Origin of the sequence: Pseudomonas serbica (assembly GCF_028823535.1) — a bacterium.
In the GTDB taxonomy this organism is placed as follows: Bacteria; Pseudomonadota; Gammaproteobacteria; order Pseudomonadales; family Pseudomonadaceae; genus Aquipseudomonas; species Aquipseudomonas serbica.
In genome coordinates this window covers 1-115343 of record NZ_JAQIYM010000002.1, presented here as the reverse complement: position 1 = coordinate 115343, position 115343 = coordinate 1, and the positions used below count along the sequence as shown (strand labels likewise).

Sequence of the window (115343 nt, the reverse complement as noted above, 5' to 3'; positions counted from 1 at the left end):
GCGCGATTCAACTCATCAGCGTTGCTGGCCTGCGTGATTGCATCGAACAGTTTTTCGGCGTGCGGGCCGACACCCTTGGGCAGGCTGATTTGCGCGATGCTCATGGGAACACCCCACTGTGTCGGGATTTTGTGGCGGTCAAGCAAGTCATGGCACGTACCTTATCGGCGAATGGCCGGCAGCGCGTGGAACCACTTCCGGGCAGCCATGTTAGCCCCCGCCAGCGATTCCGGTAACCGCCAATCACCGATAAACCACCGTCCGTCCCGAGAAAACCCTCCCGTCATTATCAAATGCTTGACTTCTCTTTTTGAATCAGTAACATAGGCGCCATTCCGCGATAGCTCAGTTGGTAGAGCAAGTGACTGTTAATCACTGGGTCCCTGGTTCGAGTCCAGGTCGTGGAGCCAGACAGCAATATCGAAAAGCCCCTGAATCGAAAGATTCAGGGGCTTTTTTGTGGCCGATGGAAAAGCAAAAAGATCGCAGCCTGCGGCATGTAGAAGCTGCCGCAGGCTGCGATCTTTTGACCTTAGGCTTTCAAATCGTCAGACATGCTCACTGCTTTTGGCATGCACCACGCGTGGCTCGCCATGCCCGTGATCCACCTCAATCACCGGAATCTCCTTGCCATCACAGTCGTGCAACTTGCCGTCGCTGAAGTAATCCCCTTCACGCAACGCCGCCAGGTCCTGGTAGCGCAACACCCGCTCGGTACCGGCCGCAAACACCGATTGCTGGTCGGAATTACCGGCGGTGAGGTGGTTGAAGGTCAGGTTGAGCACGATCGCCATGATCGCGGAAGAACTGATGCCCGAATGGAAGATCGTCGCGAACCAGCTTGGGAAGTGATCGTAGAAGTTCGGCGCGGCAATCGGGATCATGCCGAAACCGATGGAGGTCGCGACAATGATCAGGTTGACGTTGTTGCGGTAGTCGACCTTGGACAGCGTACGAATGCCGCTGGCCGCGACGGTGCCGAACAGTACGATACCGGCCCCGCCGAGGACGGAGGTCGGCACGGCGGCGATGACGCGCCCCATGAACGGCAGCAGGCCGAGGATTACCAGGAACAGGCCGCCGGTGGCTACCACATAGCGGCTCTTGATGCCGGTCACCGCCACCAGCCCGACGTTCTGGGCGAAGGCGCTTTGGGTGAAGGAACCGAAGATCGGCGCGATCATGCTCGACAGCATGTCCGCACGCAGACCATTGCCCAGACGCTTGGAATCGACCTTGGTGTCGATGATCTCACCCACGGCCAGGATATCGGCCGACGTCTCCACCAACGTCACCATGACCACGATGCACATCGACAGGATCGCCGCGAAGTGGAAGGTCGGCATGCCGAAATGGAACGGGGTCGGGAAACCAAACATCGGCCCCTGGCCGACGGACGAGAAATCCGCCATGCCAAGGAACACCGCGACGACTGTACCGATGACCATCGCCAACAGGATCGACAACCGGGAGATGGTGGCACTGCCGATCTTGCTCAACAACAGCACCAGCACCAGTGTCATCGCTGCCAGGCCGATATTGGCCATGCTGCCAAAGTCAGGGGCGTGACTGTTGCCACCCATGGCCCAGCGTGCCGCCACCGGCATCAGCGTCAGGCCGATGGTGGTGATTACGATTCCCGTGACCAGCGGCGGGAAGAACTTGGTGATTCGCGAGAACACCGGCGTAATCAGCAACCCGATCAGGGACGCGGCTATCACCGCCCCCAGGATCGACTGGAACCCGCCCTCGCCTCCACTGCTGACAATCGCCACCATGGTCGCGACGCCGGAAAACGACACACCCTGCACCAGCGGCAACTGACAACCGAAAAACGGTAGACCCAGGGTTTGCAGCAACGTGGCCAACCCCCCCGCAAACAATGAAGCAGCAATCAACAATCCGATGTCCGCCGGCGAGAGGCCGGCCGCCTGGCCAATGATCAAAGGCACCGCGACGATGCCACCGTACATGGTCAGAACATGTTGCAGGCCGTAAGCCATATTCGCGCCGATCCCGAGATTTTCATCTTCAGGCCGTTGGTGTGAAACATGGGGCGTTTTCATGTTAGGGGGTTCCCTGGTTTTTGTTATGCGCACACTGTATTCAATACTCAGGACAAATGTCCATAGAGTTGTATACAACTTGCCAGTCAAATTATGAACGGTCGTTCATGCAGACTGTGTGCCACTGCGCGCTTTCTCGCAAAAAACCTTGAAATACATCCTTGCGGCCCATTCTCCTGCGCCCACTGGTCTTTTGAATTCATGGCGACCATCGGTAGTGATCGCCGCCTTCCATATACATATAAAATATGCATAACTAAGCCATTCGAAATTCAGTATCACAAGGCGAAGAACGCAGCCAACAAAGTATCTGGAGGCTTGACCCATGAAAGACGAGTACGACTTCAGCCATGCCAGTCGTGGGGCAGTCGCCCCCGGCAAAGGCAAGACCCGTATCACCATCATGCTCGACGACGTCGTCATCGAGGCGGCACGTGCGCTCGCGGAAAGCGAGGGGTATGGCTACCAGACCGCGATCAACAACACGCTGCGCCGGGCGTTGCTGAGCGAGCATGGCAAGACCGAGACCAGTGCTTGCAGGCACCTGAAAAAAGGCATCAGCGCCTCTGACCTGAAAGGCCTGGAAAAAAAGCTAGCGCAGGCCCTTAGCGAAATTCAGCGGGTGATGGAGCCCGAAGCCCGGCCGTAAGGCCACAGGCACGAAAAAAGGGCAGCTTGATCCAATCCGCCCCTTTTTTGTGTGCACGATGAGCCACCTATTGCGGCGCTATCAAACGCTCAAGTGTGCGCATCAATGTCGCGTGGGTCGGCACACGAATCTCGAACTCACCTTCCAGTATGTCGATCAACGCCTGCACATCGGCCATTTGCCGACGTTCGCTGTCATGCCCGATGCGATGGATCGCAAAGCTGCCGTTATTGAGGGTACGACGCCAACCCTCCCCCGTGCGCGCCACCATCAATTGCCGGGCGAAGGATGATTCGGGGTGGGTCGAGACATACCAATTGCCGACGGCGTAATCGATATCCTCCTGGCGTTGCAGGTCGAAGATGTACATCGCGCGCCATTCATCCGCGACCTTGGCACGCAGGGTGTAGCCGTCGGCATGCTGCTCGAGGCGATACGGCTCGTGAGGCGTCGACTGTTCATCACGGCTGTCGAGCAACAGCGGCGCGGTGGGCACCATGCCGCCGAAGCCGACGTCGGTGATGTAGCGCACGCCGTCGAGCGTCACCAGGCTCAAGCGGTGCGTACGAGCGGTCCAGGCGCCCTCCGGCTGCCCCATCACCACACGCCCGCTGATGCCCCGCGCGTCGTAGCCAAGGGCCTGCAACAAGGCCAGGAACAGATAGTTGAGTTCGTAGCAGTAACCGCCGCGTCCATCCTGCAGGACCTTTTGCTCGATCGACGCCAGGTCGATGCGCACCGGCTCGCCCGCCAGTGTCGTGAGGTTTTCGAACGCAAAGGCGCCGGTGTGGCGCAATTGAAGCAGGCGCAGGGTTTCAAGAGTCGGCGCCGGGGAAGCGTCGAACCCCAATCGTTGCAGGTATGACGCAAGGTGTGTCAGACGTGGCTCGCTCATCGCTTGATCCTTATGCACGCAAGCTGCGGATCGCTCCGCCAGGGGAGGCTATGTATAAGGGATGAAGGGCGATCACCGACAATTGATTTAGCCAATCGGTCGGCTGGAAAAATCAACGACGCTTGCGCGAGCCCAATTGAATCCAGGTGGGCGCATGGTCACTGGCATGGGGTTCGTTGCGTACCCAGGCATCGACCCCGGCTTCCTCGAGGTAAGGACTCGCGGCCGGGTTGAGCAGCAGGTGATCGATGCGTAACCCGGAGTTCTTCTGCCAGTGCTGGCGAAAATAATCCCAGAAGGTATAGACCCTCTCCTGCGGATACAGGTGACGCACGGCATCGGTCCAGCCCTGGTCCAGCAAACGCTGATAACACTCGCGGCTCTCGGGTTGCAACAAGGCATCCTTGAGCCAGGAACGCGGGTTATAGATATCGAGGTCGGTGGGAACCACATTGTAGTCACCGGCCAGCACCACTGGATGCTCGCTGCCCTGCAGCGACTGCGCGTACTGGATCAGGCGCTCGAACCAGGCCAGCTTGTAATCGAACTTCGGCCCCGGCTGCGGATTGCCGTTGGGCAAGTACAGGCATCCCACCAGCACCCCATGGACGGCTGCTTCCAGATAACGGCTGTGGGTATCGTCGTCATCGCCGGGCAGGCCTCGGCGGCTTTCCAGCGGCTGCGCATCCCGGGCCAGGATCGCCACCCCGTTCCACGATGCTTGCCCCTGCCAGATCGCCCCGTAGCCGACAGCTTCCAACTGCGCGGCGGGAAACGCACTGTCGACCGACTTGAGTTCCTGCAGACACGCGATGTCCGGCTGCTCGCGCTCAAGCCAGGCCAATAGATTCGGCAGGCGGGCCCGCATGCCGTTGACGTTGAACGTCGCGATTCGCAGCTTTTTCATGACCACCGTCCCGTTTGGCTGGGCCTATTGGGTGTGACCACACCGCCTGCCAGCTGTTCGGTCAATCACAACCTGTGCCGCTCGTCATCCAGTCGGCACCAAGCGCCCCGCCCTTCACACCAACTTCAGGTAACGACTCATTTTTTGGAGACGGACCATGATCAATACCAAACTCACTTCGCTGTTTCTCGCCGGTTTGCTCTGCGCGGCCCCCTTGGCCACCTTCGCGGCGTCCGGCGATGGCGCTGACGCGACGGGCACTAAATCCGGTGCAACCAGTGGCCCGGTCATGCCGCCCGACAACACCCCGAGTTCGCCCTCGGGCGGTAACGCCGGTGACGGTGGCGCCACCGGCTCTTCGAGTGGCAGTGCCGGTGGCAGCAGCAGTTCGGGTGCCGGAGGGGGCACCGGGGCCGGTGGCGGGACCGGTGGGGCTGGCGGCGGGACCGGTGGGGCTGGCGGCGGGACGGGCAGCTGAACGCGTAAAGGCAGCCGATGGTGATTCAGCCTCGGCTGCCTTCCGCCCCGTACCTACATCTGCCTGACCGCCGGCGGATTCCACTAGTCATTCAACGCCTCGGCCCCGGGAGCGGCAGAGCTACCGGAACGCTAGACGATCAATTACACAAATTCCGAGAGGACGACGGTCGGCCCCACATCAACGATCCGATCGCATCAGCACTTGGGCTTCGCTCTCCATCGATAACACCGCCGAACGGTTCCTGCCCGAGTGCTTGGCCTGATACAGCGCAGCATCCGCGCGCTGGATGAACACTTCCATACTGTCACGCCCCGTCGGCACGAACGAATAGCAACCCAGGCTGACGGTCACGAATCCGGTAGGCGAGCCCGTGTGGCTGATGTTCTTGCCCATGACGCTGTGGCGAATCTGTTCGGCGAGGGTCATGGCACCACGGATATCGGTATCGGGCAGCAACACCGCAAACTCTTCACCCCCGTAACGCACCGCCAGATCGGCCTTGCGGTGGCAGCAGCTTTTCACGGCCCGCGCCACTTCGGCCAAACAGTGATCACCCACCACGTGACCGTAGGTGTCGTTGTAGCGCTTGAAGAAATCGATATCGAGCATGATCAGGCTCAGCGGGCTGTTTTTCCGGGCGCCGCGACCGAATTCGATATCGAGGGCCCGCTCGAACAGCCTTCGATTGGCCAGGCCGGTCAGGCTGTCGTGGGTGGCAATCAGTTCCAGCGCGTGTTGAGCCTTGCGCAAATCCGCCTCGACCTGCTCACCGACACGCACCTGACGAATGAACACCCAGCCGATCAGACCGACCCCCAGCATGACCAGCACGACGATTGCGCTGGAACGCACCGCCGTGTCGTACCACCCCGCCAGGATCGAGTCCCGGGAGGATGCCGCCGAGACCACCAGCGGGTAGGCCTCCAGCTGCCGATAGCCATACAGCCGGACAATGCCATCCACCTCGGATGCGAACATCGCGTTGCCGGAAGTCGCCCGCGGTAAAAGGTCCTGGAAGATTTCCCCCTTGGCCAACGATGTACCGATCTGCGCCTGCACATAGGGCCGGCGTGCCAACAGCGTGCCATCGGTCAACGCCAGAAACATCGTGCCGTTGTCGTCGATACTGAAGCTTTTGAAGAACTGCTCGAAGTAAGACATCTTTATCCCGGCCAGCAGCACTCCCTGGAACTGGCCATTGCGATCATTGACCCGCTTGGAGACTGGAATGATCCATTCTCCGTTTTCCCGACTGCGGATTGCCGGGCCTATATGCGCCACGGACGAGATGTTCTGCTGGTGAAACTTGAAGTACTCGCGGTCTGCCACGCCGTTGCCGCGAGGCAGTGCTGCAAATGAGGTGACGACCCACTGGCCCTTTTGATCAAACAGCAGGATGCCGTGCAATTTATCGAGCACCTGCACCCGCCGGGCGAAGGTTTTCTGCAAGCGCGGACGCTGGGCAGGGCCGAATCCGTCGGTCTGGATCCAGTCCACCAGGCTGGTCAGCACCAGATCGGCCTGCATGAAAGTGTCTTCGGCCTGCTGTGCCATGGCCCGCGCCAGGTTCGACGACGCAATCTGGGCCTGGCTCAGGTCGTGGCGTCGGGATTGTTCCAGTTGCAAATAAAGCAGGCCGCACAGGCACAGGCACACCGTGCCGATAAACAACACCGCAGCCTTGCGCAGTGGAATGCGTTTCAAGGCGACGCCGGGGGCGTGGTACAGGTCATCAAGGCGTGGTGGCAAAGAGCGTTCCCCTGAAAAGGCAAGGCATGAGCGACGCCCATGCCCCCTGATTTCGGCCGCCAAGTCTACGATGTTCCAAACGGGAAAAGGACAACAGATGCCAAATGGTTGCTTGTCCCGCCAGGAAACCCTCGGTGGCATGACCCAGGACAACAGCCACATCGCCGTCAAGGAGCTACGATGTGTCTTACACCACGTCAGGGAATTGAAAATGAGCAAGGCAGACGAGCTCGCGATAAAACTGAAACAGACCCGGCTTGCCAGCACGGATCAGGCGATCGACAGCTGGCCGGGCCAGGTCTATGCGCTGTATCAACGGATCGAGGCCTGGCTACAGCCCTTGACCGAGGCCGGCATGGTCCTGCGGCGCAACCCTACTCACGTTTACGAGAGTCACCCGCTGGGCGACACTTTCGACTATGCCATCGACCAATTGGTGATCAGCGCCAATCACCACAGCATCACCTTCGACCCTGTTGCGCGTTTTACGGCAGATGGCGAGGGGCGGGTCGAAATTCACAGTCAGGGCAATGAACTTGCCCTGGTGCGCACCGTGGACGAACACGGTGCAACACATTGGTGGCTGCAAGAGCTCGAGCAAGCCTCAACGCGGCCGGATGCGGTGGCGCTGACTGAAAACAATTTGCTGTCAGTGGTACAGGCAGGACTGGCGCTCGGATAATCAGCGCAACGCTGGAACCCGAATATCCCCGGCGCGGCATTGGCTTTTCACGCCTTTGCCGCACGAGGCAAACGCCAGGTCCTTGTCCATGCAGACGCGAACCTCCGACAACTGCGGCCCCTTGCAGATCACCACGACGCCGTCCACCGGTATCCCCGGATTGCTCTGGCGAAACATCCGCGCAATGTCCGCAGCGGCAAAGTAATGCGTGCTGCTCAACGGTTGCAGCTGCTCGGGAATCCTCACCGCGCCCAAGGCCTTGTCGGAAGCCTCCAGGTAACCGTCGGCGCCGAGGCCGCTGCACGTGCCGTGCTTGGCCCATTCGTGCTCGAGCAATTTCCTCGACGAGTACAGCATCAAGCCCTTGGCTCGCTCCTCTGCCGAGAGCTTTAGCCTCGGCGCGCAAGACTTCGGCCAGCCACCCCGGGTGTATTGCGGCCATAGGCCGTGCAGCACAAAACCGTAGCCTTGGCCGGAACATTGCGCGTCGTCAGCGTGGGTCAGGCAATACGTGGGTGACCAGGACAGCGCCAACAGGTAGTAATCGAACACCCCTGCCACGGATTCCGGTCCGCCATTTCGCGAATCCCGGGCGCTGCTCGTGCCGACGCTGGCGAGCGTCAACAGGATCAGCGCGACCACGGCATGAAGTCTGTTCATCGGCACGCTCCCGCAGGGTGGCTTGACCGACGACGGGTCGATCAAAAGCCGCTACTTTGGCATAGCTACACGCGCTTTCGCACCACGAGAGTGAGTAGAAATGATTATGCAGTGCGATCAGTCAGAGCAAGCTGTCGAGCTCCTGCAGCGTCAACCGGGGGATTAGTCGCTGTGGTATTTTCGAGATATCGGACAGGTTGTGGACCTGAAAATCCTCATTCACCACCTGCTGCGACAGGATCTTGAAGGACGGCAGGATTCTCGTATGAAAATGCTCATCGAGTACGCAGGGCGAAAGGAACCGGCCCGGCCTTTCATAGAAGCGCCCCGCCGTCGGGTCCAGGTCGACGCCGACCAGGAACACCCGGGTAAATCCCAAGTGGTAGGCAAGCTGCAAAGCCAGGTAGGCAACGGTGCGGGCGTCAAAAAAACCGCGTTTCAGATTCTTGCTGAAGCCGAGGGTCTTGTTGCGGGCGCTGCCTAGCCTGCGGCCCCTGACAAAGTCCTTGTCGGTCCTGAAAAAATCGCTCCACGAAAGCCTGGGGGCCCGGGTCAGAAAGTACAGCTTGCCCTGGGGTTTTACCGACGTGTGCCAGATATGTTTTTCCCACAATGCAACCCGCTCGCTGATGCGCATCGCTTCGGTGAACAGCTCCGGTTGCTGCTCGGAAAAGCCCTGGTCCGTACAGACATAGAAATACGGCCTGATACCCGTCCCGATGAATTTCGAAATGGCACCGTTCATGGTGATCATCGGAACACCAGCATACTTGTGCAATGGAAAGTCTTTTGCCGATGCGCCCGACGCCACGATGAACACCGGACCTGTTTGAGTGTTGCGGCACTCATCCAGATCATGCACCCGAAGCGAACCCGTGATGTGTGTCATTTTTTTATCGGCAACATCCATCCTCAACGGCCCCATCCCTGTTTATTGAACAACTGTGACCCGCTTCCATGTCGATAGTTTTCAACGGATGAACCTACAGTTTGCTTCTGTGCAGGACATCAGGAGCTACGATTTATCTTGGCCTGTTACCACCAGTGGCGGTTCTGCACGCTGCAATTCAAGGGCGGGCAATTTGGACGGCTGGTTCAAGAGTCGCAGCACCGGCGAATCGTAACCGTAAACGTCGGGTTTGAACGTCACCCGTCCGTCGGTATTCAGGTCCACCGTCCAATAGGCCAACAGCACGGGCACCTTGACGGGAAGCTTGATGTTTTCGGTCCTGCCATTGGCCAGTTGTTTTTGTATACCCGCCGTATTCCAGCGCACAGGGTCGTTGAACAGCAGTTCGACCAGTTGCAACGGATTCTCCACCCGGATACAGCCTGAGCTGGTGGCACGCATGGATTTGGCGAACAACTCGCGATGGGGCGTGTCGTGGAGGTAGATCGCATAGTCGTTGGGGAACCGGATGACCACCTGCCCGAGCGAGTTTTCCGGGCCGGCGTCCTGGCGCAGTGTGATGCCGCGTGCATTGGACCAGTCGACGGTCGACGGATCGAGCGTATTGCCTTCGCGGTCCAGGGCGCGAATCCGGTTGGCCGCAAGGTAGCCCGGATTCTGCTGGATCTTGGGCAGCATATCCTTGACCAGAATCGTCGGCGGAACAGTCCAGGTGGGGTTGAACGTGACGTAGGTGATTTCCGACTGGAACACCGGCGTACTGCGAAATGGTTTGCCGACCTGCACCCGGGAGCGCCAGACCGGCTTGCCGTCGCGGTACAGGGCGACCTTGTAGCCGGCGATATCGACGATGACAAAGGTGCCTTGCAGCTTATAGAGCAACCAGCGCGCCCGCTCCATGTTCACCCGCACCTGGTCGATTCGCGCCTCGACCGGCACATTCAGCGCCGCCAGCGTCGACGCCCCCGCCACGCCATCGGCGCCTAGGTATTGTTCGAGCTGAAATTTCTTCACCGCGGCAATGACACTGTCGTCGTAATCGGTGCGCATGGACTTGCGCGGGTCCAGGTACCCGGCCGCCACCAGGCGTGAGCGCAATTGCCGGACGGCGGCATTGTCCATGCCGGGCTTGAGCGACTGCCCCTCGGCGACTTTCGGCCAGCCACCTGCGTCACGAATCCGGCGCAACTGCGCAAGACTCTCGCGCAGGCTGCGATAAACCGCCTCCTGGGGTGGCGCCTGGGCGAACGCGCGAGCCACGTCGTGATCGTCCAGGGCGGTAAAGAAGCTATTCATGTCCTCGCGGGGATCGATGCCCTCGGGTTCGAAGTTCCAGTGAAAATCCAGCCGCGCCGGATCCACCTTGCCACGGCGCAACTGCAGCAGCGCCGTGATGTAGGTACGGGTGGCCGCGATGTCGAAAGCCGCCGATTGCGCCGGTGTCGGCGCCGTGGCCTGCAGCGCCAGTTGCGCCTGGGCCAGCTCGCCAGCCCGGTAATCCTCGGGCACCAGGCCATCGGCCTGGGTGTCATCAAGCCCCTTGAGCAATTGGCTGACATCCTGACCGTTCGTCCAGGCCGCGCGGTAATTGCGATGCGAATAGAAATCCAGGACCACCCGGGCGACATCCACCCGTCGATGTTTTTGCGAGGTCAACAGTGGCGGGAATGAAGATTGCAAAGGTTCGAGCTGCGCCTGGATGGCCTGACCAACGACATCATCGGGTGCAGCACCGACCACAGTCACTGGCGTCGGAGATACCTGCACGATCGGCGAAGTTTCACCCATAGCAGTGCCGCTGATCAGAAAGACCATAAAAAATACACGGCTTATGACGAATAACCTTGTTAATTGACCCATGGATAATCCTTAATCACCTGTAATCAAAGGGCTAGCGTCCAACTCACTGCTAGACTCGAAATATTCCTGATGAGACATTTTTATGGCGCTACATCGCTTTGGCTTTCTGCCAGTCCTGTTGCTGACGTCGGCTTTCCTTCCATCAGCCTACGCCGATTCGCTCGAAGTCGCGCTGGCCAAAGCGGCTCCAAACGCCAATGCCAAGGTCATTGCCCTGGCGGTTCGCGCAACACAGTGTACCCGCACCCAAGGCGCAGCCCCGGCACAGAGACTAGCAGTGATCGATTATTCACTGCCTTCGACCGAACAACGCCTGTGGGTGTTCGATCTGAAAAAACGCAAGTTGCTCTTCCACGAACTCGTCGCCCATGGCCGCAACAGCGGCGAAAACATGACCACCCAGTTTTCCAACCAGAATGAAAGCTTCGCCACCAGCCTTGGCCTGTACCGCACCCAACAGAGCTACGTCGGCAAGAACGGCTATTCCCTGCGCATGGAAGGCCTGGAACCGGGCTTCAACGATAACGCCTTTGACCGGGCCATCGTCATCCACGGCGCGCCCTATGTCAGCCCGGTGCTGGCTCGCGCCAACGGCCGCATCGGCAGGAGTCTGGGCTGCCCGGCAGTCAGGCCGGCCATCGCCCACCGCCTGATCGACTCGATGAAGGATGGACAGCTGCTGTTTTCCTACTACCCGGACCAACGCTGGCTGAAATCGTCTTCGTACATCAATTGCGGCAGCGGCACGGTAGCCTCGTCGGACAAGGTCACTTCACGCCAGTAAACATCCCGCGCAAGCGGTCATCTGCCAAAAACGGGCACGACATCAGGGAAATTGCGTCGAACACACGCTTATAATCCGCTCGTTCGCCCGTATTCGAGACCGGTATGACCGCTATCCATATCAAGTTCCCCTCCCTGACCCTCAAGGCTGGCGCCCGGGCACTGGCACGCATTCGCCAGAACGGCTTGAGCGCCGCCGATGTCGGCACGCTACCCGGTGCCGCTGGGGGTCCCAAGGCCCTGGGGATTCAGGGGCTGGACCTGGCATTGTTCGGCGAATGGCTGCCGGCGGCGCCGCGCGAGCGCTCGTTGATCGGCGCGTCGGTGGGTTCCTGGCGTTTTGCCAGCGCCTGCCTGCCGGATGCCGCCGAAGGCCTGCGGCGCCTTGGCCACCTCTACACCGAACAGAACTTCAGCAAAGGCGTGACCATGGCGCAGGTCAGCCAAAGTTCCCGGCGCATGCTCGATGATCTGCTCGACGGGCGTGACGCGGCCCTGCTCGACAACCCTCATTACCGCTTGAACATCATGGTGGTCAAAAGCCACGGCCTGCTCGCGGACGACCATCGCGGCCGCCTGGGCCTTGGCCTGTCGTCGGTGATCGCCGACAACCTGCGCGGTCGAGCACGGCTGTCCCGGCACTTCGAACGGCTGATCATCCACGACCCGCGCCTGGCACCGCCGGTCAACGCGCTGAACGACTTCCCCTCGCGCTTCGTCGCCCTGGACAGCGCCAATCTGCGCCAGGCCCTGCTCGCCTCGGGTTCGATCCCGATGGTGATGGAAGGCGTGCGTCATCTTCCTGGCGCCGGTGCGGGCACGTTCCGCGATGGCGGTCTGCTGGACTATCACCTGGACCTGCCCTACAGCGGCAACGACATCGTGCTTTATCCGCACTTCACCGATCGGGTGATTCCCGGCTGGTTCGACAAGACCCTGCCCTGGCGCCGCGCCTGCCCTGTGCGCTTGCAGGATGTCGTACTGCTGGCACCCTCGAAGGAGTACCTGGCGCGCCTGCCCTACGGCAAATTGCCAGACCGCAATGATTTCAAGCGCTTCATGGGCGATGCCCCGAGCCGCCAGAAATACTGGCGTACGACCATGGATGAAAGCCGCCGCCTGGGCGATGAGTTTCTCGAACTGGCGGCCAACGGTCGTCTCGCCGAACGCTTGCTGACCCTTTAGTCAGGACAAGCTGTTAAACTCGCCACCTGCCCACATCGCCGCGGCGATCGCCACCTGAACAGAGCTGAAACCACTGTGGAAATCTTCAAAGAATTTACCTTCGAATCCGCCCACCGCCTGCCCCACGTCCCGGACGGCCACAAGTGCGGCCGCCTGCACGGTCACTCGTTCAAAGTGGCGATTCACCTCAGTGGCGACCTCGATCCGCATACCGGCTGGATTCGTGACTTCTCGGAAATCAAGGCGATCTTCAAGCCGCTGTATGAGCGCCTGGACCACAACTATCTGAACGATATTCCTGGCCTGGAGAATCCGACCAGCGAAGTGCTGGCCAAATTCATATGGGCCGAACTCAAGCCGCTGCTGCCGGAATTGAGTGCGATCCGGATTCACGAGACCTGCACCAGCGGTTGCATCTATCGCGGCGAGTAAGCCCATCGATCAAAAAAACCACCGAGACCGGTGGTTTTTTTATGCCTATGCTTTTTGGCTCGCACCCGCCGAGAGGATACGCACATGACTGACTGGCCGCTGGCTCAGAGCTATCGCTTCAATGGGCATTCCGTTCGCTACGCCGTGCGTGGCGATGGCCCGCCGCTGGTGTTCGTGCATGGCACGCCCTTCTCTTCCTTTGTCTGGCACCGTATTGCACCGCATTTCATCACCACGCACCGGGTGCACTACTTCGACTTGCTGGGCTACGGGCAATCGGAAAAGGTCGACGGCGACGTCTCCCTGGGTGTGCAAAACCCGTTGATGGCGCAGTTGCTGGAACACTGGGGCCTGGATCGCCCGGACGTGGTGGCCCACGACTTCGGCGGGGCCACAGCCCTGCGCTGCCATTTGCTCAACGGCAAGGACTACCGCAGCCTGACGCTGATCGATCCGGTGGCGCTGACGCCCTGGGGTTCGCCGTTCGTGCAGCATGTGCGTCAACACCAAGCCGCTTTCAGCGGTGTGCCGGATTACATTCAGCGGGCCATAGTCCCCGCTTATATTCGCGGGGCGATCAAGCGCGACATCCCGGATGACGAACTCGCACCCTATGTGCAACCGTGGCTGGGCGATCCGGGGCAAGCGGCGTTCTATCGGCAGATCGCGCAAATGGACGAACGCTACACCCGCGAGGTTGAGGGCCTGTACCCGACAATTCGCTGCCCGGTGCAGATTCTCTGGGGAGAGGACGACCAGTGGATTCCGATCGAACGCGGACGGGCCTTGCAGGGCATGATTCCGGGGGCGCAGTTTCATGCGGTGGCCAAGTCCGGGCACCTGGTGCAGGAAGATGCGCCGGAAGCCATCGTGGCGGCGTTGATGCGTTTTTTGCCGTTGGATATGACGGTTTGACGCGGCCGCCTTGAACATTGGGTTGGTCTTGAGGCCGCCATCGCTGGCAAGCCAGCTCCTACAGGGATCGTGTACATCCGCGAAAAGACCGCTGGCGACAGTTGCCGCTGCCGAGCTAACGTAGAGCTATCGTCCAAACGGTTCTCTGAAAGGATCTGCCTGATGCACATCATCAACGCCCGGCTGCGCAACCAGGAAGGCCTGCATGAGCTGCACCTGGAAAACGGCCTGATCAGCAACATCGCCCGGCAGACCGAAGCGCCGACCCTGGGCCCCGACGACCTGGACGCCGGGGGCAACCTGGTGGTACCGCCCTTCGTCGAACCGCACATCCACCTCGACGCCACCCTGACCGCTGGCGAGCCGCGCTGGAACATGAGCGGCACGCTGTTCGAAGGCATCGAATGCTGGGGCGAGCGCAAGGTCACCATCACCGAAGAAGACACCAAGGTGCGCGCCAGGAAAACCCTCCAGGCCCTCGCCGCCCATGGCATCCAGCACGTGCGCACCCACGTCGACGTCACCGACCCGCAGCTCACGGCGCTCAAGGCCATGCTCGAGGTGCGCGAAGAAAGTCGGCATCTGGTCGACATGCAGATCGTCGCCTTCCCCCAGGAAGGCATCGAGTCGTATCGCAATGGTCGCGAGCTGATGGAAGAAGCCATTCGCATGGGCGCCGATGTGGTGGGCGGCATTCCGCATTTCGAGTACACCCGAGACCAGGGCGTCAGCTCGATTAAGTTCCTCATGGACCTGGCCGAACGCACCGGTTGCCTGGTGGACGTGCATTGCGATGAAACCGACGACCCGCAGTCACGCTTCCTCGAAGTGCTGGCCGAAGAAGCCCGCAGCCGCGACATGGGCTCGCGGGTTACCGCCAGCCATACCACGGCCATGGGCTCGTATGACAACGCCTACTGCGCCAAGCTGTTTCGTCTGCTCGGGCACGCCGGGATCAGCTTCGTCTCCTGCCCCACCGAAAGCATTCACCTGCAAGGGCGTTTCGACAATTTTCCGAAACGCCGGGGCGTCACCCGGGTCAACGAGCTGCTGGAAGCCGGCATGAACGTGTGTTTCGGCCAGGACTCGATCGTCGACCCCTGGTACCCGCTGGGCAACGGCAACATTCTGCGGGTGCTCGAAGCCGGCCTGCATATCTGTCACATGCTCGGTTATCGCAACCTGCAAAACGCCCTGGACCTGGTCACCGTCAATAGCGCCAGGGCCATGGCGCTGGGTGAGCGCTACGGGCTTGAGCCCGGGCGGCCGGCGAACCTGTTGATCCTCTCGGCGGAGAACGATTACGAGGTTATCCGCAGCCAGGGCTTGCCGCTGTATTCGGTGCGCGGCGGCCAGGTGCTGATGAAGCGGACGATGCCGGTGGTGGAGCTTGCCGGCGGACAGGTCTGAAGGTTGCGGTGACTGGGGCTGGCCCCTTCGCAGGCAAGCCCGCTCCTACAGGTTTTGTGAACGACAAAAAACCATTGTAGGAGCAGGCTTGCCTGCGAAGGCAATTTGAAATTCAACCGATCAATCGAGCCGTACCAAACAGGCTCACCCGACGCAACTCCCCCTGCTCCTCTTCCAGCAAAATCGGCGCCGTACCACCGGGCATCGTCACCTTCACCTCGCCGGCCTCGACCCATCCTACCCGCCAAGCCGCGCAAGCCACCGCCGTGGCGCTAGTGCCGGAAGACGCCGTCGGCCCTTCGCCGCGCTCAAACACCCGCGCGACGACTCGCTGCCCGGTTTCGTGCATCGCCCATTGCAAATTGATCCCCGCCGCACAAGGCTTCCCGCCCCCAATGGGCATGGCGAAAGCAATACGCGTCAGCCCTTCGCCCAACGCTGGCTCGCGCATCTGCTCATTGCTCGGCAAGGCCTCGGCGCTGTCCACCAGCGTCACGCAGTGGGGATTGCCGACCCGCGCGAACTGACTGCGCGACCAGGCGCCATTGAGCGCCGACAATTGCCGCACATGGCTGAGTTCACGGCCATTCAACCGGACTGTTTCAACGCCACCGGCACTGACCGCCGACGGCCCGAAGCCAGGCTGGCCGAGGTCGAGCCAGAAACCCTGCACGCCTTCCACTTGCGCAGCTTTCACGGCTGTCTGCCCCGGTGAAGGCGTATCGGATTTGTCGTGATGCACCCTGAGTACACAGGCTTCGTCGCCGGGGAAAAGCCCCTGGTCGCTCAATGCCTGGGAAAAAATCGTCAGCCCGTTGCCGCTGCGCTCGGCCAGGGTGCCGTCTGTGTTGACGATCAACAGATCAAAGGGTGGCGATGACTGAAAGGGTCCGACCAGCAAACCGTCACTGCGATGATCCTTACTGCCCGGCGGTTGCGTGCCCGGCGCCCATGCACAGCACGCCTCGATGGCCGCCAGCGCCCAAGCCTTGCGGGTTTGCGCGGCGTGGCCGGCCTGATCGGGCACGTCGATGCCCATCTGGCGCAGCGCCTCTGGCGCCACCACCCCGTAGATATTGCCCCGTGCATCGTACATCCGCGCCATGGCGCCCTCCCTGCTGGATACTTTGCCTTCGGCACAACATATCGCGAAACACGCACTGGCTGTGCAAGGATGTCAGCCTGTGGGCGTGCAGGACGCCACGTCCGCTGAACGAACCCTCGGGGCAGGATCATTGTCCCTTGCAGACGCGACGTTTTTAGCCAAGGACTGATATGACCAACCTCAACACCCGGACCTCATTCGTGCCAGGGCGCCTGGAACAGATGTCCACGCGCATCGCCTTTTTCATCGCCGGTTTCGGCATCGCCGCCTGGGCACCGCTGGTGCCGTATGCGAAGGCGCGGGCCGGGCTGGATGAAGGCACCTTGGGTTTGCTCCTGCTGTGCCTGGGCGTCGGCTCGATACTGGCCATGCCCGTGGCCGGCATCCTGGCCTCACGCTTCGGTTGCCGCAAGGTGGCGACCGGCGGCACCCTGCTGATCTGTGCGGCGCTGCCGCTTTTGGCCACGGTATCGTCGATTCCGGCCTTGATTGGCGCCTTGTTCATGTTCGGCGCGGGCCTGGGTACCGTGGATTCGACGGTGAACCTGCAAGCAGTGATCGTCGAACGGGCCAGTGGCAAAAACATGATGTCGGGGTTTCACGGCCTGTTCAGTCTGGGCGGCATTGTCGGTGCGGCGGGCGTCAGTGCGCTGCTCGGCCTGGGACTTGCGCCGTTGGGCGCGATGCTGCTGGTCAATGTGTTGCTGCTGGTTGCACTGCTCAAGGCTGCACCGCACATGCTGCCCTATGGCAGCGAACGCTCTGGACCGGCGTTCGCCGTTCCCCACGGCATCGTGCTGTTTATCGGCGGGATGTGTTTCATCGTGTTCCTCGCCGAAGGTGCCGCCCTGGACTGGAGCGCGGTATTCCTGACGCAGGAACGAGGCATCGACAAGGCTTATGCGGGATTGGGCTACGCGGCCTTTGCCCTGACCATGACGGTGGGTCGCTTGACCGGTGATTCCATCGTGCGTCGCCTGGGCGCCACGCGGGTGATCGTCTTCGGCGGGGTGACGGCGGCGGCCGGACTGTGCCTGGCCACGTTCGCCCCCAGCTGGGAAGCGGCGTTGGCGGGCTATGCGTTGCTGGGCGCCGGCTGTTCGAACATCGTGCCGGTACTGTACACCGCGGTGGGCAAGCAAACCGTCATGCCGGAAAGCATTGCCGTACCGGCCATTACCACCCTGGGATACGCGGGGATACTGGCGGGGCCTGCGCTGATCGGATTTGTCGCCCATGCCGCCAGTTTGAGTTTTGCCTTCGGGTTGATGGCGTTGTTGCTGCTGGCGGTGGCGATTGGCGGGAGGGTATTGAAGGTTTAAAAGCTTCGCTGGCAAGCCACTCCTGCAGGTTTGCGCCAACCTTGTAGGAGATGGCTTGCCAGCGAATGCAGGCACCTCGGTCTGTCAGAACCCGACGCTGGCCTGCACAAAGAACGTTCGCGGCGTGCCGACGTACATGCCCGCGTTGTTGTCGCTGGAGCGGGTGAAGTACTGCTTGTCGAAGATGTTTTTCACCCCGGCCCCGAGCTTCAGGTTCGACACCTGCGGACCGAAATCGTAGCCCGCGCGCGCGTTCCAGGTGACGTAGCCCGGAATGTCGCCGTACTGCCCATCCGCCGTGCCTTCGGTGATGTAGTTGTTGCTGAAGCTGCCGTCGGCGTTCACCGCCACGCCCGGCGAGCGTTGTTTTGACTGGGCAAAGGCATCCAGGTTGTAGGTCCAGCGATTGATGTCGTAGCGCAGGCCGACGGTCGCCACCTGGCGCGAGTAGAACGGCAGGTCCCGGCCCTTGAAGTCCGGAATCTCGCCTTCATAGACAGCGCGGGTATAGGTGTAGCCGGCGTTCGCGGTCAGGCCGGCAAGGCGCGGGTCCAGTGCCGCCATGTCGTAGTGCACCGACGCCTCGATCCCCCTGTGCGTGGTGGCGCCGAGGTTGGTCCAGCCCGCATCGTTACTGATGTATTGCAGCTCTTTATCGAAGTCAATGTAGAACAGCGTCACTTCACCGCCCCACACCTCGTCGTTGTAGCGAGTACCGAGTTCGTAGGTCTTGGCTTTTTCCGGCTCCAGGCCATTGGCGGTTTCGTCACCCGTCCCGCCCTGGCCCAGCTGGAAGTACTGCAGGCTGCCGAACGAGGTCTCGTAGTTGGCGAACAGTTTCCAGGCATCGGAGAGGTGATACATCACGCTCAGGGCCGGCAGCGGCTCATTGCTCTCGATACTGCGGCGCTTCTCCGGCACCGGCCGGCCGGCGGTGTCGAGCACAGGGCGGTCATGCCAATCGGTGCTGATGTGTTCGAAACGGATACCCGGGGTGACGGTCCAGTTGCCGACGTCGATCTTGTCGTCGATGTACACCGAGTTGGCTTCAGTGCCACCCGTACGGTCCTGATAGACGTGGCCGTCCGAACCCGGCCGCACCACCGGCTCGTTGTTGACCAGCGCCAGGCGGCTGGCTTCTTCGTGCATGGCTTCTTTCAGGTAGCGGTAACCGACGCTGACTTCCTGGGTGCTCGGGCCGACATCGAACACATGGGAGACCCGTGGTTCGATGCCAAAGGTGTAGTAGGTGCGCGGGAACGAGCCGAGGGTTTTCTGATCGCGGGCGGCGATGTTGCTGCCACGAAAACTGTCGGTGTAGTAGGTCAGCACTTCGGCCTGGGTGCGGTCGTCGAGTTGCCGGACCCACTTGAACGACACGTCCTTGCGCCGACCGCTGAAGTTGTCGTGGTCGCGGTCGGACTGGAACGGATCGGCGTCATACTGCGCCTGGGTCAGGCCGCCGGGCATGTCGGCGCTGGCATCGTAATAATGGAAGTTGAGGCTGAAATCATCCACATCGGTCGGCGCCCAGTGAGTCTTGAAGATCACGTCGTCGATGTCATTGCCATTGTTGCTCTTGCGGTAACCGTTGCCGTTCACCGCGGAATACAACAGTGCCACGCCCAGGCCGTTGTCGGCGGTGCCGCCGGCGAACAGCGTATCGATGTGCTTCCAGCCACCGTGCTGGGAGGTTTCCAGGGTGCTGCCGATTTCCGCCGAGGCTGTTTCCGGGATCGCCCGCGTCACGAAGTTGATCACCCCGCCGACGTTCTGTGGCCCATAACGCACGGAGCCGGCGCCGCGCACCACGTCGATGCTGTCGAGGTTGCCGGAGGAAATCGGCGCCATGGACAACTGCGGCTGGCCATAAGGGGCGAAGGCCGCCGGCACGCCATCGATCAACACGGTGGAGCGTGGTGACAGGCGCGAGGTCAGCCCGCGAACGCCGACGTTCAGCGAAATATCACTGCCACCGGTACCGTTGGCTTCCTGCACCTGCACACCCGGCACGCGCTTCAAGACGTCGCCGACGTTCATCGCACCCTGCTCGACCATGGCCTCGCGACGAATCACGGTACGGGCGCCGGGGTGGTTCTGCACCACCGCGGCATCGGCATCGCCAAGCCAGTCGCCCACCACCTTGATGTCCGTCACGCCAAGCTCCAGCGGGCCGTTTGCCGCAGCAGCCGGGGCCGGGGCTGGCAGCAACGTCACCGAGCCTTCGTCGATCTGGTATTGCAGGCCACTTCCTTGCAGTAACTGGCGCAGCGCTTCTTCCGGCGCGATATTGCCTTCCACCGCCGGGGCCTGTTTGCCGGCCACCAGCTCAGGGCTGAAAAAAACCTGCAGCGAGGTCTGCTGGCCCAGCTGGCTCAGGGCCTGACCCAGGGGTTGCGCCGGGATACGGATAGCGTCGGCAGCAAAGGCCTGGGGCAGCGCCAGGTTGACCGCCAGTGCGAGGGCCAGCGGCAACCAGGTGGACTTGTTGTTTTTAGCGGTGGTCTTTTTCACGTCGAACGTAATCCTGAAGATCGCAAGAGTGTGCGCTTGTTAATGCAAACCAGTTGCAGTTGAACAGGAAGACGATGAACTCGAAAAAAACCTGAATTTTATTTTGAAATTATTTCCTGGCTGCCGTCATCGAGGGTGCGCACCGCCACCGGAAGGATGCTCGGCAAGGCCTTGAGCAAGGCGTCGGTGTTGTCGGACTTGAACACGCTGGTCAGGCGCAGATTGCCCACGGCGGCATTGCCGACCTTGAGCGGCTTCTCCCGATAGCGCGAGACTTGCTCGGCCACATCGGCCAGGCTGGCGTCGTTGAATACCAGCTTGCCGCTGCGCCAGGCCGTCAGTTCGGCGGGATTGACCGCGTAGGCCGCAGCGACCTTGCCCGCGGCATCGACATGACTGCCCAGGCCGGCGGTCAGGCTGATGAACTCGTCGTCGGCGGCGTCGCGTCCCTGCACCTTGACCGTGCCCTGCTCTACCACCACCCGGGTGTCGATGCTGCCCCGGCGCACATCGAAGCGAGTGCCGGTGACGGTGACCTTGCCGCTCCCCGCCTCCACCACAAAAGGCCGGCTGCTGTCGTGTTCGACGCTGAACAGCGCCTCGCCTTCGCTCAGCTCAATGGCGCGACGATCCTTTTCAAAGCGCACCTGGATGCGGCTGCGACTGTCCAGATCGACCGTCGAACCATCGGGCAAGGCCACCAGGCGACGCTCGCCCAGTGCCGTGGAAAACTCGGCCGTGTAGGGCGCCGGTGGCTGCAAGACACTGAGCAGCCCCAGGCCGACGGCCATCGCCACCACACTGGCGGCCACCGCGTAGCGCACCAGCGGGCGTTGCCTGGTGCGACTCGGCGCTGGCTCGCACAACGCCTGCAAACGCGCCGCCGGCACCAGGTCGGCCGCTGTCCACAGGCCCTGGAGCCATTCGAATTCGTTGCGGTGTTGAGGGTGCTGGTTCAGCCAGCTGTCGAATCGGCGATACACCTCGACATCGACCGCGGGCTCCTGCAAACGCACAAACCACTGCGCCGCTTCATCGCGAACCGCTGTTTGCCCGCACGCACAATCACGGGTATCCATCATGGAAGTTCCTGTTTGTCCGGGGATGGGAACACGCTGCACTTCATGGATACAGTCCATCCAGGCGGTCGCGCAGATGCCGCAGCGTGCGGATCATATACTTTTCCACCATGTTCTTTGACAGTCCCAGGCGTTCGGCGATTTCAGCCTGGGTCAGGCCTTCGATTTTCTGCCAGACAAACACCTTGCGGCAGTTGAGCGGCAGCTCGGTGAGCGCCCGCTCGATGGACTCCGCCAACTGGATCGCCTGCATGAAATGCTCCGGGTCGCCGGATGATGACACACTGACATCGATCGCCCCCGACTCCTGGGCGCCTCGCCGATCCTCGCGCCGATAACCGTCCACCGCGATGTTGCGCGCCGTCTGGTGCAGGTAGGCCCGGGGTTGCTGCACCGCGGCCGAATCCGACTCGAGCACCCGCACGAAGGTATCGTGGGCCAGGTCCTCGGCCTGCTGACGGTTTCTCAGGCGACGGGTCCAGGTGCCAACCAACTCTTCGTAATGCTCGAGAAAGCCGTGTCTGCGGGGCAGCTTGGGGGTCATTGCGGTGTGCTGTGGGTGCGAGAGCGTGAATAGTAATGCTTCCTATTAACCTAAGGCAACGATTTGCGTCCGCACGGCCGAACGGTCGATTACCGTCTACCGCCCGCCAGCCTTGGCACCGCGAGATCCCGGCAGTTCCACACGCGCCACCAGTCCCGCGCCGCTGCGATTGCGCAGCGTCAGCTCACCCCCCTGCTCGCGGACGATTGCCCGCGCAGCGGACAGTCCCAGGCCCACGCCACCAGTATCGCGATTGCGCGAAGTCTCCAGTCGGTAGAAGGGATCGAATACTCGCTCGAGGGCGGACTCGGGTATGCCGGGGCCCTGGTCACTGACTTCGATGCAAACCATACGCCCGTCACTCATCAGTTCGATGCCCGGTTTCTGGCCATACTTCACAGCGTTTTCCAGCAGGTTGACGATCACTCGCTTGATCCCCAGCGGACGGCCGTCGTACACCAGGTGGGCAGGACCGCTGAAGTCGACGACGATGTCCTGGTCGCGAAAATCGTCGACGATCGTTTGCAGCAATTCCGAAAGGTCGAATGCCGTGTTGTGCTCGCCGTGGCTTTCATCACGGAAAAAACCCAGCGCCGCGTTGATCATCGTCTGCATTTCCTCGATGTCGCGGACCATTTTGCGCTGTTGTTCAAGGTCTTCCATGAATTCGCTGCGCAGGCGCATCCGTGTCAGGGGCGCGCGCAGGTCGTGGGAGATGGCCGCGAGCATCTGCGTACGCTCGCTGAGAAAGTGGCGGATCTGCGCCTGCATGGTGTTGAAGGCAATGATCGCCTGGCGTATCTCATGCGGGCCTTCAATCTTTATCGGCGGTGCGCGCAGGTCATCACCGAAGCGCCGTGCAGCGCTGGCAAAACGTTGCAGCGGGCTGGCCAGTTGCCGCGTGGCAATCCAGGCGACCAGCAGGGTTGCCACCAGCCCGAGGGCGATGATGATCGGGATCCGTACATTGGCGTCGAGCCCCCAGCTGCGTTCCGGGGGCGTGAACGACAGCCAGCTGCCGTCGCGTAGCTGAACCAGCGCCACGTAATGCGCCTGGGGGCTGTCGTGCGGCCAGTCGCCGGGGTTGAAGACCTGGATGTCACGGGGCACATCACCGAGCAACTCGTGCAGCGGCGAATGTTCAGTCCCTACCTGCGTACCGCCCGAGGGCAGATGGAAGTCGGCCCGCCGTTCGTGCCAGGTCACTTCAAGCAGCGGATGGCTCGCTGCGCCAGCCAATGATGAGCGCAATGGAACAGGCGCTGCCTCGATCACCCGGACATTCGCGGCGATCTGCTCCAGGAGGCCGGTGCGGTCGATCGGCGGACGGCCCCAGGTGCCCGCCAGTTGCACGAACAGGCCATTGAGGGCCAGCGAAGCGAGCATGGCGGCGACGATGGTCAGCGCAATCCGCGACCTGAGGGTATCGCGCGGGACCATTCGCGCGACGATGCGACGAATCATGCGCCGGATCACGAGCGGGTCACCCTGGCGCAGAACATATACCCGCCGTTACGCACCGTGCGAATGAGATCCGGGCGCTTGCTGTCTGGCTCGATCTTGCGGCGCAGACGACTGACCTGCACATCGATGCTGCGGTCAAAGGCCTCGTGGCCCTGGCCGCGAGCCAGGTCGATCAGCTGTTCCCGGGTCAGAATGCGCTGCGGATGCTCGAGGAACACCCGCAGCAGATCGAACTCGCCAGCGGACAACGGAATCATCACGCCCTCGGGCGAGCGCAATTCACGGCAGGTGATATCCAGGTGCCAATCGGCGAAGGTGATGATCGGCCGCGTCGGCTCCCGCCCCGGGCTTTTTTCGCCGGCGCGGCGCTGCACCGCGCGCAATCGGGCGAGCAACTCGCGGGGGTCGAAAGGTTTGGTCAGGTAATCGTCGGCGCCCAGTTCCAGGCCGATGATGCGGTCGCTCAGTTCACCCATCGCGGTCAGCATGACGATCGCGATGTCGGTCTGCGCGCGCAATTTCTGGCACAGGCTCAGGCCACCTTCGCCGGGCAGCATCAGGTCAAGGATGATGATGTCGGGGCGGTTTTTTTCGATCATCGCCCACATGGCCCCGCCGTGGGTGGCCAGGTCGACCTCGTAGGCATGCTGGACAAAGAACTGCTTCAGCAGGGAGAGGATTTCCACATCGTCGTCGACGATCAGCAGTCTGCTCACGTTCAAAGGATCCACGGTCAAAAAAAGAGCGTATCTAAAACCATTCCGGGGCCAGGGTCATATATTTCAATCCAGCAACATTTCTACCCGCCTGACATCAACCGGACATACGGTCGTTACCGCCCTGCTGCACCCTGCGCGCATTCCAATTCATGAGGTCTTCCATGCAGGGCTCGAACTACGCGACCGAGACAACCGATAGCGCTCATACGGTGATCCTCAACCAGCGCACCAGCGCGCCAGGGCAGGACGAGCCGATTCTATTCCAGCAGGCGTGCCTGGGACTGACCGACGATCGGACCCATGTCGTGCTGCGCCGGTATTTCGAGCGCTACAGCCCTACTACCGGCACTTGGGTGGAATACATCCACCGCGTTCCGATTGCCGAGTTCACCCAGTGGATCATGGCCAACGGCGATCTGCGTATCGAATGCTCGGAAGACTCGCCAGGCTCCACCACCCACCCAGGAACTCCTTGATGAGAAAGTACTTCTCTCTACCGCTAGTGGCCTTAGCAACCATCGCCCTCTCGGCGTGCAGCAGCAAAACCGTCGCTCCGGACAACTATTCAGGCTTTTTGAACGACTACAGCGCCTTGACCGAACACCAGTCCCCCTCGGGACAACCGGTGCTGAGCTGGGTAAACCCCAAGCTTGAGCTCGACCGTTACACCCAGGTTTACTTCGAACCGAGCCGGTATTACCCGCAGCCCGTGCCGAGCGAGCGCCTGCCACAGACCACCCTTGGCGACACCACCCGGTATTACGATGCGGTGCTCAAGCATGAGCTGGGCAAAGTCTTGACCGTGGTCAACACTCCGGGTCCCAAAACCCTGATCGTGCGGCCGGCAATCACTCGAGTGACCGCCAGCACCCAGGGCCTGCGCTTTTACGAATGGCTACCGATCACCCTGGTTGCCGCAGGCGTCAGTACCGCCACCGGAATCCGTGACCAGGACAGCGAAATCGCCACCGAGGTCGCCTTTCTCGATGGCGGCACCAGGACCCTGGTCGCCACAGTCGTTCGCAAGGGCACGGGAATACCCCTGGAAAACGACAAGCAGGTCATCACCACGGCCAACGTCAAGGGCGTGCTTGATGGCTGGGCCAATGACCTGCGCAATTCGTATGTAGCGATGCGCAAATAAGGACGCTTCTATTACTGTAGGAGCCGGCTCCTACAGGTTTGGCACACAGTCAAAGCAATCTGGCAGGAATCCCAATGCAGGCATCGACTGGCTGTAGCAAAGTGCAAGAATGCCAGTCACCGGCTTTTCTCCAGGAATGCACCCATGTCCAGCGCCAAAGCATCGCCCAAAAGATCACCGCTTGCCCGGCTCGCCCTGGCCATCTCCCTGAGCGTCCTCGGCCTGCCGTTGTCCATGGGCAACGCCCAGGCCCATGGCGGCAAGGCCGAAATGGTGCCGTTGCAAGCGGGCCTTGAGGAGTTTGGTGCCAGCGTCAAGTGGGACGACTACTCGAACCTGTTCACCATTGCCAAGGACGGTGTCTACCTCAAGGTCAAGCCCGACAGCAAAGTGGCCATGCTCAACGGCAAGCGCTTGGAGCTGACGGTGCCTGTGGTGTTCAAGGGCAAGACGGCGTACATGTCCAGGGACTTCATCAACCAGGTCTTCCAGTCCGGCCTGGACACGACCTTCGTCGTCGAGACCCGCCCCAGCCCGCTCAACCCCCTGAGCGCGGCTGAAATCACCACGGCCGTGGACATCATCAAGCAATCGGAACACTACAAGCCAGGTTTTCGCTTCACCGAGGTATCGGTCAAGGAACCGCCGAAGGATCAGGTGTGGAACTTCGTCTTCACCGGGCAAAACGTCACCCAGTCGCGCCAGGCCAATATCGTGGTGCTGGATGGCAAACATGTAATCGAAGCGCTGGTGGATCTCGACAGCAAGACGCTCAACGCCTGGAAGCCGATCGAAGGCGCCCACGGCATGGTGTTGCTGGATGATTTCGCCACGGTGCAGACCGCAGTCGAGACCAGTCCCGAATACGCCCAGGCCTTGGCCAAGCGCGGCATCAACGATGTAAAGAAGGTCGTGGCGACGCCGCTGACCGTCGGTTATTTCGACGGCAAGGACGGGCTGGCCCAGGACAAGCGCCTGCTGAAGATCGTCAGCTACCTCAATGTCGACGACGGCAACTATTGGGCGCACCCGATCGAGGGCCTGGTGGCGATTGTCGATCTGGAGCAGAAAAAGCTCATCAAGATCGAAGACGAAGCGCTGATCCCGGTGCCGATGAAACCCACGCCCTACGACGGCCGCGGGCGCAAGGGCGTGGCGGTCAAGCCGCTGGAAATCATCGAACCCGAGGGCAAGAACTACACCATCACCGGCAACAGCATTCACTGGCAGAACTGGGATTTCCACGTTCGCCTCGATTCGCGGGTCGGCCCTATCCTGTCCACGGTCACCTATGACGACAAGGGCAAGAAACGCAAGATCATGTACGAAGGCTCCCTGGGCGGCATGATCGTGCCCTACGGCGACCCGGATGTCGGCTGGTACTTCAAGGCCTACCTCGATTCCGGTGACTACGGCATGGGTACCCTGACCTCGCCAATCGCGCGCGGCAAGGACGCCCCTGAAAACGCCGTGCTGCTGGACGCTACCATCGCCGACTACACCGGCGCACCGACCGCGATCCCGCGGGCCATGGCGGTGTTCGAGCGCTATGCCGGGCCGGAATACAAACACCAGGAAATGGGCCAGCCCAACCTCAGCACCGAGCGACGAGAACTGGTGGTGCGCTGGATCAGCACCGTCGGCAACTATGACTACATCTTCGACTGGGTCTTCCAGCAGAACGGCACCCTCGGCATCGACGCCGGCGCCACCGGCATCGAAGCGGTCAAGGGCGTCAAGTCCAGGACCATGCACGAAGACACTGCCAAGGAAGACACGCGCTACGGCACCCTGCTGGACCACAACATCGTCGGTACCACGCACCAGCACATCTACAACTTCCGTCTCGATATGGACGTGGACGGCGAGCAAAACTCCCTGGTGGAAGTGAACCCGGTGGTGCTGCCGAACGACCGTGGCGGCCCGCGCACGAGCACCATGCAGACCGAAACCCGCGTGGTCAGCACCGAACAGCAGGCGGCGCAGAAATTCGACCCGTCGACCGTGCGCCTGCTGACCAACTTCAGCAAGGAAAACAAGGTCGGCAACCCGGTGTCCTACCAGTTGATTCCCTATGCCGGTGGCACGCACCCGGTGGCCAAGGGCGCCAACTTCGGCAACGATGAATGGCTGTACCACCGCCTGAGCTTCATGGATAAACAGCTGTGGGTGACGCAATACAATCCGCAGGAAAAATACCCGGAAGGCAAGTACCCGAACCGCTCGGCCAAAGACTCGGGACTGGGGCAATTCACCCAGGATAACCATTCGATCGAGAACACCGACGACGTGGTCTGGCTGACCACCGGCACCACCCACATCGCCCGGGCCGAAGAATGGCCGATCATGCCGACCGAATGGGTGCATGTGTTGCTCAAGCCGTGGAACTTCTTCGATGAAACCCCGACGCTGAACCTCAACGCCCCGAAATAACGGGCTGGAACGCAAAATTGTAGGAGCCCGGCTTGCCGGCGAAGGCGTCCGTAAGTACGCCTTCGCTGGCAAGCCGGGCTCCTACAAAATGCGATCAAGCGTATTGCTTGCGATACTCCCCCGGCGCAATGCCGAAGCGTGATTTGAACGCCGTGGAAAAGTAGCTCGAATCGGAAAACCCCCAGGAATACCCCAGCACCGACAATTTCTCTTCCTTGCGCGATTGACGCAGGGACTCGGCGCACAGGTCCAGCCGGCGGTTCTTGATGTAGCGCGCCACCACCAAACCCTTCTTGGCGAACATGCGGTACAGGCCGCGGGTCGACATGCCGACTTCCCGCGCCAGCCATTCCGGGCACAACTCTTCGCAGCGGATGTGCTGGTCGATGAAGCTCAGGGTCTTGCGGAAGGTACGCTCGTGCGGATCCGTGCAATCGTCGGTCTGGCTGATGGCCGGACGCAACAGACTGACGATCGCCTCCAGGGTCGCTTCGCTTTCCTGCCGGGTCAGGTGCTGTTGGCGGGTGGCGTCGAGAATCAGACGATGCGAGAGCATGGCGATCGGCGACGACGCGGCAATCCGATGGCCGCACTTGACCTGGTTGAAGCGCAGGGTCTGCTCGACCAGTTGAGACGGCAGGATCAGCGACAACTGTCGGGAGTTTTCGCTGTAAGTGAAATCGCTGGGCCGCGCAGCATCGATCAAGGTGATATCCCCGGCGGACAATAAAACCCTGTCGTCGCCCTGGGCCATGCCCGCGGTGCCATCGAGCTGGAACACCGCAAAGTACTTGCCACCCTCGCCCGCCGCCACTTCCTGCGGCGTGCGGTACAGCCGTGCCTGGCAGGCGTCAACGAAGCTGAGCTTGAGGGCATCGCTGCGGTATTCACGGATCTGGCCAGCAAAGTCGCTGCCCAGGGGCTGTGCGTTGAAGGCGCCACAGATCTGGTTGATCTGATGGATCCACTGATCGAACCCATCCTGGCGCTGTGCGGTTGTTGAAATCATGTCAGGCCTCACGCAGGCTTATTTTTATTGTCTACGTCAATTAGCAGGTTCTCCTGAACAGCGACTCTCCCTGACCGTCGACGGGTTATTTCAACCCGCCAAAGCGTCGATAAAAACTCTCGCCCACATCCGGCAACGGGCCGTCGGCAGTTTCCAGTGCGCTGTTCAGCCATTCCTCGGCCTTGGCGTAGATCAAACGGTAAATGTTGCGGCACAACTGCCGGGCCGCACGACCTTCCCAATCACCGGGCAGCAACTCGTCTGGTAGTTGCGGGTCACGCAGCAGCAGCTTGCGGTATTCGTGAATAAGCAGGATCCGCGCCAGGAAGCAGTCGGACGGCTGCAGGTTTTCCTGCTCGCGAAGCGCTTGCCAGAGCGGCCGGAACAGCTGGATGAACTCGCTGTAATGGGTCGCCAGCTCTTCGATGTTCCAGCTCTCGCGCACCTGCAGGCGCAGGGCCTTGGAGGCGAGCACGTCCTGGGCGGTGGTTTCGAAGACGATGGTTTCTTCCTGCGCGCCGAGGTCGAGCAGCGTCGCGTTGACGTCGGTGCGGTCGCTGCGCGGACAGGCCAGCACCACCGGCGAAATCGCACCAAAACCTTGCCATTCCAGCTCTTCGCGCACTTGTTTGCGCTTGTCCTGGGTCAGCTGCGACAGCATCACCAGGCACCAGGAGCCATCCCAAGCCGGCATCGTGGTGCTGTAGACCCGCTTGAACGCCTTGTCGAAACGTCGGCGGCCGGTGCCGGTCAGGCTGTAATAACTGCGCCGGCCGACCTTCTCGGCGGTCAGCCAGCCTTCCTTGGTCAGGCGGAAAATCGAGGTGCGGATCAGCCGCTCGTTGATGCCGATCGGTTCGAGCAACTGGATCAGGCTGCCCAACCAGACAGTCCCGCCGTGGGGTTCGATGGCATCACCGTAGAGGGTGATGATCAGGGAACTGGCGCGGATCGGCGTCTGCTCTTGAAAGCGGGTAATCAGATGGTTCAAGGGTGTCAGGGACGACATGGGCGTACCGAGCAAAAAAAGAAAAGGAATATACCGAAAGCCATGGGGTTAATCCCAACCCCTTGTGGGAGCGAGCCTGCTCGCGAATCGGTCTGACATCCAACATCTGTGGTGACTAACCCGCCGCTTTCGCGAGCAGGCTCGCTCCCACAGGGAAGTTTTGCATTCACTGGCCGCTGCCCTTGGGCCGCAACCCACTGTCACTGATCCGCGGCCGACCCGGCTCCGGCTCTGCCAACGGTTCACACACCTGCATCTGCTCCAGGCACCGCCTGGCCAGTTGCTGATACTCGCGGGTGCCCGCTTGTTTCCACGCCACTTCCTGATCGCTGAGGGTGCGCTTGACGCTGGCCGGCGCGCCCATCACCAGAGACTGCTCGGGGCATTCGAAACCGGCCTTGACGAAGGCCGCCGCCGACACGAAGGACCTTGGTCCGATGCGCGCGTTGTCCATCACCACCGCATTCATGCCCACCAGCGCGTCGGCGCCGATCCGACAACCGTGCAACACCGCGCCGTGGCCGATGTGACCGTTGCGCTCCACCACCGTGTCGCTGTCGGGGAAGCCGTGCATCACGCAGGTGTCCTGAATGTTGGCGCCCTCCTCCAGCACGATCCGCCCGAAATCACCGCGCAGGCTGGCCAGCGGCCCTACATAACAGTGGGGGCCGATGATCACGTCGCCGATCAACACGGCGGACGGATGCACATAGGCACTCGGGTCAACCACCGGGGTCAGGCCATCAAGGCTGTAGCAGGTCATGGCAGCTTCCTTCACAAAGCGATGCAGATATTGACTTGTTTTGTATCATATCGCTTTTACATTCACAAAGACAAAAAAGCGTATCACTTGAATGAGGGTTTTCCGACGACCTGCGCCGCGCTGTAAAAACCGCCATAAAACCCAATGAAATAGGGGATAAACCCACCACACACGACGATACGGCATTACAGGATCACAGCTGACCGCACAAAAATAAGACACATTAAATCGATTTTGTTATTGCATTTGCGTATCACGTTGTAGGTATACTCCGGCAAAACCGGCCCCTTGCAGCCGATCCAATAACAAGCCGGCATCACCGCCGAGCGCTCCGTGAGGGCATCCGCCATGCCTCAAACCCTTGCCGTCGAATTCATCGAGCCTGGTGTTCGCCTGATTACCCTGCAGCGCCCGCAAGCGCTGAACGCCCTCAATACCCAGCTTCTCGGCGAACTGGCTGACGAGTTGAGCGTTGCCCAAGCCGACCCCGAGACCCGTGCCGTGGTCCTGACCGGCAGTCGCAAAGCCTTCGCCGCCGGTGCCGACATCAAGGAAATGGCCGAGCGCGACCTGGTCGGCATCCTTGACGACCCGCGCCAGGCCTCATGGCAGGCCATTACTCGCTTCAACAAACCATTGATCGCCGCTGTCAACGGCTTCGCCCTTGGCGGTGGCTGCGAACTGGCGATGCACGCCGACATCATCGTGGCCGGTGAAGACGCCCGCTTCGGCCAGCCGGAAATCAATCTCGGGATCATGCCCGGCGCGGGTGGCACCCAACGCCTGCTGCGCGCCGTCGGCAAATCCATGGCCATGCAGATGGTCCTGACCGGCGAGCCGATCGACGCCCGCCAGGCCCAGCGCGCCGGCCTGGTCAGCGAAGTCACCCAGCCGGAATTCACCGTCGATCGCGCCCTGCAGATCGCTCGCAACATCGCCGCCAAGGCACCGCTGGCGGTACGCCTGGCCAAGGAAGCGCTGCTCAAGGCCATGGACACCGACCTGGCCAGCGGCCTGCGTTTCGAGCGTCACGCCTTCACCGTGCTGGCCGGCACCCGCGATCGCGACGAGGGCATCGCCGCCTTCCAGGAAAAACGCACGCCGACCTTCACCGGCCAGTAATCACTGAATTCGAGATCCGCCAAGAGAGCGCCAAGACCATGAACTTCGAACACATCCTGTTTTCCATCGAGGCCGGCGTCGCCCTGCTCAGCCTCAATCGCCCGGACCAGCTCAACAGCTTCAACACCCAGATGCATGGCGAAGTGAAGGAAGCGCTCAAGCAAGTGCGGCAGAACCCCGACGTGCGCGTGCTGCTGCTGACCGGCGAAGGTCGTGGTTTCTGCGCCGGCCAGGATCTGAGCGACCGCAATGTCGCGCCGGGCAGCGCCGTGCCGGACCTGGGCGAGTCCATCGAAAAGTTCTACAACCCGCTGATCCGCCAGTTGCGCGACCTGCCGATGCCGGTGATCTGCGCGGTCAATGGCGTGGCCGCCGGTGCCGGCGCGAACATTCCGCTGGCCTGCGACCTGGTGCTGGCAGCGCGTTCGGCCAGCTTCATCCAGGCATTCTGCAAGATCGGCCTGATCCCTGACTCCGGCGGCACCTGGACCCTGCCGCGCCTGGTCGGTATGGCCCGCGCCAAGGCCCTGATCCTGCTCGGCAATCGCCTGACGGCCGAACAGGCCGAGCAATGGGGCTTGATCTATCGCTGCGTGGAAGACGCCGAACTGCGCGCTGAAGCCCTGAAACTGGCGCAACACCTGGCCACCCAGCCGACCTACGGCCTGGCGCTGATCAAGCGCAGCCTGAACGCCAGCATGAGCAACAGTTTTGATGAACAGCTGGAACTGGAGCGTGACCTGCAACGCCTGGCCGGGCGCAGCGACGACTATCGCGAGGGCGTCGGCGCCTTCATGGAAAAACGCAACCCAAGCTTCAAGGGACGCTGAGTCATGAGCGCACTGAACACTTCTGCACGCATCGCCGTGATCGGCGCCGGCGCCATGGGCGCCGGCATTGCCCAGGTCGCAGCGCAGGCCGGGCATCCGGTGCTTCTGCTGGACAATCGTCCCGGCGCGGCCGCCCAGGCCATTGCCGGCATCGACCGGCAACTGGGCAAACGGGTCGAGAACGGCAAGCTGTCCGCCGAATCGCGCAGTGCGACGATTGCCCGCCTGCACGCCGTGGAAGCGATCGAAGCCCTGGCCGATTGCGCGCTGATCATCGAAGCCATCGTCGAAAACCTCGAGGTCAAGCGCGCACTGTTCCGCCAACTGGAAGAGATCTGCGGCGAGCACTGCATCCTCGCCAGCAATACCTCGTCGCTGTCGATCACCCGCATCGCCGCGCAGCTCGATCACCCACAACGCCTGCTCGGCCTGCACTTCTTCAACCCGGCGCCGGTCATGCCGCTGGTGGAAGTGGTCTGCGGCCTGGCCAGCGATCCGGCCTTGGCCGAGTGCCTGTACGACACCGCCAAAGCCTGGGGGAAAAAACCGGTGCACACCCGCTCCACCCCGGGTTTCATCGTCAACCGCGTGGCCCGGCCTTTCTATGCCGAGAGCCTGCGCATGCTCCAGGAAGGCGCCGCGGATTGCGCGACGCTGGACGCGCTGATGCGCGAGGCGGGCGGCTTTGCCATGGGTGCGTTCGAGCTGACCGACCTGATCGGCCATGACGTCAACTATGCCGTGACCTGCTCGGTGTTCGACGCTTATTACCAGGACACGCGCTTCCTGCCTTCACTGATCCAGAAAGAGCTGGTGGACGGCGGGCGCCTGGGGCGCAAAAGCGGCCAAGGTTTCTACAGCTATGCCCAAGGGGCCGAGCGTCCGCCAGCCGCCGAGATCGGCAGCGATGCGAATGTCCAGGTGTGCATTGCCGAAGGCGACCTGGGCATCGCCCGAGGTTTGCTGGTTCGTCTGCGCGAGCAAGGCCTCGACGTCATCCAGCGCGATGGCCGCGGCTTGTTGCGGGTTGGTGACGCAGTGCTGGCCTTGAGCGACGGGCGCATGGCGTGTCAGCGCGCCAGGGAAGACGGCCTGCGCAACCTGATCCTGCTGGACCTGACCCTCGATTACACCCAGGCCCAACGCATCGCCATCAGTTACGCGGCGGGCATTGATCCCCTGGCCTTGGAACAAGGTATCGCCCTGCTGCAACGCGCCGGCCTCAAGGTCAGCCTGCTCAGCGACAGCCCTGCCCTCGCCGTCCTGCGCACCGTGGCGATGCTGGCCAACGAAGCGGCCGATGCCCTGCTGCAAGGCGTGGCCTCGGCGGCCGACATCGATCTGGCCATGCGCGCCGGGGTCAACTACCCCCAAGGCCCGTTGGCCTGGGCCGACGCCATAGGGCTCAAGCAGATCCTGACCGTGCTGGAAAACCTGCAAGCCACCTATGGCGAAGAACGCTACCGGCCGTCGCTGCTGCTGCGCCGACGCGTCGCCGAAGGGAGAATATTCCATGACTAACCATGAAGCGATGAACCTGGCCGTCAACTGTGCACAAACGCTGCTCCAGCGCGACGCCGCCAGCCAGGCGATGGGCATACGCCTGCTGTCCGCGGCCCCCGGTTGCGCCCGTGTGGGCATGACCGTGCGTGCCGACATGGTGCAGGGCCACGGCACCTGCCACGGCGGCTTTCTGTTTGCCCTTGCAGATTCAGCATTCGCCTTTGCCTGCAACAGCTACAACGAAGCCACAGTCGCCATCGGCTGCAGCATCGACTACATCGCCCCGGCACGCCTGGGCGACACGCTGACTGCCGATTGCATCGAGCAGAGCCGCTCCGGGCGCACCGGCAACTACGACGTACGCATCGAAAACCAGCAGGGCCAGTTGATCGCCCTGTTCCACGGCAAATCCTACAAAGTGCGCGGCTCGGTGCTGGCGCAGGAGCCCCCCAATGAATGACGCCCTGATCATCGACGCGGTTCGTACGCCGATCGGTCGCTACGCCGGAGTCCTGAGCAGCGTGCGCGCCGACGACCTCGGTGCGGTGCCGTTGCGCGAGCTGCTGCGCCGTCACCCGCAAGTCGACTGGAGCACTGTCGATGATGTGATCTACGGCTGCGCCAACCAGGCCGGCGAAGACAACCGCAACGTCGCACGCATGTCGGCACTGCTGGCTGGGTTGCCGGTCAGCGTACCGGGCACCACCCTCAATCGCCTGTGCGGTTCCGGACTGGACGCCATCGGCACTGCCGCCCGGGCGATTCGCAGTGGCGAAACCGGGTTGATGCTGGTCGGTGGCGTCGAATCGATGTCCCGCGCACCAATGGTGATGGGCAAGGCCGAACAGGCATTTTCTCGAGCTGCCGAGATTTTCGACACCACCATCGGCTGGCGCTTCGTCAATCCGCTGATGAAAAAAACCTACGGCATCGACTCCATGCCGGAAACGGCGGAGAACGTCGCCGAACAGTTCAACATCTCCCGGGCCGACCAGGACGCTTTCGCCCTGCGCAGCCAGCAGCGCGCTGCTGCCGCCCAGGCCAATGGGCGGCTGGCCAGGGAAATCGTCGCGGTGCAAATCCCCCAGCGCAAAGGCCCGGCCAAAGTGGTCGAGCACGACGAGCATCCGCGCGGCGACACCACCCTTGAGCAACTGGCCAAACTGGGCACGCCGTTCCGCGAAGGCGGCAGCGTCACCGCCGGCAACGCCTCGGGGGTCAACGACGGCGCCTGCGCGCTGCTGCTGGCCAGCCCGGAAGCCGCCAAACGCCACGGCCTGACCGCCCGTGGCCGGGTCGTGGCGATGGCCACCGCCGGTGTCGAGCCACGCATCATGGGCATCGGCCCGGTACCGGCCACGCGCAAGGTGTTGGAAGTGGCCAACCTGAGCCTGGCGGACATGGACATCATCGAGCTCAACGAAGCCTTTGCCGCCCAGGGCCTGGCGGTATTGCGCGAACTGGGCTTGAGCGACACCGACCCACGGGTCAACCCCAACGGCGGCGCCATCGCCCTGGGCCATCCGTTGGGCATGAGCGGCGCACGCCTGGTCACCACCGCCCTGCATGAACTAGAGGAACGCAATGGCCGCTACGCCCTGTGCACCATGTGCATCGGTGTCGGCCAGGGGATCGCGCTGATCATCGAGCGTCTACCCCACTAAAGAATCGCGATTCCCGGGGAGCCGAGAGGTATCCTTGGGGCATGCACTCAAAGCCCCTGCATGCAGGGGCTGGAACACAAAAACAATTCGAGTGAACACATGAACATGCCAATTGCCCAAGCCGTGCTGGATCCCGTGCTGGACCCGCTGGAAACCGCCAGCATCGACGAGCTGCGCCAGCATCAGCTGGAACGCCTGCGCTGGAGCCTGAACCACGCCTACAACAATGTGCCGCTGTACCGTCAGCGCTTCGATGCGCTGGGCGTGCACCCGGACGACATCAAGTCCCTCGACGACCTGGCGAAATTCCCCTTCACCACCAAGTCCGACCTGCGCGACAACTACCCCTACGGCATGTTTGCCGTGCCGATGCATGACGTGGTGCGCCTGCACGCGTCCAGCGGCACCACCGGCAAACCGACCGTGGTCGGCTACACCCAGAACGACATCGACACCTGGGCCAACGTGGTGGCGCGCTCGATCCGCGCGGCGGGTGGCCGACGTGGCGACAAGGTGCACATCTCCTACGGCTACGGCCTGTTCACCGGCGGCCTCGGCGCGCACTACGGCGCCGAACGCCTGGGTTGCACGGTGATCCCGATGTCCGGCGGCCAGACCGAAAAACAAGTGCAGTTGATCAAGGATTTCCAGCCGGACATCATCATGGTCACGCCGTCCTACATGCTCAATATCGCCGACGAAATCGAGCGCCAGGGCATCGACCCGCACAAGCTGGCCCTGCGCCTGGGCATCTTCGGCGCCGAGCCATGGACCGCCGAACTGCGCAGCGCCATCGAGGCGCGCATGGGCATCACCGCCCTGGACATCTACGGCCTCTCGGAAATCATGGGCCCGGGCGTAGCAATGGAATGCGCCGAAACCAAGGACGGCCCGACGATCTGGGAAGACCACTTCTACCCGGAAATCATCGACCCGATCACTGGCGAAGTGCTGCCGGACGGGCAAATGGGCGAACTGGTGTTCACCTCCCTGAGCAAAGAAGCCCTGCCGATGATCCGCTACCGCACCCGCGACCTGACGCGCCTGCTGCCAGGCACTGCGCGGCCGATGCGGCGTATCGACAAGATCACCGGGCGCAGCGATGACATGCTGATCATCCGCGGGGTCAACGTGTTCCCGACGCAGATCGAGGAGCAGGTGCTGAAAGTCAAACAACTTGCCGAGTGCTACGAGATCCATCTGTATCGCAATGGCAACCTGGACAGCGTGGATGTACATGTCGAGTTGAAGGCAGAGCATCAGCACCTGAGCGATGAACAGCAGAAGGCGGTTTGTGGGGAGCTGAGCAAGCACATCAAGACGTATATCGGCATCAGTTCGCGGATCGTCTTGCAGCCGTTCCATTCGATCAAGCGTTCCGAGGGCAAGGCTTGCCACGTCATGGACAAACGCCCTAAAGCATGACTGCTGCACCCCTTATGGCCCCGCTTTTGCGGGGCTTTTTTTGGCTTTTTTCATGAAAACAGACACCCCCTCTCTGTAGGAGCTGGCTTGCCAGCGAAGGCATCCGTCCAGTCGATTCATTTGCCGACTGACCCACCGCTTTCGCTGGCAAGCCAGCTCCTACAGGGGAACGGTGCTTCATGAAGGACCGCTCAACCCAAAAGCGATACAAAATTAAATACGACACGTCATTTTCTGTTTGATATAAATTTCTGTATCGCTTATAAAGTTCTCCATGCCTTCAACAGAATCACGGCGGGAGACCCCCCATGTACGCACAGCTCGTAGAAACAGGCGTCAAGCGCATCAAAGACCTCTCGGAGATGTCCGATGAGGAACGCGCCTTCCAGGAGAAAATCGATTCAGAAATCAAGATCGAAGCGAAGAACTGGATGCCAGATGCCTACCGCCAGACCCTGATCCGGCAGATCTCCCAGCACGCCCACTCGGAAATCGTCGGCATGCTCCCGGAAGGCAACTGGGTTACCCGCGCGCCAACGCTCAAACGCAAACTGCAGTTGATGGCCAAGATCCAGGACGAAGCCGGGCACGGCCTGTACCTGTACAGCGCCATGGAAACCCTGGGCGCCGACCGTGATGAAGAAATCGCAAAGCTGCATAGCGGCAAGGCCAAGTACTCGAGCATCTTCAACTACCCGACGCTGAACTGGGCCGACATGGGCGCCGTGGGCTGGCTGGTGGATGGCGCGGCGATCGTCAACCAGGTGGTGCTGCAGCGCACCTCCTATGGCCCCTACTCCCGGGCCATGGTGCGCATCTGCAAGGAAGAGAGCTTCCACCAGCGCCAGGGCTACGAAATCCTCCTGACCATGATGCGTCACGGTACCCAGGCGCAAAAAGACATGGTCCAGGATGCGATCAACCGCCTGTGGTGGCCGTCGCTGATGATGTTCGGCCCGAGTGACGAACACTCACCGAACAGCGCGCAATCCATGGCCTGGAAAATCAAGCGCCAGAGCAATGACGAACTGCGCCAGCGCTTCATCGACCAGACCATCCCGCAGCTGGAACTGCTGGGCTGCACCTGCCCCGACCCGGACCTTGCGTGGAACGCCGAACGCGGCCACTACGACTTCGGCGAAATCCAGTGGAGCGAATTCTACGAAGTGCTCAAGGGCAACGGCCCGTGCAACACCGAGCGCGTCGCCACCCGCCGCAAGGCGATTGAAGACGGTGCCTGGGTTCGTGAAGCCGCCGTCGCCCACGCCCGCAAAAAACAAAACAAGAACGCCGCCTGATTCGGCCACCTGATCTGGAGACACCGCCATGTCCGAATGGACCCTCTTCGAAGTCTTCGTGCGCAGCAAGCACGGCCTCAACCACAAACACGTCGGCAGCGTGCATGCCGCCGACACCACCATGGCTATCGAGAACGCTCGCGAGCTCTATACCCGTCGCAGCGAAGGCGTAAGCCTGTGGGTGGTGCCCTCAAAGCTGATCACCGCCTCCTCCCCGGATGAAAAAGACCCGCTGTTCGATCCGTCGGACGACAAGGTCTACCGCCATGCCAGCTTCTACGAGCTGCCGGCCGAAGTCGGGCACATGTGAGGTCGACCATGAACAACAAGACTGATCTGATCGAATACCTGCTGCGCCTCGGTGACAGCGCCCTGATCCAGGGCCAGCGCCTGTGCCAGTGGTGCGGCAAGGCGCCGGCCCTGGAAGAAGAGCTGGCGCTGATGAACGTCGGCCTCGACCTGGTGGGCCAGGCGCGCAACTGGCTGGACTACGCCGCCGAACTGCTGGACGACGGCCGCGATGCCGATCACCTGGCGTTCCGTCGTGACGAGCGCGCTTATCGCAACCTGTTGCTGGTGGAACAACCCAACGGCGACTTCGCGGTGACCATGCTCAAGCAGTTCCTCTATGACGCCTGGCATCTGCCGGTGCTGCAGGGCCTGAGCCAGTCCAGCGACGAACGCATTGCCGGGATCGCTGCCAAGGCGGTGAAGGAAGTCACCTACCACCTGCGCCGCTCCGGCGAATGGATCGAGCGCATGGGTGACGGCACCGAGGAAAGCCACCAGCGCATGCTCGCGGCCATCCCCGAAGTCTGGCGCTTCACCGTGGAACTGATCGCTGCCGATGACAGCGAACAACGCCTGTGCGAAGCCGGCATCACCCCGGGCATCGCCAGCGTCGCCGCGCAGTGGCAGGCCAAGGTCAACCAGATCTTCACCAGCGCCACCCTGCCCGTGCCGTCCGCGCCGAGCTATTTCTACCTGAATGCGCGCAAGGGCCTGCACAGCGAACACCTGGGCATCCTGCTGGCCGAAATGCAGTTCCTGCCCCGAGCGTACCCCGATGCAACCTGGTGAGCTGATCGCCAGCGACCTCGGCGCCCGGCCGGCTCAACCGTCCGACCTGGCCGCCGCGTGGGCGATCCTGTCCGAAGTCATGGACCCGGAAGTGCCGGTGGTCAGCGTGGTCGACCTCGGCATCGTCCGCGACCTGGACTGGCAGGCGGGTCACTTGCACGTGGTGGTCACGCCGACCTACTCCGGCTGCCCGGCCACCGAAGTGATCGAGGGCGATATCCGCCAGGCCCTGGAACTCGGCGGATTCAAGGCGCCGCAACTGGAGCGCAAATTGACTCCGGCCTGGACCACCGACTGGATCAGCGCCAGCGGCCGCGAACGCCTGCGCGCCTACGGCATCGCACCGCCCGAAGGCAGTACCAGCAAACGCAGCCTGCTCGGTGAGAGCCCGCGGGTCGTCTGCCCGCAATGCGGCAGCGCCGACACCGAGGTGCTCAGCGAATTCGGTTCAACCGCGTGCAAGGCGCTGTATCGCTGCGTCGATTGCCGAGAACCGTTCGACTATTTCAAGTGCATCTGAGCGGCGAATCGGCCGACCCAGCTGGAGAACAATAATGACCAAGTTTCATAGCCTGACCATCAAGGACGTGCGCACCGAGACCCGTGACGCGGTGTCCATCGCCTTCGAGATTCCGCAGCACCTGCAAGACAGCTTTCATTACACCCAGGGCCAACACCTGGTGATGCGCACCCAACTGGACGGCGAAGAAGTGCGCCGCTCCTATTCGATCTGCACCGGGGTCAACGACGGTGAACTGCGGGTCGCCATCAAGCGTGTGGCCGGCGGGCGTTTTTCCGCCTTTGCCAACGAACAGCTCAAGGCCGGACACAGCCTGGAAGTGATGCCGCCCGCCGGGCATTTCAGCGTGGAACTCGACCCCGCTCGCCACGGTAACTACCTGGCCGTCGCGGCCGGCAGCGGCATCACGCCGATCCTGTCGATCATCAAGACCACCCTGCAAACCGAGCCCCATAGCCGCGTCACCCTGCTGTACGGCAACCGCTCCAGCTCCGGCGCACTGTTCCGCGAACAGCTTGAAGACCTGAAAAACCGCTACCTGCAGCGCTTGAACCTGATCTTCGTGTTCAGCCGCGAGCAGCAGGACGTCGACCTGTACAACGGCCGGATCAACGCCGAGAAATGCGAGCAGCTTTTCAGCCGCTGGCTCGACGTCAAGGCCCTCGACGCCGCCTTCATCTGCGGCCCCCAGGAAATGACCGAGACCGTGCGCGACAGCCTCAAGGCCAAGGGCATGCAACCTGGGCGCATCCATTTCGAACTGTTCGCCGCCGCCGGCAGCCAGCAGAAACGTGAAGCCCGCGAGGCGGCGCGCCAGGTGGATGCGGCGGTCAGCCAGATCACCGTGATCAGCGACGGCCGTGCCTTGGCCTTCGACCTGCCGCGCAACAGCCAGAGCATCCTCGACGCCGGCAACGCCCAGGGCGCCGAACTGCCCTACTCGTGCAAGGCCGGCGTGTGCTCGACCTGCAAGTGCAAGGTCATCGAAGGCGAAGTGGAAATGGACAGCAACCACGCCCTGGAAGACTACGAGGTGGCCGCGGGCTATGTGCTGTCGTGCCAGGCCTTCCCGATCAGCGACAAGGTCGTTCTGGATTTCGACCAGCTCTAAAGAGCAACACCCCCCCTGTAGGAGCTGGCTTGCCAGCGAAGAGGCCCTTGAGATCACCGTTTGTTTTCAGGCCGCCTTCGCTGGCAAGCCAGCTCCTACAGGGGGGTCCGGTGATCCACCCGAAAACTCTGTTTCACTCAAAACAAAAACAACAAAGGAGCGCGCGTCATGACACCCCAGGAAATAGAACTCATCCGCCAGCACCCGGATTTCATCCAGCTGGTTCGCCGCAAGCAGAAGCTGTACTGGTCACTGAGCCTGGCCATGCTGGTGATCTATTACGGCTTCGTGCTGCTGGTGGCTTTCTCCCCTTCTACCCTCGGCCAGTCCCTCAGCGGCGGCGTGACCACCGTTGGCATGCTGGTGGGTGTGGTGATCGTGGTACTGGCCTTTGCGCTGACCGGTTTCTATGTCTATCGCGCCAACAACGTGATCGACCCGCTGAATGAAAAACTCAAGCAGGAGTGCGCCCGATGAGCCGCCTTCTCGCGCTGTTCCTGCTGCCGTTGGCGGTGGTCACCGATTTTGCGGTGGCCGCCGACGGCGCTTCGCGACCACTGAACTGGAACGCCATCGGCATGTTCCTGGTGTTCGTGCTGTTCACCCTCGGCGTGACACGCTGGGCTGCCTTGCGCACCCGCTCTGCCAGCGACTTCTACACCGCCGGTGGTGGCATGACCGGCTTCCAGAATGGTCTGGCGATCGCCGGCGACATGATCTCGGCAGCCTCGTTCCTCGGCATTTCCGCGATGATGTTCCTCAATGGCTACGATGGTCTGCTCTACGCACTGGGCGTATTGGCCGGCTGGCCGATCATCCTGTTCCTGATTGCCGAACGCCTGCGCAACCTCGGCAAATACACCTTTGCCGACGTGGTCTCTTACCGCCTGGAGCAAACCCCGGTGCGCCTGACCTCGGCCTTCGGCACCTTGACCGTGGCGCTGATGTACCTGGTGGCGCAGATGGTCGGCGCCGGCAAGCTGATCGAGTTGCTGTTCGGCATCGACTACCTCTACGCCGTCATGCTGGTCGGTGTATTGATGGTATTCTACGTGACCTTCGGCGGCATGCTTGCCACCACCTGGGTGCAGATCATCAAAGCGGTGATGCTGTTGTTCGGCACCAGTTTCATGGCGTTCATGGTGCTCAAGCATTTCGGCTTCAGCACTGAGGCGATGTTTGCCGGCGCCACCGCCGTGCATGCCAAGGGCGACGCGATCATGGCGCCCGGCGGCTTGCTGTCCAATCCGGTCGACGCAATTTCCCTGGGGCTGGGCATGATGTTCGGCACCGCCGGCCTGCCGCACATCCTGATGCGTTTCTTCACCGTCAGCGATGCCAAGGAAGCGCGTAAAAGCGTGTTCTACGCCACCGGTTTCATCGGCTACTTCTACCTGCTGCTGATCATTGTCGGCTTCGGCGCCATCGTCATGGTCGGCACCGATCCTGCGTTCCGTGACGCCAGCGGCGCAATCATCGGCGGCGGCAACATGGTCGCCGTGCACCTGGCCCACGCGGTAGGCGGCAACCTGTTCCTGGGTTTCATCTCGGCGGTCGCCTTCGCCACGATTCTGGCGGTAGTCGCCGGGCTCGCGTTGTCCGGCGCCTCGGCGGTGTCCCATGACCTGTATGCCTGCGTGATGCGCAAGGGGCAGGCCAGCGAGGCGCAGGAAATGCGCGTGTCGCGAATCGCCACCCTGTGCATCGGTGTGCTGGCGATCATCCTCGGCCTGTTGTTCGAATCGCAAAACATCGCCTTCCTGTCCGGTCTGGTACTGGCCATCGCCGCGTCGGTGAATTTCCCGGTGCTGTTCCTTTCGATGTACTGGAAAGGCCTGACCACCCGCGGCGCCGTCATCGGCAGCCTGTCCGGGCTTGTCTCAGCGATTGTCCTGCTGGTGCTCAGCCCGGCGGTGTGGGTCAACGTGATGCATCACGACAAGGCATTGTTCCCCTACTCCAACCCGGCGCTGTTCTCCATGAGCCTGGCGTTCTTCAGTGCATGGCTGTTTTCCGTCACCGACACCTCGCCCCGCGCAGCCCTTGAACGCGGCCGTTATCTGGCGCAGTTCATCCGCTCGATGACCGGTATCGGTGCCTCCGGCGCCAGCAATCACTGACTATTGGCAGGGAATAAAAATAATGAAGCCCGCACGTAACGCATCTTGTGAATCACTGTTTTCGCTCGCCGCCGCATTGAGTCTGCCCCTGTTCGCGCCCAGCGCCATGGCCGACTTCATCGGCGACAGCAAGGCCCGTATTGAAATGCGCAACCTCTACCTCAATCGCGATTTCCGTCAGGACAACGCGCCGCAATCCAAGGCCGAAGAATGGGCCCAGGGGTTCACTGCGCGTGTCGAATCCGGATTCACAAATGGCACCTTCGGTTTTGGCCTCGACGCACTGGGGGAACTGGGGATCAAGCTCGACTCCAGCTCCGATCGCCGTGGCACCGGGCTGCTGCCCTTTGGCCCGCAGAGCCATGAACCCGATGACAACTACAGTGAGCTAGGCCTTACCGGCAAGATGCGGGTGTCCAAAAGCCTTCTGAAACTCGGCACCCTGCAACCCTTGCTGCCGGTGGTGAGCTACAACGACACCCGCCTGCTCAGTTCGACCTTTGAAGGCGGCTTGCTGACCAGCCAGGAAATCGACGGCCTGACGCTCAATGCCGGACGCCTGACCAAGGCCAACCTGCGCGACTCGTCGAGCAACGACGACATCGGCTACGCCGCCGCCAGCAGCGATCACTTCGACTTCGGCGGCGGCAGCTACGCGTTCAGTCCGCAACTGAACCTGAGCTATTACTACGGCAAGCTCGAGCAGATTTACCGCCAGCAATTCGTCGGGCTGGTGCATACCCAGCCCCTGGGCAACGGTTTCAACCTGCGCAGCGACCTGCGTTATTTCGACAGCCGCGGCGACGGCGCGGAAAAGGCCGGACGCATCGACAACCGCAACTTCAACAGCATGTTCACCCTGTCCCAAGGTGCCCACAAGGTCAGCGCCGCCTACCAGCGGCTATCCGGCGACAGCGCCTTTCCGTTCCTCAACGGCGGCGATCCCTACGTGGTCAACCTGGTGACCTTCAACACCTTTACCCGCGCCGAGGAAGATTCCTGGCAGCTGCGCTACGACTATGACTTCGCCGCACAAGGCATTCCCGGCCTGACCTTCATGACCCGCTACACCGATGGTCGCCACGTCAAGGCAGGCACCGTTGACAACGGGCGCGAATGGGAGCGCGACACCGATATCAGCTACGTCATCCAGAGCGGTGTGTTGAAGAACGTCAGCCTGCGCTGGCGCAACGTGACCTTCCGCTCCGGCAATGGCTTGACGACCGCCCTCGATGAGAACCGATTGATCGTCGGTTACACCCTGGCGCTTTGGTAATTCCGCAAGGGGGCGGTTGTGGCCGCGCCCAGACTTTTCACACTCAGGAGCAATCGTGATGTCCTCCTCACCTACACTGCATGCCCCTACCCTGCAGAGTTTCATCGCCGGTCGCTGGATCGGCCAACAAGGCGCACAAGTCCTGCGCAGCGCCCTCGATGGCCATGAAATCTTCCGTACCCACGAAGAGCGCCCGGACTTTGCCGAAGCCATCGAGCACGGTCGTCGCCAAGGCGTCAGCGGCCTGATGGCGCTGGACTTCCAGCAACGCGCCCAGCGCCTCAAGGCCCTGGCCTTGTACCTGAGCGAACGCAAGGAACAGCTCTACGCGATTTCCCACCACAGCGGCGCGACCCGTGCCGACAGCTGGATCGACATCGAGGGCGGCAACAGCACCCTGTTCACCTACGCCAGCCTCGGCGCCCGTGAATTGCCGTCGGGTAACGTCGTCCACGAAGGCCCGGCGCTGCAACTGAGCAAAATGGGCACCTTCGCCGGCACCCACATCCTGGTGCCGCGCGGCGGCGTGGCGGTGCACATCAATGCCTTCAACTTCCCGATCTGGGGCATGCTAGAAAAATTCGCCCCGAGCTTCCTCGCCGGCATGCCATGCATCGTCAAACCGGCCAGCGCCACCAGCTACCTGACTGAAGCCGTGGTACGCCTGATGGACGAGTCCGGCCTTCTCCCGGCGGGCAGCCTGCAACTGATCATCGGCGGCACCGGCGACCTGCTCGACCGCCTGCAAGGCCAGGACGTGGTGACCTTCACCGGTTCCGCCGACACCGCGGCCAAGCTGCGGGTCAACCCGAACCTGATCCGCAATTCAGTGCCGTTCACCGCCGAAGCCGACTCGCTGAACTGTGCGATCCTCGCCCCGGACGTCACCCCGGACGATGAAGAATTCGAGTTGTTCATCAAGGAAGTCGCCCGGGAAATGACCACCAAGGCCGGGCAGAAATGCACCGCCATCCGGCGCGCCATCGTCCCGGCCAAGCACATCGACGCCGTGGCTACCCGCTTGCGTGATCGCCTGGCCAAAGTGGTTGTTGGCGATCCTTCCGTGGAAGGCGTGCGCATGGGTGCACTGGCTTCCCACGACCAGCAGAAAGACGTGGCCGAACGCCTGGAAGCCCTGTTGCAGAGCAGCGACATGCTGTTCGGCGCCCGCGACGGCTTCGAACCCCGTGGTGAAAATGTCGACAAGGGCGCGTTCTTCGCCCCGACCCTGTTGCAAGCCCGCGATCCGCACGCCGAGGGCGGTGCCCATGACATCGAGGCGTTCGGCCCGGTCAGCACCCTGATGGCCTACGACGATCTGGATGAAGCCCTGGCCTTGGCCGCGCGCGGCAAAGGCAGCCTGGTGGCCAGCCTGGTGACCAAGGACCCGCAAATCGCCGCCAAAGCCATTCCGGTCGCGGCAGCCTTGCACGGGCGTTTGCTGGTACTGGATCGCCACTGCGCCGGCGAATCCACCGGCCACGGCTCGCCGCTGCCACAACTCAAGCACGGTGGCCCGGGTCGTGCCGGCGGCGGTGAAGAACTCGGCGGCCTGCGTGCGGTGAAACACTACCTGCAACGCGCAGCGGTGCAGGGTTCGCCGACCATGCTGGCAGCGGTCACCGGCGAATACGTGCGCGGGGCCAAGGTCATCGAAACCGAGGTGCACCCGTTCCGTCGCCACTTCCAGGACCTGCAGATCGGCGAATCGCTGCTGACCCACCGTCGCACCGTCACCGAGGCGGACCTGGTGAACTTCGGCTGCCTGTCGGGCGACCACTTCTACATGCACTTCGATGACATCGCGGCCAAGGAATCGCAGTTCGGCAAACGCATCGCCCACGGTTACTTCGTGCTGTCGGCGGCGGCCGGGCTGTTCGTATCCCCTGGCGTCGGCCCGGTCCTGGCCAACTACGGCCTGGACACCCTGCGCTTCATCAACCCGGTGGGCATCGGCGACACCATCCAGGCGCGCCTGACCTGCAAACGCAAGATCGACCAGGGCAAGAAGAGCCCGCAGGGCATCCCGCAAGGGGTGGTGGCGTGGGATGTGGAAGTCACCAACCAGCTGGGTGAGCTGGTGGCCAGCTATGACATTCTGACGCTGGTAGTCAAACGCGAGGATTGATCAACGATCAAGGTTGACCACAGATTTTGTGGTCAACCAAAAACAAATGTGGGAGCGGGCTTGCTCGCGAAAGCGGTGTGCCAGTTAACGATATTGTCGACTGACACACCGCTTCGCGAGCAAGCCCGCTCCCACAGTTGGTTTTGTGTTTGACCGCCATTCTCAGTGCCCGCGCAACCACTCGATAAACAACGCAAACAACTCAGACTGCGACCCCACCTCCAGCTTCAAATACAGATTCTTGCGATGCATGCGCACGGTTTCCGGGGAGATGTTCATCTGGCTGGCCGTGGATTTCACCGAATGCCCCCTGAGCACCATGTGCGCCACTTCCCGCTCGCGTTCGGTGAGCAGGCCACTACCGAAATGCTCGAACGCCGATTGCACCCGATGCTTGAGATCGTCGCGCAGGCCTTGATCGTCATTGCCCTGGATCTCGCTACTGCGCTGCAGGCCACGCCGGCTGAATTCGCCGATGAATTCGCGCACCAGCGGCTCGACGGCGCGCAGCAGGTTCAACTGTTCGACGCCCAGGCAATCGCCGCCGAAACCCTGGAAGAGGCTCACGGAAATTTTCGTGTCATTGCCCGTATCGACAATGTAGTAGCTGTCTTCCGAACAGTTGGCCTTCAGGTAATAGGTCTTGTAATAGTCACTGTCGAAGAAGTTGTCCGGCGCAATGTCTTCCAAGTGATAGAAGCCCTGCGCCAGGCCCTGCTCCACCGCCAGGCAGAACGGATCAAGCAGATAGCCACCGGCGAAATAGCGCTCGAGAATCGACACCTGGTACTCCTGGGCAATGCCGCGCTGATGCAGCAACTGCGGCGCGCGGTCCTTGCGCTCCAGGCTGATCATCACCGATTCGATGGACACCAGTTGCCCCAACGCCGAGACCAGGTATTGCAGTGCGTCAGGCTCATCGACATGGGCGAATGCCTCGCGCATGCCCCCATGCCATCTATGCAATGCCCCGAAAGGCACCGCGATCAGCGTATCGTCGTTTGGTCTGCTCATGCCCCGCAGTCTAGCGGCTGAACAACCCCTTGGTAACAGCCTGGCAGACGAAATCATTGGCCGGTGTACTGTCCGCTCGCCTCAAGCTCGGCTGCCACTTCGAGAATGCACAGGCGCAGGATCTCGACAATCTCATCGACCTGGGCATAGGTCAGGATCAGCGGCGGCGACATCACGTTCAGGTGCATGATCGGCCGCACCAACAGGCCCCGGGCCTGGGCGCGCACATGGATTTTCTCGCCGATGTTGATCTCCTCGGCGAACAGCGCCTTGGTGCGTTTGTCGGCGACGAACTCCACGCACGCCATCAGTTTCAGGCAGCGCACATCACCCACCAGGGGCAGATCGCGCAAGGTGGCCAGGCGCTGCTCGAGGTAGCCACCGACATCGTCGACGTGGGCCAGCAGGTTTTCCCGTTCGATGATCTCGATGTTTTTCAGCGCCGCCGTGCAGCACACCGGATGGCCGCTGTAGGTGAAACCGTGGGTGAAGCAACGGCCCTTGCCCGGCTCGGCGATGACCTTCCAGATGCGGTCGGAAAAGATGCATGCCCCCAGCGGCAGGTACGCCGAGGTCAAGCCCTTGGCGGTGGTGATGATGTCGGGTTGCACGTCGAACACATCGAGGGAGGCGAAAAACTTGCCCAGGCGCCCGAACGACGTCACCACCTCGTCGGCGACAAAGAGAATGTCGTAGCGCTGGCAAACTTCCCACATGCGCTTGAGGTAACCCTTCGGCGGAATAATCACCCCGCCCGAGCCCATCACCGGCTCGGCGAAGAAGCCCGCGACCTTGTCTGCGCCGATCGAGTGGATCTTGTCTTCGAACTCCTTGACCAGGAATTCGAGGAACTGCGCCTCGTCCATGCCCTCCGGCGCGCGGTAAGGATTGGGGTTGGACACGTGGTGGATCAGCGGGTTGGCGTAATCGAACTCGGGCACCCGGTCGGCGGCCTTGTTGCCGATCGACATGGTCAGGGTGGTGGAGCCGTGGTACGCGTTGAAACGGGCGATGACGTGCTTCTTTTCAGGCAGGCCGCGGCAGTTCTGGTAGTACTGGATCAGTCGATACGCGGTGTCCACGGCGGTGGAGCCACCGGTGGTCAGGAACACGTGGTCGAGGTCACCGGGGGCCAGGCTGGCGAGTTTTTCGCACAGCTCGATGGCGACGTTATTGGACATGTCGGAAAACGGGTTGGAATAGGCCAGTTGGCGCACCTGATCGGCGATGGCCTCGGCCATTTCCTCGCGACCCAGGCCGATGTTGGTGCACCACATGCCGCCCACGGCGTCGAGAAAGCGGTTGCCCTGGGTGTCGTAGATATAGGCGCCGTCTCCGGCGACGATGTTCAGGGAACCTTGTTCGGCGTGTTCGTCGAACACGTGATAGCCGTGCATATGATGGGCCTTGTCGGCCTTGACCAGCCGGGACTCGTCCGCTGGGGAGAAAACGCTGCGTGTTGGCGTCGCCATGAATAAAAACCTCTAACCGGTTTGACTAACGATCGAATGAATCAGATGCCGCTTTTCACCGTGCTCCAGACCCGGGTCATGGCCCGCATGTCCTTGGCGTCCTGGGTCTTCTGCGGGAACAGGCGCTCGCGGGTGGCTTCATCGGGGTAGATCGCCGGGTTGTTGCGCACATCGGCGTTCAACAACGGCGTGGCCGCCGCGTTGCTGTTGGCGTAATGGATGTAGTCAGTGACGTCCGCCATCACCTGCGGCTGCAACAGGTATTCAAGGAACTTGTGCGCATTGGCGACATGGGGCGCATCGGCCGGGATGTACATGTTGTCGAACCAGATCAACGAGCCTTCCTTGGGAATGAAATAGGACAGGTTGATGTTCAACTTGGCTTCTTCGGCGCGGGCCATGGCCGTCGCGTAGTCGCCCGACCAGGTCATGGCCATGCACACGTCGCCGTTGGGCAGGCTGGTCAGGTAATTGACCGAGTCGAATTTGCGGATGTACGGGCGCACCGACAGCAGCAGCTCCTGCGCTGCCTTCAAATCTTCAGGCTTGGCGCTGCGTGGATCGCGGCCCAGGTATTTGAGGGCCAGGGGGATGACTTCGGTGGGCGCATCGACCAGGGTCACGCCACAGTCGGCGAAGCGCGAGACAATCTTCGGATCGAAAATCATCGCCAGCGAGCCGATTGGCGCATCCGGCATGCGCTCCTTGATCTTGTCGACGTTGTAGGTGATGCCGTTGCTGCCCCAGGTATAGGGCGCCGAGTAAGTCGGGCCCGGGTCGAATCCTTGCAGGTCGTGCAAGACTTTGGGGTCCAGGTTGCTCCAGCCCGGCAGCAGTTTCTTGTCCAGTGGCTGGAACACCTTGGCCTGGATCAGCGGCGGCGCGAGGGACGCATTGAGCACGATCAGGTCGTAGCCGGAGTGGCCGGTGAGCAACTTGGCCTGCACCGTTTCATAGGCGTCGAAGGTGTCGTAGATGACCTTGATGCCGGTGGCCTTTTCGAAATCGGCCAGGGTCTTCTCACCGATGTAGTCCGCCCAGTTATAGAGCCGCAGCGTATTGCTGTCGTTCACCTCGCCGGCGTGGGCACTCAGGGTCAGGGGTATAACAAACAGACTGGAAATCACCTTAAGCAGGGTCTTGCCCATAGCAAATGCACCTTATCAAGCGAGTTCGGCTCTGGATGAGCGGATGAACCTACTATTGGTGGATTCGCCGGACGGCACCATACCCCGAATGGGTGTGTAGCCGTTTCGACGGTGCGATATGGCAAAAAGCATCAGGTCGGTTGACCCGTTTTGTCATAGCAGTTGGGCTAACCTGACGCTTAAAGTGGCCGTCGAACCGACTCTGCAAGAGCCAGCAATGACCGACCTGATCAAACAAGAGCATCGCGATGGCGTGCTGACGCTGACCATCGATCGCCCCGACAAGCTCAACGCACTGACCAACGGCATGTACACGCGCTTGGCCGACCTGCTGTTTGCGGCTGAGGAGAATGACGAAATCCGCGTGGTCATCGTGACCGGTGGCCCTAACTGCTTTACCAGTGGCAACGACCTGGTGGACTTCCTGCAAGAGCCGCCGACGCATTTGGACAGCCCGGCTTTCCGCCTGATGCGCGCCGTAACTCACCTGCAGAAGCCGTTGATTGCGGCGGTGTGCGGGGCGGCCATCGGCATCGGCACCACCCTGCTGCTGCATTGCGACCAGGTGCTGGTGACGCGCAACGCCAAGCTACGCACGCCGTTCGTCAACCTGGGCCTGTGTCCCGAGTTCGGCGCCAGCCTGCTGTTGCCACGCCGGCTGGGCCATGCCCGCGCCGCGAGTTTGCTACTGCTGGGCGACAGCCTTGATGGCAGCGAGGCTGTCGCCTGGGGCCTGGCCAACGCCGCCTTCGATGACGGCGAGCAATGCCTGGCCGCGGCGGCGAAGATCGCCCAGCGCTTTCTGGCGATGCCCGCGCAAGCTCTGCGCCAGTCCCGGCAATTGATGACACAGGCCGGCATGGCCGAACTGCAAGCCACCCTGCGCGAAGAAAACCTGCTGTTCATCCAGCGCCTCAACAGCATCGAGGCGAAAACGGCCTTGAACGCCCTGCTCAATCGCAGTACAGATAAGAATCCACCGAAAGGAACACAGCCATGAACACCCCGGAAATCTACGTCGTCAGCGCCGCCCGTACCGCCATTGGCACCTTCGGCGGATCCCTCAAGGACGTGCCACCGGCCGAGCTCGCGGCCACCGCCGTGAAAGCCGCCCTGGAACGGGCCGCTGTAGACCCGGCGCTCGTCGGTCACCTGGTGATGGGCCACGTGATCCCGACCGAAACCCGCGACGCCTACATCTCCCGGGTTGCCGCGATGAACGCCGGCATTCCGAAAGAAACCCCGGCCTACAACGTCAACCGCCTCTGCGGCTCAGGCCTGCAAGCCATCGTCAGCGCAGCGCAGACCCTGATGCTGGGCGATGCCGACATCGCCATCGGCGCCGGTGCCGAGTCCATGAGCCGCGGGCCGTACCTGCTGCCATCCGCCCGTTGGGGCGCCCGCATGGGCAACGTCCAGGCCGTCGACTACATGCTGGGTATCCTGCATGACCCGTTCCACAACATTCACATGGGTATCACCGCCGAGAACGTCGCCGAGCGTAACGGCATCACCCGTGAAATGCAGGATGCCCTGGCGCTGGAAGACCAGAAGCGCGCAGCCCATGCGATTGCCAATGGCTACTTCACCGAGCAGATCGCGACCGTAGAGATTGCGGATCGCAAGGGCACTAAACTGTTCAGCGTCGACGAGCACCCACGCGCCACCTCCCTGGAACAGCTGGCGGCGATGAAGCCAGCGTTCAAGAAGGACGGCTCGGTCACCGCCGGCAACGCCTCCGGCCTGAACGACGGAGCGGCCGCCCTGGTCATGGCCACCGGCGCTGCCGTACAGGTCAACAACCTGCACCCACTCGCCCGCCTGGTCAGCTACGCCCATGCCGGCGTCGAACCAACACTGATGGGCCTGGGCCCAATCCCGGCCACCCGCCTGGCACTCAAGCGTGCCGGCCTGACCGTCGCTGACATGGACGTGATCGAAGCCAACATCGCTTTCGCGGCGCAAGCCTGTGCAGTCAGCCAGGAACTGGATCTGGACCCGGCCAAGGTCAACCCGAACGGCTCGGGCATCGCCCTGGGTCACCCGGTCGGCGCGACCGGCGCCATTATCGCCACCAAGGCCATCCACGAACTGCACCGCACCGGCGGCCGTTACGCGCTGGTGACCATGTGCATCGGCGGCGGCCAGGGCATCGCGGCGATCTTCGAACGCGCCTGATCCCGCTACACCTGTAGGAGTTGCCGAAGGCTGCGATCTTTTGATCTTAGATCGCAGCCTTCAGCAGTTCCTACCGTGCACCCGTCAACGTTGATGCTTGTCAACAAATGACACATTCGGAAAACGGCGACAATCATCTCGGAAACTTCCCACAGCCAGAATCTGATCTTCCCGGTAGGGTCAATGCCCGAATACACATTGATCCCCTCCAAGGAAGAAAAGAGCATGACTAAAAAGGCAGTTATCGTTTTCAGTGGCGGGCAAGACTCAACAACCTGCTTGATCCATGCGCTACCGCTCTACGATGAAATCCACTGTATTACCTTCGATTATGGTCAGCGCCATCTCGCGGAAATTGAAGTCGCGCAAAAACTTGCCAAACAGCTTGGTGTGAAAGTGCACAAGGTGTTAGACGTTTCATTGCTTAATCAGCTCGCTATCAGCAGCCTGACGCGCGACAACATCCCGCTACCAAGCACAAGTAACGCAGGAGACAATCTGCCGAGCACCTTCGTACCCGGTAGAAATATTCTGTTCTTAACCTTGGCGGCTATTTACGCCTATCAAGTGCAAGCCCGTACCGTGATCACCGGCGTTTGTGAAACAGACTACTCCGGCTACCCTGACTGCCGGCATGAGTTCGTCAAGGCACTGAACAACGCCATCGCGCTGGGAATGGAATACAAACTACAGTTTGAAACCCCGTTGATGTGGTTAACCAAGGCGGAAACCTGGGCGCTGGCCGACCACCATAACAAACTGGACGTTGTCCGAGACCACACGCTGACTTGTTATAATGGAATCAAAGGCTTCGGCTGCAGCAACTGCGCTGCTTGCACGCTTCGTGCTACAGGGTTACACAATTTTTTGGAAAACAAGCTGGAAACCATGAAAACCCTTAAGAGCAAAATCAATTTGAAATATTGATTTTGTGGGAAGGGTATAAACTCCAGACAATCAGTTTATACCCCATCACTCATGCCACCTGAGCTCCAGCCACATACTTCCTGAATAACGATCTCGCACCATAAGCAGGCAACACATTAAATACAGCAAAGCACAGCTTGATGGCTATCTGAACATAAACTATATTTAAAATATCACTATTATCCATGGCACCGTAGAATGCAATAAAGCAAAAAATAAAACTGTCAATTATCACCGCAAAAAAGGTACTGAAGAACACCCGCAAAAATAGAAACCTTGAGCTAGTAAGCTTTTTTATTTTACAGAGCAAATATGAGTTCACATACTCAGAAAAGAGAAAAGACACAGACGACGCTAACAACGCAGATGAGACATGACTGATAACCTCGCTGTATGACTCATCAAGCTTCCAGGTAGGCAAACCAGGAAGGTGCCCCGTGACAGTTAGTAGCACCAGAATAAAAGCATTGCTCGCAAAGGCGAAGAGTATTGCCCTCCTTGCGAGCCTAAGCCCATATGACTCATTCAAAAGATCAACTATTAAAAACGTCAACGGATACAGAAAAACCCCCGGCGTAACGACAACCTCGAAGTACTCCAGATAAACAAGCTTAGCCGCAGAAACATTGGTAAAAATATAAATAGCAAATAACGCAAGATTGAGAGCAACATAGGTCATCCAAGACCTTTCATGCCGATCGCTTATTTCATATGCAGTCAACGCCTGTCCGCCCGAGTAAAACTTCCTGTAAACATCCTTCACTTCAATTTTATTAAAATCATCCATGACCTCGCTTTTCATCAGGTCTCCGAGTTTTATTTTAACAACCTTCCCTGTTGAAACGACCATGACAACAGCAAGGTTATTACTTTTTTCAAACCCAAGCAGCCTATACCTGCTATTCGCCATGTCTTCAACCATTAAACCTTTCCTCTATTATTTCCCCTATAACACCAATCGCATCAGAGTCTAAAAGTGGCGCACTGGTGACAAACAGCTTTTTTGTTGACTTGTCATAGACGAGCTTTTCCTTATCACCACAAGACAATCCTTTTTTTACTATTAGAAGATCTCCGGATTCGTTCACACCGTGAATCTCCTTCTCCAAGAGCACAGCAATCAGATTGCAAGCCGTGCCAAAATAATAAGTGAGAGGATGAGTCGCAGCCAGCTCGCCGACTCGCTTGTCGAGGCTTTTAAACAGCAGGCTTTCCTTAATGATTGGGACTGCAGCTGGATTCATGTTTCCCTGCAGAGAGATACTGCTTTCTATCGTTTCTTTCTCTTCAAAATCAACAGTTTCTATTTCCTTGTAAGACACACCGAAAAAATCAGAAATCTTACGAATCGTGGACTGTTGAACATTGACAACTTTTCCTTCCAGAATGTTGTAAATCGTCGTCCTGGTCAAACCACTTGAATTGCACAACGACAACCGTGTCTCTCCGCGACTCTTGATCAGATACTTAATATTCCTCTTCAATTTTTCTGTTTTTTCTTTCTTGTACATTTAATAGCTACCACCTCAATAAACTATAAAAATAACCACACAGATGTCTTTGTATGAAACCGGATTACTGCACCTACCCTTTGGGCAAAAAAGCAATACTGCAACCACGACTTTCATCCGTCAAACTATGTTTCATATCATCTTGTTCAGCGTCGTTTCCTACATACCTACCCCACATGCATCGAGGACATTTCTTACAGAGACCAGAATGACTCTAGCGAACAAACCTACAGAAACAAGAAAGCAACAATAAACACAACCAAACATGAATCATTTAATTACATAGATGTTCATTTTTTTGATTAATTAGTTTGAATTTTCTGGTAATAAATCTAGCGGCCCGCCAACTAAAGCATTGCCGCTAATCAATTTTGACTGGCGGAATGGGACTGGCTCTTCAACCTTGCATGGAGCTCCAATATGAAAAAGAACGCCCCCAACTCCCCGGCCCCATCAACCTCCGAGGCTGTCGATATATCCAGGCTCTGCGAAGTCACCGAACCTCTTGTCAGCGCGCGCCTGCGTAATCCGAATCGCCCCGACCCTGTCAGCCATGTGTTCACCATCATTCCGAACGTCGACACCGAGTCCTTGCTCTGTCACGCCTGCGAAACCCTCGCGTCCCTGAATGTCATGGCCACCGACCTTGCGTGTGAAGTGGAAGGTTCGCGCCGCAATGTCATGTTGGCGATTCAACAGCTGGCCGTGCTGGGTGAGCTGTTGGTCAATCGAGCGCTGGACAACCTCGACCCGCCGGGCGGTTTTCCCGAGGCCGCGCCAAACAAATAGCTTCGCGGCCACGATGTCGCTGACCAATGATCGCAGGTACAGCTTGCGGCGCAGGACAACAGAGACAAAGAGGGGCGCCTGTTGGCGCCCATTCACAATCAGCTCAGCGGCCAGACAACAGCTGCCGTTTCCCGATTCAATCAGGCACCTGACAGCCGGCAGCAAAAATCATTTGCGAGCAAATATTACATGCGTCATATTACGCACGTAATTAAATGGCTTTCCCCACAGGTATTCCTCCATGACCAGCATGCCCACCGTAGAGCCCGACCTTGCCGTCCCGGCGAACACTCGCAAGCCGCTGCTCAAACGCCTGCTCCTGCCGACCCTGGGCATCGCCGCGCTGGTACTGGCCGGTGTGTATGCTGCGCACTGGTGGACCAGCGGGCGGTTCATCGAGGCGACCGACGATGCCTACATCGGCGGCGACGTGACGGTGATCGGGCCGAAAGTGGCGGGTTACATTGAAGAAGTGCTGGTGACCGACAACCAGAAGGTCAAGGCCGGCGATGTGCTTATCCGTCTCGATTCGCGCGACTACCGCGCCAACCTGGCCAAGGCCGAGGGCGCGGTGGCGGCTGAAGAAGCCCTGCTCGCCAATCTCGACGCCACCGAACAACTGCAACAGGCCGTGATCGGCCAGGCCCGCGCCGGCATTGATGCCGCCGGTGCCGAAACTACCCGCTCGCGTGATGACGATGCGCGCTACAAAAAGCTTGTCAGCACCAACGCGGTCTCGGTGGAAAGCGCACAACGAGCCAACGCCACGTTCAAGACGGCCCAGGCACAAAGCAACCGCGCCCAGGCCGAACTGCTGGCCGCACAGCGGCAATTGAATGTGATCGCCACCCAGAAACAGCAGGCCCGCGCGGCTTTGATTCAAGCAATAGCCGAACGCGACCTGGCGCAGCTGAACGTGGGGTATACCGAACTGAAAGCCCCTGTGGATGGCGTGATCGGCAACCGCCGCGCACGGACAGGCGCGTATGCCCAGGCCGGTTCGCAACTGTTGTCGGTGGTGCCGTCCAGCGGCCTGTGGGTCGACGCCAACTTCAAGGAAGACCAACTGGCACACATGGCCCCCGGGCAACGGGTCACCATCCGCGCCGACGTGCTCTCGGGCCAGGTATTCCATGGTCATCTGGACAGCCTGGCGCCGGCCAGTGGTTCGCAGTTCAGCGTGTTGCCACCGGAAAATGCCACCGGCAACTTCACCAAGATCGTCCAGCGGGTACCGGTGCGCATCCATCTCGACCCGGCCGACAGCGTGCTCGGTCACCTGCGCCCTGGCCTGTCGGTCACCGCCGAAGTGGACACGCGCAAGGCGCCTGAAACGCCAGCCGTGGCCAGCGCGCCATGAGCCGCACCCTCGCCGCCCCGGCACCAGCGTTCGATGCCGCGAGCATGGCGACGGCGACCAAGGTTTTCGCCTTCGCCAGCATGTGCATCGGCATGTTCATTGCGCTGCTGGATATCCAGATCGTCTCGGCGTCGCTGCGTGACATCGGCGGCGGCCTCTCCGCCGGCACCGATGAAACCGCCTGGGTGCAAACCAGTTACCTGATCGCCGAAATCATTGTGATTCCCCTCTCCGGCTGGCTGTCCCGGGTATTCTCGACACGCTGGTTGTTCTGCGCCTCAGCCGTGGGTTTTACCCTGACCAGCCTGCTCTGCGGCGCGGCCTGGAACATCCAGAGCATGATCGCCTTCCGCGCCCTGCAAGGCTTCCTCGGCGGTTCGATGATCCCCCTGGTGTTCACCACCGCGTTCGTGTTCTTCACCGGCAAGCAGCGGGTGATCGCGGCGGCAACCATCGGCGCGGTCGCGTCATTGGCCCCTACCCTGGGTCCGGTGATCGGCGGCTGGATCACCGACATATCGTCCTGGCACTGGCTGTTCTACATCAACCTGGTGCCGGGGATTTTCGTCGCCGTGGCGGTGCCGATGCTGGTGAAGATCGACCAACCGGAACTGTCGCTGCTCAAGGGCGCCGACTACCTGAGCATGGTGTTCCTGGCGCTGTTCCTCGGCTGCCTGGAATACACCCTCGAAGAAGGTCCGCGCTGGAACTGGTTCAGCGACCGCACCATCCTGACCACGGCGTGGATCAGCGGCCTGGCCGGCCTGGCCTTTATCGGCCGCACCCTGCACGTGGCCAACCCGATCGTCGACCTGCGAGCCCTGAAAGACCGCAACTTCGCCCTCGGCTGTTTTTTCTCATTCGTCACCGGCATCGGCCTGTTCGCCACCATTTACCTGACACCGCTATTTCTTGGCCGGGTCCGCGGCTATGGCGCATTGGACATTGGCCTGGCGGTTTTCTCCACTGGCGTGTTCCAGATCATGGCGATTCCGCTCTACGCCTTCCTGGCCAACCGCGTCGACCTGCGCTGGATCATGATGACCGGCCTTGGCCTGTTCGCCTTGTCGATGTGGGATTTCAGCCCGATCACCCATGACTGGGGCGCCCGGGAATTGATGCTGCCGCAAGCGCTGCGCGGGATCGCCCAGCAACTGGCGGTACCGCCCGCCGTGACACTGACCCTCGGCGGCCTGGCACCGGCACGACTGAAACACGCTTCGGGGCTGTTCAACCTGATGCGCAACCTCGGCGGCGCCATTGGCATCGCCGCCTGCGCAACCATCCTCAATGACCGCACGAACCTGCATTTCACCAGGTTGGCGGAGAACCTCAACAGCACCAACGAAGCGCTCAACCAGTGGCTGTCACAGGTCGGCAACAACTTCGCCGCCCTGGGCCAGAGCGGCGATATAGGAGTAACGGCCAGCCTGCGTCAGCTCTGGCTGCTGACCTACCGCGAAGCGCAGACACAAACTTATGGCGATGCGTTCTTGATGATCATGGTGTGCTTCATTGTCGCCACGGCGATGGTGCCCTTGATGCGCAAGGTGCAACCACCAGCTGCGCCGAGTGCGGAGGGTCATTGATATGTCGAGTATGTCACCATCATTAGATGGCTAGGTAGCATCTACCAACTTTTCCCAAAGCTGAATTTCAATTTCTAACATCGCTCAGCATTCGATAACAGTTCAGTGGCAGGTAGCTGTCTAAGAAAAAAGCGCGGTCAGCCTATAAGTTGTCGCTTTCTAATCTGCATGACGGGGATAGACAAACAAATCAATCAGATTTTGAGCCTTCCTGAAAGATTTAAAAAATCTAAAACTCAAACCGACTCTGAAACTAACAGTTTTTTTCAGGAAATTTTAAAACTCAAAACCCCAACACGGCCTTCAAATACCCGATAGTTTTTCCTGAAATAGCTATATTTACTGCAGCAACGGGAATCATCAATACCACTTTAGCGGGGAGCGAGATATTCAAGCCAAACTTCGGCGGAATGAAAAATACCGCCCACGTCAGCCACATGGCTGATGCCATCCATAAAGATGTCGAGACAAACTCTACCATTGATACCACTCCGTATTGATTGAGCCGCTGACCTTAAATCCAGGGCAGCGGCATTCAATGGCATGCGTACCGCAAGTCAGAGACAAGCGCGTATTGACCTAATTTGTCGGCCACCCGGCGCTTGCGAGAATATTGAGATTCGCATACATGAACACACCGTATAAGTGAGATGTGTTCGCAATATACAGCGGCATTACATTATTTAGTGCGTCTGTTCGACGCGGAAAGCAGATTCAGAACACTCTTACAACCTCCTACAGAAACGTCCTCCGACGTTCGTCAATGGTGCCCTAGATACGCAAGGTGGCAGCCACCGACCGCGCCGAGTTCCGATGCCCATTGAGCCTCGGCACTGGGCCAGGACGAAAAATCAGGCCTGAGGCGTCTTGCGAAAGCCCACCGCCAGACGGTTCCAGCCGTTGATGGTGTTGATCGCCATGGTCAGGTCAACCATTTCCTTGGGCGTGAACTGGGCGCTGACCACTTCGTAGTCTTCGTCCGGGGCATGGGTCAGGCTGAGTTGGGTCAGGGATTCGGTCCAGAGCAGCGCGGCGCGTTCGCGCTCGGTGAAGAATGGCGCCTCGCGCCATGCGGTCACGGCGAACAGGCGGCGTGGGGTTTCGCCGCCCTTGATGGCGTCGGCGGTGTGCATGTCGATGCAGAAGGCGCAGCCATTGATTTGCGAAGAGCGCAGCTTGACCAGCTCCAGCAGGTTCTTTTCCAACCCCAGTTTGGAAACCGCGGTTTCCAGGGCACTCATGGCTTTGAGGGCATCAGGGGAAGCGGTATAGAAATCGATACGCTGTTGCATGGATGACTCCAGGGCGAGTGTGTGTGTGGCACTAAGTTAGTCCCAGGGTCAGTGCGCACAAATAGCCAATCTTGCAGAAGTCGAGGAGGCCAATGGCGCCCTCGTGCCCCTCACACCCGACTGCGCAACCATTGCAGAAACCCTTTCTTCGGCACAACCACGGGTATATCCGCGATCAGCGACTGTGCCTTGTTCAGGCGGAAATCCATCAAGGATTTCATCGCATCGTTGATGTCCTGGCGGGCATCCAGGCAGGGCTTGAGGTACTGCTTTTCGATGCGATAAAGCGTGCAAGGGGTTTTCGCGGCGAACTGGGCAGGCAGCGCGCTGTCGGTCAGGATACCGGCCTCGCCGATCACCTCCCCCGGCCCCATGCGTCCGGATTCGATAGGCGTACCGTTACGGTTCAGCGTGACCGACACCACACCGGACTCGATGATGAACAAGTGATCGCTGACCTCCCCTGCATCCAGGATCGTCTCGCCGGAGCGGAAGGTCTGCAGGGCCATGTTCTGGCTGAAGGTTTCTTTCTCTTCCTGGCGCAGGGTGGAGAACAGCGGAGAGCTATCGAGCAGCGCCCGTGGCCGCGTGAGGTCGCTCGACGGACTGGGTTCGATGCTCGACAGCAGGTGGATCCCGGAGGCCCGCAAATGTCGGTACGCCAGGTCGAACAGCTGATTGCGTACCGAGCGCTTTTCGCTCATCGAGGCGACAAAACCGCTGATTTCGTATTCGTTGCCGGCAGCGCTGGAGCTTTTAAGCGCAACTTTGGCCCCGGGTGAAGTCAACAAGGTCCGGCAGCCCTGCATCGCTCGCTCAAGGGCATCGATCACGGTTTGCGGACGGACATGGGGGCTGACCTGCAGGCTGATCGAAAGGCCGAACATATCGCTGGGCCGGCTGAAGTTGGTGATCTTGGCCTTGGCGGCCAGCGAGTTGGGTATCACGATCATGCTGCCCTGGGAGGTCTGCAGGCGCGTGGCCCGCCAATCGATATCGATGACCCGGCCTTCGGTGCCGTCGATGGCGATCCAGTCATCCAGTTGATAGGGTTTGGTGGTGTTCAGCACGATCCCGGAAAACACGTCGCTGAGGGTACTTTGCAAGGCCAGGCCGACGATGATCGCCAGGGCGCCTGACGTGGCCAGTACGCCCTTGACCGGCAGATTGAGCACGTAGGCCAAGGCTGCGATGACCGCGACAAGGAAAATCACAGCACCCAGCAGGTCCTGCAGCAGTCGCCCGGTATGTCCCACCCGTTGCATCAGTCCCGCACCGATCAGCACGGTCAGGGTGCGCGCAGCGAACAGCCACCAGCCGATCTGCAACCCCGTGGCCGCCAGATGCAACGGTACATTGTCGACCCAGGGCGCGGGTTCCAACGGGTTCATGCCTTCGTTGAACAGCACCAGGCTGAACAACGTGAAAATCACCGGCCGAACCAGAAGTTTCACGTTGTGGCCACGGGTACCGATCAAGCGCCACAACAACAGATCGATCAGGATCAGGACGAAAGCGCAGATCAGTGGGTGTTCGGTGAGCAATGACAGCATCAAGCAGCTCCGGCACAGGACAGTGAGCAAAAGATCTCATGGGTTGGCCAGAGTGTAGGAGCAATTGGTGGCTTCGGAACACTACAAACTACTGTGGGAGCGGGCTTGCTCGCGAATGCAGTGCGTCAGGCGATATTGATGTGCCTGACACACCGCCTTCGCGAGCAAGCCCGCTCCCACAGGGGTATGAGTGTTGCCCGGTTTATTTGCTGTTGGTCAGGGTGCTGTAGCTGGTCATCAGGTTGCGGTAGTCCGGGATGTGATTGGAGAACAGCGTGCCCAGGCCCTCGATGTCGTTGCGCCAGTCGCGGTGCAGTTCACAGGCCAGGCCGAACCAGGTCATCAGCTGCGCGCCGGCGCTGGACATGCGGTTCCACGCCGATTCACGGGTCAGCTCGTTGAACGTGCCGGACGCGTCGGTGACGACAAAGACATCGAATCCTTCGGCCAGCGCCGAGAGTGCCGGAAACGCCACGCACACCTCGGTCACCACCCCGGCAATGATCAATTGCTTCTTGCCGGTGGCCTTGATCGCCTTGACGAAGTCCTCGTTGTCCCAGGCATTGATCTGGCCGGGACGCGCGACATAGGGCGCGTCCGGAAACAATGCCTTGAGCTCGGGCACCAGGGGGCCGTTGGGACCGGTTTCGAAACTGGTGGTGAGGATGGTCGGCAGCTTGAAGTACTTGGCCAGGTCGGCCAGGGCCAGCACGTTGTTCTTGAACCGGTCCGGGTCGATGTCGCGCACCAGCGACAGCAGGCCTGTCTGATGATCCACCAACAGAACGGCGGCGTTGTCCTTGTCGAGACGCTTGTAGGAAGTTGTCATGGCAGTAGTCCTCGCGTGTTATCGATGCCGAAGAAAATCGGCGTGGGTGTCCCGGTTAGCGCTGGGAATCCAGCGTTTCATGTTCGTTCGCCACTTGTTGAGCCTTGAGGTAGCTCTCGATCAACAATTGATAATGCGGCATGGCCTGGGCATAGACCGCGGCCCACTGCTCGGCGTCCGGTCGGTTCCACGAGCCTTGCAGCTCAGAGAGCGTAGCCATGATGTCGATCGGCACCACCCCGGCCTGGGCCAGACGGGCAATTGTCAGATCAGTGGCCAATTTGGAGTGGTTGCCCGAGGCATCGACCACGGCAAACACCTTGTAGCCTTCATGCACCGCGGCAATGGACGGAAACGCCAGGCATACGCTGGTCAGGGTGCCGGCGATCACCAGGGTTTTCTTGCCAGTGGCTTTGACCGCCGCGTGAAACTCCGGGTTGTCCCAGGCATTGATTTCGCCCTTGCGCGCCACGTATTGGGCATGCGGTGCCGCCTCATGGATTTCCGGAATCAGCGGCCCGTTCGGCCCTTGGGGCACGGACGCGGTGGTGATCACCGGCATCTTCAGCAAGGTGGCCGCCTTGGCCAGGGCAATCGCGTTGGCGCGCAGCTGCGGTACATCCATGTCCTTGACGATCTGGAACAGCCCGCTCTGGTGATCGATCAACAGCATGGCGCTGTCATTGGCGTCGATCGTCGGTTTCTGGCCATTGAAGTTGGCCGCAGTGACGGTATTCATCAGTGTTTCCTCTTTTAGCAGACAACAGCCATCCCTGGCCTGGGAACCGGCCTACTCATCCTGTGTAGAGCGGGTTGTTGAAGCGAAACGGATTAACCGTGCATCTGGCCGAAGCGGCCTGACTGGAAGTCGGCGAACGCCTGGTGAATTTCCTGCTCGGTATTCATCACGAACGGGCCGTGACCGACGATCGGCTCATCGATCGGTTCGCCGCTGAGCAGCAGCACCACCGCGTCCTCGCTGGCTTCGAGGGTCATCTGGTCGCCCTTGCGGTCGAACAAGGCCAACTGACCTTGACGTACCGACTCCAGACCGTTGACTTCAATCGTGCCGCGCAACACCACCAGTGCGGTGTTGCGGCCCTCATGCAAGTCCAGCGTGAGCAACTTGCCGGCATTCAGGCGCAGGTCCCAGACGTCGATGGGGGTAAAGGTGCGCGCCGGCCCCTTGTGGCCTGCAAACTCACCCGCGATCAAGCGCAAGCTGCCGGCGTTGTTCTGCAAGGCAATGCTCGGGATGTCGCCATCGAGAATCGTCTGGTAACCGGCGTCGGCCATCTTGTCCTTGGCCGGCAGGTTGACCCACAACTGGACCATTTCCAGGGTGCCACCGCTCTTGGCGAAACCTTCGGAATGAAACTCTTCATGGAGAATCCCCGAGGCGGCGGTCATCCATTGCACGTCGCCGGGGCCGATCTTGCCGCCACTGCCGGTGGAGTCGCGGTGTTCCAGTTCACCCTTGTAAACGATAGTCACGGTTTCGAAACCCCGGTGCGGATGCTGACCAATGCCACGTCGAGCCGTGGTGGGGGTGAATTCAGCGGGGCCGGCGTGATCGAGCAGCAGGAACGGGCTGATGTGCTTGCCCAGGTTGTCGTAGGAAAACAGCGTGCGAACCGGAAAACCGTCGCCGACCCAATGGGCCCGTGGGCTGGTGTAGATACCGATGATGTTTTTCATGGTGTCTCCTGATGAGGTGAGTGAAGCCATGGACAGAGCTTAAAACTGCGACCTTTGTTGCGCTAGACTGCAAAAATCAGCTTTAGCGTTCTATTTGGAGAACGATGGTGGAAGACCTCAACACCCTCTATTACTTCACCCAAGTGGTGGAGCATCAGGGTTTCGCGGCGGCTGGGCGAGCCCTGGACATGCCCAAGTCCAAGCTCAGCCGACGCATTGCCGAACTCGAGGAACGCCTCGGCGTACGCTTGCTGCACCGCAGCAGTCGGCATTGTTCGCTGACGGAAATCGGCCAGGCGTATTACCAGCGTTGCCTGGCGATGCGGGTGGAGGCGGAAAGCGCCGCCGAGCTGATCGAACGTAACCGCTCCGAGCCCCAGGGTGTGGTGCGCATCAGCTGTCCGACGGCGCTGCTCAACTCCTGGGTCGGGCCGATGCTGACCCGCTACTTGCTCAAATATCCGCTGGTGGAGTTGTTCATCGAGAGCACCAACCGCCGGGTCGACCTGATCCACGAAGGTTTCGACATCGCCTTGCGTGTGCGTTTTCCGCCGCTGGAAGACACCGACATGGTGATGAAGGTGCTGGGCAACAGTACCCAGAGCGTGGTGGGCAGCCCGACCTTTTTGCCGCGCCTGTCGACCCCCGCCTCCCCGGCCGACCTCAGTGGTTTGCCGAGCCTGCACTGGGGGTCGGCACAACGCGAGTACCAGTGGGAATTGTTCGCAGGCGATGGCAGCAGTGCGTTGATCAGGCACGCGCCGCGAATGGTCACCGATGACCTGTTGGCCTTGCGTCACGCGGCGGTGGCCGGCATCGGGATCGTCCACCTGCCCAGTGTGGTGGTGCGCGATGAGATTGCCGCTGGCCAGTTGGTCGAACTGGTGCCGGGCTGGGCGCCAAGGAGTGGCGTCATCCACGCGATCTTCCCGTCGCGCCGAGGCCTGCTGCCGTCGGTGCGCAGCTTGATCGACTTTCTTGGCGAGGAGTTCAGCCGTAGTGATATTGCCTGAAAGCAGCGGCATCTGAAAAACGAAGCCGACGTCGGCCAGGCCATCGCCTGACCAGTCCCAATGGCCTGGCGCCGACCTGGGATTAAGCCGCCGGGTTCAAGCCTCGGCCCGGCTCAAGACGGTGTCCAGCCGCGCCATGGCTTGGTGCAACTGATCGACGGCGGCGTCGATCAGGGAGGGATCGCCCTCGCCACAGGCGCGCTCCAGTTGTTCGCAACCCGCCACCAGCGCCTGCGCCCTGACCATCTGCGCGCCTCCCTTGATACGGTGCGCCAGGTCCTTCAAGCCATAGTAGTTACCACTGGCATGTTCTTGCCGCAGGCGTTCGCTATCCTCGCGGTTGCTCACGGCCAGGTCATGCAACAATTGAATGATGAGTTCACTGTCGGCCCCTGTGTAGCGTTGCAACCCGCTTACATCGATTTCGGCACCGGAAGGCGCTTCGCTTGCACCTGGCGATTCGCTGGAAAAACGCGTGGCCAACCAGGCGCTCAGGTCGACCAGTCGAATGGGCTTGAACAGACAATCGTCCATGCCCGCTTCGATACAACGGATTTTTTCCTCAGGTTGCGCGTTGGCGGTGAAGCCCAGGATCACCGTCGGCTGTCCCACCTGGAAGCGCTCCTCATCGCGGATCGCACCCGCCAGTTCATAGCCGCTGACCACCGGCATGTTGCAGTCGGTGACGACCAGATCGCAGGCATGTTCCCGCCATTGCTCGAAACCTTGCTGGCCATCTTCTGCGAGCAAAACCCGGTGCCCCAGGTAACTCAGTTGCCGCGACAGCAGCAACCGGTTGGCCGGGTAATCGTCCACCACCAGAATCGTCAAGGGCCGGGTCCTTGCCGGCGATTCGCCCGACACCATTTCAGTGGCGGGCAACGTACGCAAAGCCACCAGTTCAAGGTCGATGTCCAACCGGGTGCCGCGCCCCAGGACGCTGACGAGTTGCAAGCGCCCACCCATCATTTCGCACAGCGTGCGGCTGATCACCAGCCCCAGGCCGGAACCCTGTCGGCCTGACGCCTGATGATGACCGGCCTGCACGAACGGGCTGAACAGGCGTTGCTGGTCAAAGGCGCTGATGCCGCTGCCGCTGTCCTCGATACACACACTCACCGCAAGACGGTCCGCCGAAGCGGGCACGACCTGCAACCTCAGGCTGACCTCGCCTTTGTGGGTGAACTTGATGGCGTTGCTCAACAGGTTGGACAGCACCTGCTTGAACCGTGTGGGATCGATCAACACATCGCGGTCGCTGTGCTCGTCCAGTTCGACCCGCCACTGCAGGTTCTTCTGCCGGGCCAGGCCTTCGAAGACCCGGCACACCGATACCACCAGCGCCTGCAGATTGGCCCGCTCCGGCGTCAACGACAACTGCCCGGACTCGATACGGGCAATGTCCAGGATATCGCCGATCAGGGCCAGCAACTGTTGCCCGGCATTTGACGCGACCTCGATGGCCGCGCGATCGGTTACGCCCTCATCGGCGCTTTTGAGCGCCAGTTCAAGCATGCCGATCAAGGCATTCATCGGCGTGCGGATCTCATGGCTCATGGTGGCCAGGAAGGTGGTCTTGGCCCGGTTGGCATCGTCGGCAGCATCCTTGGCGTCCTGCAGTCGGGCCAGCCATTGCTGGCGCTGGCGAATCTGCCAGCGCTGCCAGGCGATCCAGGCCAGGGCAAGCAGCAGCAAGGCGCCGGCCGCCGCGAACGCCTGGAAAATGCTCTGGCGATGCCGTAGCCAATAGCTCTGCTCCACCATCAGGTCATTACGCCAAGGCATGATCAGCTCGTCGATTTCTTCCGGGGGGATGCTGAGCAAGGCCTTGTCCAGGATCGAATGCAACTCGGTGGCCTCGCGACCGGTCGCCAGGGTGCTGCGCGCGGGATCGGTGCCCACCGTGCTGGTGACCTGGAGGCGATCACGGTACTGCCGGGATATCAGGTAACGGGCGCTGATCAACGAGTTGATGGCGCCTTGTGCCTTCCCTTGGGCGACCATTTCCATGGCATCGGCCGACAGGGGCGCATCCACACAGCGGATCAGCGGAAAGTGTTGGCGAATGAACTCGCCGGCAATATTGCCCTGGGTCAGCGCCAGGGTTTCTCCGGCCAGGTCATCCAGGGTCCGGGGGTTGTCCGGCGCCAGGCGCGTCACCAGTACCGAAGGGCTGGTCAGGAACGCCCGGGTAAACAGCAAGTCATCCTCACGCAGGGAACTCAGGCCGATACCGGCCAGCACATCGACCTCGCCGCTCTTGATCGCTTGCACCATCTGCGCCACTGACGGCATGGCGCGGATGTCGAATTGCAAGCCGGTACGCAGGCTGATTTTCGCCAACACGTCGACACCGATACCGCGAAACCTGCCTTCACTGTCCATGAAGGTGATGGGCGGAATGTTCTCGTTGATCGCCACGCTCACGCGCGGGTGCCGGTCGAGCCAACGCTGCTCGGCCTCACTCAATTGCAGTGACTGCGCGCCCGGCATGGACACCCCGCTCGCCCCCCAGCGGCGCTGGATGTTCATCTGCTCATTGGCCGTTATCGCTGCCAGGGACTTGTTGACGATACGCAGCAGCGCCGGGTTGTCGCGGGCCATGGCAAAGGCGAAACGCCCGGACTCCATGGGCGAGAAGTCAGCCAGCTGAACGTTGTTCAAGTAGTTTTTGCTGATCAGGTAATGGGCGCTGATTGCATCACCCAGGTAGACGTCCGCCTGGCCGAAGGCGACAGCCCCGACCGCCGCCAGTGTCGAAGGGAAAAGCTGCACCTGGGCCTCGGGATAGAACCGCTGCACGCTGTGTTCAGGCAAGTAGTGGTAGAGCATGGCCAGGCGCTTGCCCGCCAGCGCAGGGTCCAGCACCTGGGGCGAATCAACGCGCGTCACCAATACCGGCTGATCCACCGCATAGGCGCGGGACATCTGTAATTGCGGGTCCTGGGACTCGTAGCTGTTGGACGTTCCCAGCAGGTCCGCCACCCCTTGTTTGACGGCCCGAACGGCGTCTTCGCGTGATGAATAACGCCGGACTTCGATCTCCACTTGCAGTAGCTGCCGGAGCAGATCGGCGTAGTCGGCTGTCACCCCCTCGAGCGTGTGATCGGTGGTGATGTCGAAAGGCGGATAATCCGGGGCTGAAACCGCGAGCACCAAACGGCCTTTTTGCTGCAACCAACGCGAGTCGGCTGACGACAACCGCAGCACTTGACCTTCCACGCTGGAACGGCCCAGCAAGGTCAATGTTTGCGGTTGCGCACAGACACTCGATACCCCCAGGCAAAGGGCCAACAGCAGGTATCGAAGGGCGTTCATTCAGATCAAGTGATGACGTTGGGCAAGATCCCTCAGATGCACCGACGACTCCATGTTGAGTTTCTCAGTCAACCGGGTTTTGTAGGTACTGACGGTCTTGTGGCTCAGGTGCATGATTTCGGCGATTGCCTTGTTGCTCGTGCCCCGGGCCAGATGCTGGAAAATCGACAATTCGCGATCCGAAAGCCTGTCGATCATCTGTTTTTCACTGCGTTGCGCCTGGCTCAAGGACACTGAGCTGGAGGACAATCGGGTGAAATAGGTGTAACCGGCCATCACGGCGTGCACCGCCTTGTGCAAATGCTGCAGATCGTTGGTCTTGGCGACGTAGGCCACGGCACCGGCACGCATGCAACGATCCTGGAAAAATGCCGGTTCCTGCGCCGTAAACACCACCACGCGGCAATGCACCTCCTCCATCTGGATCCGTGCCAGGACATCCAGGCCATCGAGCGACGGCAAGTTGAGGTCCAGCACCACCAGTTCAGGTTGATGCTCGCGGATCATCGGCAACACTTCGTTACCGCAGGCCGCCTCGTGGATGCGCTTGTATCCTTCCAGCTTGAGTACGATTTTGACTGCACCGCGAATCACCGGATGATCGTCCACAACCAACGCTGCCTTCATGGCAACTCCCTATGCATTAACACGACTTTCGGACACTGACGGCCCTTGGGCAAAACCCGGACTGGACACAGTAGCTGCGCATAGACTCTTGCACGCAAAATCCGATCGTACTACCTGACAGAAATGACAGTTGCGACGAGCGGTAGCGATCGATCGATGTGCGCCATCAACCTCTGGATCGTTGCCAGGTCCGGCAGCATGGCGTGGCTGACCTGTACCTTGTGCCTTTCACTTGCCGCAATGGCGGGGAGTTGCGCGCACTGACCGTCGAATATCAGCGCGCGCGCCACCTGCCTGTTGTCGAGACAGAAATCCAGCAGGTTGAGCTTGCCGTCGGCCATGCTGGCATTGATGACCAGCAGGTCGAATGGCTCGCAACCATACTCGACCAGGTTCAGCAGCTCTTCGAGGCTGTGCACCGGCGCCACCCGAAAATAACCGAGCTGGTTGAACAGCCGTTCGATTTTCATCCGGTTGAAGTGTTGTTTGTCAGCGATCAGGATGCGTAAGGACTTGTTGGGCAACGTGGCCCCCCGGGTCAGATTAGTGAGGGGGGAAGGCTACGGAAGTCCCGGATCGCGTTCTGTAGGAAAAATCCGAAATACTGCCCGCTTAGTCCGACGCTGGTGATACGTTGCGGCAATTGCGCGGTTCTTCGGGAAGGGTTCGGGATTTAAGAGTCGTGGTGGTCTTCAGCGCCTCATCGCCAGCAGGCTGGCTCCCACAGTAGCCCTGCGATCACAGATCAAATGTGGGAGCCAGCCTGCTGGCGATGGCGGCCTCACCGCCGCCGAAGATCTTAGCTGGCAGCTGCCAACAACAGATCCACCATCGAACGATGTCCACGATTGCTGCCATGGTCATACAGCGATCCGGCGATCTCGTCCGCACGAATCGGCAGGATCGACAGCAAGGTATCGCTCAAGCCATGGCTGGCCTGGCAGAAGCCCTGCATGTAGATGCCGGCCTTGCAGCGCTCATCGGTGATCAACTTGTAGTTGCGATCCACCTCGAAATCACCCAGGTACTGTTCCAGCGGGGCCAGCAGCTTGCGGTGCATCTGCCGCTCGTAACCGGTGGCCAGCACCACGGCGTCGTAGTGACGGACCGTGACAACGCCTGTGGCATTGTTGCGCACCGCCAGTTCGATGCCACGCTCGGTGGCGCTGGCTTTTTCAATAGTGGTCAGGGTCCGGAACGCATGGCGAGCGATGCCCGAGACTTTCTGCCGGTAGAAAATCCCGTAGATGCGTTCGATCAGGTCGATGTCCACCACCGAATAGTTGGTGTTGTGGTATTCGTTGACCAGGCGCTCACGTTCGCTGCTCGCCTGCTGGAACACCAGGTCGGTGAACTCCGGCGAGAACACTTCGTTGACGAACGGGCTGTCGTCCGCCGGCTTCAGGGCCGAGCCGCGCAGGATCATGTCGACCTGCACCGACGGGAAGCTGTCGTTGAGATCGATGAAAGCTTCCGCCGCGCTCTGCCCGCCACCGATGATCGCGATGCTCATCGGCTGGTTGTTCACGCATGGCTGCTTGGCCATTTGCGCCAGGTACTGCGAATGGTGGAACACGCGAGGGTCGCCCTTGAGCGCCTTGAACGCCTCGGGAATACGCGGCGTGCCGCCGGTGCTGACCACCACCGAACGGGTGGTGCGCACATGTTGATGGCCCGCGCTGTCGCGGGAAATCACCCGCAGTGCTTCAACCTGCTGGTTGTGCAGCACCGGTTCGATGGTCAGCACCTCTTCGCCGTAACGGCTCTGATTCTCGAATTGCGCGGCGACCCAGCGCAGGTAGTCGTTGTACTCCATGCGGCACGGATAAAAAGTGCCCAGGTTGATGAAATCCACCAGGCGCCCGTGGGCCTTGAGGTAATTGACGAACGAATAAGGGCTGGTCGGGTTGCGCAGGGTCACCAGGTCCTTGAGGAAGGAAATCTGCAGCTCGCTCTGGGTCGACAGGGTGTTGCCATGCCAGCTGTAGCTGGCCTGCTTGTCGAGAAACAGTACATCCAGCTCGCCCTGGGTCGGCCCGCGCTCCTGCAGGGCGATGGCCAACGCCAGGTTCGAAGGGCCGAAACCAACGCCGATCAGGTCGTGAACGATGGGCGATGCAATTGCCTGTGTCATTTCCAGTGTCCTCTGGATGAGCCCCGAGCGGCGGGGAAATAAGCCTAAGTGACCTGACCGGCCTTGAGCAGGACAGCAGGTCGTCTGTTGATTAGGAACGAGGACAGTGAAATAAAATTTAACAAGAACGGATTTACGCAAAGATCAATGGGCATCCCATTGGCGCATCCGCAGCCGGCAATGCTTCATGGCATTGACGATGTGCTTTTCGACCAATGCCTTGGAAATGCCCAGGTGTTCGGCGATCTGCGGGTGCGACAGACCTTCGATCTTGCGCAGCAGGAAACTCTCGCGGCACAGTCGCGGCAATTCCGCCAGGGCGCGCTGGAGCATGTCCAGGCGCTGGCCGTGATCGAGGCTGCTGAGGGGCGATGGGCTGAAATAGCGCTCTTCGTTGTCGAGCACCTCCAGCGATTCGACCTGGCGCAACGCATTGCGCCGGTGATCGTCAATCACCAGGTTCAAGGCCGTGCGATAGAGAAATGCCCGGGGCTGCTCGATCGGCGTGTCGCTGGAGCGCTCCAGCACTCGCAGATAAGCGTCATGCACCACATCTTCGGCGACCTGGCGGTTGCCGAGCTTGGCGTTGAGGAAACACACCAGCTCTCGATAGTAGTTTTCCAACATGACTCCCGTCCGCACGGGTGCGGTTTCTGTCCTTGAGCCCGCTACTCGACCACAAAAACAGGCAGTGGCACGATAGTGGCAGTTTGAGATGTGTAATTTATAGTAATTCTCATATAGATTTAAAGTAATGCTTTGTCTTGCCCGACAAATAGTCAGGGTCCAGCGCTTTGAATTCAGCTGTTACGGCGCGTGTCCGGAACTAAATTCCCTGCTTCGGCCTTCGTCTACAAGGACAGCTCCATGTCCCTGCCGGCTCCACGGCAATGTTCAACCGCTTTGGAACCCTGCATGAAACGTCCCCGTCACACCCGACGCGCCCTGCTTGCAGCACTCAGCCTGATCCCCGTTATCGCCGTCGCGGCCTGGCAGTTCATCCCCCCCGGGCGCGACCAGTTCATCACCGTGCAAGTCACCCGCGCCGACATCGAAAGCAGTGTCACGGCCTTGGGCACCCTGCAACCCAGGCGCTATGTCGACGTCGGCGCCCAGGCGTCCGGGCAGATTCAAAAGATCCATGTGGAAGTCGGTGACGTAGTCAAGGAAGGCCAGTTGCTGGTGGAAATCGACCCTTCCACGCAACAGGCCAAACTCGACGCCGGGCGCTTCTCCATCGAAAACCTCAAGGCGCAGCTCCAGGAGCAACGCGCGCAACACGACCTTGCCCAGCAGAAATACCAGCGCCAGCAACACCTCAAGGCCGGCAACGCTACCCGTGAAGAAGACGTGCAGACCGCCCGGGCCGAACTGCGCGCCACCCAGGCGCGCATCGACATGTTCCAGGCGCAGATTCGCCAGGCCCAGGCCAGCCTGCGCAGCGATCAGGCCGAGCTCGGCTACACGCGGATCTATGCGCCGATGTCCGGCACCGTGGTCGCACTGGATGCCCGCGAAGGCCAGACCCTCAATGCCCAGCAGCAGACCCCGCTGATCCTGCGCATTGCCAAGCTGTCGCCGATGACCGTATGGGCCGAGGTCTCCGAAGCCGACATCGGCCACGTCAAACCCGGCATGAACGCCTGGTTCACCACCCTCAGCGGCGGCACAAGGCGCTGGCAAAGCACCGTGCGGCAGATTCTGCCGGTGCCGCCCAAGCCCCTGGACCAGACCAGCCTGGGCGGCGGCAGCCCCGCCAGTTCGAGCAAAAGCGGCAGCGCGCGGGTGGTGCTGTACACCGTGCTGCTGGACGTCGACAACGCCGACAACGCGCTGATGGCGGAAATGACCACCCAGGTATTTTTCGTCGCCGATCAGGCGCAGAACGTCCTCACCGTGCCGATCGCCGCCCTGCAGGCCGGTATGCAAGCCGACAGCCAGACCGCGCAAGTGGTGGCCAGGAACGGCAGCATCGAACAGCGCAACGTGCGCACCGGCATCAGTGATCGCCTGCGGGTGCAGATCCTCGACGGCCTGCAGGAAGGCGATCACCTGTTGATCGGCCCGGCCGACGGGAGTGGCGGTTGAATGCACACGCCCCTGATCGATCTTACGGACATCCGCAAAGCCTACGGCGGTGGCGACGCCCCTGAAGTCCATGTGTTGCGCGGCATCGACCTGTCGATCCATGCCGGCGAGTTCGTCGCGATCGTCGGCGCCTCCGGGTCCGGCAAGTCGACCCTGATGAACATCCTCGGCTGCCTCGACCGCCCGACCTCGGGCGAGTACCGATTCGCCGGAGAGAACGTCGCCGCCCTGGACAGCGACGAACTGGCCTGGTTGCGCCGCGAAGCCTTTGGCTTCGTGTTCCAGGGTTACCACCTGATCCCGTCCGGCTCGGCCCAGGAAAACGTCGAGATGCCGGCGATCTACGCAGGCTTGCCGGCCGCCGAACGCCATGCCCGCGCCGCCGCCCTGCTCGAACGCCTGGGCCTCGCCACGCGCACCGGCAACCGGCCGCACCAGTTGTCCGGCGGCCAGCAGCAGCGGGTGTCCATCGCCCGCGCCTTGATGAACGGCGGCCATATCATCCTCGCCGACGAACCCACCGGCGCCCTCGACAGCCACAGCGGCCAGGAAGTCATGGCGCTACTCGACGAACTGGCGAGCCAGGGCCACGTGGTCATCCTCATCACCCACGACCGCGAAGTGGCGGCGCGAGCCAAGCGCATCATCGAAATCCGCGACGGCCTGATCATCAGCGACAGCGCCCGGGACAATCGCGCCGCGCAAACCTCGGCCAATCCCGGTGCGTTGCAAGCGGTGGACCTGCGCAAGCGCCTGGCTGAAGGCGCGCAAGCCAATGGCGCCTGGAAAGGCGAAATGGTCGACGCGGTCCAAGCCGCCTGGCGGGTGATGTGGATCAACAAGTTCCGCACCGCGCTGACCCTGCTGGGAATCATCATCGGCGTGGCCTCGGTGGTGGTGATGCTGGCCGTCGGCGAAGGCAGCAAGCGCCAGGTGATGGCGCAGATGGGCGCGTTCGGCTCCAACATCATTTACCTCAGCGGCTCGTCGCCTAACCCGCGAACACCGCTGGGCATCGTCACCCTGGACGAAGTCAAGGCGGTGGCGAGCCTGCCGCAGGTGATGCGCATCATGCCGGTCAACGGCCAGGAAGCCGGGGTGCGTTTCGGCAACCTCGACCACCTGAGCTACGTCGGCGGCAACGACACCAACTTCCCGGCGATTTTCAACTGGCCGGTGGTCGAAGGCAGTTACTTCACCGAAACCGACGAACAGAACGCCGCGGCAGTCGCGGTGATCGGCCACAAGGTGCGGACCAAACTGCTCAAGGACGTGGCCAACCCCATCGGCCAGTACATCCTGATCGAAAACGTGCCGTTCCAGGTGGTTGGCGTCCTGGCGGAAAAAGGCGCCAGCTCCGGCGACTCCGACAGCGACGACCGCATCGCCATCCCCTACTCCGCCGCCAGCGTGCGGCTGTTCGGCACGCACAACCCCGAGTACATCGCAATTGCCGCGGCCGATGCGCGCAAGGTCAAGGAGACCGAACACGCCATCGAACAGCTGATGCTGCGCCTGCACAACGGCAAGAAGGATTTCGAGCTGACCAACAACGCGGCGATGATCCAGGCCGAAGCGCGCACGCAAAACACCCTGTCGCTGATGCTCGGTTCGATCGCCGCGATATCGCTGCTGGTGGGCGGCATCGGCGTGATGAACATCATGCTCATGACGGTGCGCGAACGGACCCGCGAGATCGGTATCCGCATGGCCACCGGCGCCCGCCAGCGGGACATCCTGCGCCAGTTCCTCACCGAAGCGGTGATGCTCTCGGTGGTCGGCGGCCTGGCCGGAATCGCCCTGGCGCTGATCGTCGGCGGCGTGCTGATCCTCAGCGAAGTCGCCGTGGCGTTCTCCCTGATAGCGGTGCTGGGCGCCTTCGGCTGCGCCCTGGTCACCGGTGTTGTCTTCGGCTTCATGCCGGCCCGCAAAGCTGCCCGACTCGACCCGGTCATGGCCCTTACCAGTGAATGATCTCCCGATGAAGCCGCAACTGAGTTTGTTGACCCTCTGCCTGCTGCTCGGCGCCTGTGGGAGCCCCGCCCAGCGCCCGGACAGCGGCATAACGCCGCCCGCCGCCTGGCAATCGCCACACACCGCGGGCGCCACACGCGACAGCCAGCAATGGTGGAACCGCTTTGGCAGCCCGCAGTTGGGTCGCCTGATCGAACAGGCCCGGGTCGGCAGCTACGACCTGGCTGCTGCCATTGCACGAGTGCGCCAGGCACAGGCGCAAACGGTGGTCGCCGCGGGCTCGCAGCTGCCGGAAGTCAAGGCCGCGCTCAACGCCAACCGGCAGAAACTGCTGCGCGGCGATGGCTACAGCCAACTGGATGCGGACAGCGACAACAGCGCCGTCGATTACTTCAACGCCAGCCTCAGTGCCAGCTACGAAATCGATTTCTGGGGTGGCCAGCGCGCCTCCCGCGACAGCGCGCAATTCGCCTTGCAGGCCAGCGAGTTTGATCAGGCAACGGTGGAGCTGACGCTGCTCAGCGGGGTGGCCAACACCTATGCACAAACCCTGTCGTTGCAGGAGCAAAGTCGCATTGCCGAGCTGAACCTGGCCAATGCGCAGAACGTGCTGAAACTGGTGCAGACCCGCTTCGACTCGGGCTCGGCGACCGCGTTGGAACTGGCCCAGCAAAAAAGCCTGGTGGCGGCGCAGCAACGGCAATTGCCGCTGGTGCAACAACAGGCCAAAGATGCGCAGATCAGCCTCGCCACCCTGCTCGGCCGCCCGGTGCAAGAACTGGCGCTGGGCCAGGAACACTTCGATCAATTGTCCTGGCCCGCCATCGACGCTGGCGTGCCCAGTCAATTGCTCAGCCGGCGCCCGGACATCGCCCGGGCCGAAGCGCAACTGGCCGCCGCCCAGGCCGACGTCACCGTCGCCCGCGCCGCGATGTTGCCGACCGTGACCCTGAGCGCGGAAATCGGCTCTGGAGCTGACCGTGCCGGCGATATTCTGCGCAGCCCTTTCTACAACCTCACCGCCGGGCTGCTCGCGCCAGTGTTCAACAACGGCCGCCTGGGCGCCCAACGCGACAAGGCCACGGCCCGCCAAGAGGAGCTGCTGGAGACCTATCGCGGGGCGATCATCAACGGTTTTGCCGACGTGGAAAAAGCCCTCAACAGCATCCGCGGGCTGGACGGACAGCGGCAGTGGCAAAGCGAGGAACTGAGCCAGGCACAGACCGCGTTCAACATTGCGCAAAGCCGTTATGAAGCGGGGGCCGAGGATTTGCTGACGGTGCTGGAGACGCAACGCACGCTGTACGCGGCGCAGGATTTGAATGTGCAGCTGCGGCTGGCGCGGATGCAGGCGAGTATTGCGTTGTACAAGGCGCTTGGGGGTGGGTGGCAGGCCTTGTGATCGTGATATTGCCGCAATACCTGTAGGAGCTGGCTTGCCAGCGAAGAGGCCGGCACATCCAATATCAATATCTCCTGTCTGGCCGCCTTCGCTGGCAAGCCAGCTCCTACAGGTTTTTTGTGTGACGCATGGTTGGGGTGCGGTTAACTCGAAACCGTCTTGGCCTTCAGATTCCGCGCATACCAAGGCCGCTGCGGCACCTTGCGGAACAGATCCGCGAGCTTCTTTTCATCCTCGCCAAAGGTAATGCGCAACGCCAGCTTCATGGTCTCCGGGTCCATCTCCACCGATTTACCCGCCTGCAACCCCGGCGTGGTGTTGCAACCATGAGTACCCGGACCCAGCCACGGATCATCGATTTCCACCCAACGCCCCGGCGCGAACCATTGCACGCCATTGACCTCAAGCCGGCTCACCTGCCCCGGATGAAAACGCTCATGAGCGCGGAACCAGTCTTCCAGGCGATCGTCGATCCAGCCGTGGAAATGCCAGAACACCGGGTTCACATGGGACGAGAACGGATCGCCGAGGAAGTCGTTTTCCGGCGCATACCAGCGTGCGGAAAAATCCGCCGGATCGCGGGCGAAAGGCACCGGTTGGCCGTTGGACGGATCGCGCGGCACCGAGGCCCAACGCATGTGCAGCCAGTCATGCAGACCTAACTCGACCTCTGAACCGAACTGCCCCAGGGTCAACTTCGACAGGTAACGCGGGTCGCGGTACTGCGACTCCCAGACCTGGAAATTGCTGTGGTAGGTCTCGGCGGTCTTGATGTCGCTGACCCATTGCGAATACTCGTCATCCTCTTCGGCCAGCCAGGTCGGCGGCAGCGCCGTACCGTCGTGGTTGTCGAAATAGTTGGCGAAGCCGATGCGGTCCCGGGCCAGCTCCGGTTGCGGCAAGGGGAACTGCGTCCACGACGGCAAGTCCTGCATCGTGCGCGCCGTGCCGAGCATGTGCCGGTGCATGAAGAAAAAATCCACGCCAGAGCCGTTGCGATCCTTGCGCTTGCCTCGGGCGTCACGCTCCTTGTCCCGTGGTCCGGGTTGCCAGCCAATGCCGCGCAGGGCGTTGCGCTTGTCTTCGGGCAAGGTGTGCCATTTGTCCCGGGATGCATGCCAGAGCTGGTGAAACAGGCGATGCTCCTGGGACGTCAGCCAGGCCAACAATGGCGGATTCAGACCAGTTCGCTCGCGGGCTTCGGGAAACACTTTCTTGACCGCGACGAAGCGATTGTCCTGGGCCGTCAACATCAAGGGACGATCCAGATCCAGCACGCGACCACTGAGGCTGCCGCTGCCGGCATTGCCGAACCCGGCCCACACTTCGTCCAACGCCAAGCTGAATTCGTAGTCACAGCTGCCACCGGCGCTGAGCAAGCGCCAACTCAACTGCGCCGGCTTGACCCCGGCCAGGTCACCGAGCACTCGATAACGTGGCACTTCGCTGGAACGCAAACGCTCGGCGGTGTCGAGATAACCGATCAGGCCACGGCCCTTGTGGGCGATGTCGAGAAACAGCTCCAGCCCGTCCGGTGGCAAGCCTTCAAGCCCGGCGTCGCGACCTTCGAAACGGATCTGCCAGACACCCCGCAGGGTGTCCGCCAGGCGTTGGCCAGCGACATCCGCCACATCGAACGATGCTTCACCCGGTGTGATCGTCGGGTCCGGCTTCGTCCATTCACGATGCCCATAAAAAGCCGCGGGCACGGCAGCGCCGGTCAGCGCCAGGCCTGCCATGAACCCTCGTCGAGAAATCGTCATTGCCCTACCTGTGTCAGCCATGAAGCAGGCTTTATCCAAGCTAGAACGTTTGTTCCCACCATAAATTTAGAAGCTTCGCGAGCAAGCCCGCTCCCACATGAGGACGCATTCCAATGTGGGAGCGGGCTTGCTCGCGAAGAGGCCAGCACAAACACTAAATTACTCACCCGGTCACTCGTTCCCCCCAGATAGCAAAGGCGAACCTGACTGAGACGGCAATGACAAAACCACGTTCGAAAAAGGCTCTTTTCATCGGCCTGCCACTGGCCCTGGCGATCGGCGCAGGTCTTGGCTTTGCGGCCTGGGATTATTGGTTCAAGGACAATCCCGGCTACCCGGTCAAGGTGATGAAACAGGCCGATGAACTGCACGAGCGCCTTCTCTCGTTCGACAGCCACATCACGCTCCCCATGGACTTCGGCACCGCCGGCAATGAAGCCGACAAGGACGGCAGCGGCCAGTTCGACCTGGTCAAGAGCGGACGCGGACGCCTGTCCGGCGCAGCCCTGACGATTTTCGGCTGGCCGGAAATCTGGAACGGCGCCAACGCACCGCACCGCCCCACCGCCGGGTTCATCGAAGAGGCACGTTTCGAACAGGAGACCCGCTACAAAATCATCAGCACCCTGGTGCGGGATTTCCCCAACCAGGCCGCCATCGCCTACACCCCCGACGATTTCCGCCGCCTGCATGGCGAAGGCAAGTTCGCGATCTTCATGAGCATGCTCAACGCCTACCCGCTGGGCAATGACCTCAATGCCCTGGACAAATGGGCGGCGCGGGGCATGCGCATGTTCGGCTTCAGTTATGTGGGCAACAACGCCTGGGCCGATTCGTCCAGGCCGCTGCCGTTCTTCAACGATTCGCGGGACGCCCTCGGCGGTCTCTCGGACATCGGCAAGCAGGCCGTACACCGCCTCAACGACCTCGGCGTGATTATCGACGTGTCGCAGATGTCGACCAAGGCCCTGGAACAAGTGGCCCGCCTGAGCCGCACACCGATGGTGGCCTCGCACTCCGCCCCCCGCGCCCTGGTGGACATCCCGCGCAACCTCAGCGACCACGAAATGCAGTTGATCAAGGACAGCGGCGGCGTGGTGCAGATTGTCGGTTTCCCCACCTACATCCGCCCGCTAAGCCAGGCCACCCAGGAAAAACTCAACGCCCTGCGCGCGCGTTTCGACCTGCAGCCGCTGCAAGGCCTGGAGATGGCGTTGATGCCGGGCGATCCGATCATCACCGTGTGGTCTGAACAACGCTTCGGCGAATACGCCAGCCAGCTCTACGCGATCGTCGACGAAGAACCCAAGGCCACCCTCAAGGACTACGGCGACGCGATCGACTACGCGGTGAAGAAAATCGGCATCGATCACGTCGGCATCAGTTCCGACTTCAACGATGGCGGCGGCCTGGATGGCTGGAACGACGTCAGCGAGGCGCGCAACGTGACCGCCGAGCTGATCAGCCGCGGTTACAGCGAGGCCGATATCGCCAAGCTCTGGGGCGGCAACTTCCTGCGGGTCTGGGACCAGGTGGAGAAATCCGCCCGGCCCATTGCGAAAAACTGATGCCACTTTTGCCAAGCGAAGCCCAAGCCATGACCAACCGTCGTTCCTTCCTCAAGCAGGCCGGCATTCTCGCCGCCGGCCTGCCCCTGGCTGCTGGCGTGAACCTGCCAGCGCTGGCCGGCCATCTACAAGAGCAGTCTCAGCCCCTGCCCAAGGGCAAATGGGCGCAACTGCGCCAGCTGTTCAATCAGGACCCGGACTACCTGCATTTCGCCAACTTCCTCGTCACCTCGCACCCTACGCCAGTGCGCAACGCGATCGACCTGCACCGCGCCAACATCGACCGCAACCCTGGCCGCGCCATGGATTGGGACCTGCAGGAAACCGAAAAGCGCGAGCACAACGTGCGGGTCTGGGCCGGGCGTTACCTCAATGCCAAACCCGAACAGATCGCGCTCACCGGCAGCACCACCGAAGGCCTGGCGATGATCTACGGCGGAATTCATGTGCGCCCGGACCAGGAAATCCTGGTCAGCGAACACGAGCATTACTCCACCCACTACACCCTGGAATTTCGTCAGCAGCGCCAGGGCACCAAGGTGCGCAAGCTCAAGCTGTTCGACAACAGCCGCGACATTTCCGTGGATGAAGTGCTGGATTCGATTACCAAAGGCATCCGCCCGCAGACTCGCGTACTGGGCATGACCTGGGTGCAATCGGGCAGCGGCGTGAAACTGCCGATCGGCGAAATCGGCAAGCTGGTCGAAGAGCAGAACCGTCAGCGCGACGAGAAGGACCACATCCTGTACGTGGTCGACGGGGTGCACGGTTTTGGCGTCGAAGACCTCGCCTTTCCCGACATGCACTGCGACTTCTTCATCGCCGGCACCCACAAATGGATGTTCGGCCCCCGGGGCACCGGGATCATCTGTGCCCGCTCCGCCGAGGTCAGGGACGTCACGCCGATCATTCCGACCTTCAGCGAATCCACCGACTTCGCGACCATCATGACTCCCGGCGGTTATCACAGCTTCGAACATCGCTGGGCCGTGGACGAAGCGTTCAAGCTGCACCTGGACCTGGGCAAGGCCGAGGTCCAGGCGCGCATCCATGAACTCAACAGCTATGCCAAGGATCGCCTGCTGGAACAGCCGCGGATCGAGCTGGTAACGCCAAAGAGCCCGCAACTGTCCGCCGGCTTCACCTTCTTCCGGATCAAGGACCAGGACTGCGAAAAAGTCGCCAGCCAACTGATGCAAAGCCACGTGGTCTGCGACTCGGTGGACCGCGACGTCGGCCCGGTAATCCGCATCGCCCCCGGCCTGCTCAACAACGAACACGAAATCGACCGCTTCGTTGCGCTGCTGAACAAAACCGCCTGACGGCACGCCGCGCAACCCTGTGGGAGCGGGCTTGCTCGCGAATGCGGTGTGTTAGTCGACACGCATGTTGCCTGACACACCGCATTCGCGAGCAAGCCCGCTCCCACATTGGACATCACACGACACCCGTTTTTTCTTTGATCGAGATGAGTCATGAACCGAAATCTGCTGACCGTTGGATTGGCTGCCCTCCTCGCCAGCCTGCTGCCGTCTGCCGTACAGGCCACCACTGCCCCAACAGCAGGCAAAGTATTCAAGGACTGCAAGAACTGCCCGGAAATGGTCGTGCTGCCCGCCGGGACCTTCACCATGGGCACGCCGGATGACGAAGTCGGCCGCGAGCCCGATGAAGGTCCGATGCATGACGTCACCTTCGCCAAGCCATTCGCCATGAGTCGCTTCCAGGTGACCGCCGGCGAGTGGGACAGCTATGTGAAGGAAAGCGGCGTGACGATCGCCAACGGCGATACCCGCCCAGGTCGCGAATGCATCGCCAGCAAGCCGCGCTACCCGCAGAGCCCGCGCCAGCCGGCGGTGTGCATGAATTTCGACGACGTGAAAAACTACGTCGCCTGGCTGTCGAAAAAGACCGGGCAGAAGTACGGCATGGTCAGCGAGGCCCAGCGTGAATACGCCGCACGCGGCGGCACCCAGGGACCATTCCCCTTCCCGTTCGATGAAGGCAAGGGCTACAGCATCGCCAAGCACGCCAACACCTACGGCCCGGCCGACGGCTACAGCTACAGCTCGCCGGTGGGCAGCTACCCGCCGAACGCCTTCGGCATGTATGACATGCACGGCAACGTCTATGAATGGGTCGAGGATTGCGAACACCCTAACTACGTCGGCGCCCCCACCGACGGCAGCGCCTGGCTGGAGCCGAACTGCCAAGCCGTGCGCATCCGCGGCAACGACTGGGGCGAAGCGCCAGTGTTCTCCCGCTCGGGCAACCGCAACAGCCAGTACCCGCAGGAACGAGGCGACTGGATGGGCTTTCGCGTAGTGCGCGAGCTCTAAGCCAAAACCCTGATCATCTTCTGAATCAATGAAATCCCCTTGTGGGAGCGAGCCTGCTCGCGATAGCGGACTATCAGTCAACACCACTATCGAATGGAAGACAGCTATCGCGAGCAGGCTCGCTCCCACAGGGTTCAGGTGTACAGGCCATCAGTCGGTGGTCGCTAAATTAAGCCTTTCACCAGACGTTCTACTGGGTATCTGCCTTCCGACCCAAGGAACCGTCTTCCATGACCCAGCCCACCCGCGGCGCCATCGGCGAACTGTTCGCTTTGCTCAAACCCTTTCGACTCATCGTCGCCGCGTCCATTTTCCTGGGCATGGTCGGCGGCCTGAGCGTCACGGTGTTGCTGGCGACGATCAACAATGCCCTGCATTCGGACAGCGGCCTGACCCAGGGCGTGGTCGCGCTGTTCGCCGGCCTGTGCCTGCTGGCGCTGGCCAGTTCCATTTGCTCGGACATCGGCACCAACTACGTCGGCCAACACATCATCGCCAAGCTGCGCAAACAGCTGGGCGAGAAGGTGCTGTCGGCACCGATCGAACAGATCGAGCGTTATCGCAGCCATCGCCTGATCCCGGTGCTGACCCACGACGTCGACACCATCAGCGACTTCGCCTTCGCCTTCGCCCCGCTGGCGATTTCCGTCACCGTGACCCTGGGTTGCATGGGTTACCTGGCGATCCTGTCGTGGCCGATGTTCCTGATCATGGTCGCCGCGATCCTCATCGGCACCGCCATCCAGGCCTACGCCCAGAGCAAGGGCGTGCAGGGTTTCATGGCCGCCCGCGCGGCGGAAGATGAGCTGCAGAAGTACTACAACGCGATTGCCGAAGGCGCCAAGGAACTGCGCATTCACCGCCCGCGCCGCCAACGCATGTTCACCGCGGGCATCAAGGGCACCGCCGATTTCATCTGCGACACCCAGGTGCGCTCGATCAACACCTTCGTCATCGCCAAGACCTTCGGCTCGATGCTGTTCTTCGTGGTCATCGGCCTGGCCCTGGCCCTGCAAACCTTCTGGCCGAGCGCCGACAAGACCGTGATGAGCGGCTTCGTGCTGGTGCTGCTGTACATGAAAGGCCCGCTGGAGCACTTGATCAGCACCCTGCCGATCGTCAGTCGCGCGCAGATCGCTTTCCGCCGCATCGCCGAACTGTCCGAACAGTTTTCCACCCCGGAACCGCACCTGCTGCTCAGCAACCAAGTCAACGTCAAACAAGCCGTGGACGAACTGCAACTGGCGGACGTGCGCTACACCTTCCCGGCGGTCGAGGGCGCGGCGCCGTTCCAGCTGGGCCCGGTCAACCTGTCGATCAAGCAGGGCGACATCACCTTCATCGTCGGCGAAAACGGCTGCGGCAAGACCACCCTGATCAAGTTGCTGCTGGGCCTTTACACACCGCAACAGGGGCAGATCCGGGTCAACGGCGAGGCCATCGACGCGCACAACCGCGACGACTACCGCCAACTGTTCACCACCATCTTTGCCGACTACTACTTGTTCGACGACGTGGTCCAGGGTGACACGCAGATCCCCGCAGACGCCAACAAGTACCTGCAACGCCTGGAGATCGCGCACAAGGTCAGCGTCAAGGACGGCAACTTCACCACCACCGACCTGTCCACCGGCCAGCGCAAGCGCCTGGCACTGGTCAATGCCTGGCTGGAAGAGCGCCCGGTGCTGGTGTTCGACGAGTGGGCAGCCGACCAGGACCCGACCTTCCGGCGGATTTTCTACACCGAGCTACTGCCGGACCTCAAGCGCCTGGGCAAGACCATCGTCGTGATCTCCCACGATGACCGTTACTTCGATGTCGCCGACCAACTGGTGCGCATGGAAAACGGGCGGGTCGTGACCGAGCTGACAACCGCCTGATCACCCTTCTCATAAACGCCACACAAACCTGTGGGAGCGAGCCTGCTCGCGATAGCGGTGGATCAGTCGCCTTCCATGTTGAAAGTGACGCACCCATCGCGAGCAGGCTCGCTCCCACAGGTTTTTCTTTTTTTTCCGGTTTCTTTTCCGGTTTCCTGTCAGCGCCCCGTCTTAATAATCATTCCCATTAACAATAAATTCACACAACACTTTTTCAGGAGCACAGGCAAGTAATGCGATCTCTTCCACGCCGTACACCTCTTGCGCTGGCCGTACAGCGCCCGTCACTGCATAAAACCCTGTTGACCAGCGTTCTGCTGACCGCCACCTTGCTGGGGAGCTCGATGGCCAATGCGGCACCTGTGAAAGTCAGTATTTCGGTTCAGCCGCTGGCCAGCGCCCTGACCCAGCTGGGCATGCAGACCAACCTGCAGATCCTCTACAGCCCGGACCAGGTCGCCGGCATCAAGTCCCGAGCGGTGTCCGGCTCGCTGGAGCCTTCCGCGGCCCTGGCCGAGATGCTCAAGGGCACCGGCATTTCCTTCCAGATCAACGGCAACAGCGTGACGCTGGTGTCTGGCGGCTCGTCGAGCCTGCAACTGGGCGCCACCACCATTTCCGGCCAGGCCCTGGGCCTGACCACTGAAGGCACCGACTCCTACACCACGGGCGCGACCACCACCGCCACCAAGCTGCCGCTGACCATTCGCGAAACCCCGCAATCGGTGACAGTGGTCACCCGCCAGCAGATGGACGACCGCGGCGTGACGAGCGTCGCCGATGCGCTGCGCAACACCCCGGGTATCACCACCCAGAAGTACGACAGCGACCGTACCGAGTTTTCCGCCCGAGGCTTTGCCATCACCAACTTTCAGTACGATGGCGTCAACATTCCCTACGACGGCGTCTACGGTGAAAACCCCAACAACAGCGATGACGCTGCCAGCCTCGATCACATCGAAGTCATCAAGGGCGCGACGGGCCTGATGACCGGCGCCGGCGACCCGGCGGCCACGGTCAACCTGATCCGCAAGAAACCCACCAAGGAATTCAAGGCCTCGGTCAGCGCCACTGCCGGCTACTGGGACAACTACCGCACCGAAGGCGATGTTTCCGGCTCGCTGACCGAATCCGGTAACGTGCGCGGTCGCGTGGTGGGCGCCTTGCAGGACAAGGATTCGTACATCGACCACTACAGCCAGAAGAAAGACCTGTTCTACGGTGTGCTCGAAGCCGACCTGACTGAAGACACCCTGCTGACCCTGGGCGTCGACAACTCCAGCGCCACCCCCCGCGGCAGTTCCTGGACCGGCAACGCGCCGTACTATGCCGACGGCGGTCGTACCGAATTTTCCCGAGGTTTCAACCCGGGCGCCGACTGGAGCCGTCGTGACTTCGACAGCACCACCTACTTCGCGACCCTCGAGCAAGCCCTGGCCAACGACTGGAAACTCAAGGCCAGCTTCGACCAGAAGACCACCGATCACGATACCCAACTGGCCTCGGCCAGCGGCGGTTACCCGGACCGCGACACCGGCGAGGGCATGTTCTTTTACCAGGGGCATTGGGAAGGCCATCGCGTGCAGAACACCGCTGACGTGAACGTCTCCGGCCCTTTTTCTCTGGGCGGTCGCGAACATGAACTGGTGGCAGGTTTCATGACCTCCCACTCCCGTCAGACCGGCGCAACCTATGGAACCCCCACCGACTCCGATGGACTGGTACCGGGCAATATCTTTGACTGGACGGGCCATATCGCGAAACCGGACTTCCCGAAAAACGGCAAGTACGAACGCACCCAGAGCCAGAACGGCGCTTACCTGGCCACCCGCCTGCGCCCGACCGACGACCTGTCGTTCATCCTCGGCGGCCGCGTCAGCACCTACAAGTACAACGAGGACTACACCTACTACCCCGGTGCCGGCCTGGCCGACACCCACGCCAGCTACAAGGAACACGGCGTCGTCACGCCTTACGCCGGTGTGGTCTATGACCTCAACGATACCTACTCGGCCTACGCCAGCTACACCAGTATCTACCAGCCGCAAATCTACAAGGACGCCAGCGGCAAGACCCTGGATCCGGTTGAAGGCGACAGCTACGAAACCGGCCTGAAAGCGGCCTACTTCGAAGGCAAGCTGAACACTTCCCTGGCCTTCTTCCGCATCGAGCAGGACAACGTCGCCCAGTACGTCACCACCGACACCACCACCGGCCAGGACGTCTACAAAGCCACTTCCGGCGCCACCACCAACGGCGTGGAACTGGAAATGGCCGGCGAACTGGCCCAGGACTGGAACGTATCGGCCGGCTACACCTATGCCCGCACCCGCGACAAGGATCACCAGCGCATCTACGGTTTCCCGCTGGCCACCAGCAAACCGGAACACGTCATCCGCACCTTCACCACCTACCGCCTGCCCGGCGCGCTGGACCAGTTCACCGTCGGTGGCGGCGTCAGCTGGCAGAGCGCATTCTACGGCCAGAGCTTCAGCCCTACCGACGGCAGCACCTCGCTCAAGCAAGGTGGCTACACCCTCGTCGACCTGATGACCCGGTATAAGTATGACGACCACCTGAGCTTCACCGTCAACGCCAACAACGTCTTCGACAAACGCTACCTGACCGGCCTTGGCAACTTCGGCACCACCTTCTACGGCGAGCCGCGCAACATGCAGGTCACGGCGAAGTACGACTTCTAAGATTGAGCTGAAACAAAAAATGCCCGCGTCGAGAGATGCGGGCATTTTTCATGGGCGATCTTTTGATCTTCTATTCAACCGGAGCAATCCGATCCAACGCCCGATTCACCGCCAGTTCCCCCAGCATGATCACCAGGGCAATCTGTGGGAAACCGGCAGCTCACAACCACGACCGCACCCACCCCGCCACTTCCACGTGAATCCCCTCCACTTCCCCCAGCAACCCCGCCATCCGCAAAAAGTCATGAGTCATGCCCGGCTGCTCCAACAACGTCACCTCATTCCCCGCCGCCCGCAAACGCTCGGCATACGCCACCCCTTCATCGCGCAACGGGTCAAAGCCGGCCAGGTACACCAGTGCCGGGGCCAAGCCCGACAGATCCTCGGCCAGCAGCGGCGAGCAGCGCCAGTCGGCGAGGTCTTGGGGGGTGCGGGCGTAGTGGGTGTAGAACCAGTCAAGGGTCGGGGTTTCCAGCAGGTAGCCCTCGGCAAAATCCCGGTGTGAGGCGCGGTGGGTGGTGGTGTCGGTGACGGGGTATGCCAGCAATTGCGCCTTGGGTTTCAGCGCGAGTTCCTGTGGGTCGCGAACAGAGATGATCGACAGCACTGTGGCCAGTGTTGCACCGACGCTGTCGCCGGCCAGGGCCACCCGTGTGGCGTCCAGGCGGCGGGTTGCGCCTTCGCGTAGCAGCCAGTTGCCGGCGTCGCAGGCGTCCTGTACCGGAGTCGGGAAGCGCCATTCTGGCGCCAGGCGATAATCCACGGTCAGCACGGCGAAACTACCCTGGGCCGCCAGGCGCCGGCACAGGGCGTCGTGGGAGTCGAGGCTGCCGACCACGTAGCCGCCGCCGTGGAAGTACAGCATCACCGGTTGCAGGCCGTCGACGGTTTGGCCGTCGCGATACAGGCGTGCGGCGAGGCTGTGGCCGTCGCGGGCGGGGATGGTGAAGTTGTCGCAGGCGATATGGTCAATCGGCGTATCGAGAAAGCCAGAGGAGGCTTCGAAGTCGATGCGCGCCTGTTGCGGGGTCTGTTCGTGCATCGGGCGACTTTTGCCGGTCAGGCGGCCGAACTCGGCGAGTTCGAGGAAAGCTTCAAGTTCTGGCAGTAGGGCCATGGGGGCGAATCCTTTGCACAATGAGGTAGATGTAATCAACCCGGCCCCCTGTAGGAGCTGGCTTGCCAGCGAAGGACTCGAGAGCGCCGCTTTTTACCAATCAAAAAGCGTCATCGTTAACGACCTTCGCTGGCAAGCCAGCTCCTACAGTGGATCGTGTTGTCAGGCGGTGGTTGGGGTGCGCTCCAATAGGTGTTCGAGGGCGTCTAGTAATTCGTCGCTGCGCAACAGCTCGTAGTGACCGCCCGCCAACAAACGATCGGTGCCGTGATGGCCGACCTGGGCTTCGAACACCCGGCGTTCATCCTCGCGCCCGGCCACCCACCAGCGATGGGCCGCGACATGAATCTTCGGCAGTTGCCGCTGCAACAGCGCAAGCTGTTTGAGCGACGAACCGGTGGCGAAGATCTGCGTCAGTTCACTGGCGCCCAACGCCGCATGGCCATTGGCGCCGTGCATGGCTGCTTCGATCACCACGGCGGCGCCTTCGCGTTCGTTCAGGCCTGTGGTTTTCGAGGCAATCAAGGCCTGTGCTTCTACAGACGGTTGACCGAGGACAAACTTCAGGAAGTCCGCCAGATCTTCGCGCCAGTCCCCCGCTTGCGCCGTACCCGCCACATAACTGTCGACCAGCCCGGCGAACGCCACCGTCTGCCCTTGGGATTCCAGTTCATGGGCAACCAGTTGCGTCAACGCGCCACCCAACGACCAGCCAAGCAGGTAGTACGGCCCTTGCGGCTGTTGCGTGCGGATTCGCTGAGCATAGGCCTGGGCCATGGCCGCTAGCGATAGGTCCTGCCACTGCGGGTCGAGGAGCATGCGACATTGCAGGCCGTACACCGTGCGCCGGCCTTCGAGGCGACGGGCCAGTGGCTCGTAGTCGAACACCGTGCCGAAACCGGCGTGCAGGCAGAACAGCGCCGGCACTTTGCTGACCCGGCCATTCAGCGCCAGCAGCGGGTCCGGCGCTTGTGCCGGTTCTGCGACTTGATAGCCGCTGAGTTCGGCGATGCAGGGTTTCTGCATCAGGTCGCGCAGTTTCAGTTCGAAGCCCAGCTGCGGCTGGCTGCGCACCCGCGAGATGACTTTGAGCACTTGCAAGGAGTCGCCACCGAGTTCAAAGAAGTTGTCGTCGATGCCCACTTGCGGCACGCCCAACACCTCTTGCCAGATCGTCGCCAATGCGCGTTCCAGCCCATTGCGCGGCGCGCGGTAGCCGCCCAGCGCCCATTCCGGTACGGGCAGTGCGCGACGGTCGAGCTTGCCGTTGGCCGACAGCGGGAAGCGCTCCAGCACGAGGATCCGCGCCGGCACCATGTAGTCCGGCAACTGCGCTTGCAGATCGGTCTTCAAGCGTCGATCCAGCCCGGTAGCGGCCGCGGCCACCACATAACCGACCAGCTGTTTACCGGTCGGCGTGTCGTGCACCACCACGGCGGCATCCTGCACTCCAGCGCAGTCACGCAGACGGGCTTCGATTTCGCCCAACTCGATACGGAAACCGCGGATCTTCACTTGCTGGTCGAGCCGCCCAAGGTAGTCGATCAAGCCGCACTCGCGCTGGCGCACCAGGTCTCCGGTGCGGTACATGCGCCCACCGGCTTCGAACGGATCGGCAATGAAGCGCTCGGCGCTCAGGCCCGGCCGCTGGTGATAACCCCGCGCCAGGCATTCACCGCCCAGGTACAACTCGCCGCTGACACCCACCGGCAACGGGTTGAGGTCAGCGTCGAGGATGTACAGGCCACGGCCCGCCACGCCACGACCAATCGGCGCATAGGCCGCCTCGCAGGTTTCGCTGGCTTCGGCACGCCACAGCAACGGCGTGACCACGGTTTCGGTCGGGCCGTAACCGTTGACCAGGCGCTGCGGGCGCAAGGTGCGCTTGACCTGTTCGAAGCTGGCATCCGGCACCGCATCGCCGCCAAAGCAATACACCTCAACCGCCGGCGGATTGCCCAGGCGCTCGGCCACTTCGGCCATCTGTTGCAGGTACGCCGGCGGGAAGCAGGCGACAGTGACGCCGTGGCGATGCAGCATTTCCAGGGTGTGTTCCGGGGTCCACAGGTTGTCTTCGCGGATCACCAGGCTGCCACCGGCCAACAGCACACTCAGCCAGCGTTCCTGGGCACCGTCGAAGGCGAACGACATGAAGTGCAGTTCGCGGCTGCGGGGCGCCAGTTCGTAGAGGTCGATGATGCCGCGGCAATGCCGGGCAATCGGTCCACGTTCCACCGCCACGCCCTTGGGAAGGCCGGTGGAGCCGGAGGTGTAGATGAGGTACGCCAGATGTCCCGGTAACGGATTGATAACCGGGCACTCGGTGCTGCCGGCAACGCTCAGTTGATCGAGCAACAGACGTGGCGGGCTGTCAGCCAGGGTCAAGCGATCACCCAGGTCGCTGTCGCACAGCAACAGGTTGGCGGCCGAATCGCTGAGCATGTAGGCCAGGCGCTCGGCCGGGTAGGACAGGTCCAGCGGCAGATACGCCGCCCCAGCCTTGAGCACGGCGAGGAACGCGACGATGGTGCGTTCCGAGCGAGGCAAGGCCACCGCGACCATGCTTTCCGGACCCACGCCACGACCGATCAATTGCTGCGCCAGCGCATTCGCCTGGGCTTCAAGATCGGCATAACTGAGTTCGCGATCCTCGCAGAACAAGGCGACTTTCTGCGGCTGGCTGCGCACATGCTGATGGAAGCTATGCAGCAGATCGCCGTCGTCGCTGCAGGCTTGCGGCAGGCTTAGACGCGCGTCCGCAAGACCGATATTGCCGAGCAGGCAGTCAGCATCCTCCGGTAATGCCCGCAGCAAACCTTCCATCTGCGCGCGAATCCGCTGCACCTCCTGTTCACTGAAGCGATCGCGCAGGTAGAGGTATTCGACTTCCAGGCCTTCGTCGTTGGCGCTGACCATCAGGTCCATCGGGAAGTTGGTGACGCCGCCGCTGCCGACTTCGGCAAAGCGCAGTTCGCCTTCCTCGCCGCCGCGCAAGGCACGGTCCACTGGATGGTTTTCAAAAACGATGATGCTGTCGAACAGGCCCTGGCCACCCTGCCCGGCCCAGCGCTGGACGTCGGACAAAGGGGTGTGTTCGTAGTCGCGCACCGCCAGGTTGTAATCCTGCAGGTCGCGCAGCCACTCGCCCAGTGGCTGTTGCGGGTCGAGGGTCTGGATCACCGGCAGGGTGTTGATGAACAGGCCGAGCATGTCCTGGGCACCGGCCAGCCCCGTCGGCCGCCCCGCCACCGTGGCGCCGAAGGCCACGCTGCGTTGGCCAGTATGACGTTGCAGCAGCAACAGCCACGCGCCTTGAACCAGAGTGTTGAGGGTGACGCGCTGACGCTTGGCGAAGCTGTGCAACTTGCGCGTCGCCTGGGCGTCGAGGTCGCTGTACATCACGCCATGGCCGGAGCCTGTGGCACCCGATGCCGTGGCCAGGATGGTCGGCGCTTCGAGGGACGCCAGGCGCTCACGCCAGAAGCCTTCCGCCTGTGCCTCGTCCTGGTGTTGCAGCCAGGCGATGTAGTCGGCGTAACGCCCGGTCAGCGCAGGCAGGCTGTCGTGGTGGTACAGGCGCAGCATCTCGCCCAGCAAGCGCGAAGCACTCCAGCCGTCCAACAGCAGGTGATGGTAGATCCAGATCATCTGGTAGCGGTCTTCGCCCAGGCGCACCAGCACAAAGCGCATCAGCGGCGGGCAGCTCAGGTCGAAACCCTTGGCCTGTTCGGCGGCCGCCAGTTCACTCAGCGCCTGTTCGGTGTCGCTACGCTCACGCCAGTCGAGTTCTTCGATCGGCAACTCGACGCTGGCGAACACCGCCTGCAGCGGATCGGCCAGGCCGTCGCGCCAGCGGAATGCGGCGCGCAATACTTCATGGCGCTCGATCAAGGCTTGCCAGGCTGCGCGGAATCGCGGCACCTGCAAGCCGTCCACCGCCACGCTCAACTGATTGACGTAGGGGTTGAGCTGCGGCGATTCGAGGCAATGGAACAGCATGCCCTGTTGCATCGGCGACAGCGGATACAAGTCTTGCAGCCCCTCACGGGCGGCCACTTCGATCTGTGGCACCAGCGCAAATGCCTCGACGGCTGGCGCTTCGACCAACGCGGCTTCACGAGAGCTCGCCACCGCGGCCAGTGCACGAATGGTCTGCTGCTCGAACAACTGCTTGGGACTGAACACCAGCCCACGTTGCCCGGCACGGCTCACCGCCTGCAGCGAGATGATCGAGTCACCACCCAGTTCGAAGAAGTTTTCAGTCACGCCCACCGATTCCAGGCCCAGCAGCTCCTGCCAGATCTCCACCAGCAGGGCTTCGGCCAGCGACGCGGCGGCCACCTGATCCTGATGCTGCCGAGTGGCCTCGGGTGCCGGCAGGCCCTGACGGTCGAGCTTGCCGTTCGGCGTCAGCGGCAAGGCCGCCAGGCACACCAGGTGCGCCGGCAACATGTGCGCCGGCAGACGGCTGCGCAGGTGCGCGGTCAGTGCCTCATGCAGGCCCTGCTCGTCGGCCAGCGGATCGCGCGGCACCACGTAGCCGACCAGTTGACGGCTCACCGGGCCTTCGCGGTCGATGACGAAGGCTTCACGTACGCCTTCGTGTTCCATCAGGCAGGCTTCGATTTCGCCGAGTTCGATGCGGAAGCCGCGAATCTTCACTTGCTGGTCGATACGGCCGAGGTATTCGACCACTCCGTCGGCACGGAAGCGTGCCAGGTCGCCACTGCGGTACAGGCGCGCCCCCGGCACGAACGGGTCCGGCACGAAACGCTCGGCGGTGAGGTCCGGACGCTGGTGATAACCCCGGGCAACGCCCTCGCCGCCCAGGTACAACTCACCCGCCACGCCGACCGGCAACGGCTGCAGGCCGCCGTCGAGGATGTAGGCGCTGCGGTTACCCACCGGGCGACCGATCGGCATGAACGCCGAGTCGAATTCGGTATCCGGATAAGCCAGCCAGATCAGCGGCGTGATCACCGTTTCGGTCGGGCCATAGCCGTTGATCAGGCGCTTGGGTTGCAGGACTTGCTGGACCTCGTCGAAGGCATGCTTGGCCATCCCCTCACCGCACGGGGTGTAGGAACGGATCGGCAGATTGCGCCCGGCTTCGCCCATGTAATCGGCGATTTGCGCCAGGTAACTCGGGGTGAAACAGGCGATGGTGATGCCGTGCTTTTCGATTTCGGCACAGGTGCGCTCCACGCTCCACAACTCGTCGTCGCGGGGCATCACCGCCGAACCGAACACCAGCGGTGTCAGCCAGCGCTCGTGGGCGCCGTCGAAGCTGATCGAGGCGAATTGCAGTTCGCGGTCGTCCGGGGTCATGCCGTACAGCTCGCCAATCGACAGGCAATGCATGGCCAACGGACCGTGGGCCACGCTGACGCCTTTCGGCCGGCCGGTGGAGCCCGAGGTGTAGATCAGGTAGGCGAGGTTTTCGCCGCAGGTCAGGTTGACCGGGTTGCTGTCCGCCATGAATTCCAGCGGCTCGCGGTCGATGTCCAGCACCGCCAGGCTTTCGGGCAATGGCAGTTTTTCCCGCAGCCAGGACTGGCTGATCAGCAGGGAAATGCCGCTGTCGTCCATCAGGTAACGCAGGCGCTCCGCCGGGTAGGCCGGGTCCAGCGGCACGTAGGCGCCGCCGGCCTTGAGGATCGCCAGCAGGCCGATGATCATCTCTGGCGAACGTTGCATGGCCAGGCCGACCCGCGCTTCCGGGCCGATACCGCGCCCACGCAAGTGGTGGGCCAGGCGGTTGGCGCGGCGGTTGAGCTGGTCGAAAGTCAATTCCAGGTCGTTGAAGATCAACGCCGTGGCGTCTGGCCGGATAACGGCCTGGGCCTCGATCAGTTGATGCACGCACAGCGGGTTTTCCTGCGCGGTGAACGGCGGGTTCCACGCCAGCAATTGCTGGGTGCGTTCTGGCGCGGTGAGCATGTCCAGCTCACTCAAGGCCGCCTGCGGCGCCGCCACCATGGCCGCCAGCAATGCCGCCAGGTGCTCACTCATGCGCACAATCGCCGCATGGCTGAAATGACTGCACTGGTAGCTCCAGTTCAGGCTCAGCTGATTTTCGGCGGTGGCCGCCAGGGTCAGCGGGAAGTTGGTGCGCTCGTGGTTCTGCGGGATCGAGAAGCTCAACCCGGCCGGTGCGCCTTGCTGCAAGGCTTCAGCCACCGGGAAGTTTTCGAACACCAGCAGGCTGTCGAACAGCGGCTCGCCGGCACGCCCGGCCCAACGCTGAATGTCGCCCAGGGCGGTGAATTCGTGCTCGCGCAGCTCGAGGTTTTGCGCCTGCAAGCGCGTCAGCCATTGCTCGACGCTTTCGAGGGCGTCCGGGCTGCTGATCACTGGCAAGGTGTTGATGAACAGGCCGAGCTGGCTTTCCGCCCCCGGCAGATCCACCGGGCGACCGGCCACGGTGGCGCCGAACGCCACGCTGCGTTGGCCGCTGTAGCGTTGTAACAACAGCGCCCAGGCCCCTTGCACCAGGGTGTTGAGGGTCACTTTCTGCTGACGGGCAAAGTCGCTGAAGCGCTGGCTGATGGCGACGTCGAAGGTCTGGCGGTGGTCGGCAAAGCCTGCGTCCGCCTTGCTGTCGACATTAGCGAGGCTCTGGGCCAACAGCGTCGGATTGTCGAGGCTCGCCAACTGCCCGCGCCAGAACAGTTCGTCCGTTTGCGCATCCTGGCGTTGCAACCAGCCGATGTAGTCGGCGAATCGCCCGGTCGGCGCCTGGACCGCTTGCCCCGCATAACGCTGCAGCACTTCGCTCAACAGCAGCGAGTTGCTCCAGCCATCGAGCAACAGGTGATGGTGGGTGTAGATCAGTTGCTGACGCTCGTCGTCCAGGCGCACCAGGGTCAGGCGCATCAGCGGCGCCCGGGTCGAATCCAGTTGCAGGCGCTCGCTGTCGATCAGTTGCACCAGCGCCTCGGCCTGATCATCGCGGCCGCGCCAGTCGAGGCAGGTCAGTGGCAATTGCAGATGACGATGCACCAGTTGCACCGGCGCCTCGAAACCTTCGGGGAAATGGAAGCTGCTGCGCAGGATCGCGTGGCTGTCGAGCACCGCTTGCCAGGCACACCCCAGGCGTTCGCCATCGAGACCGCGAGCCTCGACGCTGAGCTGGTTCACGTAGGCGCCGCAATCCGACTCGTACAGGCTGTGGAATAACAAACCCGCCTGCATCGGCGACAACGGATACACGTCTTCGATCTGCGCCGGCGGCACTGGCAGGCCATCGAGTTGCGCCTGGGTCAGTCGGGCCAACGGGAAATCCGCCGGGGTCACGCCGCCCGCGCCAGGGCTCAGGCAATGCTCGATCAGGGCCAGCAGTTCAGCACGGAAATCGTTCGCCAGGGCTTCGATGTCGCGCAGGTCGAAGCATTCGCGGCTGAAGGTCCAGTCGAGTTTGAGTTCGCCGCCATACACCTGACCGTCCACCGACAGCCAGTTGGGCAACGGCGCATCGGCCGATTGCGCAGCACCGCTGGATTCGCCAGCCGGGGTGAACAGCGCGTCCTCGGCAAAGCTCTGGTCGAACTGGCCGAGGTAATTGAAAGTCACTCGCGCCTGGGGCAATGCGGCCAGAGTCGATTGCGTCACCGCATCGCTCATGTAGCGCAACAGACCGTAGCCCAGGCCTTTGCCGGGAATCTCGCGCAGTTGCTGCTTGATCGCCTTGATCGAACCACCGAGGTCGGCCGTCGGCGTCAGGCGCACCGGGAACAGGCTGGAGAACCAGCCGACGGTGCGTGTCAGGTCGATGTCGTCGAACAGCTCTTCGCGGCCATGGCCTTCGAGCTGGATCAGCGCTGACTCGTGGCCGGTCCAGCGACTGAGGGTGCGGGCCAGTGCGGTGAGCAGCAGGTCGTTGACCTGGGTGCGGTAGATCGCCGGGGCCCGTTGCAGCAGTTGGGCGGTTTGCACGCGGTCCAGGCCGATACTCACGCCCTGGCGCAGATGCCCGGCCTGGCTTGCTTGCGTGTTGGCCGCTGGCAACGAATCGCTGGCCCCGGCCAGTTGCGCTTGCCACCAGGTGAGTTCGTCGGTGGCGGTTTTGGAGCGTGCGTAGCTATCGAGTTTCTCCGCCCAGGCCTGGAAGGCGCTGGTCTTCGGCGGCAGCTCTTCGCCTTGATACGCAGCCTGCAAATCTTCCAGCAGCACGCGCCAGGAAACACCGTCCACCGCCAAATGGTGGATCACCAACAATAAGCGCTGGGAACCATCGGCCTGGGCGATCAGCGCCACGCGCAACAGCGGCCCGTCTGGCAGGCTGAGGCTGCGCTGGGCTTCATCGCACACCGACTCGAGCGACGCATCGCTAGCGACGCGGGCGGTCCAGAGCATGTCGATGACATCGGCACTGTCGGCGCCGACATAGCGCGCCGACCATTGGCCGTCAACCTGGCTGAAACGCAAACGCAGGGCATCGTGCTGCTTGAGCACACGTTGCAGGGCACCTTGCAGGCGCGACAGTTCGAGGGTTTCCCGCGGCGATAGCAATATCGCCTGGTTCCAGTGGGCGCGCTGGGGGATCGGTTCTTCGAAGAACCAGCGCTGGATCGGCGTGAGGATTTGCCCGCCGTCCACCGGTCCTTGATGCGCCACGGGGGCGGTCTGTTCTTTCACCACCGCCGCCAGCGCTTGCAATGTCTGCTGCTGGAACAGGTCGCGCGGCTGCAGGCTCAGGCCGGCACGGCGGGCGCGGCTGACCACCTGGATGGAAATGATCGAGTCACCGCCCAGTTCGAAGAAATTGTCCTGACGTCCGACCTGCTCCACCCCCAGCACGTCCTGCCAGATCTGCGCGAGCACGCGCTCGTGTTCGCTGCACGGCGCTTCGAACGCGCGCTGGCTGACCTGCGTGGTCGGTGCCGGCAGGCGCTTGCGCTCGAGTTTGCCGTTGGGGCTCAGGGGCATCTGCTCGATCAGCACGGTCTGCGCCGGCACCATGTAGTCCGGCAGGCTGCCGAGCAGATGGCTTTTCAGGGTTTCGCGCCAGTTACCTTGCCGGGCCGCATCAGCGTCAAGCAACCCGCGATCCTGGGGCACGATGTAGGCCACCAGTTGTTTGCCACTCGGGCCGTCGAGGGCCAGCACCACGGCTTCCTGCACGTCGACATGTTCTTGCAGGCGCGCTTCGATCTCTCCCAGTTCGATGCGCAGGCCGCGAATCTTCACCTGGTGGTCGATCCGCCCGCAGTAGTCGATGGCACCATCGGCGCGGTAGCGCGCCAGGTCACCGGTGCGGTACAAGCGCTCGCCGCTGCCGAACGGGTCGACCACAAAACGTTCGGCGGTCAGTGCGCCACGACGGTGATAACCGCGGGCCAGGCCGACGCCACCGAGGTACAACTCACCCACCGCGCCCAGCGGCAGGGGTTGCAGTTCGCTGTCGAGGATAAAGGTACGCAGGTTGGCGATCGGTCGGCCGATCGGCACGCTGTCGCGGCCCTCTTCCACACAGGTCCAGTGGGTCACGTCGATGGCCGCTTCGGTCGGGCCATACAGGTTGTACAGGTAGGCTTGCGGCAGGCACCGCAGGGTCTGGCGTTGCAGCTCCATCGGCAGCGCTTCGCCGCTGCAGATGATGCGGGTCAGGGTCGTGCAGGCCAGGGCTTCGTCGGCAGCGATGAACGCCGCGAGCATCGACGGCACGAAGTGCAGCGTGGTGATCGCCTGCTCGACGATCAGCGCGGCCAGGCGTTGCGGATCGCGATGCTCACCGGGCGCGGCGATCACCAGGGTGGCGCCTTTCATCAACGGCCAGAAAAACTCCCACACCGACACGTCGAAACTGAACGGGGTTTTCTGCAGCACACGGTCCGTGGGCTGCAAGTTATAGGCTTCCTGCATCCATTCGATACGGTTGTGCAGCGCCACATGGCGGTTACCGGCGCCCTTGGGTTTGCCGGTGGAACCGGAGGTGTAGATCATGTAGGCGAGGTTTTCCGCCACGGCCAGGTTGGGCAAATCGCTGCCCGGCAACTCGCTCAACCAATCGGCATCGCCGTGCAGGCACAGGGTGCGCACGTGGTCCGGGGTCGGCAATTGCACCAGCAGATGCTCCTGGGTCAGCAGCAGTGTGATGCCGCTGTCTTCGATCATGTAGCTCAGGCGATCGGGGGGGTATTCCGGGTCCAGCGGCACGTAGGCAGCGCCGGCCTTGAGAATCGCCAGCAGGCCGACGACCATTTCCAGCGAACGGTCGCAGGCGATGCCGACGATCACTTCCGGGCCGACACCCTGGGCGCGCAAGTGGTGGGCCAGGCGGTTGGCGCGCAGGTTCAGCTCGGCGTAGCTCAAGGACTGGCCCTGAAACACCAGCGCCGTCGCCTGGGGATTGTCCAGCACCCGTGCTTCGAAATGCCGCTGCACACAGACTTCGCCCGGATAGACCTGAGCGGTGTCGTTGAGGTCGTCGAGGATGCGCAGGCGCTCGTCGGCCTCCAGCAACGGCAATTCGGCCAGCGGCGTGTGCGGGTTGGCCAGTACCCCGGCCAGCAGGTTGCGCCAGTGCCGGGCCAGGTGCTCGATGCGCTCGGCGTCGAACAGGTCGGTGGCGTAGGTCAGGCTGGCGAACAGTTGGTCGCCCTGTTCCTGGGTGTCCAGTTGCAGGTCGAATTGCGTGGTGTGCGCCGTGGCGTTCAACGCCTCGACCCGCAGGCCGGCGAGTAAGCCGCTGACGGCGGCGGGCTTGGCCTGTTGGTGGTTGAACATCACCTGGAACAACGGGCTGTGGCTCAGGCTGCGTTCGCCTTGCAGGGCCTGCACCAGGCGTTCGAACGGCAAGTCCTGGTAATCCTGGGCATCCAGGGCAAAGGCGCGGGTCTGGTCGAGCAACTCGGTGAACGGCAGTCGCCCGTCGAGTTCGGCACGCATCACCTGGGTGTTGACGAAGAAGCCGATCAGGCCACGGGTCTCGGCGCGATTGCGGTTGCCGATCGGCACGCCGATGCGCAGGTCGGCCTGGCCGCTGTAGCGATAGAGCAAGGCCTGGAAACTGGCGAGCAACAGCATGAACGGGGTGACGCTGCGCTGTTTGGCCAGATTCACCAAACCGCTGGCCAAATCCGCATCCAGGGCGAAATCCAGACGCGCACCGCGCTGGCTCGGTTGTGCAGGACGCGGGCGATCGGTCGGCAATTCCAGCAGCGGCTGCTCGCTGCCGAGCTTGCCACGCCACCAATCGAGTTGACGCTCAAGCTCGCCGGCTTCCATCCAGCGTCGCTGCCATGCAGCGTAGTCCGAATACTCGATCGGCAGCGCTTGCAGCTGCGCGCTGCGGCCCTGGCAATGGGCGGCATACAGCTGGGAAAACTCCTCCACCAATACGCCCATCGACCAACCATCGGTGACGATGTGGTGCAGGGTCAGCACCAGCACATGGTCCTCGGCATCCAGCTGCAACAGGTTGACGCGCAGAAGCGGGCCCTGTTGCAGATCGAACGGGCGGGCGATTTCCTGCTCGACCTTTTTCATTGCTGATGCGAAGCGCTGGGCCTCGGGCTCGCCGCGCAGGTCGTGCTGCTCGATGGGGAGCGTGGTGAACGTGGCCAAGGTCTGCAGCACCTGGCCGTCATCCTCGACAAATCGGCTGCGCAGGCTCTGATGCCGCTCCAGCAAGACATCGAAACTCTGCTGCAACGCCGCGACATTCAGCGGCCCCTGTAAACGCAAGGCCGCGGGAATGTTGTAGGCGCTGCCCTGCGGGTCGAGCTGCCAGAGGAACCACTGGCGCTGCTGCGCATAGGACAGTTCGAAGCTCGCTTGCAGCCCGGCGGTGGACGGGATCGGCAGTTGGCCGAAGCTCACGCCCTGCTCCTGCATCTTTGTCAGAAACTCGCGGCGCTTGTCGGCCGGCAGGCCAGCGAAGCGGGTGGCGATACGCGAGGCGGTGCTGTGTTCCATCAGTTGATCTCCATCTCGTCCAGCAGCGACTCAAGCGCATCCAGACGGGCATCGTTGTCAGTCGGGGCTTGTTGCCCTGCGTTGGCGGCATAAGCCTGAAGGTCGTTGCTTTCGAACAGCGCGCGCAGCGGCAGCTCGATGCCCAGCTCCAGTTCCACACGGGCACTGGCCTGGGCGGCGAGCAGCGAATGCCCGCCCAAATCAAAGAAGTTGTCGCGCCGGCCGATCTGCGCCACGCCCAGCACCTCGGCCCAGATCGCCGCCAGTTGCTGTTCGAGCTTGCCCTCGGGGGCCTCGAAAGTTCGCTGCCAGTGCTCGGCAGCCGGCAGCGGCAAGGCCTTGCGATCGAGCTTGCCGTTGCTGGTCAGCGGCAAGGCATCAAGCAACAGCCAGTGGCTGGGCACCATGTAGTCCGGCAGGTCGACCTTGAGCGCGGCGCGCAGGTGGTCGCGCCAGGCGATGGGGTCGTGCGGGGTTTGGTCGGCGACGACATAGGCGCACAGCTGTGGTCCTGCGTCAGTGGCCTGCACGCTCAACACTGCCTGGCGCACGCCCGGTTGTGCCAGCAGCGCGGCTTCGATCTCGCCCAGTTCGATGCGGAAGCCACGGATCTTTACTTGCTGGTCGATGCGCCCCAGGTAGTCGATGCTGCCGTCGGCGCGCTGGCGCGCCAGGTCGCCGCTGCGATACAGGCGCTGGGCCGCATCGAACGGGCTCGGCACAAAACGCTCGGCGGTGAGGCCGAAACGCCCGTGGTAACCGCGCGCCAGGCCGGCGCCGGCGATGTACAACTCCCCCGCCACGCCCACCGGCACCGGTTGCAATTGGCCGTCGAGCAGGTACCAGCGCAGGTCGCGGATCGGCAGGCCGATCGGGCTCTGGGCCTTGCCGTCGAGGTCGGCCAGGCGGATCGCGCGGTAGGTCACGTGCACCGTGGTTTCGGTGATGCCGTACATGTTCACCAGGGTCGGCTGCCGGTCGCCGAAGCGTTCGAACCAGGGACGCAGGCTGGCCACTTCCAGGGCTTCGCCGCCGAAAATCACCTGGCGCAACGCCATTTGGCGTGGGCTGGCGCAGGCGATCGGCAACAACTGGCGGAAGGCCGATGGGGTTTGGTTCAACACCGTCACCCCTTCATCGCAGAGCAGGCGGTGGAACGCCTGGGGCTCGCGGCTGATGTAATACGGCACGATCACCAGGCGCCCACCGGTGCACAGTGAACCGAACAGCTCCCACACCGAGAAATCGAAGGCATAGGAGTGGAACAGGGTCCAGACATCGTCGGCGCCGAAACTGAATTCGGCCGCGGTGGCCGTAAGCAGGCGCCCGACGTTGCCATGGCTGAGCAAGGCGCCCTTTGGCCGGCCGGTGGAGCCGGAGGTGTAGATCACGTAGGCGAGATTGTCCGGCATCGCCAACGGCGCCAGGTTGTCGGCGCTGCAGGTGTCCAGTTGCAGCGCCGCCAGGTCGAGGACCTGCACGCCTTCCCGGGCGGGCAAGCCATCGATCAGGTGAGCCTGGGTCAACAACAACGTGATGCCGCTGTCTTCGATCATGTAGCTCAGGCGCTCGGCCGGGTATTGCGGATCGAGCGGCACGTAGGCGCCACCGGCCTTGAGAATCGCCAGCAAGCCGACCACCAGCGGCATCGCCCGCTCGGTGGCGATACCCACCCGCACTTCCGGACCAACGCCCTGCTCACGCAGCTGGCGCGCCAGGCGGTTGGCCTGGGCGTTGAGTGCGGCATAAGTGAGTTGTTCGCCTTCGCAGGACAATGCGATAGCGTCCGGGCGTTGCGCAGCCTGGGCTTCGAACAGCTGATGCAAGGTTGGCGATGGCGCTTGCGCTTCGAACGCCGGGTTCCAGTGCTGGATCAAGCCGTCGTAATGCGGCGCTTGCAGCAACGGCAGTTCAGCGACGCGCTGCTGCGGATCGGCAACCACCGCGCGCAACAGGTTCAGCCACTGCTCGGCGAAGCGCTGCATCGAGGCCGCGTCGTACAGGTCGGTGGCGTAGCTCAGGCTGGCGGTGAGTGTGTCGCCCTGCTCCTGGGTATCGAGCACCAGGTCGAATTGCGCGCTGTGTTGCTGCCAGTGCAGGCGCTCGACCAGCAGGCCGGCGACCTCGCGCTCGACACTCGCGCCCATTTGTTGCTGGTGGTTGTAGAGCACCTGGAACAAGGGGCTGTGATTGAGGCTGCGATCCGGCTGCAGGGCCTCCACCAGTTGCTCGAACGGCACGTCCTGATGCGCCTGGGCATCCAGTGCGAGCTGCTTGACCTGTTGCAGCAAGGTGCTGAACGGTTGCTGCCCGTCGATCTCGGCACGCAGCACCTGGGTATTGATGAAGAAGCCGATCAGGCCTTCGGTTTCCAGGCGCGAACGGCCGGCACTCGGCACGCCGACGCTGATGCCCGACTGCCCGCTCTGGCGGTGCAGCAAGGTCTGGAAACTGGCCAGCAACAGCATGAACAGCGTCACGTGCTGTTGCTGCGCTCGCTCGCGCAAACCGGCCAGCAGTGGGCGATCAACGTTCAGCGTCAGGCTGGCGCCGCGCTCACTGCGCCGGGCCGGGCGCGTCAGTTCGCTCGGCAATTCCAGTGGCGCCTGGCTGCCATCCAGCTGCTCGCGCCACCACGCCAGTTGCCGCGCGCCCTCGCCGGCCTCCAGCCAGTCGCGCTGCCAGCGGGCATAGTCGCTGTAGTGCACCGGCAGACTCGCCAGGCTGGCCGCACGCCCTTGCACAGCCGCCTGATACAAGGCGCTGAACTCGTCGACCATGACCTGCATCGACCAGCCGTCGGCAGCGATGTGGTGCACGGTGAGCACCAGCACATGCTCCTCGGCGCCGACCTGCAACAGCAACGCCCGCCACAGCGGACCGTTGCGCAGGTCGAACGGGCGGGCGATTTCTTCGGCCACGGCGGCGTCGACCGACGACTCGTCCAGTTGCCGTTCACTCAGTTGCAACGCCAGTTCCGTGTGCAGCAACGCTCGCGCCTGCTGGCCGTCCTGTTCGAAGGTGGTGCGCAGGGTCTGGTGACGGGCCTGCAATTGCAGGAAGGCCTGGCGCAGGGCCTGGCGGTTCAGCACGCCCCTGAGGCGCAGGGCCGCCGGAATGTTGTAGGCGCTGCCCTGTGGCTCCAGTTGCCAGAGAATCCACTGGCGCTGTTGGGCGTAGGACAGCATCCGTGGTTGGTCATTCGCAGCACGTTGCAGTTGTGGCTGGGCGCTGGTGTCGGCAAGTGCCGCGCGCTCGGCGAACGACGCCAGGTTCGTGGCGGAAAACAGGCTGCTCACCGACAGTTCGAGGTTCAGTTGCTGGCGCACCCGCGAGATCACTTGCAGCACCAGCAACGAATGGCCGCCCAGCTCGAAGAAGTTGTCGTCGCGGCCCACCTGTTCGACCTGCAACACGTCCCGCCAGATCTGCGCCAGTTGCATTTGCAGGCCTGCGGCCGGGGCAACGAAGGCCCGTTGTGCAGCGCCGAACTCAGCACGTGGCAAGGCCTTGCGGTCGAGCTTGCCGTTGTTGTTGAGCGGCAACTTGTCCAGCAGGACCATGTGGCTGGGCACCATGTATTCCGGCAGCGACTGTTGCAGGACAGTCTTGAGCCCCTGCAGGTACTCGACCTGGGAAACCACCGGAGCACTGGCCACGACGTAGGCCACCAATTGCGTGCCGTCCTGGGCAATGACGGCGGCTTCACGCACTTCTTCCCGGGCTTGCAGACACGCCTCGATCTCGCCCATCTCGATGCGCAAACCGCGAATTTTCACCTGATGGTCGATACGCCCGACGTATTCCAGATCGCCCCTGGCGTTGTAGCGCGCCAGGTCGCCGCTGCGGTACAGGCGCGCGCCCGGCTTACGGGCAAACGGGTCCGGCAGGAAACGTTCGGCAGTCAACGCCGGACGGTCGAAATAACTTTGCGCCAGGCAGGCCGGCGCGCCGATGCATAACTCGCCGACGCCATCGGCCGGCAGCAACTGTCCGGCCGCGTCCAGCACATAGAGCGCTCGACCGGCGATGGCGCGACCGATCGGGATGCCGAATGCATCACTGGCATCGTCCAGACGGCACTCATGCACGCTGGACACCACCGTCGCTTCGGTCGGCCCGTAGGTATTGAGCAGGCGCACGTGGCCAAGACCGGCCTGGTGCCACAGGCGCAGGCCTTCCACCGACATCGCTTCGCCGCCGACGTGCACCTGGCGCAAGGCGCCGAGGGTGCGCACCGCACCGCTGGCACATTCACCGGCCAGCAGGAACCAGTAGGCGGCGGGCAGGTCGGCCAGGGTTACGCCCTGATCGACGATTTCGCTGGCCAGTCGGCCAGCGTCCCACAGCTCATCGCCGCGCATGATCAACGCCGCGCCGACGCACAGCGCCGGGAAGCACTGCTCGACGAAACCGTCGAAACTGAAGGTGGCGAATTGCAGTACGCGGTCCGCTTTCGTCAACCTCGAGTAATAGGCAGCGGTTTGGCAGAACTCGCGTAATGCGTCGTGGGCGATGGCCACGCCTTTGGGTTGGCCGGTGGAGCCGGAGGTGTAGATGATGTAGGCCAGGTCTGCGGCGATCGCGCAGTTCTGCGGATTGCCATGTGGATAACTGGCGCTGTCATCGAAGCACAGGCGTGCCAGTCCCACCGGCAACGCCAGGTCTTCCAGCAGACCGGTCTCGCACAGCAGCAGGTCGAGACGGCTGTCCTCAACCATGTACGCCAGGCGCTCGCTCGGGAGTTTGGGGTCCAGCGGCACATAGGCCGCGCCGCTTTTCAGCACCGCCAGCAAGCTGACGATCAACTGCGGACCGCGACGCAACGCCAGGCCGACACGCTTGCCGGGACCGGCACCGTTGTCAATCAGGCGATGAGCCAGGCGGTTGGCCTGGGCATTGAGCTGGCCGTAGCTGAGGGTCTGGCCGTCGGCCTGCAACGCCAGTGAATCAGGGGCAGCGGCGGCCTGGAGGGCGATCTGTTCGTGGACCAGCAGCGTTGTGGATAACTCGACCGCCGTCGATTGACTGATGGCGAGTACCGCACTCTTGCCGTCGGCACCGAGCAGTTCCAGCGCACCCAGCGCCGCGTCCGGCGAGGCCACCAATTGCGTCAGCAGGTGCTGCAAATTGGCCGACAGTTGGGCGACTTGAGTGGCGCTGAAACGCGCCGCGTCGTAGCTGAAATCCAGGCTCAGGGCTTCGCCCATTTCGATGCCCAGGGTCAGCGGATAATGGGTGCGTTCGTGGTTATGCAAATTGCCGAGCGACAACCCTGCCGGTGCGCCCTGCTTCAGCGCTTGGGCGACCGGGAAGTTTTCGAACACCAGCAAACTGTCGAACAGCGCCGAGCCCTGCTGCCCCGCCCAGCCCTGAATGTCGTACAGCGGCACATGCTCGAACTCGCGCATGGCCAGGTTCAGGCCTTGCAACTCGCCGAGCCACTGGCTGACGCTCTGCTCCGGTGTCATCGCGCACACCAGCGGCAGCGTGTTGATGAACAGCCCGAGTTGCTCTTCGATGCCCGGCAACGGTGCCGAACGCCCGGCCACTGTGGCGCCGAACACCACGCAATCCTGGCCGGTGTAGCGCTGCAGCAACAGGCTCCACGCTGCTTGCAGCACGGTGTTGAGGGTGACTTTCTGCTGCCGGGCGAACTCGGCCAGGCGCTGGGTCGCACAGCTGTCGAGGGCTACGCGATGCTCCCCGCTGCCCTCGCCGCCGACCGGTGGGCGCAAGGCTTCGGCCAGCAGCGTCGGTGCTTCAAGTGGTGCCAGGGCAGCCTTCCAGAACTGCTCGCCAGCGACGGTCGATTGCTGCTGCAACCAGCCCAGGTAATCGCGGTACTGCCCCGTTGGCGCCGGTAGCGATTGCCCGGCGGCGTAGCGCTGGATGACTTCGGCGAGCAACTGCGCGTTGCTCCAGCCGTCCATCAGGATGTGGTGGCTGGTGTAGATCAGGTGCCAGGCGTCCGTGCCGATACGCACCAGTTTCAAGCGAAACAGCGGTGCCGTGCCCAGCTCAAAACCTTGCGCACGTTCGGCATCGGCCAGGGCGTCGGTATCGGTTGCTTCCAGCACTTGCAGCGGCAACGTCACCTGACGGGTTATCGCCTGATGTGCAACGTCCAGACCTTGCCAGTGGAAGCTGCTGCGCAGGATGTCGTGACGCTCGAGCGCCGCCTGCCAGGAGCGAGCGAAGCGCTCGCTGTCCAGGCCGCCGATGTCCAGGCGCAGCTGGCTGATGTAGGCGCCGACCTGCGGCTCGTACAGGGTGTGAAAGAGCATGCCCTGCTGCATCGGCGACAGCGGGTAGAGGTCTTCGAGGGCCGCGACATTCATCGGCAATGCATCGAGCTGCGCCTGATCGATCCGCGCCAACGGGAAGTCCGAAGGTGTGGCCTGCGGCGCCGGCAGCGTGCAGCAGTGCTCGATCAAGGCGTTGAGCTGCAGCGCGTAATCGTCGGCCAGACGCTGGATGGTCGCGGTGTCGAACATCTCGCGGCTGAAGCCCCAGCTCAGGGACAGCTCACCGCCATAGACCCGGCCTTCGACCACCAGCCAGTTGCCCAGGGGTGCCGTCGGGTCCTGGGCGATGCCGTTGCCTTCGGTGGACGGGGTGAACAACGCGCCTTCATCGAACTGCCGGTCGAACTGCCCCAGGTAATTGAAGGTGATACGCGGTTGCGGCAGTGCCGCCAGTTCGGCGCGTACTTCAGGCGTACCGAGGTAGCGCAGAGCGCCGTAGCCCAGGCCTTTGTCCGGGACGTTGCGCAATTGCTCCTTGATGGATTTGATCGATGCGCCGAGCTCAACGGCGGGTGTCAGGTTGACCGGGAACAGGCTGGTGAACCAGCCGACGCTGCGGGTCAGGTCGACGTCGTCGAACAGGTCTTCGCGGCCATGGCCTTCGAGCTGGATCAGCGTGCTGCCCTGCCCGCTCCAGCGGCAAACGGTGCGGGCCAGCGTGGTCAGCAGCAGGTCGTTGACCTGGGTGCGGTAAGCCGCCGGGGCCTGTTGCAGCAGCTTGCGGGTTTGCTCGGTGTCGAACTTGAGTTCGAGTTTGTGCTCGAAGCGGTTTTCCAGGGCGCCATCCGGGCGCTCGCACGGCAGGTCTTTTGGCGCGTGTCGCAGTTGGGCGTGCCAGTGGCCGCGGCTGTGTTCGAAGGCTGGCAGATGATCCTGCAAGCGCGCGACCCAGCGCTGATAGCTGCTGGTTTTCGCCGGTGCGGCGCCGCCATTGTAGAAGTGCTGCAGGTCTTCGAGCAGCACGCGCCAGGACACGCCGTCCACCGCCAGGTGGTGGATCACCAGCAGCAAACGTTCAGAGCCATCAGCCATCGCCACCCACAGCGCGCGCAGCAAGGGGCCATTTTGCAGGTCGAGACTGCGCTGGGCTTCGTCGCACAGGGCGTTGAGCTGCTCGACCGATTGCGCCTGACGTTGCCACAGCACTGACTCCGCGGTCGGGGCTGAGTAGGTTTGCTGCCACCCGTTTTCCACCTGTGCATACCGCAGGCGCAGGCTGTCGTGTTGGGTGAGCAATTGTTCCAGGGCGCGATCCAGCACCTCGACGTTCAACGGCTCGCGCGCAATCAGCAACAGCGACTGGTTCCAATGCTGGCGCTCGGGGATGTCTTGTTCGAAGAACCATTGTTGCACCGGCGCCAGCGCCACGGCGCCACCCGCCGGGCCTTGATCGACCTGCGATTGCTCACCAGTGCGTGCCGCTTGGGCGAGGCTGCGGATGGTCTGGTGCTGGAACAGATCCTTGGGGCTGAGCAGGATGCCGGCCTGGCGCGCGCGGCTGACCACTTGCATCGAGACGATGGAGTCGCCGCCCAGTTCGAAGAAATTGTCTTCCAGGCCGACGTTGTCGATGGCCAACACGTCCTGCCAGATCGCGGCGAGGAGCTTTTCCAGGGCACTGCGTGGCGCGACGTGTTCGCGTTGCTGCTGGCTGCCGTCCACCGCTGGCAACGCCTTGCGGTCGAGCTTGCCGTTGGGGGTCAACGGCAGTTGCCCGAGGAACAGCAGGAACGCCGGGACCATGTAGTCCGGCAGGTGCTGGCGCAGTGCGGCTTTCAGGGATTCACGCAGGGTCGCTTGCCCATCGCTGTCGCCGAGCACTGCCGAATCGTTGGGCACGATGTAGGCCACCAGGTGCTGACCGCTGGCGCCGTCCTGGGCCAGCACCGCGAGTTCGCGCACCGCCTCCTGCTGCAACAGCCGCGCTTCGATTTCCCCCAGCTCGATACGAAAGCCACGGACCTTGACCTGATGGTCGACACGGCCGACGTATTGCAGGGTGCCCTCGGCCTGATAGCGGGTCAGGTCGCCGGTGCGGTACAGGCGTTCGCCGGTGCTGGAAAACGGGTTGGGGACATACTTTTCTGCGGTCAGGCCCGGCCGTGCGAGGTAACCACGGGTGATGCCCGCGCCACTCAGGTACAGCTCGGCGGACACGCCCTGGGGCACCGGTTGCAGGTCGGCGTCGAGCAGATAACTGGCGGTGTGCTTGAGCGGGCGGCCGATGCTGGCGCAGCCACCGGCTTCGCGACGGGTCCAGGTGGAATAGGTGGTGTCTTCCGACGGGCCGTACAGATCGTAGACATGCTCGACGGTCGGCTGTTGATACAGCGCCTCCACCAGGCTCTGCTTCAACGGCTCACCGGCCAGGTTGATGATGCGCACGCTCGGCGGGATCTGCCCGTCGCGTTGCAGCGCGTTGATCGCCGACGGCACGGTGTTGATCAGGCGCACGTGATCCCGGGCCGGCAGGTGCGGCAATTCCAGGGCGTTGCGGGCGATGATCAGCGACCCACCGTTGGCCAGGGTGACGAACAGCTCCCAGACCGACAGGTCGAAACACACCGACGTCGAGGCCAGCACGCCCTGGATGTCGTCGCGGCAGTACACCGATCCGGACCAGTCGATCAGCGCCAGGACGTTGCGATGGGCAATCGCCACGCCCTTGGGTTTTCCGGTGGAGCCGGAGGTGTAGATCACGTAGGCCAGGTTGTCCGGGGTGACGCGGGTGACCGGGGCGCTTTGCGGGTAGGCGGCTAGCGACTGGATCTCGTCCATCAGCAGGACTTGAGTGTCTGCGCTCACACTCAACGATTCGGCGACGGCCCGCTGCGTGACCAGCACCCGCGCGCGGCTGTCTTCGAGCATGTAGGCGACCCGCTCGGCCGGATAATCCGGATCCAGCGGCACGTAGGCGCCACCAGCCTTGAGCACCGCGAGCAAGGCGACCAGCAGTTGCTCGGAACGCTGCATGGCCACGCCGACCCGCACTTCCGGGCCGATGCCGAGTTCGATCAGCTTGTGGGCCAGGCGATTGGCTTGCTGGTCGAGTTGGTTGTAGGTCAGTTGCTTGTCCGCAAAGGTCACGGCCAATTCATCAGGACTTGCAGCCACTTGCTGGCTGATCAGCTGATGAATGCACAGATCCTGCGCAAAGCTTTCATCAGCGCGGTTCCAGTCGTGGACGATGCGCTGGTATTCGGCCTGCTCCAGCAGAGGCAAATCACTGATGCACTGTTGCGAATCGCTGACCATGCCTTGCAGCAAACGCGTCCAGTGTTGCGCCATGCGCGCAATGGTCGCGGCGTCGAACAGGTCGTTGGCGTAGGTCAGCGCGGCGTGCAGCTTGCCGCCTTTCTCGTAGGTGTCGAGGGTCAGGTCGAACTGCGTGGTACGCCCTTGCCACTCGATCATGCCCAGTGCCAGGCCGGACGCCGTGGTCACCGTGGAGATATCCGCGACCTGCGGCTGATGGTTGTACATCACCTGGAACAGCGGCGTGTGGCTGAGGCTGCGTTCCAGTTTCAGCGCTTCGACCAGGCGCTCGAATGGCAGGTCCTGGTGAGCCTGGGCGCCCAGCGCGGTTTCCTTGATGCGCCGCAGCAGTTCGTCGACCCGGGTTTGCCCGTCCAGTTGCGTGCGCAGCACCTGGGTGTTGACGAAGAAACCGATCAGCCCTTCGATTTCGGCGCGGTTGCGGTTGGCGATCGGCACGCCGACGCGCAGGTCGGTCTGCCCGGTGTAGCGGTGCAGCAGCACGTTAAAGGCGCCAAGCAGCAGCATGAACAAAGTGATGTTGTGCTTCTGCGCGGTGGCCCGCAGTTGTTCGGCCAGTTGCCCGTCGACGGCGAATTCGTAGCGGGTGCCGCGATAGCTCGGCATCGCCGGGCGCGGGTGATCGAGGGGCAGTTCCAGCACCGGATGCTCGTCGCCCAGCTGCGCTTGCCAATAGTCGAGTTGGCGCGCCTGCTCGCCAGCCTCCAGCCAGCGGCGTTGCCACAGGGCGTAGTCGCTGTACTGGATCGGCAAGGGTGCCAGTTGTGGTTGTTTGCCGACATCGAAGGCGTCATAGCAGCGGACGAACTCGTCGATCAGCACGTTCATCGACCAGCCGTCGGACACGATGTGGTGCAGGGTCAGCAGCAGGACGTGTTCCTGTTCGGCCAGCTTGAGCACTGTGACGCGCAGCAGCGGGCCAGTGCCCAGGTCGAATGGCAGCACCGATTGCTGCGCGGCGGCCTCGGCCACGGCCTTCTCGCGCTCGCTGGCTGGCAAGGCGCTGAAGTCGTCCTGGGCGATCACCAGCGGCGCCGTGGCTGGCACTTGCAGCAGGCTATCGTCGGCCTGGGGGGCGAACACCGTGCGCAAGGTTTCATGGCGCGCCGCCAGGCTGGCGAATGCCTGCTCCAGCGCCGCCAGGTTCAGACGACCGCTCAGGCGCACCGCACCCGGCAAGTTGTAGGCGCCGCTTTGCGGGTCCAGCCGCCAGAGAAACCACATGCGTTGCTGGGCGTACGACAGCGCCTGGCGATCCTCGGCCTCTACCCCGGCAGGAATCGGAAAACGGGCGAAATCCACGCCCTCCTTGTGCAAGGCCGCAAGGAACAGCTGGCGCTTTTCCAGGGGCAACCCGATAAACCGGCGAGCAAGTTTCAAGGAGTCTTCAGCATTCATTTCTCAGCATCCGGATCAGTAGGCAGGAAGCACAAAGGCGCGTCGTCCCTATAAAACGAATGCAGGCGGGAAAAATTAGCGAATGAGAATAACTATCAGGATGGAGGTAACCGAGGAGTTAGAGGCGCTGCAAGTCCAATGTGGGAGCGGGCTTGCTCGCGAAAGCGGTGGTTCAGCCAACATCATTGTTGAATGACACACCATATTCGCGGGCAAGCCCGCTCCCACAGGGGGGTGGATGATGTTTGAGATTGGGTTAAACCACAGCGGCCATCGCGTGCCGCCGATGGTGAACTTCAAGCTGATCCTTGATCACCTTGAGCACCTTGGCCTCATGCTCATGAATGAAAAAATGCCCGCCCGCCAACATGTCCACGGAAAAGCTGCCGTGGGTTTCCTTGCGCCAGCCGATCAATTGTTCGGTGGTGGCGCGGTCGGCCTTGCCGCCGAACACGTGCACCGGGCACTTGAGCAAGGGGCGCTGCACTGGCTCGAAGCGCCCGCACAACTGGAAGTCGGCGCGCAGGATCGGCAGTGTCAGGCTCATCAGCTCTTCATTGGCCAGGACATCTTCGCGGGTGCCATTGAGGCTGCGCAGTTGCTCGATCAGCTCGGCATCGGATTTGGGTTCGGCAAAACCCCGGTCGTAATCCTCACGCAGGGTTGGCGCGGCCGTGCCAGAAGCAAACAACGCCACCGGTTCCGGGCAGCCAAGTGCACGCAAGGCGTGGGCCATTTCACAAGCGAGCAGTGCGCCCAGACTATGGCCGAATAGGGCATACGGCGCCTTGAGCGTGGTTTTTTGTTCCTGTGCGAGTTGCAGCGCCAGGCGACGCATGTCGGTATGCAGTGGTTCGCCGAAGCGAGCACCCCGCCCCGGCAGTTCCACCGGTTGCAGCTTGATCCACTCCGGCAGCTTGCGCCGCCAGCGGCTGTAGACCATGGCGCTCGCGCCGGAATAAGGCAGGCACAGCAATGTCAGCGGGGTCACCGGGCTTACCTCGAAATGTTGTCTGTAAAGAGAACGAATGAGCGCCGAAAAGAATTAGCCGGATGAGTGTCCCTGTAGGAGCGAGTTTGCTCGCGAAGGTGTGTCAGGCGACATCACTGTGTCTGCCACTCCTTCGCGAGCAAGCCCGCTCCCACAGTTGAAACATCATTTCAGATGGCGATAGCTTTGGATCGCGGAACCGAGGACGACGCCCCCCGCCACGATCGCCAGCCAGAACCCGCTCCTCGCCCCGAACGCATCCACCAGCCACCCCGACCCCGCCGCGCCGATCGCCACGCCGATGCTCAGCCCGGTCACCAGCCAGGTCAGGCCTTCGGTGAGTTTGGCCGGTGGAACGATCTGTTCCACCAGGGCCATGGCGACAATCAGGGTCGGGGCAAAAAACAGTCCGGCGACGAACACCGCCAGGGATAAGCCGAGAATGTTCATCGCCAGCAGCAACGGCAAGGTCGTCACCGCCGTTGCCACCCCGCCGTAGAGAAACAGGCGCGGCAGCGGCACTTTCGAACGCAACGCACCGAATGCCAATCCGGCCAGGCATGAGCCGATCGCATACACCGACAACACGATACTCGCCGCGGCCGGTTGGCCCTGCTGCTGGGCGAAGGCCACGCTGACCACGTCCACCACCCCGACGATGGTGCCCATGGCGACCATCAACAGCATCAGCAACTGGATGTCCAGGGAGCGGATGATCGATGCAGCGTGATGTTCTTCATGGGCATGCACCGGCGGCTCGGTGCTGCGTTGCAATACGAACGCCGTGACCCCGATCGCCAGCATCAGCAGCGCCGCCAACGGCCCAGCCTCGGGGAACGCCACCACGCATAACCCCACCGACAAGGGTGGCCCGACGATGAAGCAGACTTCATCCAGCACCGACTCCAGGGCATAGGCGGTTTGCAACTGCGGTTGGCCGCGATAGAGCTCGGTCCAGCGCGCCCGGACCATCGCCGACATGCTCGGCATGCAGCCGGCGATCGCGGCGAACACGAACAACGTCCACTGGGGTGCCTGCAGACGGGTACAGAGCAGCACCATCAACAGTGCCCCGCCCCCGACCAGCGCCGACACCGGCAAGATCCGGCGCTGACCAAAACGGTCCACCAGCCGCGACACCTGCGGTGCACAAAACGCTGTGGCCAGCGCGAACGTCGCCGCCACGGCACCGGCCAAACCGTACCCCCCCTGCAACTGCGAGAGCATGGTGATCAGGCCGATGCCGGTCATGGAAATCGGCATGCGCGCGATCATTCCGGCCAGCACGAAGGCGCGGCTGCCAGGGGCACTGAACAGCTCGCGGTAGGGGTTTGCCATGGGCGTGTGGTCTCGACAAGGGCCTGCAAATTGCCATAAACGCTGGTTGAGGGGAAAGCAGCCAATTGTTGCTTGAATGTGAAGGCCCCATCGCCAGCAGGCTGGCGATGGGGCCAGAGCAGTCAGCGCAAAATGAACTCCCGCCCGCCAAAACCAGTCAGCTATTTAGTTAGGCCCTCAGCTCTCGGAGCCCCAATGCCCGATCACGAACACCAAAGCCCCATCGACGCCCACGGCATCATCGGCGACATGCGCAGCGCCGCGCTGGTCAACGACAAAGGCAGCGTGGATTTTTTCTGCTGGCCGGAATTCGACAGCCCGTCGATCTTCTGTTCGCTGCTGGACACGCCCGAGGCCGGGATTTTCCAGCTATCCCCGGACTTGCCGGACGCTCGCCGCGAGCAAATCTACCTGCCCGATACCAACGTGCTGCAAACCCGCTGGCTCAGTGATCGCGCCGTGGTGGAAATCACCGACCTGCTGCCCATTGGGGACACCGAAGACAACCTGCCCGTGCTGATGCGCCGAGTTCGGGTAGTCAGCGGCCAAGCGACGTTTCACCTGCGCTGCGCCGTGCGCCATGACTACGCGCGCGCCCGCACCCTCGCCCGCCTGGATCAACAGGACGTGATCTTCGAAGCCGCCGACCAGCCATCCCTGCGCCTGGCGACGGATCAGGTTTTGCACATCGAAGACCAGGCCGCGGTTGCCGAATTCACCCTCAAACAGGACCAGACTGCCGAGTTCCTGCTGGGCGCCATCGACGATCCGCGCTTCAAGGAAGGAGGCGCCACGCTGTGCCTGGAGCGCACCCTGAAGTTCTGGCGTGACTGGATCGGCCAGTCCAACTATCGCGGCCGCTGGCGGGAAGTGGTCAACCGCTCGGCCCTGGCGATGAAGCTGCTGACTTCGCGCAAACACGGCGCGATCCTCGCCGCAGCGACCTTTGGCCTGCCGGAAGTCACTGGCGGCGAGCGTAACTGGGATTACCGCTACACCTGGATCCGCGACGCCTCGTTCACCGTCTACGCCTTCATGCGCCTGGGTTTCACCGAAGAAGCCAACGCGTATATGCGCTGGTTGCGTGGACGGGTCAGCGATTGCCGAGGCAAACCGATGAAACTCAATATCCTGTATGGCATCGACGGCCGCCAGGAACTGCCGGAAGTCGAACTCACGCACCTGTCCGGGCACGGCGGCGCGACGCCGGTGCGCATCGGCAACCTGGCCTACGCCCAGGTCCAGCTCGACATTTTCGGCGAGCTGATGGACGCGGTTTACCTGGTCAACAAATACGGCGAAGCGATTTCCCACGAGGGCTGGAAGCACACCGTGAAAGTGGTCGACCAGGTTTGCGAAACCTGGCAGCAGGAGGACGTCGGGATCTGGGAAATGCGCGGCGAACAGCACCACTTCCTGCACTCGCGACTGATGTGCTGGGTCGCCCTGGACCGGGCGATCCGTCTCGCCTCGAAACGCTCGTTGCCCGCACCCTTCGCCCGCTGGGACCAGACGCGCCAGGCCATCTACTCGGACATCTGGGACAACTTCTGGAATGAAGAACGCGGGCACTTCGTGCAGCACATCGGCGGCACCGGCCTCGACGGTTCGATGCTGCTGATGCCGCTGGTGCGTTTCGTCAGCGCCAAGGACCCGCGCTGGCTCGCGACCCTCGACGCCATCGAGAAAAACCTGGTGCGCGACGGCATGGTCTACCGCTACCACAATGACGATAACCACATCGACGGCCTGCCCGGCACCGAAGGCGCATTCGCCGCATGCTCCTTCTGGTACGTCGAATGCCTGGCCCGCGCCGGCCGGGTGGAAAAGGCTCACCTGGAGTTCGAACAACTGCTCAGGTACGCCAACCCGCTGGGGCTGTACGCCGAAGAATTCGACAGCCACGCGCGGCACATGGGTAACACCCCGCAGGCGCTGACGCACTTGGCGTTGATCAGCGCGGCATGTTTTCTGGACAGGAAATTGAGTGGGGAGAAGAGCGTTTGGCAGCCTTGAGACCTGGCGCCCAGCCTTAATGTAGGAGCCGGCGTGGCCGCGGAGG

The 115343-nt window shown here is 62.0% G+C and carries 82 protein-coding genes and 1 tRNA gene (1 of these 83 running past the window's edge); 44 read left to right on the top strand and 39 right to left on the bottom strand.

The window, feature by feature from the left end; all coding sequences use genetic code 11:
- On the bottom strand, nt 1-104 hold the 5' end (the start) of the coding sequence (locus NQL71_RS03215) for a hypothetical protein (RefSeq protein WP_046817880.1). 127 nt of this gene lie to the left of the window's left edge; only the first 104 of its 231 coding nucleotides appear in the window; it begins with the start codon at nt 102-104; the stop codon falls past the left edge of the window.
- Between the two features lie 230 nt (nt 105-334).
- On the opposite strand from NQL71_RS03215, the gene NQL71_RS03210 reads away from it, so the two are divergent.
- Nucleotides 335-410, top strand: a tRNA-Asn gene (locus NQL71_RS03210).
- Nucleotides 411-548: 138 nt separating this feature from the next.
- Here NQL71_RS03210 and NQL71_RS03205 read toward each other — a convergent pair.
- A complete protein-coding gene (locus tag NQL71_RS03205) occupies nt 549-2066 on the bottom strand; it encodes a nucleobase:cation symporter-2 family protein (protein ID WP_248686388.1) in 1518 nt (505 codons plus the stop codon).
- Between the two features lie 325 nt (nt 2067-2391).
- Between NQL71_RS03205 and NQL71_RS03200 the strand changes: the two genes are divergently transcribed.
- A complete protein-coding gene (locus tag NQL71_RS03200) occupies nt 2392-2715 on the top strand; it encodes a BrnA antitoxin family protein (protein WP_046817878.1) in 324 nt (107 codons plus the stop codon).
- Between the two features lie 67 nt (nt 2716-2782).
- On the opposite strand, the gene NQL71_RS03195 is transcribed toward NQL71_RS03200, so the two are convergent.
- On the bottom strand, nt 2783-3610 hold the full coding sequence (locus NQL71_RS03195) for an arylamine N-acetyltransferase family protein (RefSeq protein WP_274642268.1): 828 nt from the start codon (nt 3608-3610) through the stop codon (nt 2783-2785).
- A 112-nt stretch (nt 3611-3722) separates the two neighbouring features.
- Entirely contained in the window at nt 3723-4517 is a 795-nt protein-coding gene (locus tag NQL71_RS03190) for an exodeoxyribonuclease III (RefSeq protein ID WP_046817876.1), read from the bottom strand.
- A gap of 157 nt (nt 4518-4674) precedes the next feature.
- On the opposite strand from NQL71_RS03190, the gene NQL71_RS03185 reads away from it, so the two are divergent.
- The gene (locus tag NQL71_RS03185; protein WP_274642267.1) at nt 4675-4995 is read left to right on the top strand and encodes a hypothetical protein; all 321 of its coding nucleotides are present in this window, start codon (nt 4675-4677) and stop codon (nt 4993-4995) included.
- A gap of 180 nt (nt 4996-5175) precedes the next feature.
- Here NQL71_RS03185 and NQL71_RS03180 read toward each other — a convergent pair whose 3' ends face one another.
- Nucleotides 5176-6747 (bottom strand): sensor domain-containing diguanylate cyclase, encoded by a 1572-nt coding sequence (locus NQL71_RS03180; RefSeq protein ID WP_274642266.1) that lies wholly within the window; start codon nt 6745-6747, stop codon nt 5176-5178.
- Nucleotides 6748-6958: 211 nt separating this feature from the next.
- Here NQL71_RS03180 and NQL71_RS03175 point away from each other — a divergent pair, with 211 nt between their 5' ends.
- Nucleotides 6959-7429 carry a PH domain-containing protein gene (locus NQL71_RS03175; protein WP_274642342.1) on the top strand — a complete coding sequence of 157 codons (471 nt, stop codon included), beginning with the start codon at nt 6959-6961 and terminating at the stop codon, nt 7427-7429.
- On the opposite strand, the gene NQL71_RS03170 is transcribed toward NQL71_RS03175, so the two are convergent.
- From NQL71_RS03170 to NQL71_RS03160, 3 genes are all read right to left on the bottom strand, one after another.
- The gene (locus tag NQL71_RS03170; protein WP_274642265.1) at nt 7430-8089 is read right to left on the bottom strand and encodes a ribonuclease T2 family protein; all 660 of its coding nucleotides are present in this window, start codon (nt 8087-8089) and stop codon (nt 7430-7432) included.
- Nucleotides 8090-8210: 121 nt separating this feature from the next.
- Nucleotides 8211-8999 (bottom strand): WaaZ-like lipopolysaccharide core biosynthesis protein, encoded by a 789-nt coding sequence (locus tag NQL71_RS03165; RefSeq protein ID WP_046817907.1) that lies wholly within the window; start codon nt 8997-8999, stop codon nt 8211-8213.
- Nucleotides 9000-9104: 105 nt separating this feature from the next.
- The gene (locus NQL71_RS03160; protein ID WP_274642263.1) at nt 9105-10859 is read right to left on the bottom strand and encodes a L,D-transpeptidase family protein; all 1755 of its coding nucleotides are present in this window, start codon (nt 10857-10859) and stop codon (nt 9105-9107) included.
- A gap of 82 nt (nt 10860-10941) precedes the next feature.
- Between NQL71_RS03160 and NQL71_RS03155 the strand changes: the two genes are divergently transcribed.
- The 5 genes from NQL71_RS03155 (at nt 10942) to codA (ending at nt 15584) form a co-directional block, all read left to right on the top strand.
- Nucleotides 10942-11643 (top strand): murein L,D-transpeptidase catalytic domain family protein, encoded by a 702-nt coding sequence (locus tag NQL71_RS03155; protein WP_046817870.1) that lies wholly within the window; start codon nt 10942-10944, stop codon nt 11641-11643.
- Between the two features lie 104 nt (nt 11644-11747).
- Entirely contained in the window at nt 11748-12827 is a 1080-nt protein-coding gene (locus NQL71_RS03150; protein ID WP_077185526.1) for a patatin-like phospholipase domain-containing protein, read from the top strand.
- 75 nt (nt 12828-12902) lie between these two features.
- Entirely contained in the window at nt 12903-13259 is a 357-nt protein-coding gene (gene queD / locus NQL71_RS03145; RefSeq protein WP_008056290.1) for a 6-carboxytetrahydropterin synthase QueD, read from the top strand.
- 84 nt (nt 13260-13343) lie between these two features.
- On the top strand, nt 13344-14174 hold the full coding sequence (locus NQL71_RS03140) for an alpha/beta fold hydrolase (protein WP_274642262.1): 831 nt from the start codon (nt 13344-13346) through the stop codon (nt 14172-14174).
- A 162-nt stretch (nt 14175-14336) separates the two neighbouring features.
- Entirely contained in the window at nt 14337-15584 is a 1248-nt protein-coding gene (gene codA, locus NQL71_RS03135; protein ID WP_046817867.1) for a cytosine deaminase, read from the top strand.
- 112 nt (nt 15585-15696) lie between these two features.
- Here the strand turns inward: codA and NQL71_RS03130 are convergent, their stop codons facing one another.
- Nucleotides 15697-16689, bottom strand: a complete 993-nt coding sequence (locus tag NQL71_RS03130) for a diaminopimelate epimerase (RefSeq protein ID WP_274642261.1) — start codon at nt 16687-16689, stop codon at nt 15697-15699.
- A gap of 170 nt (nt 16690-16859) precedes the next feature.
- Here NQL71_RS03130 and NQL71_RS03125 point away from each other — a divergent pair, with 170 nt between their 5' ends.
- Complete coding sequence (locus NQL71_RS03125; RefSeq protein ID WP_077185530.1) at nt 16860-18011, top strand: MFS transporter; 1152 nt, start codon at nt 16860-16862, stop codon at nt 18009-18011.
- An 84-nt stretch (nt 18012-18095) separates the two neighbouring features.
- Here NQL71_RS03125 and NQL71_RS03120 read toward each other — a convergent pair whose 3' ends face one another.
- The 5 genes from NQL71_RS03120 to NQL71_RS03100 all read right to left on the bottom strand — a co-directional run bounded on the left by NQL71_RS03120 (nt 18096) and on the right by NQL71_RS03100 (nt 24328).
- On the bottom strand, nt 18096-20525 hold the full coding sequence (locus tag NQL71_RS03120) for a TonB-dependent siderophore receptor (protein WP_274642260.1): 2430 nt from the start codon (nt 20523-20525) through the stop codon (nt 18096-18098).
- Between the two features lie 98 nt (nt 20526-20623).
- Nucleotides 20624-21607: a FecR family protein gene (locus NQL71_RS03115; protein ID WP_274642259.1), complete on the bottom strand. Its 984-nt coding sequence runs from the start codon at nt 21605-21607 to the stop codon at nt 20624-20626.
- Between the two features lie 40 nt (nt 21608-21647).
- Nucleotides 21648-22148, bottom strand: coding sequence for a sigma-70 family RNA polymerase sigma factor (locus NQL71_RS03110; RefSeq protein ID WP_274642258.1), 501 nt, complete (start codon nt 22146-22148; stop codon nt 21648-21650).
- A 96-nt stretch (nt 22149-22244) separates the two neighbouring features.
- Complete coding sequence (locus NQL71_RS03105) at nt 22245-23612, bottom strand: ATP-binding protein (RefSeq protein ID WP_425520675.1); 1368 nt, start codon at nt 23610-23612, stop codon at nt 22245-22247.
- Nucleotides 23613-23620: 8 nt separating this feature from the next.
- Complete coding sequence (locus NQL71_RS03100; RefSeq protein WP_248687939.1) at nt 23621-24328, bottom strand: response regulator; 708 nt, start codon at nt 24326-24328, stop codon at nt 23621-23623.
- A gap of 164 nt (nt 24329-24492) precedes the next feature.
- On the opposite strand from NQL71_RS03100, the gene NQL71_RS03095 reads away from it, so the two are divergent.
- From NQL71_RS03095 to tynA, 3 genes are all read left to right on the top strand, one after another.
- Complete coding sequence (locus NQL71_RS03095; protein ID WP_166619318.1) at nt 24493-24807, top strand: hypothetical protein; 315 nt, start codon at nt 24493-24495, stop codon at nt 24805-24807.
- Entirely contained in the window at nt 24807-25475 is a 669-nt protein-coding gene (locus NQL71_RS03090) for a DUF3313 domain-containing protein (RefSeq protein ID WP_046817860.1), read from the top strand. The genes NQL71_RS03095 and NQL71_RS03090 overlap by 1 nt, the downstream gene beginning before the upstream one ends.
- 144 nt (nt 25476-25619) lie before the next feature.
- Nucleotides 25620-27908, top strand: coding sequence for a primary-amine oxidase (tynA, locus tag NQL71_RS03085; protein ID WP_077186282.1), 2289 nt, complete (start codon nt 25620-25622; stop codon nt 27906-27908).
- A 94-nt stretch (nt 27909-28002) separates the two neighbouring features.
- Here tynA and feaR read toward each other — a convergent pair whose 3' ends face one another.
- The 3 genes from feaR to paaY all read right to left on the bottom strand — a co-directional run bounded on the left by feaR (nt 28003) and on the right by paaY (nt 30689).
- Nucleotides 28003-28917 (bottom strand): transcriptional regulator FeaR, encoded by a 915-nt coding sequence (feaR, locus tag NQL71_RS03080; RefSeq protein ID WP_046817858.1) that lies wholly within the window; start codon nt 28915-28917, stop codon nt 28003-28005.
- Nucleotides 28918-29002: 85 nt separating this feature from the next.
- Complete coding sequence (paaX, locus tag NQL71_RS03075) at nt 29003-29926, bottom strand: phenylacetic acid degradation operon negative regulatory protein PaaX (RefSeq protein ID WP_274075470.1); 924 nt, start codon at nt 29924-29926, stop codon at nt 29003-29005.
- 166 nt (nt 29927-30092) lie between these two features.
- On the bottom strand, nt 30093-30689 hold the full coding sequence (paaY, locus tag NQL71_RS03070; RefSeq protein ID WP_077186279.1) for a phenylacetic acid degradation protein PaaY: 597 nt from the start codon (nt 30687-30689) through the stop codon (nt 30093-30095).
- 348 nt (nt 30690-31037) lie between these two features.
- Here paaY and paaF point away from each other — a divergent pair, with 348 nt between their 5' ends.
- The 15 genes from paaF to paaZ all read left to right on the top strand — a co-directional run bounded on the left by paaF (nt 31038) and on the right by paaZ (nt 46766).
- Nucleotides 31038-31811: a 2,3-dehydroadipyl-CoA hydratase PaaF gene (gene paaF / locus NQL71_RS03065; RefSeq protein ID WP_046817855.1), complete on the top strand. Its 774-nt coding sequence runs from the start codon at nt 31038-31040 to the stop codon at nt 31809-31811.
- A gap of 38 nt (nt 31812-31849) precedes the next feature.
- Nucleotides 31850-32641 carry a 2-(1,2-epoxy-1,2-dihydrophenyl)acetyl-CoA isomerase PaaG gene (gene paaG / locus NQL71_RS03060; protein WP_274642257.1) on the top strand — a complete coding sequence of 264 codons (792 nt, stop codon included), beginning with the start codon at nt 31850-31852 and terminating at the stop codon, nt 32639-32641.
- 3 nt (nt 32642-32644) lie between these two features.
- The gene (gene paaH / locus NQL71_RS03055; RefSeq protein ID WP_046817853.1) at nt 32645-34162 is read left to right on the top strand and encodes a 3-hydroxyacyl-CoA dehydrogenase PaaH; all 1518 of its coding nucleotides are present in this window, start codon (nt 32645-32647) and stop codon (nt 34160-34162) included.
- A complete protein-coding gene (gene paaI / locus NQL71_RS03050) occupies nt 34155-34604 on the top strand; it encodes a hydroxyphenylacetyl-CoA thioesterase PaaI (protein ID WP_274642256.1) in 450 nt (149 codons plus the stop codon). The genes paaH and paaI overlap by 8 nt, the downstream gene beginning before the upstream one ends.
- Entirely contained in the window at nt 34597-35808 is a 1212-nt protein-coding gene (gene pcaF, locus NQL71_RS03045; RefSeq protein WP_077186276.1) for a 3-oxoadipyl-CoA thiolase, read from the top strand. Before paaI ends, pcaF begins: the two co-directional genes overlap by 8 nt.
- A 99-nt stretch (nt 35809-35907) precedes the next feature.
- Nucleotides 35908-37233, top strand: a complete 1326-nt coding sequence (gene paaK / locus NQL71_RS03040; RefSeq protein ID WP_046817904.1) for a phenylacetate--CoA ligase PaaK — start codon at nt 35908-35910, stop codon at nt 37231-37233.
- Between the two features lie 308 nt (nt 37234-37541).
- Nucleotides 37542-38531, top strand: coding sequence for a 1,2-phenylacetyl-CoA epoxidase subunit PaaA (paaA, locus tag NQL71_RS03035; protein WP_077186275.1), 990 nt, complete (start codon nt 37542-37544; stop codon nt 38529-38531).
- Between the two features lie 28 nt (nt 38532-38559).
- Entirely contained in the window at nt 38560-38841 is a 282-nt protein-coding gene (gene paaB, locus NQL71_RS03030) for a 1,2-phenylacetyl-CoA epoxidase subunit PaaB (protein ID WP_020795551.1), read from the top strand.
- 8 nt (nt 38842-38849) lie between these two features.
- Entirely contained in the window at nt 38850-39611 is a 762-nt protein-coding gene (gene paaC, locus NQL71_RS03025) for a 1,2-phenylacetyl-CoA epoxidase subunit PaaC (protein WP_046817849.1), read from the top strand.
- Complete coding sequence (paaD, locus tag NQL71_RS03020; protein ID WP_274642255.1) at nt 39598-40131, top strand: 1,2-phenylacetyl-CoA epoxidase subunit PaaD; 534 nt, start codon at nt 39598-39600, stop codon at nt 40129-40131. Before paaC ends, paaD begins: the two co-directional genes overlap by 14 nt.
- A gap of 34 nt (nt 40132-40165) precedes the next feature.
- Nucleotides 40166-41242 (top strand): 1,2-phenylacetyl-CoA epoxidase subunit PaaE, encoded by a 1077-nt coding sequence (gene paaE, locus NQL71_RS03015; RefSeq protein ID WP_166619314.1) that lies wholly within the window; start codon nt 40166-40168, stop codon nt 41240-41242.
- A gap of 168 nt (nt 41243-41410) precedes the next feature.
- On the top strand, nt 41411-41719 hold the full coding sequence (locus tag NQL71_RS03010) for a DUF485 domain-containing protein (protein ID WP_046817846.1): 309 nt from the start codon (nt 41411-41413) through the stop codon (nt 41717-41719).
- Complete coding sequence (locus NQL71_RS03005; RefSeq protein ID WP_077186271.1) at nt 41716-43362, top strand: cation acetate symporter; 1647 nt, start codon at nt 41716-41718, stop codon at nt 43360-43362. The genes NQL71_RS03010 and NQL71_RS03005 overlap by 4 nt, the downstream gene beginning before the upstream one ends.
- Before the next feature lie 22 nt (nt 43363-43384).
- Nucleotides 43385-44638 carry an OprD family porin gene (locus tag NQL71_RS03000; protein ID WP_274642254.1) on the top strand — a complete coding sequence of 418 codons (1254 nt, stop codon included), beginning with the start codon at nt 43385-43387 and terminating at the stop codon, nt 44636-44638.
- Between the two features lie 58 nt (nt 44639-44696).
- Nucleotides 44697-46766: a phenylacetic acid degradation bifunctional protein PaaZ gene (paaZ, locus tag NQL71_RS02995; RefSeq protein WP_077186269.1), complete on the top strand. Its 2070-nt coding sequence runs from the start codon at nt 44697-44699 to the stop codon at nt 46764-46766.
- 162 nt (nt 46767-46928) lie between these two features.
- Here the strand turns inward: paaZ and NQL71_RS02990 are convergent, their stop codons facing one another.
- Genes NQL71_RS02990 through NQL71_RS02980 form a run of 3 tightly spaced genes read right to left on the bottom strand, consistent with a single transcriptional unit; the run spans nt 46929 to nt 50400 of the window.
- A complete protein-coding gene (locus tag NQL71_RS02990; protein WP_077186268.1) occupies nt 46929-47837 on the bottom strand; it encodes a LuxR C-terminal-related transcriptional regulator in 909 nt (302 codons plus the stop codon).
- Nucleotides 47834-49252, bottom strand: coding sequence for an aminotransferase (locus NQL71_RS02985; protein ID WP_046817841.1), 1419 nt, complete (start codon nt 49250-49252; stop codon nt 47834-47836). Before NQL71_RS02985 ends, NQL71_RS02990 begins: the two co-directional genes overlap by 4 nt.
- Before the next feature lie 41 nt (nt 49253-49293).
- Entirely contained in the window at nt 49294-50400 is a 1107-nt protein-coding gene (locus tag NQL71_RS02980; RefSeq protein ID WP_166619312.1) for a polyamine ABC transporter substrate-binding protein, read from the bottom strand.
- Nucleotides 50401-50617: 217 nt separating this feature from the next.
- On the opposite strand from NQL71_RS02980, the gene NQL71_RS02975 reads away from it, so the two are divergent.
- From NQL71_RS02975 to queC, 3 genes are all read left to right on the top strand, one after another.
- Nucleotides 50618-51400 (top strand): enoyl-CoA hydratase-related protein, encoded by a 783-nt coding sequence (locus NQL71_RS02975; protein WP_046817839.1) that lies wholly within the window; start codon nt 50618-50620, stop codon nt 51398-51400.
- A complete protein-coding gene (locus NQL71_RS02970; RefSeq protein WP_274642253.1) occupies nt 51397-52578 on the top strand; it encodes an acetyl-CoA C-acyltransferase family protein in 1182 nt (393 codons plus the stop codon). Before NQL71_RS02975 ends, NQL71_RS02970 begins: the two co-directional genes overlap by 4 nt.
- A 225-nt stretch (nt 52579-52803) precedes the next feature.
- Entirely contained in the window at nt 52804-53505 is a 702-nt protein-coding gene (gene queC, locus NQL71_RS02965) for a 7-cyano-7-deazaguanine synthase QueC (RefSeq protein WP_248688007.1), read from the top strand.
- 49 nt (nt 53506-53554) lie between these two features.
- On the opposite strand, the gene NQL71_RS02960 is transcribed toward queC, so the two are convergent.
- On the bottom strand, nt 53555-54427 hold the full coding sequence (locus NQL71_RS02960; protein WP_274642252.1) for a queuosine precursor transporter: 873 nt from the start codon (nt 54425-54427) through the stop codon (nt 53555-53557).
- Nucleotides 54420-55016, bottom strand: coding sequence for a helix-turn-helix domain-containing protein (locus NQL71_RS02955; RefSeq protein ID WP_046817834.1), 597 nt, complete (start codon nt 55014-55016; stop codon nt 54420-54422). The genes NQL71_RS02960 and NQL71_RS02955 overlap by 8 nt, the downstream gene beginning before the upstream one ends.
- A gap of 420 nt (nt 55017-55436) precedes the next feature.
- On the opposite strand from NQL71_RS02955, the gene NQL71_RS02950 reads away from it, so the two are divergent.
- The 3 genes from NQL71_RS02950 to NQL71_RS02940 all read left to right on the top strand — a co-directional run bounded on the left by NQL71_RS02950 (nt 55437) and on the right by NQL71_RS02940 (nt 58754).
- Nucleotides 55437-55805 carry a DUF6124 family protein gene (locus NQL71_RS02950; protein WP_046817833.1) on the top strand — a complete coding sequence of 123 codons (369 nt, stop codon included), beginning with the start codon at nt 55437-55439 and terminating at the stop codon, nt 55803-55805.
- Nucleotides 55806-56046: 241 nt separating this feature from the next.
- On the top strand, nt 56047-57165 hold the full coding sequence (locus NQL71_RS02945) for an HlyD family secretion protein (RefSeq protein ID WP_274642251.1): 1119 nt from the start codon (nt 56047-56049) through the stop codon (nt 57163-57165).
- Nucleotides 57162-58754, top strand: a complete 1593-nt coding sequence (locus NQL71_RS02940; protein WP_274642250.1) for a DHA2 family efflux MFS transporter permease subunit — start codon at nt 57162-57164, stop codon at nt 58752-58754. The genes NQL71_RS02945 and NQL71_RS02940 overlap by 4 nt, the downstream gene beginning before the upstream one ends.
- A gap of 283 nt (nt 58755-59037) precedes the next feature.
- Here the strand turns inward: NQL71_RS02940 and NQL71_RS02935 are convergent, their stop codons facing one another.
- The 6 genes from NQL71_RS02935 to NQL71_RS02910 all read right to left on the bottom strand — a co-directional run bounded on the left by NQL71_RS02935 (nt 59038) and on the right by NQL71_RS02910 (nt 64126).
- The gene (locus tag NQL71_RS02935) at nt 59038-59235 is read right to left on the bottom strand and encodes a hypothetical protein (RefSeq protein ID WP_274642249.1); all 198 of its coding nucleotides are present in this window, start codon (nt 59233-59235) and stop codon (nt 59038-59040) included.
- Between the two features lie 370 nt (nt 59236-59605).
- Nucleotides 59606-60046 carry a carboxymuconolactone decarboxylase family protein gene (locus NQL71_RS02930; protein WP_046817829.1) on the bottom strand — a complete coding sequence of 147 codons (441 nt, stop codon included), beginning with the start codon at nt 60044-60046 and terminating at the stop codon, nt 59606-59608.
- A gap of 110 nt (nt 60047-60156) precedes the next feature.
- Nucleotides 60157-61599 (bottom strand): mechanosensitive ion channel domain-containing protein, encoded by a 1443-nt coding sequence (locus tag NQL71_RS02925; RefSeq protein ID WP_046817828.1) that lies wholly within the window; start codon nt 61597-61599, stop codon nt 60157-60159.
- Nucleotides 61600-61801: 202 nt separating this feature from the next.
- Nucleotides 61802-62428, bottom strand: coding sequence for an isochorismate family cysteine hydrolase YcaC (ycaC, locus tag NQL71_RS02920; protein WP_046817827.1), 627 nt, complete (start codon nt 62426-62428; stop codon nt 61802-61804).
- Between the two features lie 55 nt (nt 62429-62483).
- Complete coding sequence (locus NQL71_RS02915) at nt 62484-63167, bottom strand: isochorismatase family protein (protein ID WP_077186262.1); 684 nt, start codon at nt 63165-63167, stop codon at nt 62484-62486.
- Nucleotides 63168-63259: 92 nt separating this feature from the next.
- Entirely contained in the window at nt 63260-64126 is an 867-nt protein-coding gene (locus NQL71_RS02910; protein WP_274642248.1) for a pirin family protein, read from the bottom strand.
- 104 nt (nt 64127-64230) lie between these two features.
- Between NQL71_RS02910 and NQL71_RS02905 the strand changes: the two genes are divergently transcribed.
- Nucleotides 64231-65139: a LysR substrate-binding domain-containing protein gene (locus tag NQL71_RS02905; protein ID WP_046817824.1), complete on the top strand. Its 909-nt coding sequence runs from the start codon at nt 64231-64233 to the stop codon at nt 65137-65139.
- A gap of 96 nt (nt 65140-65235) precedes the next feature.
- On the opposite strand, the gene NQL71_RS02900 is transcribed toward NQL71_RS02905, so the two are convergent.
- The 5 genes from NQL71_RS02900 to NQL71_RS02880 form a co-directional block, all read right to left on the bottom strand.
- Nucleotides 65236-68457, bottom strand: a complete 3222-nt coding sequence (locus NQL71_RS02900; RefSeq protein WP_274642247.1) for a transporter substrate-binding domain-containing protein — start codon at nt 68455-68457, stop codon at nt 65236-65238.
- Nucleotides 68458-69084 (bottom strand): response regulator transcription factor, encoded by a 627-nt coding sequence (locus NQL71_RS02895; protein WP_274642246.1) that lies wholly within the window; start codon nt 69082-69084, stop codon nt 68458-68460.
- A gap of 110 nt (nt 69085-69194) precedes the next feature.
- On the bottom strand, nt 69195-69608 hold the full coding sequence (locus NQL71_RS02890) for a PleD family two-component system response regulator (RefSeq protein ID WP_077186258.1): 414 nt from the start codon (nt 69606-69608) through the stop codon (nt 69195-69197).
- Between the two features lie 275 nt (nt 69609-69883).
- Nucleotides 69884-71218 carry a lysine N(6)-hydroxylase/L-ornithine N(5)-oxygenase family protein gene (locus NQL71_RS02885; protein ID WP_046817820.1) on the bottom strand — a complete coding sequence of 445 codons (1335 nt, stop codon included), beginning with the start codon at nt 71216-71218 and terminating at the stop codon, nt 69884-69886.
- Nucleotides 71219-71362: 144 nt separating this feature from the next.
- A complete protein-coding gene (locus NQL71_RS02880) occupies nt 71363-71845 on the bottom strand; it encodes a sigma-70 family RNA polymerase sigma factor (RefSeq protein WP_046817819.1) in 483 nt (160 codons plus the stop codon).
- Nucleotides 71846-72133: 288 nt separating this feature from the next.
- On the opposite strand from NQL71_RS02880, the gene NQL71_RS02875 reads away from it, so the two are divergent.
- From NQL71_RS02875 to NQL71_RS02865, 3 genes are read left to right on the top strand one after another with little or no spacing between them, the layout of a single operon-like run.
- Nucleotides 72134-73306, top strand: a complete 1173-nt coding sequence (locus NQL71_RS02875; RefSeq protein ID WP_274642245.1) for an efflux RND transporter periplasmic adaptor subunit — start codon at nt 72134-72136, stop codon at nt 73304-73306.
- On the top strand, nt 73307-75280 hold the full coding sequence (locus tag NQL71_RS02870; RefSeq protein ID WP_274642244.1) for a MacB family efflux pump subunit: 1974 nt from the start codon (nt 73307-73309) through the stop codon (nt 75278-75280).
- Nucleotides 75281-75287: 7 nt separating this feature from the next.
- A complete protein-coding gene (locus tag NQL71_RS02865) occupies nt 75288-76682 on the top strand; it encodes an efflux transporter outer membrane subunit (protein WP_166619303.1) in 1395 nt (464 codons plus the stop codon).
- Nucleotides 76683-76825: 143 nt separating this feature from the next.
- On the opposite strand, the gene pvdP is transcribed toward NQL71_RS02865, so the two are convergent.
- Entirely contained in the window at nt 76826-78445 is a 1620-nt protein-coding gene (gene pvdP / locus NQL71_RS02860; RefSeq protein ID WP_274642243.1) for a pyoverdine maturation tyrosinase PvdP, read from the bottom strand.
- 218 nt (nt 78446-78663) lie between these two features.
- Between pvdP and pvdM the strand changes: the two genes are divergently transcribed.
- From pvdM to NQL71_RS02835, 5 genes are all read left to right on the top strand, one after another.
- Nucleotides 78664-80013 (top strand): pyoverdine-tailoring dipeptidase-like protein PvdM, encoded by a 1350-nt coding sequence (gene pvdM, locus NQL71_RS02855; protein WP_274642242.1) that lies wholly within the window; start codon nt 78664-78666, stop codon nt 80011-80013.
- A 29-nt stretch (nt 80014-80042) separates the two neighbouring features.
- Entirely contained in the window at nt 80043-81335 is a 1293-nt protein-coding gene (gene pvdN, locus NQL71_RS02850; protein WP_274642340.1) for a pyoverdine-tailoring periplasmic protein PvdN, read from the top strand.
- 153 nt (nt 81336-81488) lie between these two features.
- Entirely contained in the window at nt 81489-82352 is an 864-nt protein-coding gene (pvdO, locus tag NQL71_RS02845) for a dihydropyoverdine dehydrogenase (protein ID WP_077186252.1), read from the top strand.
- Nucleotides 82353-82582: 230 nt separating this feature from the next.
- Nucleotides 82583-84232 carry a cyclic peptide export ABC transporter gene (locus NQL71_RS02840; protein ID WP_248687734.1) on the top strand — a complete coding sequence of 550 codons (1650 nt, stop codon included), beginning with the start codon at nt 82583-82585 and terminating at the stop codon, nt 84230-84232.
- Nucleotides 84233-84465: 233 nt separating this feature from the next.
- Complete coding sequence (locus tag NQL71_RS02835; protein WP_274642241.1) at nt 84466-86934, top strand: TonB-dependent siderophore receptor; 2469 nt, start codon at nt 84466-84468, stop codon at nt 86932-86934.
- Between the two features lie 160 nt (nt 86935-87094).
- Here NQL71_RS02835 and NQL71_RS02830 read toward each other — a convergent pair whose 3' ends face one another.
- The 5 genes from NQL71_RS02830 to NQL71_RS02805 all read right to left on the bottom strand — a co-directional run bounded on the left by NQL71_RS02830 (nt 87095) and on the right by NQL71_RS02805 (nt 113281).
- Complete coding sequence (locus tag NQL71_RS02830) at nt 87095-88051, bottom strand: alpha/beta hydrolase (RefSeq protein ID WP_274642240.1); 957 nt, start codon at nt 88049-88051, stop codon at nt 87095-87097.
- Between the two features lie 162 nt (nt 88052-88213).
- Nucleotides 88214-99970 carry a non-ribosomal peptide synthase/polyketide synthase gene (locus NQL71_RS02825; RefSeq protein WP_274642239.1) on the bottom strand — a complete coding sequence of 3919 codons (11757 nt, stop codon included), beginning with the start codon at nt 99968-99970 and terminating at the stop codon, nt 88214-88216.
- The gene (locus NQL71_RS02820) at nt 99970-110952 is read right to left on the bottom strand and encodes a non-ribosomal peptide synthetase (RefSeq protein WP_274642238.1); all 10983 of its coding nucleotides are present in this window, start codon (nt 110950-110952) and stop codon (nt 99970-99972) included. Before NQL71_RS02820 ends, NQL71_RS02825 begins: the two co-directional genes overlap by 1 nt.
- Nucleotides 110953-111208: 256 nt before the next feature.
- The gene (locus tag NQL71_RS02810; protein WP_274642237.1) at nt 111209-111943 is read right to left on the bottom strand and encodes a thioesterase II family protein; all 735 of its coding nucleotides are present in this window, start codon (nt 111941-111943) and stop codon (nt 111209-111211) included.
- Between the two features lie 165 nt (nt 111944-112108).
- Nucleotides 112109-113281 (bottom strand): MFS transporter, encoded by a 1173-nt coding sequence (locus tag NQL71_RS02805; protein ID WP_274642236.1) that lies wholly within the window; start codon nt 113279-113281, stop codon nt 112109-112111.
- A 195-nt stretch (nt 113282-113476) separates the two neighbouring features.
- Between NQL71_RS02805 and NQL71_RS02800 the strand changes: the two genes are divergently transcribed.
- The gene (locus tag NQL71_RS02800; RefSeq protein ID WP_274642235.1) at nt 113477-115297 is read left to right on the top strand and encodes a glycoside hydrolase family 15 protein; all 1821 of its coding nucleotides are present in this window, start codon (nt 113477-113479) and stop codon (nt 115295-115297) included.
- Nucleotides 115298-115343: the final 46 nt, after the last annotated feature.

What these genes read in the sequence shown, in the direction of transcription:
- ycaC (WP_046817827.1), bottom strand. Translation starts at nt 62,428, where the DNA reads ATGACAACTTCCTACAAGCGTCTCGACAAGGACAACGCCGCCGTTCTG.
- pvdM (WP_274642242.1), top strand. Translation starts at nt 78,664, where the DNA reads ATGACAAAACCACGTTCGAAAAAGGCTCTTTTCATCGGCCTGCCACTG.
- paaC (WP_046817849.1), top strand. Translation starts at nt 38,850, where the DNA reads ATGAACAACAAGACTGATCTGATCGAATACCTGCTGCGCCTCGGTGAC.
- paaF (WP_046817855.1), top strand. Translation starts at nt 31,038, where the DNA reads ATGCCTCAAACCCTTGCCGTCGAATTCATCGAGCCTGGTGTTCGCCTG.
- NQL71_RS02985 (WP_046817841.1), bottom strand. Translation starts at nt 49,252, where the DNA reads ATGGCGACGCCAACACGCAGCGTTTTCTCCCCAGCGGACGAGTCCCGG.
- NQL71_RS03010 (WP_046817846.1), top strand. Translation starts at nt 41,411, where the DNA reads ATGACACCCCAGGAAATAGAACTCATCCGCCAGCACCCGGATTTCATC.
- NQL71_RS02950 (WP_046817833.1), top strand. Translation starts at nt 55,437, where the DNA reads ATGAAAAAGAACGCCCCCAACTCCCCGGCCCCATCAACCTCCGAGGCT.
- NQL71_RS02905 (WP_046817824.1), top strand. Translation starts at nt 64,231, where the DNA reads ATGGTGGAAGACCTCAACACCCTCTATTACTTCACCCAAGTGGTGGAG.
- NQL71_RS02970 (WP_274642253.1), top strand. Translation starts at nt 51,397, where the DNA reads ATGAACACCCCGGAAATCTACGTCGTCAGCGCCGCCCGTACCGCCATT.
- paaK (WP_046817904.1), top strand. Translation starts at nt 35,908, where the DNA reads ATGAACATGCCAATTGCCCAAGCCGTGCTGGATCCCGTGCTGGACCCG.
- NQL71_RS02960 (WP_274642252.1), bottom strand. Translation starts at nt 54,427, where the DNA reads ATGGTTGAAGACATGGCGAATAGCAGGTATAGGCTGCTTGGGTTTGAA.
- codA (WP_046817867.1), top strand. Translation starts at nt 14,337, where the DNA reads ATGCACATCATCAACGCCCGGCTGCGCAACCAGGAAGGCCTGCATGAG.
- NQL71_RS02880 (WP_046817819.1), bottom strand. Translation starts at nt 71,845, where the DNA reads ATGTTGGAAAACTACTATCGAGAGCTGGTGTGTTTCCTCAACGCCAAG.
- NQL71_RS02830 (WP_274642240.1), bottom strand. Translation starts at nt 88,051, where the DNA reads ATGGCCCTACTGCCAGAACTTGAAGCTTTCCTCGAACTCGCCGAGTTC.
- NQL71_RS02840 (WP_248687734.1), top strand. Translation starts at nt 82,583, where the DNA reads ATGACCCAGCCCACCCGCGGCGCCATCGGCGAACTGTTCGCTTTGCTC.
- paaX (WP_274075470.1), bottom strand. Translation starts at nt 29,926, where the DNA reads ATGTCGTCCCTGACACCCTTGAACCATCTGATTACCCGCTTTCAAGAG.
- queC (WP_248688007.1), top strand. Translation starts at nt 52,804, where the DNA reads ATGACTAAAAAGGCAGTTATCGTTTTCAGTGGCGGGCAAGACTCAACA.
- NQL71_RS02900 (WP_274642247.1), bottom strand. Translation starts at nt 68,457, where the DNA reads ATGAACGCCCTTCGATACCTGCTGTTGGCCCTTTGCCTGGGGGTATCG.
- NQL71_RS02945 (WP_274642251.1), top strand. Translation starts at nt 56,047, where the DNA reads ATGACCAGCATGCCCACCGTAGAGCCCGACCTTGCCGTCCCGGCGAAC.
- NQL71_RS03165 (WP_046817907.1), bottom strand. Translation starts at nt 8,999, where the DNA reads ATGGATGTTGCCGATAAAAAAATGACACACATCACGGGTTCGCTTCGG.
- NQL71_RS03155 (WP_046817870.1), top strand. Translation starts at nt 10,942, where the DNA reads ATGGCGCTACATCGCTTTGGCTTTCTGCCAGTCCTGTTGCTGACGTCG.
- NQL71_RS03190 (WP_046817876.1), bottom strand. Translation starts at nt 4,517, where the DNA reads ATGAAAAAGCTGCGAATCGCGACGTTCAACGTCAACGGCATGCGGGCC.
- NQL71_RS02800 (WP_274642235.1), top strand. Translation starts at nt 113,477, where the DNA reads ATGCCCGATCACGAACACCAAAGCCCCATCGACGCCCACGGCATCATC.
- pvdN (WP_274642340.1), top strand. Translation starts at nt 80,043, where the DNA reads ATGACCAACCGTCGTTCCTTCCTCAAGCAGGCCGGCATTCTCGCCGCC.
- paaH (WP_046817853.1), top strand. Translation starts at nt 32,645, where the DNA reads ATGAGCGCACTGAACACTTCTGCACGCATCGCCGTGATCGGCGCCGGC.
- pvdP (WP_274642243.1), bottom strand. Translation starts at nt 78,445, where the DNA reads ATGACGATTTCTCGACGAGGGTTCATGGCAGGCCTGGCGCTGACCGGC.
- NQL71_RS02925 (WP_046817828.1), bottom strand. Translation starts at nt 61,599, where the DNA reads ATGCTGTCATTGCTCACCGAACACCCACTGATCTGCGCTTTCGTCCTG.
- paaB (WP_020795551.1), top strand. Translation starts at nt 38,560, where the DNA reads ATGTCCGAATGGACCCTCTTCGAAGTCTTCGTGCGCAGCAAGCACGGC.
- NQL71_RS03140 (WP_274642262.1), top strand. Translation starts at nt 13,344, where the DNA reads ATGACTGACTGGCCGCTGGCTCAGAGCTATCGCTTCAATGGGCATTCC.
- NQL71_RS02940 (WP_274642250.1), top strand. Translation starts at nt 57,162, where the DNA reads ATGAGCCGCACCCTCGCCGCCCCGGCACCAGCGTTCGATGCCGCGAGC.
- paaA (WP_077186275.1), top strand. Translation starts at nt 37,542, where the DNA reads ATGTACGCACAGCTCGTAGAAACAGGCGTCAAGCGCATCAAAGACCTC.
- paaI (WP_274642256.1), top strand. Translation starts at nt 34,155, where the DNA reads ATGACTAACCATGAAGCGATGAACCTGGCCGTCAACTGTGCACAAACG.
- NQL71_RS03205 (WP_248686388.1), bottom strand. Translation starts at nt 2,066, where the DNA reads ATGAAAACGCCCCATGTTTCACACCAACGGCCTGAAGATGAAAATCTC.
- paaG (WP_274642257.1), top strand. Translation starts at nt 31,850, where the DNA reads ATGAACTTCGAACACATCCTGTTTTCCATCGAGGCCGGCGTCGCCCTG.
- paaZ (WP_077186269.1), top strand. Translation starts at nt 44,697, where the DNA reads ATGTCCTCCTCACCTACACTGCATGCCCCTACCCTGCAGAGTTTCATC.
- NQL71_RS02955 (WP_046817834.1), bottom strand. Translation starts at nt 55,016, where the DNA reads ATGTACAAGAAAGAAAAAACAGAAAAATTGAAGAGGAATATTAAGTAT.
- NQL71_RS02930 (WP_046817829.1), bottom strand. Translation starts at nt 60,046, where the DNA reads ATGCAACAGCGTATCGATTTCTATACCGCTTCCCCTGATGCCCTCAAA.
- NQL71_RS03000 (WP_274642254.1), top strand. Translation starts at nt 43,385, where the DNA reads ATGAAGCCCGCACGTAACGCATCTTGTGAATCACTGTTTTCGCTCGCC.
- NQL71_RS03150 (WP_077185526.1), top strand. Translation starts at nt 11,748, where the DNA reads ATGACCGCTATCCATATCAAGTTCCCCTCCCTGACCCTCAAGGCTGGC.
- NQL71_RS02825 (WP_274642239.1), bottom strand. Translation starts at nt 99,970, where the DNA reads ATGGAACACAGCACCGCCTCGCGTATCGCCACCCGCTTCGCTGGCCTG.
- NQL71_RS02990 (WP_077186268.1), bottom strand. Translation starts at nt 47,837, where the DNA reads ATGATTTCGTCTGCCAGGCTGTTACCAAGGGGTTGTTCAGCCGCTAGA.
- NQL71_RS03130 (WP_274642261.1), bottom strand. Translation starts at nt 16,689, where the DNA reads ATGGCGCGGATGTACGATGCACGGGGCAATATCTACGGGGTGGTGGCG.
- NQL71_RS02805 (WP_274642236.1), bottom strand. Translation starts at nt 113,281, where the DNA reads ATGGCAAACCCCTACCGCGAGCTGTTCAGTGCCCCTGGCAGCCGCGCC.
- NQL71_RS03195 (WP_274642268.1), bottom strand. Translation starts at nt 3,610, where the DNA reads ATGAGCGAGCCACGTCTGACACACCTTGCGTCATACCTGCAACGATTG.
- NQL71_RS02885 (WP_046817820.1), bottom strand. Translation starts at nt 71,218, where the DNA reads ATGACACAGGCAATTGCATCGCCCATCGTTCACGACCTGATCGGCGTT.
- paaD (WP_274642255.1), top strand. Translation starts at nt 39,598, where the DNA reads ATGCAACCTGGTGAGCTGATCGCCAGCGACCTCGGCGCCCGGCCGGCT.
- NQL71_RS02870 (WP_274642244.1), top strand. Translation starts at nt 73,307, where the DNA reads ATGCACACGCCCCTGATCGATCTTACGGACATCCGCAAAGCCTACGGC.
- paaE (WP_166619314.1), top strand. Translation starts at nt 40,166, where the DNA reads ATGACCAAGTTTCATAGCCTGACCATCAAGGACGTGCGCACCGAGACC.
- NQL71_RS02865 (WP_166619303.1), top strand. Translation starts at nt 75,288, where the DNA reads ATGAAGCCGCAACTGAGTTTGTTGACCCTCTGCCTGCTGCTCGGCGCC.
- NQL71_RS02975 (WP_046817839.1), top strand. Translation starts at nt 50,618, where the DNA reads ATGACCGACCTGATCAAACAAGAGCATCGCGATGGCGTGCTGACGCTG.
- NQL71_RS03005 (WP_077186271.1), top strand. Translation starts at nt 41,716, where the DNA reads ATGAGCCGCCTTCTCGCGCTGTTCCTGCTGCCGTTGGCGGTGGTCACC.
- NQL71_RS02875 (WP_274642245.1), top strand. Translation starts at nt 72,134, where the DNA reads ATGAAACGTCCCCGTCACACCCGACGCGCCCTGCTTGCAGCACTCAGC.
- NQL71_RS03095 (WP_166619318.1), top strand. Translation starts at nt 24,493, where the DNA reads ATGCAGGGCTCGAACTACGCGACCGAGACAACCGATAGCGCTCATACG.
- NQL71_RS03125 (WP_077185530.1), top strand. Translation starts at nt 16,860, where the DNA reads ATGACCAACCTCAACACCCGGACCTCATTCGTGCCAGGGCGCCTGGAA.
- NQL71_RS03160 (WP_274642263.1), bottom strand. Translation starts at nt 10,859, where the DNA reads ATGGGTCAATTAACAAGGTTATTCGTCATAAGCCGTGTATTTTTTATG.
- NQL71_RS02915 (WP_077186262.1), bottom strand. Translation starts at nt 63,167, where the DNA reads ATGAATACCGTCACTGCGGCCAACTTCAATGGCCAGAAACCGACGATC.
- NQL71_RS03115 (WP_274642259.1), bottom strand. Translation starts at nt 21,607, where the DNA reads ATGATGGATACCCGTGATTGTGCGTGCGGGCAAACAGCGGTTCGCGAT.
- NQL71_RS02895 (WP_274642246.1), bottom strand. Translation starts at nt 69,084, where the DNA reads ATGAAGGCAGCGTTGGTTGTGGACGATCATCCGGTGATTCGCGGTGCA.
- NQL71_RS03170 (WP_274642265.1), bottom strand. Translation starts at nt 8,089, where the DNA reads ATGAACAGACTTCATGCCGTGGTCGCGCTGATCCTGTTGACGCTCGCC.
- feaR (WP_046817858.1), bottom strand. Translation starts at nt 28,917, where the DNA reads ATGATTTCAACAACCGCACAGCGCCAGGATGGGTTCGATCAGTGGATC.
- NQL71_RS03200 (WP_046817878.1), top strand. Translation starts at nt 2,392, where the DNA reads ATGAAAGACGAGTACGACTTCAGCCATGCCAGTCGTGGGGCAGTCGCC.
- pcaF (WP_077186276.1), top strand. Translation starts at nt 34,597, where the DNA reads ATGAATGACGCCCTGATCATCGACGCGGTTCGTACGCCGATCGGTCGC.
- NQL71_RS02910 (WP_274642248.1), bottom strand. Translation starts at nt 64,126, where the DNA reads ATGAAAAACATCATCGGTATCTACACCAGCCCACGGGCCCATTGGGTC.
- NQL71_RS03175 (WP_274642342.1), top strand. Translation starts at nt 6,959, where the DNA reads ATGAGCAAGGCAGACGAGCTCGCGATAAAACTGAAACAGACCCGGCTT.
- NQL71_RS02935 (WP_274642249.1), bottom strand. Translation starts at nt 59,235, where the DNA reads ATGGTAGAGTTTGTCTCGACATCTTTATGGATGGCATCAGCCATGTGG.
- tynA (WP_077186282.1), top strand. Translation starts at nt 25,620, where the DNA reads ATGTCCAGCGCCAAAGCATCGCCCAAAAGATCACCGCTTGCCCGGCTC.
- NQL71_RS03090 (WP_046817860.1), top strand. Translation starts at nt 24,807, where the DNA reads ATGAGAAAGTACTTCTCTCTACCGCTAGTGGCCTTAGCAACCATCGCC.
- paaY (WP_077186279.1), bottom strand. Translation starts at nt 30,689, where the DNA reads ATGACCTGCTACAGCCTTGATGGCCTGACCCCGGTGGTTGACCCGAGT.
- NQL71_RS03105 (WP_425520675.1), bottom strand. Translation starts at nt 23,612, where the DNA reads ATGATTCGTCGCATCGTCGCGCGAATGGTCCCGCGCGATACCCTCAGG.
- NQL71_RS02820 (WP_274642238.1), bottom strand. Translation starts at nt 110,952, where the DNA reads ATGAATGCTGAAGACTCCTTGAAACTTGCTCGCCGGTTTATCGGGTTG.
- NQL71_RS03185 (WP_274642267.1), top strand. Translation starts at nt 4,675, where the DNA reads ATGATCAATACCAAACTCACTTCGCTGTTTCTCGCCGGTTTGCTCTGC.
- NQL71_RS02980 (WP_166619312.1), bottom strand. Translation starts at nt 50,400, where the DNA reads ATGGGCAAGACCCTGCTTAAGGTGATTTCCAGTCTGTTTGTTATACCC.
- NQL71_RS03110 (WP_274642258.1), bottom strand. Translation starts at nt 22,148, where the DNA reads ATGACCCCCAAGCTGCCCCGCAGACACGGCTTTCTCGAGCATTACGAA.
- pvdO (WP_077186252.1), top strand. Translation starts at nt 81,489, where the DNA reads ATGAACCGAAATCTGCTGACCGTTGGATTGGCTGCCCTCCTCGCCAGC.
- NQL71_RS02835 (WP_274642241.1), top strand. Translation starts at nt 84,466, where the DNA reads ATGCGATCTCTTCCACGCCGTACACCTCTTGCGCTGGCCGTACAGCGC.